This is a genomic window from Microbacterium sp. EST19A (genome assembly GCF_019969685.1).
In the GTDB taxonomy this organism is placed as follows: Bacteria; Actinomycetota; Actinomycetes; order Actinomycetales; family Microbacteriaceae; genus Microbacterium.
Genome location: NZ_JAHXYZ010000001.1, coordinates 445570 through 556553, shown reverse-complemented (window position 1 = coordinate 556553; position 110984 = coordinate 445570). Strand labels below are relative to the sequence as shown.

Below are 110984 nucleotides of genomic sequence, written 5' to 3'. Positions count from 1 at the left end.
AGCGCCCAATACTCGACCGACGCGCCGCCGAGGGGATCGGCGCCGATGCGCACGCCCGCGCGGCGGATCGCGTCGATGTCGATGATCGAGGGGAGGTCGCGCACGTAGGCGTCGCGGAAGTCGTAGCCGGTGATCGCGTCCCAGTCGACGTCGGCGAAGCGCTCGCGCTGGACGCCCTCGAGCCCGTTCGTGATCAGCTCGTTGGCGCGGTCGGCGATCCAGCCCGTGGCATCGGTGTCGGCCGGTCCGCCGTGCGGCGGGTTGTACTTGAAGCCGCCGTCGCGGGGCGGGTTGTGCGACGGGGTGACGACGATGCCGTCGGCGCGGCCGGCGTTGCCCTCACCCGAGACGAGGGTGCGGTTGTAGGTGAGGATCGCGTGGCTCAGAGCCGGCGTCGGCACCCAGGCGTCGCGAGAGTCCACGCGCACGTCGACGCCGTTCGCGAGCAGCACCTCGATCGCGCTGCGCTCGGCGGGCAGCGAGAGGGCATGGGTGTCGCGCCCGAGGAAGAGCGGACCGGTGATGCCCTGCGAGGTGCGGTAGTCGACGATCGCCTGCGTCGTGGCGAGGATGTGCGTCTCGTTGAAGCTGTTCGACAGCGACGAGCCGCGGTGTCCGCTCGTGCCGAAGACGACCCGCTCGGCAGCGACCTCCGGGTTCGGCACGCGGTCGTAGTAGGCGGCGATCAGCTCGTCGACGTCGATCAGGTCAGTGTCCTCCGCGGGGAGGCCGGCACGGCTCGTCATTCCCTCAGTCTGCCCCCTGTTCGCAGGGATCGCATCCGTCTTGACATCCGAATCGCGGGGGAGTCGCCGAGGGCTAAGGTGAAACGCGTGACTGAACGCCGCACCTACAGCTACCTCGGCCCCGCCGGAACCTTCACGGAGGCGGCACTCGATCAGGTCGCCGAGGCGCGAGGGCAGGACTGGCGCCCCGTGCACAACGTGGGCGAGGCTCTCGACGACGTTCTCGAGGGCCGCAGCGACGCCGCCATGATCGCGATCGAGAACTCGATCGAGGGCGGTGTCTCCACCACGCAGGATGCGCTCGCCACGCTGCCGGGTCTGCGCATCATCGGCGAGTACCTCGTGCGGGTGAACTTCGTGCTCGTCGCGCCGCGCGGGACCACGCTCGATCAGGTCGAGGTCATCGCCGCCCACCCGGTCGCGTACGCGCAGTGCCACGGCTGGCTCGGTGCGAACGTGCCCTCGCACTCGCACGTGCCGGCGGCCAGCAACGTGGCCTCCGCGATCGGGGTGCTCGACGGATCGCTTCCGGCGCAGGCCGCCATCGCGGCTCCCGGCATCGTGAAGCACTACGACGTCGAGGTGCTGGCCGAGGGCATCGGCGACAACGCCCAGGCCGTGACCCGGTTCGTGCTGGTCACCCGCACGACGACGCCTCCCGAGCCGACCGGCGCCGACAAGACCTCGCTCATCGTGGAGCTGCCGCACGACCACCCCGGATCGCTCCTCGAGATGCTCGAGCAGTTCTCGACCCGCGGCATCAACCTGTCGCTGATCGAGTCGCGTCCGATCGGCGATGAGCTCGGACGCTACCGGTTCGTCATCGACGCCGACGGCCACATCGAGCATGAGCGGATGGCCGACGCGCTGCTCGGCATCCGCCGGTTCAGCCCGCGCGTCGTGTTCCTCGGCTCGTATCCCCGCGCAGACCGGCAGATCGTGCAGTACCCCGACCGCTACGCCGATGACGTCTTCGTCGAGGCGCGGGACTGGCTGCGCGGCATCCTCTCCGGCGAACCCGAGGACTAGCCCCGGGTCGACGCCGCAGCGAGCGGAGCTCAGTGCTCCTGGAAGCGGGGCCAATCGCTGCCGGGCGACATGTGCGAGTGCAGGGCGCCCTTGGCGGAGGCGAGGCTCGGGTAGGTGCCGGTCGCGGCATCCGATCCCACCATCGTGACGACGTAACCGTCGTCGTCGTGGCGGATGCTGCCGACCACCCCGTTCTGTCCGTAGGCGACCCAGAGGGCGAGGGTCTTCGTGGTGCTCATCGTCGGAACTCCTTCCACTGCCATGACACGGCTGGTGACCGTGAACGTGACGCTACGCCTGACGCCCCCGGAAAACCAGGGGGCTTGACAGGCGAGCGACGCCGCGCGTCAGGGCCGGTCGGCGGGGCGCCAGTCTCCGGCGAGCTCCGTGATCGCGGCCGCGGCGGCCGCCGATGCCGCAGGGGAGCCGCCGGCACGACCTGCGGCGAGGCCGGCCAGGAACGCACTCAGCGGAGCCGCCGGGCGGGCAACACCGTGCGCGACATCGCGTGCGAGGTCGAGGATGAGCGCCACGTCGACGTCGGCGCGATCCAGGTCGAGCCGGTCGCATGCCGCAGCGGTCCAGTCCTCCAAGGCTTCGACGGGGAGATGCCTCGGCTTGTCTGTCATGTGTCCTCCTCGTCGGTGGGGCTCCCCGCGGTGGCAGGGCGCGCTCTCGCACGTTCCAGATCGTCCCACGTGTCGACATCCGCCGCCAGGTCACCGGCATCCACGAGGTCGAGGCGCAGCCCTGCGACGAGCGATCGGATCGACGCATCGTGCCCGGCATCCGGCAGCGCGTCGAGCGCCGTGCGCAGCGCCGCCGTGCGGTAGCGGCCGACGAGCCACTGCGCAGCGCCGGTCGCGTCGGCGAGGCATGACCCGTCGACATCGGCGGACGGCTGCCGGCGCAGCAGGCCGACGGCGTCGACAGCGCGGGGGATGTCGGCGGCGAGGATGCAGACCTCGTCACGATCGACATGCGCGAGTCCCGCGGCGATCGCCGCCACCGGCCCGCCGAAAGGGGGACTCTCGCGAGCCCAGATCACGTCGGTGCGCACGGGCGCGGGCGGCCCGACCACGATGATCGGAGCGCACCACGAGACGGCGTGCACCGCGTGATCGAGCAGGGTCGCACCGTCCACGACGAGTTGCGGTTTGTCGGCGCCGCCCAGGCGGGAGGCGCGTCCTCCGGCGAGCACGATCGCGGCGGGCTCCGGCGATGTCATGAGAGCAGCACGACGTCGACGAGGTCTCCGGCGGTCACCGTCGCGACGTCCTCCGGCACGATCGCATAAGCGTCTGCCCGCGCCAATCCGGCCGCGAGGTGCGAGCCGGAACCTCCGGCGGCGGCCGGCCGCACCGTCCAACGCGCCGGATCGGAACGGTCGATGCAGGCAGGCACGAACTGCCGTCGCCCCTCCTTCGTGCGCCAGCCGGTCGCGGCGGGCAGCCGGATCGTGGGCCGCTGCAGGTCCGTCCGTCCCTGGAGTGCCAGCAGCGCCGGTCGCACGAAGGCCTCGAACGACATCGCGACGCTCACCGGATTGCCGGGCAGGCCGAAGACGAGCGCACCGCCGACCTGCCCGAAGGCCTGCGGCTCACCGGGCTGCATCGCCACCGAGGCGAACGCGATGCGGTCGCTCAGCACGCTGCGGACGACCTCGTATGCTCCGGCGCTGACCCCGCCGGATGTGACGACGAGATCGGCGTCGAGCGCGTCGACCGCGTGGGCGAACGCCGCGCCGAACACGGCGTCGTCATCGGTCACCGTCGTCACGAGCACCGGATCGGCTCCCGCCTGACGGCACGACGCGGCGAGCAGGATCGCATTCGACTCGGGGATCCGCCCGCGGGTGAACTCGCCGCCGGTCGGGGCGAGCTCGCTGCCCGTGGAGATGACGGCGACGCGCGGCCGTCGCACCGCCTCGACCCGGTCAACGCCGGATGCCGCGAACGCGGTCGCCTGCAGCGGACCGATGACGGTGCCCGCCGCGGCTACCTCCTCGCCCGCGCGCACGTCTTCGCCCCGGCGTCGGATGTGGGCGCCCTCGCCGCGCGGCGACACGGTCACGACGGCGGCGATGGTCGACTCCGCGAACCCGCCGTGGATGTGCTCGACCGGGACCACCGTGTCTGCGGCCGTGGGGACGGGTGCGCCCGTCATGATCCGGGCCGTCTCGCCCGGAAGGAGGGTGGGATCGACGGATGACCCGGCAGGGATGTCGGCGACCACGCGCAGCGTCACCGGGTGCGCGGCATCGGCGGCGGCGACGTCGGCGAAACGCACCGCGAAGCCGTCCATCGCGGAGTTGTCGAACAGCGGCACATCGACGCGGGCGTGCACCGGCGCGGCGAGTGTGCGACCGACCGCGTCGACGAGCGCGAGGCTCTCAGCAGGCAACGCGGAGGCCGCCGAGAGGATCACCGCGAGATGCTCCTCGACCGTGCGGCGCGTCGTCCCGGCGCCGATCGTCGGGGAGGCGGCGCGCATGCACTCAGCGTACGCCGCAGCGTCCGCCTTCCCGCGGCGTCACCCCTCCCGCGGCGTCAGAGCGCTGCGGCGATGAGTTCGAGTGTCTGCGCGCGAGCGGTCGGGATGCTCATCGCCTCGGACTCGGAGGATCCCGCGACCGGCGACAGCATGACCTCGTCGACGCCGTACGTCGCCGCGAAGTCGCGCAGCTCGGCGGCGACCGTCTCGCCTGTTCCGACGAACCAGCGCGACCGTGCCGCCTGGATGACCTGGTCGGTGGCGGCATCCGTCGCAGCGGCAGCGGCCTCCTCGACCGTCTCCAGCGCGACGAGGGGCTGGTTCAGACGCAGGCGCGCCATCATGCGCAGTTGCGGCAGTGCGCGCGCCTCCGCCTCCTCGGCCGTGGGCGCGGCGACGACGTTGACCGTGAGGAAGGTGCGCGGCTCCGGGTTCTCCTCGCTCGGCTGGTAGCCGGTGCGGTAGAGGTCGAGCGCCCGCTCCAGTCCCTGTCCGGAGAAGTGGTTGGCGAACACGTACGGAAGACCCTGGGCGGCTGCGAGCTGCGCGGAGTAGTCGCTCGATCCGAGCAGCCAGACCTCGGGTGCGCCGGTCGCCGCGGGTGTGGCGCGGACGGTGTATTCGCCGCCCGAGGTGAAGCGCAGAGTCGCGCCGTCGCCGGAGACCAGCGCCGCGATGTCCTGCACGTGGCGGGGGAACTGCTCGACGTCGCTCGACGTGCCCGCCTGGCGCAGCAGCTGGGTGATGACCGGGTCGCTGCCCGGTGCCCGGCCGAGGCCCAGGTCGATGCGTCCGGGGGCGATGGCCTCGAGGGCGGCGAACTGCTCGGCGACGATCAGCGGGGCGTGGTTCGGGAGCATGACGCCTCCGGAGCCCAGACGCAGCCGAGTCGTGCGGGTCGCCGCCGCGGCGATCAGCACCGGGGGTGTGGTGGAGGCCACGGCCGGCATGTTGTGGTGTTCGGCGAACCAGTAGCGGCGGTAGCCGAGCCGGTCGGCGGTCTCCGCCAGAGCGAGCGAGGAGGCGATGGCCTCGGCGCTGGTCTGGCCGGTGCGGACCGGGACGAGATCGAGGACGGAGAGCGCGATTTCAGACATCTCCTTGTGCAACCGGCGGGGTCGCCGGAGCATTCCCCCGGATCGGCTCGTGGGGTCAGGACGAGGGCGACTCGGCGGAGCGCCCGCGCCCTTCGGTGCGCAGCGTCTCCATCTCTTCGCGGTTGATGGTCGCCGCGCGCTCCAGCAGCTCGTTGGCGAACACGATCTGCTCGTCGGTCAGGGTGTCGAGGTACTCGCCCCAGCGCTCGGCGACCCTTCCGTAGACGTGTCCGACCCGGGCCATCACGGTCTCGGGGACGGCGGAGACGATCACGCGCCGCCGATCGGTCTCGTCGCGGGTGCGGGTGACGAACCCCGCGCGCTCGAGCCGGTCGATCATGGCGGTGACCGCGCCGCCGGCGGTGAGGCCGGAGCGCGCCGCCAGTTCCCCCGGGGTGGCCGGTCCTTCGCTCAGCAGCAGTCCGACTGCCTGGAGGTCGGTGCCGTTGAGTCCGCCCGAGCGTGCGACGGCTTCCTGGAACAGCACGGCTCTGGCCATGAACTCGCGCATCACCTCGCCCTGCCGGGCGATGGCGGCGTCACGTGTTGACGGTTCCTGCGGCATCCGATAATCTCTCTATATTCGAGAGGCTCTGAATTAGAGAGTCTCGCTTCTCCTCTCAGACTATCGAAGGATCGTGACATGCCCAAGGCGCTCATCATCGGCGGCGGCGTCGCCGGCCCCGCGACCGCGCTCTTCCTCCAGCGCGCAGGCTGGGACGTGGAGATGTTCGAGGCGCGCAGCGCGCCGGCCCCCTACGGCGGACTGTTCCTCAACGTGGCCACCAACGGGCTCGCGGTGCTCGACGAGCTCGGACTGCGCGACCGGCTCGTGTCGGACGGCCACCTCAGTCCGCACCTGGTGATGCTCAGCGGTCGCGGAGCACGACTCGGTGTGGTGCCGAACGGTCCGGCCGCCGACCCTGCGCGCGGGAGCGTCGTCGTGCGGCGGGCCTGGCTGCACGAGGTGCTCCGCGACGCGATCGTCGACGCCGGCATCCCGCTCACCTTCGACGCCCGGCTGCAGCGCATCGAGGAGACACCCGACGCGGTCGTCGCGCACTTCGCCGACGGACGGACCGCCCGCGGCGATGTGCTCATCGGCGCGGACGGCGTCGGATCGGTCGTGCGCGCGACCATCGATCCGGATGCCCCGGCGCCCGCGCCGAGCGGACTGATCAGCGTCGGCGGCTTCTCCCGGGTGCCCGGACTCGCGCCGACGCCGGGGGAGCAGTACATGGTGTTCGGAGCGAAGTCGTTCTTCGGCTACCTGGTACGCGACGACGGCACGACCTACTGGTTCGCGAACGTGACCGCACCCGACGAGAGCCGAGACGACATCCGCGCGGTGTCCGACGAGGACTGGCTCGCGCGCCTGCGCGGTCTGCACTCCGACGATCCGTACCCGGTGCCGCAGATCCTCGAGCACGTGGAAGGAGAGATCGGCGCCTATGCGCTGTCCGACCTCACCCACGTGCCGCACTGGCACCGCGGGCGGCTCGTGCTCGTGGGCGATGCCGTGCACGCCACCTCTCCCAGCGCCGGTCAGGGGGCGTCGCTCGCCCTCGAGGACTCGATCGTGCTCGCCCGCCACCTGCGCGACGCGGCCGATCACGAGCAGGCCTTCGCGGCATACGAGCGCGACCGGCGTCCTCGCGCGGAAGAGGTCGTGAAGTATGCGCGGGCCGTCAACCGGAACAAGCGCGTCACGAAATCCCGGCTCGGGATCGCACTCCGCGACGCGATGCTGCCCAGGTTCCTGCGCAACGCGTCGTCCGACACCCGCAACGATCACCTCTACAACCACGTCGTCCGCTGGTGAACCTCTCTCCCGTCCCCGCGCGTTCCCCCGCTAGCGTGGGCACATGGATGCCGAGATCTTCTACGTGCTCGTCGGAGCGGTCGCCGTCGCCGCGGTCGCACGTTGGCGGGGGTGGCCGGCGCCGCTCCTCGTCACGATCGTCGCGCTCGCCGTGTCCTTTCTGCCCTTCGTGCCCGAGGTCGACATCGACGGGCACCTGCTGCTGAACCTCGTGCTGCCTCCGCTGCTCTACTCGGCGGCGCTGGACGTGTCGTTCGTGGGCTTCAAGCGCAGCCTGCCGCAGATCCGCCGACTCGGCGTCACCCTCGTGCTGCTCACCGCGCTCGCCGTCGGATTCGTGGCCTGGTGGATCTTCCCGGCGCTGACGCTCCCCGGCGCCCTGCTGCTCGGGGCGATCGTCGCTCCGCCCGACGCGGTCTCCGCCGCGGCGATCGGCCGCAAGCTCGGGCTCCCACGGCGCATCATGACGGTGCTGTCGGGGGAGAGTCTCATCAACGACGCCACCTCGCTGACGCTGTACCGGGTGTTCGCGGCGATCCTGGCGGGTGCCACGCTCACCGTCTGGGACGGCATCTGGCAGTTCCTGCTCGCGGTCGGCATCGGCGTCGCGATCGGCCTCGTCTTCGGCGTCGTGCTGCACCAGCTGCGCATGCGCATCAACGACCCCGTCGTGATCGGCACGTTCGGCCTGCTCGCGCCGTTCGGGGCCTACGCGATCGCGGAGCACCTTCTCGGATCGGGAGTGCTCGCGGTCGTCGCGATGGGACTGTACGTCGGCTTCAACGCGCCGCGCACCGACTACACGACGCGGCAGCAGGAGAAGCCGCTGTGGCTCTCGGCCGACCTGCTGCTGGAGAGCTTCGTCTTCGCCTACATCGGATTGCAGTTCCCGCGGGTGCTCAGCGACCTCGGCAGCGAATCGGTCGGGCACATCCTGCTGCTCTCGGGCGCGGTGCTGCTGGTGGTGCTGGTGGTGCGTCCGCTCTACATCTACCCGGTCAGCGCGTGGTCCAACTTCCAGGACCGCAGACGGCTCGCCCGCATGGACCGCGGCTTCGAGTCCGGCGAGTTCGAGAAGCGGCAGCAGCAGTCCAGCCGTTGGAAGCAGTTCACTCCGGAGGAGCTGCGGACGCAGGTCGTGCGCGACCGGATGGCGGGTCTCCAGCTCACCTGGCGAGACAACGCGATCATCTCCTGGGCCGGGATGCGCGGCGTCGTGACGCTGGCGACCGCGCTCGCGGCAGCCGACCTCGCGGCCCTCGACTCCGATGCCTCGCACGCGATCGTCGTCGTCGCCTTCATCGTGACGGTGGCGACGCTGCTGCTGCAGGGGCTGACATTGCCGATGCTCATCCGCGGTCTCGGCATCGCGAGCGACGTCGATGAGGCGGAGGACGAGAAGGCCCTGGAAGCCGTGAAGGAGAAGAGCCGCGCCGCCGGCAAGGAGTTCCTCGCCCAGAAGCGCGTCGAGTGGGAGGCCGAGCACGGCCAGGTCGACATGCCCCTCTTCGACGCGTTCACGAAGCGGATGACCCGGGTCGAGAGGGATACCGACGAAGCCCAGCAGGTGGGGGACGCCGCGAGTCGGCCGTCGTACGAAGACCTCGTCGCGCTGTCCCGGGGCTGGCTGCAGGTGCGTCGCGACATCCTCCTGGCGGAGCGCGACGCCGGCAACCTCGACGAAGAGGTGATGCGCGAGCTGCTCACCGCGATGGATGCCGAAGAGCTCGCGCTCGACACCCGTGGTGCCACCCGCCCGCAGGAGCGCGCGTAACCCAGCGGACGCAGAAGCGCCCCGCCCCACGAGGGGACGAGGCGCTTCGGGAAGCACAGGTCAGCGGGCGCCGACCGGCTCCTTGTCGCTGGCGGCATCCGTCTCCGGCGCGTCGTCGGCGTCCTCCGCGTCATCGGCGAAGGGCAGGCCCTCGCGCGGCGCGTTGTAGAGCTCCTCGTTCAGGATGCCCTCGCGCTTGGCGACGATGGTCGGCACGAGCGCCTGGCCCGCGACGTTGACCGCGGTGCGGCCCATGTCGAGGATCGGGTCGATCGCGAGCAGCAGGCCGACGCCCTCGAGCGGCAGGCCCAGGGTCGACAGCGTCAGCGTGAGCATGACGGTCGCGCCGGTGGTGCCCGCGGTGGCCGCGGAGCCGACGACCGAGACGATCACGATCAGCAGGTACTGCACGAAGTTCAGCTCGATGCCGAAGAACTGCGCGACGAAGATCGCGGCGATCGCCGGGTAGATCGCGGCGCAGCCGTCCATCTTCGTGGTCGCGCCGAACGGCACGGCGAACGAGGCGTAGGAGCGGGGCACGCCGAGGTTCCGCTCGGTGACGCGCTCGGTCAGCGGCAGGGTGCCGATCGACGAGCGGCTGACGAAGCCGAGCTGCACGGCGGGCCACACGCCCGAGAAGTACTGCTTGATCGACAGGCCGTGCGTCTTCACCAGGATCGGGTAGACGACGAAGATCACCAGCGCGAGGCCGATGTAGACCGCGCCGGCGAACCAGGCGAGGGAAGCCAGCTTCTCCCAGCCGTACTTGATCACGGCGGCGCCGATCAGGCCGAACGTGCCGAGCGGCGCGATGCGGATGATCCACCACAGCACGCGCTGGATGACCTTGAGCAGCGACTCGGTGAAGGCGAGGAACGGCTCGGCCTTCTTGCCGGCCTTGAGGGCGGCGATGCCCACGGCGGCGGCCACGACGATGACCTGGAGGATGTTGAAGCTGATGCTCGAGGTCGCGCTTCCGGTCTCGAGGTCGACCTGCGTGCTCGCGCCGAGGCCGAGGAAGTTCTGCGGGATCAGGCCGAGCAGGAAGTTCCACCAGGTGCCCACCGTGTACGGCTCACCGGGGGTGAGGCCCTCGCCGGCCTTCGCGCCCGGCTGGATCACGAGACCCAGCACGATGCCGATGGTCACGGCGATGAACGCGGTGATCGCGAACCACAGCAGCGTCTGACCCGCGAGGCGGGCGGCGTTCTGCACGCGGCGCAGGTTCGAGATGCTCGCGACGATGGCCGTGAAGATCAGCGGCACGACGGCGGCGCGCAGCAGCGTCACATACGAGCTGCCGATCGTGTCGAGGGTCGCGGACAGGCCGTTCGGGTTCTCGGCGGTCGCGCCGAGCTGGCGGCCGATGAGCCCGGCGGCGATGCCGAGGACGAGGGCGGCGAGGATCTGGAAGCCGAAAGACGTCAGCAGCTTCCGGACCGGACCGCGGGTGTCAGGCGCCTTCTGGGCGCGTGCGGTGGTGCTCATGGTGTGTGGGGAACTCCAGGAATAGCGACGTGCCGAGTGCACGCCATAACGCTCAACGCTAGGAGCGTGGATTCATTCCGGAGGCCGATATGACGAAGGATGACGGATGCCGCGGCATCCGTCATCCCCTGCGCCTGATGCCGAGATCAGTCGGCGATGCACTCCTGGACGTTGTCGGAGATGATCTGCGTGGTCAGAGCCTTGTCGGCCTCGTTCTTCTGCTTGTCCTCGCCGTTGGCGAGGAACGTGAGGGTCTCGTTGCTCAGCTCGGAGTCGACGAGGTATTCCGCCAGGCACTCGGCGGCGTCGGCGTCGATCTGGTCGCCCATGCCCTGGCTGTCGAAGAACTGGGCGAGTCCCTTCGCGACATCGTCTTCGGACGGGCGGCTGGGCCCTGCGCACGCGGCGAGCGAGAACGCGAGCGCGGCGATGGGCAGGGCGAGGAGGAGGCGGCTGGGGGTGCGCAGGTTCCGGTCGTTGATCTTCATAGTGCTCACGCTAGCGCTACACAGCCGATTCATAGAGGGGTTTGCATGGGGAGTATTGCCCACCCCCTCCCGCCGGGGGTGTCGCTCTGCCACCATGGCCTCATGTTCATCGTGACCACGAACGACGTCCCCGGCTATCGCATCACGCAGGTGCTGGGCGAGGTCATGGGCCTCACCGTCCGCTCGACCGACTTCGGGCAGAGCTTCACCGCCGGTTTCCGTGCGCTCGGCGGCGGCGAGATCCCGGAGTACACGCAGGTCATGTACGAGAGTCGTCAGGTCGTCATGGGCCGGATGTGGGCCGAGGCGCAGCAGCGCGGGGCCAATGCGATCGTCGCCATGCGCTTCGACACCGGGTCGATCGGCACGTTCAGCGAGGTCTGCGGCTACGGCACCGCCGTGGTCGTGGAACCGCTCGCTGCGGCATCCGCCCCGACTCCGCCGCCCGCGGCATCCGCTCCGACTCCGCCGCCCGCGGCCGCCGTCTGAACCATCCACCTCTGCTCCGGTCGCAGTCGAGGTCGCCCGCCTCGGCTCAGGTCGCAGTTCGTGCCGCCTGCCGCCGTCGAAGGCGGCAGAAACTGCGACCGGAACGGCGTCCGCACAACCGTCAGCGCGGCGAGAGCACGAGCAGCTCGCCGACCTCGCAGCCGAGAGCGTCGCAGATCGCTCGCAGCGTCGAGTAGCGGATCGCGCGAGCGCGGTCGTTCTTCAGCACCGACAGGTTGACGATGCTGACGCCGACCAGCCCGCTCAGCTCTGTGAGCGTCATCCCGCGTGCGGCGAGCAGCTCGTCGAGTCGGCAGTGGATGCCGGTGAACTCGTCGTCGTTCTCCGCGGGGCTCACACCAGGCCCTCCGTCTCCTTCTCGAGGCGGGTGCCGCGTCGGAACACGATCACCAGCACTCCTACGGCGATCGCGGCGACGAACAGCGGGATGCCGTCGCGGAAGAGCAGCCAACGGGCGTCTTCGAAGTCACCGCCGAGAGCGGCGAAGACGCCGTTCAGGCCCATGTTCTCGAACCACGGCCCTGCGAGCCCCGCGGCGAGAAGGCCCATCGACATGATGAGGGTGAGCCGCGCGTTGAGCTGGTCGAACACGACACCGCCCAGAAGCCTGCGGCACAGCACCACTCCCAGCGCTGCGACTCCGATGAGGCACAGCCCGCGCAGGACGATCGCGAGCACCAGGCAGATCACGCTGATCAGGTTCACGTCGCCGACGACGAGGGTCGCCATGTCGGTCGTGGCGGGGGCTCCGTCGCCGATCGTTGCCGTGATCGTCTGCGAGGGAATCGGTGCGGTCACCGTCACGGCACCGGCGGTCCCGAAGAGAGCGCCGAGGCGCTGCACGCTGTCGTAGATCAGCACTCCGATCACGAGTGCGCCGACGACGATCGCGGTGAGGAGGTCGTTCTTGTCGGCTTTCGCCTGGGTCGCGGCATCCTTGGCCATGTCAGACCAGTCCTTCCGTCTCGCGCTGCAGCCGGTCGCCGATGACGAACACGGTGCCGATGACCGAGATGATGAACGCGGCCAGGATGAAGGTGAACGGCTCGACGGTGATGACCGCGTTGTCCAGTGCGTTGTCGGTGACGACGCTGACGGCCGCATTCGCGAGCATGTTGTCGAAGAACTGCACGGCGGCGAAGCCGACGAGGCCGGTGATCCCGGCGGTCATCACGAGGGCCGTGTTCCGGCGGTTGAAGACCGTGCCGGTGAGGATGCTGCGCGCCAGCAGCAGCAGGCATCCGATCACGACGATGATCGTGAGGATCTGGATGACCTGCCCGAGGATGCCCGGAACGGTCGCGATCGGCGGCAGGGTGTCGGCCGTGATCGCCGCACGATCCAGTTCGAGGGTGACGTTCGCTCCGTCGGCACCGAGCGGCGCTTCGACGGGCTGGTCCGCGAACTCGATCATCACCGGCACACCCACGCCCGACCCCAGCGCGATGATGCGGATGATCGACGTCACGCTGATGTACGCCGCGATGGCGGCGCCGGCGATGCAGAAGGCGATGAGGCCTGCTCTGTCTCCGCGGGTCAGCGTTCCCTGCTGCCCGGCCTGCTTCTCGGCGTTCATCATCATCTCTCCTTTATCGATAGTCGTTGTTAGCGATAAACGTTAACTTATCGACTGTCGATAGGTCCGTCAACCCCGGACCCGGCATCCGGCCCCTCCGCGGTGTTCCGGAGGCTCCGCGTCACGCCCACGGCGAACACGGGCATACACCGCCCGGGCGGTGGTTACTCTCGATGTACAAGCGCAGATCGCCGTCTCTGACGTAGCGCTTCGCCCCAGTGCGAATAAGGAGTCACAGCATGTTCGAGAGATTCACGGACCGAGCCCGTCGAGTGGTCGTCCTCGCCCAAGAAGAGGCGAAGATGCTCAACCACAACTACATCGGCACCGAGCACATCCTGCTCGGCCTCATCCACGAGGGCGAGGGCGTCGCCGCCAAGGCGCTCGAAAGTCTCGGCATCTCGCTCGACGCCGTGCGCGAGCAGGTGCAGGACATCATCGGCCAGGGCCAGCAGCAGCCGACCGGGCACATCCCGTTCACGCCGCGCGCCAAGAAGGTGCTCGAGCTGAGCCTCCGCGAGGCCCTGCAGCTCGGCCACAACTACATCGGCACCGAGCACATCCTGCTCGGCCTCATCCGCGAAGGTGAGGGCGTCGCCGCCCAGGTGCTCGTCAAGCTCGGCGCCGACCTCAACAAGGTCCGCCAGCAGGTCATCCAGCTGCTCTCGGGTGCTCCCGGCCGCGAGCCGGCATCCGTCGGCGCGCAGACCAACGACACCCCGAGCGCGCAGGGCGGCTCGCAGGTGCTCGACCAGTTCGGTCGCAACCTGACCCAGGCCGCGCGCGACAACAAGCTCGACCCGGTCATCGGGCGCGAGAAGGAGGCGGAGCGGGTCATGCAGATCCTCTCCCGCCGCTCCAAGAACAACCCGGTCCTGATCGGTGAGCCCGGCGTCGGCAAGACCGCCGTCGTCGAGGGCCTCGCCCAGGCGATCGTCAAGGGCGATGTCCCCGAGACGCTGAAGGACAAGCAGCTCTACTCGCTCGACCTCGGCTCGCTCATCGCCGGCTCCCGCTACCGCGGAGACTTCGAGGAGCGCCTGAAGAAGGTCACCAAGGAGATCCGCACGCGCGGCGACATCATCGTCTTCATCGACGAGATCCACACCCTCGTGGGTGCGGGTGCCGCCGAGGGCGCGATCGACGCGGCCAGCATCCTGAAGCCGCTGCTCGCCCGCGGTGAGCTCCAGACGATCGGTGCGACCACGCTCGACGAGTACCGCAAGCACTTCGAGAAGGATGCTGCGCTCGAGCGCCGCTTCCAGCCGGTGCAGGTCAACGAGCCGACGCTGCCGCACACGATCAACATCCTCAAGGGTCTCCGCGACCGCTACGAGGCGCACCACAAGGTGCAGATCACCGACGGCGCCCTCGTGGCCGCGGCGAACCTCGCCGACCGCTACGTCTCCGACCGGTTCCTGCCCGACAAGGCGATCGACCTGATCGATGAGGCCGGCGCTCGACTGCGCCTCAGCATCCTGTCGAGCCCGCCCGAGCTGCGGGAGTTCGACGAGAAGATCGCCAAGGTCCGCGAGCAGAAGGAAGTCGCCTCCGAGGAGCAGGACTTCGAGCGCGCGGCCTCGCTCCGCGACGAGGAGAAGAGCCTTCTCGCCGAGCGACTGCGCCTCGAGAAGCAGTGGCGTGCGGGTGACATCGCGACCTCCGCGGTCGTCGACGAGGGTCTGATCGCCGAGGTCCTCGCGCAGGCCACCGGCATCCCGGTGTTCAAGCTCACCGAGGAGGAGTCCTCGCGGCTCGTCTTCATGGAGAAGGCCCTGCACCAGCGCGTCATCGGTCAGGAAGAGGCGATCGCCGCCCTCTCCAAGACGATCCGTCGCCAGCGCGCCGGACTCAAGGACCCGAAGCGCCCCTCTGGTTCGTTCATCTTCGCCGGCCCCACGGGTGTCGGAAAGACCGAGCTCGCCAAGGCTCTCGCGGAGTTCCTGTTCGACGACGAGGCCGCGCTGATCGCGCTCGACATGAGCGAGTTCGGCGAGAAGCACACCGTCTCGCGTCTGTTCGGTGCCCCTCCTGGATTCGTCGGATTCGAAGAGGGCGGACAGCTCACCGAGAAGGTGCGCCGCAAGCCGTTCAGCGTGGTCCTCTTCGATGAGATCGAGAAGGCCCACCCCGACATCTTCAACTCGCTCCTGCAGATCCTGGAAGAGGGTCGTCTGACCGACGGCCAGGGTCGCGTGATCGACTTCAAGAACACCGTCATCATCATGACCACCAACCTCGGTGCTCGTGACATCGCCGGTGGTCCGGTCGGCTTCCAGATCGAGGGCAGCAACGCCACGACCTACGAGCGGATGAAGGGCAAGGTCAACGAAGAGCTCAAGCGCAACTTCAAGCCCGAGTTCCTCAACCGTGTCGACGACATCATCGTGTTCCCGCAGCTGAACAAGGAGGAGCTGGTGCAGATCGTCGATCTGTTCACCAAGCGCCTCGGCGAGCGTCTGCTGGACCGCGACATGACGATCGAGCTCTCGCTCGCGGCCAAGGAGCGTCTCATCGAGATCGGGTTCGACCCGTCGCTCGGTGCCCGCCCGCTGCGCCGCGCGATGCAGCACGAGGTCGAGGACCGCCTGTCGGAGAAGATCCTGCACGGCGAGCTCAACTCCGGAGACCACGTCAAGGTGGATGCGAAGGACGGCGAGTTCCTCTTCGAGCACGGCCCGCGTGGCGAGAAGGTCGCGGTCGGCATCAACACCGCCGGCGCCGGCATCTCGGGCACTCCCGACCTGGCGGTCGCCAGCGGAGAGTAATTCATCGGAAGGGGCGGATGCTGCGGCATCCGCCCCTTTCCTGTGCCCGGCTCAGACGATGACGGTTCGCGGGTTCTAGGCTGGAGCCGTGAGCGAGTACATCGTCCGACCGGCGCGCAGCGCCGACGTCGTCGGCATCCGGAACCTGCTGCAGCCGCTCGTGGAGCAGCGCATCCTGCTCGGCAAGGACCTGGCGGTGCTCTACGGCTCGGTGCAGGAGTTCATCGTCGCGGAAGCCGACGGCGAGCTGATCGGATGCGGCGCGCTGCACGTGATCTGGGAGGACCTCGGCGAGGTGCGCACCCTGCTCGTCCGTCAGGACTGGCTGCACCACGGCGTCGGCCGCGGAATCGTCGACCGCCTGGAGGAGACCGCCCAGGCGCTCGGGCTGTCGCGCCTGTTCTGCCTGACGTTCGAGGTCGAGTTCTTCGGGCGACGCGGCTACACGCCGATCGGCGAGCAGGTCGTCGACCCCGACGTGTACTCGCAGCTCCTGCGCAGCGGTGACGCGGGTGTCGAGGAGTTCCTCGACCTCGCGCACGTGAAGCCGAACACGCTCGGCAACACCCGCATGCTCAAGGTGCTCTGACGCGACCGGCATCCGCGCGTAGACGATCCATCGAATCGTCCATGTTCTTCCCCGTTCACGCCATAGGGCTCCGCCGGGTGCGGCGATAGCTTCGTCGCAGGACTTCGCGTCCTGTCGTCGGATGCAGCACGCCGACGGCACGCGCCTGCACGAAGGATCAACGGATGAACGACGATGTCATCGACGTCGGATCGACCATGGCCGGTCATGAGGAAAGCCCGCAGAGCGATCACCGCATCGTTCTCCCGGAGGCGTCGGGCTCCCTGCGCGCCGACCTCGATCGCGGCGACGCGGTCGCGTGGAGCGAACCGCTGAGCATCCTCACCTACGACGCCGCCGAGCCGAGCATCCACCCGATGTACCTCGATCACCGCGTCTATCAGGGGTCGAGCGGCAAGGTGTACCCGATCCCGTTCACCGAGCAGATCGCCGATGAGGGCGTGGTCCGCGAGTGGCAGGCGATCCACCTCGAGAACGAGTACGTGCGACTCGTGGTCCTCCCTGAACTGGGCGGACGCATCCACATCGGATACGACAAGACCACCGGCTACGACTTCTTCTACCGGAACAACGTCATCAAGCCGGCCCTCGTCGGCCTCGCGGGGCCGTGGATCAGCGGCGGCGTCGAGTTCAACTGGCCGCAGCATCACCGCCCCGGCACCTACCTGCCGGTGGAGACATCGATCGAGCACGGCGACGACGGGTCGGTCACCGTGTGGTGCCACGACCACGACCCGTTCACGCGGATGTCGGCGCAGCACGGCATCCGTCTCCATGCGGGAAGCTCGGTCGTCGAGCTCGTCGTGCGCCTGCACAACCGCACGAGCGAACGGCAGTCCTTCCTGTGGTGGGCGAACGTCGCTGCCCGCGTGCACGACGACTACCAGTCCTTCTTCCCGCAGGACGTGCGGTACGTCGCCGACCATGCGCGCCGCGCGCTGACCGCGTTCCCCGAGGCCGATCGCCCGTACTACGGCGTCGACTACCCGGCGCTCGCGGCCGAGCACGAGGGCGCGGACCGCATCGACTTCTACCGGAACATCCCCGTGCCGACGTCGTACATGATCGTCGACTCCCAGCAGGACTTCTTCGGGGGCTACGACCACGCCGCAGGCGCGGGCTTCGTGCACTGGGCGGAGCGGCGGCTGGCCCCGGGCAAGAAGCAGTGGACGTGGGGCGACGCGCCCTTCGGCCACGCCTGGGACGCTCAGCTCACCGACGCCGACGGGCCGTACATCGAGCTCATGGCCGGCGTGTACACCGACAACCAGCCGGATTTCGCGTGGCTGCTGCCGGGCGAGACGAAGGTGTTCAGCCAGTACTGGTACCCGATCCCGGCGATCGGTGCCGCGCACCAGGCGACGACGGATGCCGCCGTGCACGTCGAGCAGGGATCGCGGGTGTCGGCGAGCTTCGCGGTGACGAGTCGCCGCCTCGGTGCGACGCTGCGGATCCTCGACGGCGCCGCTGTCGTCGCGAGCACCACGGCCGACCTCGTTCCCGGCGTGCCGCTGACCATCGAGACGGATGCCGCGCCGTCTCATGCGATCACGGCCGAACTCCTCGACGCCGACGGTCGCGTGCTCGTGCGCTGGACGCCGACGGATGCCGACGACGACGAGCCCTGGGTCGCCGACGAGCCGCCGTCGCCGGACGAGATCGACAGCGTCGAGGAGCTCTACCTCACCGGTCTGCACCTGCAGCAGAACCGTCACCCCACGCGGTCGCCGTTGCCGTACTGGCGGGCTGCGCTCGCCCGTGACGCCGGCGATGCCCGGACGAACCTGGCCCTCGCGGACCGGGCCTATCGAGCGGGTCGCTTCGACGTCGCGCTCGAGCATGCGCAGACCGCGATCACCCGGCTGACCCGCCGCAACGCGAATCCGACCGACACCGAGGCCTCCTACCTGGCCGGTCTCATCCTGGCGCGACTGGGGCGGGAGACGGAGGCGCAGCGCGCGTTCGGGAAGGCCGGGTGGGACGGGACCTGGGCGGCGGCATCCGGTGTCGAGCTCGTCCGGTCGCTCCTGCGCACCGGTCAGCAACGAGCCGCGCTGCGCGTCCTCGACACGCTCGACGGCGTCGTCGGGCACGACACCCGCCGCACCGCTCTCCGTGCGCTCATCCTGCGGACGCGGGGCGAGCTGGCCGCCAGCACGGCGATCGCGCGGGAAGCGCTGGCGACCGATCCGCTCGACGCGACACTCCGCGTGCTCGCGGGGGAAGAGCGGGAAGCGGATGCCGGGCTGCTGCTCGACGTCGCCCTCGACCTGAAGCTCGCGGGTGCGACCGATGATGCGCTCCGACTGATCGAGGCGGCCATCGCTGCCCCGATCCGGCATGCGGGCAACGTGCGCCCCGTCGCGGCGTACGTCGCCGCCGAGATCATCGCGAGGCGCGGAGACGAGGACGCGGCGGCGCGGCAGCGATCGCGCGCCAGGTCGGGCGACCTGCGCTGGGCGTTCCCCGCCGGCCTCGACGCGCTGCAGGCGCTGGAAGCCGCTGTCGCCGCCGAACCCGATGACGCGGTCGCCCTGTCGCTGCTCGGCATGCTGCTGTACTCGGTCGGACGGCGCCGGGATGCGGCCGAGGCGTGGAACCGCGCGATCGCGCACGGCCGCCACGACCCGGTGCTGTTCCGCAACGCCGCCCTCGCCGCCTACAACGTCGAGCACGATGAGGCGAAGGCCTGGCGGCTGTACGCGCAGGCGGTCGAGAGCGCTCCCGACGACGCGCGCATCCGCTACGAGCAGGATCAGCTCGCCGCACGCCTCGGGCACAGCACGACGGATCGCCTCGCGGCGCTCCGTCCGGTGGAGGAGCTCGTCCTCACGCGTGACGACTTCGCGATCGAGTACGCACGGCTGCTCATCGCCGAGGGTGACGCGGCCCGGGCGCACCGCATGCTCCTCACGCGTCCGTTCCACCCCTGGGAGGGCGGAGAGGGCCAGGCGATCGCCACGTGGGATCTCACGCTCGAGGCGCTCGGGCTGTCGCTGACCGATCCGCCGGCGACGCTCGGCGAAGCACGCGCGGCCTACGTGCCGCCCGTTGCCGTGCGCGACGACGGGGTGACCGACTACTTCGCGACGAGCCTGCCCGAGCTCCTGCTGTTCACCCCTGCCGGTGACGAGGGCGAGAGCGAGGACGCCTGAGGATGCCGGTGCCGCTCTCGGGGAAGCCGTTCGTGCTGCGATCCGGGGCCTATGAGGCGCGGATCGCGAGCGTCGGGGCCAGCCTGCGATCGCTGCGACACGACGGCGTCGACCTCGTCGTGCCGTTCGCGGAGGAGGAGATCCGTCCGTCGATGCGCGGTGCGCTGCTCGCCCCGTGGCCGAATCGGATCGCCGACGGGGCGTACGCGTTCGGCGGCGAGACCCACCGGCTCGTGCAGAACGAGCCCGAGACCCGCACCGCCGCTCATGGTCTCGTGGCGTGGACCGATTTCGACGTTGTCTCCGCGTCGACGGGCCGTGTCGTCCTCACCGCGACGATCGCGGCCCAGCCGGGGTATCCGTGGCGCCTGCGCATCGATGCCGAGTTCCGCCTCGGCGCAGACGGCCTCACCCAGGAGGTCACCGCCACCAACGAGAGTGCGAGGGATGCGCCCGTCGGACTCGGCGGGCACCCGTACCTCGTGGCGGGGCCGGTGCGCGAGCGCGGCATCGATGATCTGACGCTCGCGATGGACGCCGAGCAGATCCTGCTCGTCTCCGCCGATCGGCTGCTGCCCGAGCGGACCGTGTCCGTGGCCGACGCCGCGGCGGGCGGCCGGGACTTCCGGGAGCCGCGGCGCCTCGCGGGTACCGAGATCAACCATGCGTACACCGGGCTCGGTCGACAGCAGGGTCTGGCGTCGGCTCGCGTGCTCGCCGACGACGGCACAGGTGTCGAGATCGAGTGGGATGCACGCTGTCCGTGGGTGCAGGTCTACACGACCGACCGCGGCATCGGCGAGGAGTTCCGCAACGGTGTCGCCGTCGAGCCGATGACCTGTCCGCCGGACGCGTTCAACTCGGGCCGCGACCTGCACGTGGTGCCGGCGGGCGGATCTGCGAGTGCCGGATGGACGATCCGCCGCGTCGGGCGCTGAACCTCACCCCTTGTGCTGCGCGCGGTACGACGTCGGGTTGAGACCGTGCAGGCGCCGGAAATGCCGGGAGAAGTACAGCGGATCGGCGTAGCCGACGGCGGCCGCGATCTCGCGCACGGAGAGCGAGGTGGTGTCGAGCAGATTCCGTGCGTGTGACATGCGGAGCGACGTGTGGAAGGCGGCGGGGCCGCTTCCGGTGGCCTGGCGGAACAGCGCGCTCAGGTGCGACGGCGACATGTCGACGAGGGCGGCCAGCTCGCTGACCTGGATGTTGCCATCGACCCGCGCCTCCAGATAGCGCATGGCGCGCTCGAGCGCGGATCCCTCGCTCGGCAGGATGCTGTCCGCGGCGATGCGCGTGAGCAGGTTCCACGCGATGCCGGATGCCATGAGCAGCTGCGGCGGGGAGAGCCGGCGCTCCAGCGTGGAGACGAGCTCGTCGAACAGCGCCACGACGCGATCCATCGCGCGCAGCCTCGTCACCGGACTCTGCCGTCCGAGGGTCTGCGCCGTGAGCTCGGCGGCGTCCGTCCCGCGCACGTGCACCCACCAGATGGTCCACGGGTCCTCCTCCGAGGCCTCGTAGACGTGTGGGGCACCCGCGGCGATCGCGATCGAGGTGGACGCGGTGAGCGGATGCACCTCGCCGGCGATGGTCACCGTGCCGCGCCCTGCGACGCAGAGCAGCACGACCGTCTCGGGGCAGCCGCGCGGGCGGACGCGCAGGTGACCGCGCGCTTTCGGGAAGTACCCGGCATCGGTCACCAGAAGGCGGCGGGTGCCGGCGGCGCCGAGAGCCGTCTCGACCTGAGGGCGGGGCAGCACGCACAGGCGCTGATGCTCGAACCCCTCCATCCGGTAGTGGGGTTCCGGTGGGATAGGCGTCTCGTCCATGAGGCCTCGCAGAAGAATGACAGGTGGTCCGGCCATGTCGACAGGCCGGTCCTGCCAGGGTAACCGCAGAATGGCGGCGAAAGGCTTCGCAATCTTCCGTAGTCTGTTTCATCGGGTCAGAGAAAAGTCCATATGTTCCGTGAGATCGTCCTCAAGCGACGCGCGACGATCGATGTACGTTCGATCTGTTCCACACAGCATCCGGCCCCACAGCCGGCCATCGCACGAAGACGAAGGAGTCTCAATGTTCGCCACACGCAGCCGCCTCTGGGCGCGAACTGCCGCCGGCGGGGTCGCCGTCCTGGCTCTCGCCGCCCTCACCGCCTGTTCGTCCGGGATGGAGTCGGCCGAACCCGCCGCGGGTGACAAGGGCCCTTCCGACGGCCCGCTCACCATCGCCCTGATCCAGAAGCAGGGTGACCAGCAGTACTTCATCGACGAGGCCGACGGCGCCAAGGAGGCCGCGAAGGCCGACGGCGACGTCACCATCAACGTCGTCGACGTCAGCACCGACTCGAACAAGGCGATCTCCGAGGTCGAGGCAGCGATCGCGCAGGGCGTCGACGCGATCATCATCGTCGTTCCCGACACGCAGATCGGCCCGCAGGTGATCCAGCTCGCGACCGACGCCGGCATCCCGATCATGGCCGCCGACGACCCGATCGTCGACGCGAAGGGCGACGCGGCCGCGTTCACCGGCTTCGACGGCACGTCTATGGGCGAGAAGGTCGGCGCAGACGCCGCACGTCTCTACCAGGAGGCCGGTTGGGCCGCCGCCGACACCCGCATCCTCTCCGCGTACAAGCAGGACCAGCCGAACTGCGTCGAGCGCGTCGACGGCGCTGTCGCGGCGTTCTCCGAGGCGGTGCCCGACGGCCCCGAGGTCATCGAGGTCGGCACCGACAACTCCGCCACCGACGCGCAGGACAAGGCGGGCGCCATCATCACGGCCAACGCCGGCGTGAAGCACTGGGTGGTCTGGGGCTGCAACGACGAGAACGAGACCGGCGTCGTGACGGCGCTGCAGAACTCGGGCGTCGCCCCGGCCGACATCGTCGGCGTCGGACTCGGCGCCTACCTGACCTGCAAGGACTGGAACGCCGGACAGGAGACGGGCAACAAGTCCGCGCTGTTCATCTCCGGCGTCGAGGTCGGCAAGGCGGCGGTCACCTCGATGATCGACCTGCTGCGCAACGGCACGGAGCTGCCGCCGAAGACGGTGGCCAACACCGAGATCGTCGATGCCTCCAACTGGGAGGAGAAGGGCGTCGTCTGCACCTGACGTTCTTCCCGGGGACGGCCGCAGAGCGGCCGTCCCCGTCCGTCCGCGATCACGCATCGGCACGCCACTCGAAGGCTCGCCACGAGAGGAAAGCATGACTGAGCAGGCCGCAGCGCTGCGGGCCCACGCGATCACCAAGTCGTTCGGTCCCGTCCACGCCCTCCGCGGCGTGGACCTCGAGCTCCGCGCCGGAGAGGTGACCGCCCTCATGGGCGAGAACGGCGCGGGCAAGTCCACGCTCCTCAAGATCCTCGGCGGCGACTACCGCCCCGACGGCGGCGAACTGCTCCTCGCGGGAGCGCCGGCGGACTTCGCCGGTCCCGCGGATGCGCGGGATGCCGGGCTGCGCGTGATCGCCCAGGAGCCGGAGATCGTGCCCTGGGTGTCGGTCGCGGAGAACATCTACATCGGCGCTCTCGGTGCGGTCGGCTTCCGCCGCGGTCAGCTCGAGCGCACCGCGACCGAGGAGCTGCGGCGCTGGGGCTTCGACAGGGTCATCGACGCCCGCACGCTCGGTGCCGACCTGTCGCCGGCGCAGCGCCAGATCGTCGAGATCATGCGCGCGGTGATCGCCCGGCCCAAGGTCATCTGCTTCGATGAGCCCACGTCCTCGCTGGGTGACGAAGAGGTCGCGCTGCTGTTCGCGCTGATCCGCCAGTTGAAGGCCGACGGCGTCGCCATCGGCTACGTGTCGCATCGGATGGGAGAGATCTTCCAGCTCGCCGACCACATCACGGTGCTGCGCGACGGCGCGTATGTGGGCACCAAGGCCGTGGGAGAGACCGATCACGACGAGCTCGTGCGCATGATGGTCGGCCGCGACCTCACCCAGTTCTTCCACCGCGAGCCGGCCGCGCTCGGCGACGTCGTGCTCGAGCTCGCCGGCGTCTCCAACGACGAGGTGCAGGACATCTCGCTCACCGTGCGCGCCGGGGAGGTGGTCGGCGTCGCCGGCCTCGTCGGCGCCGGGCGCAGCGAACTCATGAAGACGATCGCCGGCGACCTCCTGATCAGCGGCGGTGAGATCCGCATGCACGGGGTCGTGCGACGGTTCCGCAGCCCTCAGGACAGCATCCGGGCCGGCATCGGCTTCGCACCGGAGGAGCGCAAGGCCGAGGCCCTGCTGCTCGACCGGAGCGTGCGCGACAACACGGCGCTGGCCGTGCTCCGATCCCTCTCGCGGTGGATCTTCGTCAAGGACTCCGCCGAGTCGGCGCTCGCCAAGAGCTACATCGAGTCCCTGCGCATCCGGACCCCCAGCCCTGAACAGCTGGTGGGGCGTCTGTCGGGCGGCAACCAGCAGAAGGTGGTGCTCGCCCGCTGGCTCGCCACCAAGCCGAAGCTGCTGCTGCTCGACGAGCCCACCCGCGGCATCGACGTCGGGGCGAAGGCCGAGATCTACGCGATCATCGACCGCCTCGCGCACGAAGGGGTCGCGGTCATCGTGGTCTCGAGCGAACTCCCCGAGGTGCTCGGCGTCTCGGACCGCATCTATGTCATGGCCCACGGGCGCATCACGGGAGAGCTCCCGCGTGCCGAGGCAACCGAAGAGAGCATTCTCGCGCTCGCGATGGACGAGGAGGTCGCCGCATGAGCGACGACGCTATGAAGGACGGCGCCGTGAAGACAGCGACCACGACCATGACCGCCCCGGCTCCCACAGCGGCAGCGGCATCACCGCTGCGACGGCTGATCAGCGGGGTCGGCGCGCAGAACATCTCGCTGATCATCGCGATCGTGCTGGTGGTCGCCGTGATCGGGCTGCAGAATCCGCTGTTCTTCAGCGTCGGCAACCTCAAGGTGATCGGCACGGCCATCGCGATCATGGGCCTCCTCGCCGTGGTGCAGACCATCGTCATCATCCTCGGCGCCCTCGACATCTCGGTCGGATCGATCGCCGGACTCACCTCGGTGACCTCGGCGATGCTGTTCACCGCCGCAGGCCCCGCCGTGGGCGTGGTCGGCGCGATCGGCATCGGCATCCTCTGCGGTCTGGTCAACGGCTGCATCATCGTCTTCGGACGCGTGAACCCCGTCATCGCGACCCTCGCCACGCTGGCGGCGTTCAAGGGCGTGGCGCAGCTGATCTCGGATGGGCGAGCGCAGGGCTACACGGGCGCCGATCCGTTCTTCGTCTTCCTCGCCCGCGGCGGCGTCGCCGGCATCCCCACGCTCATCCTCGTGCTGCTCGTGGTCGCGCTGCTCGCGCACATCGTCCTGCGTTATACGTCGTGGGGTCGCAACATCTACGCGGTCGGCGGCAACAACATCGCGTCCCGGCTCGCGGGCATCAACATCAACCGCTACATCATCGGCGTCTACATGGTGACCGGTGCGATCGCCGCGATCGCCGGCATCCTGATCACCGCCCGAACCGGGTCGGGTCAGCCGATCTCCGGCTCGGAGGGGCTGGAACTGCAGGCGATCACGGCGGCGGCCCTGGGTGGTGCGGCGCTGAAGGGCGGCAAGGGCACGATCGCCGGCACGATCCTCGCGGTGATCCTGCTCGGTGTTCTGACGAACGGCATGACCATCCTCGGCGTCAACACGTTCTGGCAGAACGTCGCCCAGGGTGCGCTCCTCGTGATCGCGGTCGTGATCCAGCAGCTCCGGTCCGGCGAGCGTCGTATCGGAATTCCGGGCTGATCGTCCGGTCGGTCGCCGGACGATCGCCAGGTCGATCGCTTAGCCTGGACGCATGCCCCGTCACTCCGCCGCCGTCTATCGTCGACGACGGGTGGTGCTGCTGATCGGTCTGATCCTCGCGGTCGCCGTGATCGGGGTGTCGGTGTGGCTGCTGGTCACGCGGCCGTGGGCGAATGCCGACGCCGGTCCCGCGCCGACCAGCTCCGCGACCGCATCGAGCACTCCGTCGTCGACGCCCGCCGCGGGCACGGAATCGCCGGAGCCGACGCCGTCGGGCGAAGCGACCCCGGCGATCGTCGCGTGCGCGGCGAAGGACATCGAGGTGGCGGCCGTCTCCGATGCCGACACCTATGCGGCCGGCGTCACGCCTCAGCTGTCCATCTCCCTGACGAACAAGGGCGCCACGGACTGCACGATCGACGTGGGCTCGACGACCCAGGTGTTCACGATCTCGAGCGGCGCCGACGTCTGGTGGCGTTCGACCGACTGCCAGGAGAACCCCAGCAGCATGATCGCCACGCTCGCGGCGGGGACCACCGTCACCAGCAAGGATCCGGTGATCTGGGACCGCACGCGCTCGAGCGTCGAGACGTGCGCGGCCGAGAACCGTCAGCGCGCCCCGGGCGGCGGTGCCTCGTACCACGTCGAGGTCTCGATCGGCGGGTTCACGAGCCTGACGACGAAGCAGATCCTGCTGTACTGATCGCGTTCGCACGCCTCGACCCGTAGCACCGTGTCCTCCCGGTGCGGCATCATCCGTCGTAGGGGTGTATCCCGAGACGCGGTACTCACCGGTCGAGGTCCGTCGGCTGCTCCACGGGGTGGACGTTCTTCCGCAGAGTGTCCTCAGCGAGTCATCGCCGACGTCGCCCTGACAGGAGAACGACTCGAGAAGGAGAGAGCACATGCAGTATCTGCTGTTCATCATCAGCGACCCGGCCGCCCCGGAGTACGTGCCCGAAGAGGACAACATCGAGGAGTGGGTGGCCGACGTCGAACGCCGTGACGTCTCGTGGACGGGGAGCCGCCTGCGTCCGCCGTCCGATGCGACCACGGTGACCGTGCGTGACGGCCGGACCATCCTCACGGACGGGCCCTTCACCGAGACCAAGGAGTGGATCGCCGGGTTCGACCTGATCGACGTCGCCGATCTCGACGAAGCCGTCGAGATCGCGTCGAAGCATCCGATGGCCCGATTCGGACGTGTCGAAGTGCGGCCCACGTGGCCGTTCGAGTGATCCGATGAGCGATCCGACCGCGGTCGTGGAGGCGGGCCGCGTGCTCGCCGCCACGGTCGCGGCCGAACGTCTGCGCATCGTGGCGTCGCTCATCCGCCGCACGGGCGACTGGGATCTCGCGGAGGATGCCGTGCAGGATGCCGTGGCCAGTGCGCTCACCGCGTGGCCGCAGCGCGGCATCCCCGACAACCCCGGCGCCTGGCTCACCACGGCCGCGAAGAACGCGGCGGTGGATGCGCTGCGTCGCGCCGAGACCCAGCGCCGCACCGCGTCGCGCGCCGCGATCGAGGCGGCGGTCGACCTCGATGCACAGCAGTCTCCGGCATCCGTGCCCGATCGCACCGACGATGCGTTCGGTGTGATGGACGACGACCGGCTGCGCCTCATCTTCACGTGCTGTCATCCTGCGCTGCCCACGGGGGCGCGAATCGCGTTGACACTGCGCACGATCGCCGGGCTCGAGGTGGCGGAGATCGCGCGCGCGTTCCTCGTGACGGAGGCAGCTATGCAGAAGCGGCTCGTGCGGGCCCGCGCCAAGATCCGTGACGCGGGGATCCCGTACCGAGTGCCGGGTCCGGAGCAGCTGCCTGAGCGCACCCAGGGTGTGCTCGCGGTGCTGTACCTGCTCTTCACGGAGGGCTACTCGGGCGGTGCCGAGCTGGTGCGGGTGCCCCTGGCGGAGGAGGCGATCCGTCTCGGCCGCCTGCTCGCGTCGCTCATGGCCGGCTCGGCGCTGCTGCCCGAGGTCCTCGGTCTGCTGTCGCTGATGCTGTTCCAGCACTCCCGCGCGGCGACGCGTCTCGACGCGGCGGGCGACCTGGTCCTCCTGGAGGATCAGGATCGCGCGAGATGGGATGCGACCATGATCGGTGACGGTGTCGCCGCCCTGGCCGCATCCGAATCGGCTCGTCGCCGGTTCGACGGCGTCGTCGGGCCGTACCGGCTGCAGGCGGAGATCGCGAAGCAGCATGCGACCGCGTCGTCTGCCGACTCGACCGACTTCCGCCGGATCGCCGAACTGTACGCTCAGCTCGCGCGGGTGGCGCCGTCGCCGGTCATCGAGATCAATCGGGCCGTCGCCGTCGGGCTTGCCGAGGGCGCGACCGCAGGTCTCGCGATCCTCGACACGATCGACGACCCGCGCCTCGACGGATACCACCTGCTGCCCGCGGCGCGAGCGGACCTGCTGCGCCGTGCCGGCAGGGATGCCGAGGCGCTGCCGCACTACGCCCGCGCTCTCGAGCTCGCACCATCCGATCCGGAGCGCCGCTTCCTCGCACGTCGAATCGCCGCGCTTCGAGGCGAAGAGCGCCCCTGAACGTCGGAAGGGGCGCGTTCGTCGGGGAATACCGCACGGCATCTCCTCCTTACCTCCCACTGTGAGTCTCAACGAGTCCGCCGTCTTCGGCGCCCTGCACCTGTCCAACCGCGTCGTCATGGCGCCGCTGACCCGCACGCGCGCCGACGCCGACGGTGTGCCGACCGACGTGATGGTCGACTACTACCGTCAGCGCGCCGGGGTGGGGCTCATCATCACCGAGGGGACCTGGCCGGCCCCCGAGGGCAAGTCGTACCCGGGGCAGCCCGGCATCGTCACCCCCGCGCAGATCGAAGGATGGCGACGCATCGCGGATGCCGTGCACGAGGCCGGCGGCTCGATCGTGATGCAGCTCATGCACGGTGGCCGGGTGGGGCACCCGGCGATCTCCGGGGAGCCGAGGGTCGTGGGGCCGAGTGCGCTCGCCGCACCGGGGCAGACGCGCACGCCCGAGGGCAAGTTCGACCTGCCGGTCGCGCACGCCCTGACCGCCGGCGAGATCCCCGTCGTGGTCGAGCAGTTCGCGCAGGCCGCGCGCAACGCGATCGCCGCCGGACTCGACGGCGTCGAGGTGCACGGCGCGAACGGCTACCTCGTGCACGAGTTCCTGTCGCCGGTGTCGAACATCCGCGACGACCAGTACGGCGGATCACCCGAGAACCGCGCCCGCTTCGCGATCGAGGTCGTCACCGCTGTCGCCGCAGCCGTGGGCGCCGACCGCACCGGCATCCGTCTCTCTCCCCAGCACAACATCCAGGGTGTGCTCGAGGAGGACGACGCAGACGTCCGGTCGACGTACGCTGCCGTCGCCGAGGGGCTCGCGCCACTCGGCCTCGCCTTCGTCGATGTGCTCCAGGCTGCGCCGACCGGCGAACTCGTACAGCGCATTCGCCGCACCGCCGGCGCACCCCTCATCGTCAACACCGGCTTCGCGGTCGAGACCACCCGCGCCGAGGCCGAGTCGCTCGTCGCGGAGGGGTGGGCGGATGCCGTCGCCGTCGGGCGTCCGGTCATCGCCAACCCCGATCTGGTCGCTCGTTGGCAGCAGGATGCGGAGTTGAACACGCCTCGCCCCGAGCTGTTCTACGGATCCACCGCCGAGGGCTACACCGATTACCCGGCGCTCGAAACGGTGGGCGCCGAGGCCTGAGCGTCAGAGCCGCACGCTCCGACTCGCCGTACTTCGAAGCGAAGAGGGGCCCGTGAGTGCGGAAAGGACCGCCGGAGAGGCGCCGGGATTCGGAATACCTCGACGTCAGAGGTTTTATGTACCGGGGGCAGACAGCCGGGTTTCTTTGGGATACCATTGAGACGACTCTCCGCACTAGCGGCACATGCCATCCCCAGTGGCGTCGAACTACAGCGTCCCCAGCGCTTCGACATCGCCGTTCGAGAGTCCGAGGGCCCTCTCGAGTATTCCAGTCCCCACTGTGAGACTCGAGAGGGCCCCAATCTTTTCCGGGACGGGCACGCCCGCCGACGGATGCCGCGCACCGCGTCGCCCTGCGCGAATAGGCTGGGCTCATGGCAGCGAAGAAGGCGAAGGCCGCGAAGAACAAGCCCGCACCGGAGGACTTCCGCTCGGAAGCCCTGGCTCAGGCGCTCGAGAAGCAGGACGTGGCCGCTGTCGCCTTCGCCCTGCGCAACGGCACGACCGTCGTTCCCCTGATCACGCCCGGCGCGCGCGACAACCCGCTCGACAGCGGCGAGGTGTGGACCTACCGCGACCCGAAGACCGGCGACCTCGCGCTGCTGCTCTTCAGCGACGCGAAGAACAAGCCGGCGAACCTCCCGCCGGGCGTGGGCATCTACACCGCGGAATGGCTGCGGAAGTTCCTCGCGGAGCACCCCATCACGACCGTGTTCCTCGACATCGCCGGGCCTCATCCGATGCAGGCCGACCCGGTCGAGGTGCTGAAGGCACTCGACGCCTAGTCGTTCGAAGGGGCGGTCACGTCAGAACGGCGGGATGTCGCGCTGATCGCGGGGCGAGCGGTCGCGTGCCTTGATGTCTTTCAGGGCTCCGACGAGCGTCTTCGAGCGGTCATCGACGACCTGCTCGTAGCCGAGGCGAGATGCCTCGGACCGGCGCTGTGCGGCCTGGGTGACCGGACGGATCTCGCCCGCCAGGCTGAGTTCGCCCACCGCGGCGACCGTGCGCGGCACCGAGGTGCGCTGCACGGAACCGGCGACGGCGATCGCGATGGCGAGGTCGGCCGCGGGCTCGGTGAAGCGCACGCCCCCGACGGTCGAGACGTAGACGTCGAGGTCGCTGGTCTTGATGTTCGCGCGACGCTCGAGGATCGCGAGCACCATCGCGACTCGGGAGGAGTCGACGCCGTGCACGATGCGGCGGGGGTTCGGAGCGTTCGAGGGCACGGTCAGCGCCTGCACCTCGACCGGGAGCGCGCGACGCCCTTCGAGCGAGATCGCGACGCAGGTGCCCTCGGCCGTGGACTTCGAGAGGAACAGGCCGGACGGATCGGGTACCTCGGAGATGCCGGCGCCGGTCATCTCGAAGCAGCCGACCTCGTCGGTCGGACCGAAGCGGTTCTTGAGCGCTCGGATGAAACGGAGCGCGGTCTGCCGGTCGCCCTCGAAGTGGCAGACGACGTCGACGAGGTGCTCGAGCACACGGGGACCGGCGACCTGTCCGTCTTTCGTCACGTGACCCACGAGGATGATCGGCAGGTCGCGGTCTTTCGCGATCCGGATCAGCGTGGACGCGACCTCGCGCACCTGGCTCGGCTGCCCGGCCGCGCCATCGGTCAGCGACGACGACACGGTCTGGACCGAGTCGACGATGACGAGCTCGGGCTTCACCTCGTCGATGTGGCCCAGGATCGTCGCGAGATCGGTCTCGCTCGCGAGGTACAGCTCGTCGTGCAGGGCGCCGGTGCGCTCGGCGCGCAGTCGCACCTGGCCCGGCGACTCCTCGGCGCTGGCGTAGAGCACCCGCCGCCCTGATCGGGCGGCTTGAGCGGCGACCTCGAGCAGCAGCGTCGACTTGCCGACGCCGGGCTCGCCGCTGAGCAGGATCGCCGCTCCCGGCACGATGCCGCCGCCGAGGACCCGATCGAACTCGCCGACGCCGCTGGTGCGCCGCGGCGCGTCTTGCGTGGTGATCTGCGTGATCGGCCGCGCCGTGCGCTCGGCGGTCGGTGCGAGGGCCGTCACGCGCCGGAGGATGCCGGTCGGAGCGGCTTGCTCCTGCACCGTTCCCCACTGCTGGCATTCGCCGCAGCGACCGACCCACTTCGCCGTCGTCCACCCGCATTCGGTGCAGACGTACGCCGGGGGAGCGGGTTTTCGGGTGGCCATGCAGCCAGGCTATCGCCGGCATCCGACATCCCTATCGCTCGGCGCATTATTCACGGCCGAACCGCTCGATCCGCCAGCTCGCCTCTGGGACGATGGAGGCATGCGCAACGGCGGGCCCGTCTGCGGGCCGATCTCGACCTACTCCAGGGTGCAGCTCCTGCACCTGCTGTTCGAGGCGGAGCGTGCGCACGGGCGGGCCGAGCTCACGATCGGCGAGCTGTGCGGGGCCACCGGCCTCCACGCCAACACGGTGCGAGAGCACCTGCAGCGCCTCATCGAGGGCGGCTACGTCATCCCCACGATCGAGCACCGCACGGTGCGCGGTCGGCCACGCACGTTCTACCGTGCCGCGACCGGGGCACCGGGCGCATCGAGCCCCGTCGCCCGCGACAAGGCGAAGGCGGCTGCGCGCCGGGGAGACCTCATGCGCCGGATGCTGCCCGCTGCGGCATCCGCTCTGTCCACACCTGCCACCTACCAGCTCGACGCGCTCGTCGAGCATCTGGAGGAGAGCGGTTTCGAGCCCGTCGTCGACGACGTGCGGCTCACGGTCGACCTCAGCCCGTGTCCGCACGCGGCCGGTCGCCCCGAGGATCGCCCGATGCTGTGCCAGGTGCACCTCGGGCTCATGCAGGGCGTGCTGAACGAGGCCGGCGGGCCTCTGGTCGCGGCGTGCGTGCAGCCATCGGCCGACCCGGCGGACTGCCGGGTGCTGTTGACCGACCGAACAGGAGTCGCGCATGGAATGGCTTGACCCGCTCGTCCTCTCCCGATGGCAGTTCGGGCTGACGACCGTCTACCACTACCTGTTCGTGCCGCTGACGATCGGTATGGCGCTGGTCTCCGCGATCTTCCAGACCGCGTGGGTGCGTACCGGCAAGGTGCAGTACCTGCATCTGACCCGGTTCTTCGGCAAGATCTTCCTGATCAACTTCGCGATGGGCGTGGTCACCGGCATCGTGCAGGAGTTCCAGTTCGGCATGAACTGGTCGGACTACTCCCGCTTCGTCGGCGACGTGTTCGGCGCCCCCCTCGCCTTCGAGGGACTGCTCGCCTTCTTCTTCGAGGCCACGTTCATCGGGCTGTGGATCTTCGGCTGGGACAAGCTCCCGCAGAAGCTGCATCTCGCGACGATCTGGTGCGTATCGATCGGCAGCATCCTGTCGGCGTACTTCATCATCGCGGCCAACGCCTTCATGCAGAACCCCGTCGGGTACACGTACAACCCCGTGACGAACCGCGCCGAGCTCACCGACTTCTGGGCGCTGCTGACGAACCCCGTCGCGCTCGCCGCCTTCCCGCACACGATCTTCGGCGCGCTGATGTTCGCCGCCGGTGTCGTGATCTCGGTGTCGGCCTGGCACCTCTCCCGCGGCCAGCACTTCGACACCATGCGCATCTCGCTGAAGTTCGGACTGTGGGCCATGATCTTCTCGACCGCCGGCGTGGTGCTGACCGGCGACCAGCTCGGGCTCGCGATGTACGCGGCGCAGCCGATGAAGATGGCGGCGGCCGAGGCGACCTTCAACACCGTCTGCGGACCCGACGCCTCGTTCAGCCTCTTCACGCTCGGCACACCGGACGGCAGCTCCGAGCTCTTCTCCATCCGCGTGCCGTATCTGCTGTCGCTGCTGTCGACGCACACCCTCGATGCGTGCGTGCACGGCATCAACGACCTGAACGCCGAGTACAGCCAGACGTATGCCGACACCGGCATGACGGACTTCGCCCCGGTCCTCTGGGTCACGTACTGGGCTTTCCGCTGGATGATCGGCCTCGGCATGGCCGCCGGCCTCGTCGCCGTGATCGGCCTGTGGCTCACCCGCAAGAGCGCCAAGAAGCCGCCGGCGCAGTGGATGTGGAAGCTCGCCATCTGGTCGTTCCCGCTCGCGCTCGCCGCGAACATCATGGGTTGGGTCTTCACCGAGATGGGCCGGCAGCCCTGGATCGTGTTCGGGTTGATGAGCACGCAGGACGGCGTCTCGCCCGGTGTCTCCGGGCTCGAGGTGCTCATCTCGCTCATCTCCTTCACCGCGATCTACGCGGCGCTCGCGGTCGTCGAGATCCGCCTCATCGTCCGGGCCGCGCAGAAGGGCCCCGACACCGAAGAGCAACCCCACGATGAGACGGCCCAACTGCCGTCGGTCGTCTACTGAGAGGAAGGAGCATCATGGATCTCGCAACGCTCTGGTTCTGGATCGTCGGCTTCCTCTTCGTCGGCTACTTCGTGCTCGACGGGTTCGACTTCGGCGTCGGGATGTCGCTGCCCTTCCTCGGCCGCAACGACGTGTCGCGCCGTCAGGTCATCAACACGATCGGCCCCATCTGGGACCTCAACGAGACCTGGGTCATCGTCGCCGGCGCCTGCCTGTTCGCGTCTTTCCCGGAGTGGTACGCGACCCTGTTCAGCGGCTTCTACCTGCCGCTGCTGCTGATCCTTCTCGCTCTGATCCTGCGCGGCGTCTCGTTCGAGTACCGCCACCAGCGCGAGAGCGCGGCATGGAAGCGCGGCTTCGACCGGATGATCGTGATCGGCTCGGCCGTGCCGGCGTTCCTCTGGGGCGTCGCGTTCGGCAACATCGTGCAGGGCGTCGCGCTGGATGAGAACCACATCTACGTGGGCGGATTCTTCGCGCTCCTGAACCCCTACTCGCTGCTGGTCGGCCTCACGACGCTGCTGGTGTTCTTCCTGCACGGCGTGCTGTTCGTGGCGCTCAAGACCGACGGTCAGGTGCACGCGGATGCGCGGCGCCTCGCGAAGATCGCCGCCGTGCCGACGATCGTCGTGGCCGCCGGGACCGTGCTGTGGACGATCGGGATCGCCGCAGGCCGGGAGGCGCCGCTCCTCGGGCTGGTCGTCGTCGCCGGAGCGCTCGCCGCGGTCAGCCTCATCGCCGCCGTGCTCTTCTCGCTGCGCGGGCGGGACGGCCGGGCCTTCACCGCGGGAGCCGCGACCGTGCTGTTCGCGGTGGTCATGCTGTTCTTCGCACTGTTCCCGTTCGTCATGCCCTCGACGATCGACCCGGCGTACAGCCTCACGATCGCGAACGCCTCGAGCACGCCGTATACGCTGCAGATCATGAGCTGGACCGCGCTGATCGCCCTTCCGCTGGTCATCGCGTACCAGACCTGGACGTACTGGATCTTCCGCAAGCGCGTCACGCGCTCGTCGATCGAGGCGGCACCGGCACACGCATGAAACCCGTCGATCCGCGGCTGCTGCGATACGCGGGTGCCGCACGAGGGTTCCTCGCGGCATCCGCGCTGATCGGCGTCGTGCAGACGGCCGTGACGATCGCGTTCGCCTGGCTGCTGACGGATGCCGTGACCGGCGCGCTCGCCGGAAGAGATGTCTCCGGCTCGCTGCTGTGGCTGCTCGCCGCGGCTCTCCTGCGCGGCATCCTCATCGCGGCGTCGGATGCGGCCGGAACGCGCGCCGCCGCGAAGACGGGGATGCAGCTGCGGTCGGGCCTGATCGCCGCCGTCGGGCGGCTCGGGCCGGGGTGGCTCGCGCAGCGGAACCAGACCGAGCTCGCCGTGACCGCGGGCCACGGACTCGAGGCGCTCGACGCGTACTTCGCCCGGTACATCCCGCAGCTCGTGCTCACCGTGATCGCGACCCCAGTGATCGTCGCGGTGATGTGGTGGCAGGACTGGCCGAGTGGACTCACCGCGATCATCACCCTCCCGCTGATCCCGCTCTTCCTGATCCTCATCGGCATGGCGACGCGGACGGTTCAGAAGAAGCAGTGGCAGACGCTGCAGCGGCTCGCGGCACGGTTCGCCGACACGGTGCAGGGACTCTCGACGCTGCGGCTGTTCGGCCGTGACCGGCGTGCGGCCGACCGTATCGAGCAGACCGCCGACGAGTACCGCCGCGAGACGATGAAGGTGCTGCGGTTCTCGTTCCTCTCGGGCTTCGCGATGGAGCTGCTCGCCTCGCTCGCCGTCGCGCTGATCGCGGTGGCGGTGGGGTTCCGACTCCTCTCCGGCGACCTGTCCCTCGAGGTCGGGCTCTTCGTGCTGCTGCTCGCCCCGGAAGCGTTCCTGCCGATCCGGCAGGTGGGCGTGCAGTTCCACGCGGCGGCCGAGGGGGTCGCGGCGACCGAAGACGTGTTCGATGTGCTCGATCAGGCCGGGTCGCGCGTGCGGGGTGTTCACAACTCAGGACGAGCACCGGAAGGGGCGCCCCGAACGGGCCGTGCGGACTCCTCGCCGCCCGTTCTTCCTGACTTGCGCACGGGCGACCGGCGGCTCGTGGTCTCGGACCTCCGGGTACGCGACCTCCCACCCGTCTCGTTCACCGCCGACCCCGGCGCCATCACTCTGATCGAGGGTCCCAGCGGCTCCGGCAAGTCGAGTCTCCTCGCGGCCCTTCGGGGTGCGGCAGAGTTCGACGGCAGCGCCGTCTTCGCGGGCCGCGATGTGCGCGACCTGTCGCCCGCCGCGTGGCTGGCGTGGGCGGGACAGAAGCCGGGGCTGCTGCGCGGCACAGTCGGAGAGAACGTGGCCCTCGGGGATCCGGAGCCCGATGCCGACGGCATCCGCTCGGCTCTGGATGACGCGTGCGCCGACTCGATCGACGGGGACCGGATGCTCGGTGTGCAGGGCAGCGGGCTCTCGGGCGGGCAGGCGCAGCGTGTCGCCGTCGCCCGCGCGCTCTACCGGCACGCGACCGGTCCTGACCGGGTGCTCGCGCTCGACGAGCCGTCGAGCGCCCTCGATCCCGAGACCGAGGAGCGCCTGTGGCGGTCCCTGCGGGAGCGGGCGGATGCCGGGGCGACGATCCTGCTCGTCTCGCACCGCCGGTCGGCGCGGGACATCGCGGACCAGGTCGTGGCACTGGGGGTGAGCGCATGAGCTCTCTCACCCGTGCGGAGCGCGTGCGCGGTGTCCTCCGTCTCGCGCAGCCGCCGATCGGGCGGTTCCTGCCGGGGCTCGTCTGGGGTGTGCTCTCGGCCACCGCCGCGGTGAGTCTGCTCGCGGTGAGCGGATGGCTCATCGTGAGCGCCTCGATCGTGGATTCTCTCGTGGCACTGTCGATCGCCGTCGTCGGCGTGCGGTTCTTCGCGGTGTCGCGCGCGGTGACCCGGTACCTCGAGCGGCTGAGCGGACACGACGCGGCGCTGCGGCAGCTCGCGAGAACACGCTCCGACATGGTGCGCCGCCTCATTCCGCTGTCGCCGGCGGGACTCGGCGCGACCGACCGCGGCCGCGTGCTCGCCGCGCTCGCGGACGATGTCGAGAACCTGCAGAACCTTCCCCTGCGGGTGGTGCAGCCGCTCGCGGTCGCCGCCCTGGTCGCCCTCGGCGCCGTCGGGTTCCTCGTGTTCGTCTCGCCGATCGCCGCGCTCACGCTGGCCGTGTGCCTGCTCGTCGCCGCGGCGGCATCCGTCGGTCTCGGGTGGGTCTTCGGCTCGCGGGCCGAGGCGCTCGTCTCCGCCCGCCGGGCAGATCTCTCGTCGGCGCTCGTCGACTACTTCGGCAGCCTCGACGTGCTCCTGGCCTACGGTGCCGAGGAACAGGCGCGGGATCAGGTGCGCGAGGCGGATGCCGCGCTCCGAAGGCTTGTCGCCCGGGCGTCGCTCGCCCAGGCGATCGCGGCGGGTGCGGTGTCGGCGGTCGCGGGCGCCGCGTCGGTCTGGGCGCTCGCCGCGGCGGCTCCGGGACTCGCGACCGGCGCGATCGACGGGCCCTGGCTCGCGGTCGCCGTGCTCGTGCCGATGGTGGTGTTCGAGATCTTCGGCGCGGTGCCGATCGCGGCGGCATCCTGGCGGAGCGTGCGGGCGAGCGCCGAGCGCATCGTCGACGTGCTGCCCGAGCGGATGCCGGAAGAACTGCGGAGCGACGACGGCAAAGGTGCCGAGATCACGGGCACGCCCGCCCTGCGGCTGCGCGATGTCCGGGCGCACTGGCCGGGAGGCGCGGTGGCGTTGAACGGTGTCGACCTCGATCTGCGACCCGGAGAGCGAGTGCTGGTCGCGGGTCCGAGCGGCGCGGGGAAGAGCTCGCTCGCCGCGGTGCTCGTGGGCTTCTTGCGGGCTGAGGGGGAGTACCGCGTCGGGGACGAGGAAGGGGCGACGCTCTCGGGCCCGGCCCTGCGACGCACGATCGGACTGTGCGAGCAGAGCCCACAGCTGTTCGACGAGGACATCCGGCAGAACCTGCTGTTCGCGCGCGACACCGCGACCGATGAAGAGCTCCGCGAGGTGCTCGACCGCGTCGGGCTGGGGGAGTGGATGCAGGAGCGCGGTGGCCTCGACGCGCGGGTCGGAGATCGGGGTGCACTCGTCTCGGGCGGTCAGGCGCAGCGCATCGCCCTCGCCCGCGCGCTGCTGCGCGGCTTCCCGGTGCTGGTGCTCGACGAGCCGACCGCGGGCGTCGATCCGGATGCCTCCGACGCGCTGCTGCGCGACCTGCTCGGGGCGGCCGGTGACCAGTCGGTGCTGCTGATCTCGCACGTTGCGCCGCCGGACGGCACGGTGGACCGGGTGGTCCGGCTGGAGGCCGGGCGGACGGTCTGAGAGCGGTCAGACGGTCCCACCCTCGCGGAGAGCATCGAGCCGCGTGACGATCGCCGCGCGAAGGTCGTCATGCACGGACGAGAGAGCCGTGGCCGGATCGGCCCAGTTCGACGGGTCGTACAGCCAGACCGGCTTGCCGACGAGGTCCGCGGGCTCCCAGTCGTACCTCGGCCAGAGGTGCGCATGGATGTACGCGTCGGTGTTGCCGAGGATCTCGATGTTCATGCGTCGGAACCCGCGATCGAGCGATCGGCACGCGTCCTCGACGGCCGTGCCGAGCAGGTCGACATCCGCGAGGAACGCGAGCCGCTCGTCGCGGGGCAGTTCCGACAGTGCGGTTGCCGATGGGTCGCGGCTGAGGAGCACGCTGTATCCCGGCAGGAACTGCACGTCGCCGATGACGGCATATCCCGAGTCGAGACTCGCGAGCACCGTGGGGTTCTCTCCGCGCGCCGCCGCGCCGATCCTGTCTTCGCGCCAATCCATGTCCTCGAACGTAGCCGACGGACGAGGACGGTCAACCGTAGAGCGGCGTCGGCGGTTCCATGACGATGCCCTGCGCCTCGAAGGCCTTGCGGCGCTCCTCGATGCGGCGGTGCAGCTCGACTTGCGCGTCGTCGACGACCTGCGGATCGAGCGTAACCGTGTACGGATGCGGGTCGCCGTGGTGCGCCGCGATGTACGCGTCGAGCTCCGGGCCGCTCGTCCACGACGCGATCAGCGCGTAACGCGGTGCCGTGCCGCGGTGCCAGACCGCGTGCCAGAACCGCTGCGTGTCGACGACGATCCGCGACCCCGCGCGCAGCGGCAGGCGCACCTCGGTCGCCGGGTCGAAGCGGTCCGAACGCAGGATCAGCATCGACTCGGTGTCGTCGGTGAGGTTGAAGAAGCCGCGCACGACCCAGCCGGTGCCGTCGTCGTTGAGGCGGTTGTTGTCGTCCTGGTGCAGGTTGTAGACGGCGTCGGCGTACTCGTTCGGCTGCAGCTCGATCACTCGGCAGCGCCCGACGCCGGCGCCCGGCTCGAGTGCCCACTGCTGCAGGGTCGGCGCGATTGCGATCTGGGAGGCGACCCAGACGCCGTCCTTGTCGGTGCGGGGAGGCGTGTGGTTCCAGAATCCGTTGCAGTCGACGTCGCCGGCATAGCTGGTGAGCGGGGCGAACCGCGTGATGCCGGAGGAGCGCCAGCGCACGTACTCGAGTCCGAGCCATTCCGCGGGGTCGACATCGGCGGAGTGGTCGTCGAGGATGACGTAGCCGGTCTCCGCCAATGCGTCGGACGTGATGAAGCCCATCGGTCGCATCCTTCCCTCGGGGTGCTTAGGCCATCCTAACTCGGGAGGCGCAGCGAACCGGGGAGGTGTTCAGGCGATCTCGACGGTCCGTGCTGCCCCGGTGAGCGCGGTGAGGTCGCCCGTCGACAGCTCCGAGGTGACGACGGCGTCGGGGGCGTCGATCGCGCACAGCGAGACGAAGCACGTGGTGCCGAACTTGCTCGCATCGATCGCCGCTATCGTGCGCTGCGACGACGCGCGCGCCGTGCGCTTCACGGCCGCATCCTCGACGTTCCACTCCGAGAAGCCGTGATCGAGCGAGAATCCGCTGGCCGTCATGACGTACACGTCGAAGCGGTGAGCGAGGAGGTACTCGACGGTCTCGGCACCGCTGATGCTGAGCTCGCCGGTGCGGACGAGGCCCGGGGGCATCAGCAGGCGCACCGACGTGGATCCGGCGAACTCCCACGCGACGCGAAGCGAGAGCGGGCACACCGTGATCTGCCGGTCGGTCAGCGCCTGCGCGATCGCGATGCCGGTCGTGCCGCCGTCGAGCACGACAGTGCTGCCGTCGTCGATCAGCTGTGCGACCCGTGCGGCGATCGCCTTCTTGTCGGCGGAATGCGTCTGCTCCCGCACGGCGATGGGGGGTTCGTAACTGCTGCCGATGGCGAGCTGTGCACCGCCGTGATACCGCTTGACGGCTCCCGCGTTCTCGAGCGCCTCCAGGTCGCGGCGGATCGTGATCTCCGTGACGCCGATGCGCGTGCCCAGGTCGGCGACCGACAGCGACCCCGCGTCTTTGAGCATCGCGATGATCTCCTGATGCCGGAGGTCCTTTGCGTTCACCATGCCTCCATTCTCTTTCACCGTCGCCGGAATCGCTTCGAACGAAAGTCAGCGTACCCTCTTGACGGATCAAATGATCATTACTTATGATCATTCAAACATCACGACTGTTTGAATCGATCGGGATTCAGGCGGGCTTTCAACGAAAAGAGTTGCCATGGCGGATCGCACGCCCTTCGAAGAGGACATCCTGGAACAGCCCGAGGCGCTGCGCCGTCTCGCCGCATCCGCCGCGTTCCCCGCCGCGGGGCTGGGCGCCGTCGAACGGGCGGAGCAGCGCATCATCCTCACGGGGATGGGCTCGTCTCACTTCGCCGGCATCCCCACCTGGCGCCGTCTCGTCACCGCCGGCCGTCCGGCATGGAACGTCGATGCCGGCCAGCTGCTCGATGCTCCGGGTCTTCTGCGCACCGGCAGCACCCTCGTCGCGACGTCGCAGTCGGGTGCCAGCGGAGAGGTCGCGGAACTCCTCGAGCGCCGGGCCGCCGGAACGCTGAGCTTCGACCAGGCGATCGGCATCGCAGATGCTCCGGACAGCCTCCTCGCCCAGGGCTCCGACACGTTCCTCCCGCTGCTGAGCGGCACCGAGGCGACGGTCAGCACCAAGAGCTATCTGAACACTCTCGGCGTGCACCGCCTGTTCTCGGCATCCGTGCTCGGCGAGGACTCGCTCTCCGTCCGCGCCGAGCTGCTCGCCGCGGCTGACCTGGTCGAGCAGGCGATCATCGGCGTCGACACCGCCGAACTCGCCGCCTCTGTCGCCGGGCACCCTCGGCGCCGCCTCGCCTTCGTCGGTCGCGGCGATCACGCGGCGACGGCGCTCTACTCGGCACTGATCACGAAGGAGTCGTCGAAGGTGGCGGCCGAGGGGTACATCGGCGGCCAGTTCCGTCACGGCCCGTTCGAGCTCGCCGGCGACGGCCTGACCGTCGTGCTGTTCGGCTCGCGCGCCGACGAGCCTGATCCGAGCCAGCGTCGCCTGGCCGAGGACCTCGTGGCCAGCGGGTCACGCGTCGTCTTCGTCGGCGACGACTCCGTGCCGGGTGCGCTGACCATCGAGGTGGACCGGGGGAGCGACCTCACCGCCCTCCTCGTCGACTCCGTCGTCGCACAGCTCCTCGCGGTCGAGCTGGCGAAGGCCAACGGCGTCGTGCCCGGCGAGTTCCTGTTCGGCAGCAAGATCACGACGGTGGTGTGACGATGGCATCCGCAGCGCTCCCGACGAGCGTCGACACGCTGGTGATCGGCGGCGGCACCGGCGGCACCGCCTTCACCGGGGTTCTCGCCGCGCACTCCGACGAGTCGATCCTGCTCGTCGAGGCCGGACCCGACTACGGCTCCTTCGCCGATCAGCAGTGGCCGGCCGACATGCTCGACGCGCTGAACATCCCGCTGTCCCACGATTACGACCTCGCGACGTCAGAGAACGACTTCACGCCCGGCGTCGACCTTCCCCGGGCGCGCATCATCGGCGGCTGCTCGGCGCACAACGGATGCACCGCATCGATCGGCGCTGCCCACGAATACGACGAGTGGGCCCGGGTCGCGGGCGACGCGCGCTGGACCGCCGACGAGGTCGTGCCGCTGCTCGAATGGGCACGCGAGCGCTTCCGCGTGAGTCATACGACCATGGAGGAGCTCACCCCGCCGCAGCGTGCTTTCGTCGACGCCGGCATCGCGGCCGGGATGCCGCTCGACTTCGATCTCGACGACATCGCGGCGGGCGAGGGCATCGGCCCGATGCCTGTCAACATCGTCGACGGGGTGCGCTGGAACGGCGCCTTCGCCTTCCTCGATGCGGTCCGGTCGCGACCGAACCTGCGGATCGCGGGTGGCGTGCAGGCCGAGCAGATCGTCGTCGACGGCGGTGCGGTCACGGGCGCGTGGCTTCTCGTCGACGGCGAGCGGATGCTGATCACCGCGAAGCGCGTCGTCATCGCGGCGGGCGCCTATCACTCTCCGGCGCTACTCCTGCGGTCCGGCATCGGACCGCGGGGTGAGCTCGCCGCTCTCGGCATCGAGACCGTCGTCGACCTTCCCGGAGTCGGGAAACACCTCTTGGATCACTCATGCGTGCAGCTGAACTTCGCGGGACGCGCGGGTCTGGTCGACGAGCTCCGTGCGCTGCCGTTTCACCCCGACGAGCAGACCGTCGGGCGCTTCCGCTCGACCGTGTGCGACGACGGTCCCTACGACATCCACGTCTTCATGGTCGCCGGTGAGAACAGCGGCCACCCCGGCCTGCCGCCGATCTCGCTGTACGGCGGGGCGATGCGTGCCCGATCCGAGGGCGAGGTCACGCTCGGCGCGGACCTCGACGTCGTCAGCCCCGTCATCGATCACCGCTACGGCACGGACGCTGCGGGACACGACCGCCAGGTTCTCGCCGAGGCACTGCAGCTGCTGCGCACGATGGCGGAGCACCAGGGCCTCGCCGACGTGCTGGGCGACGAGGTCACCGACGGCACCGATCCACTCGATCGGATCGTGAACTACTGCCACCCGGCGGGCAGCTGCAAGATGGGCGCGGCATCCGATCCCCGGGCCGTCGTCGACGGCGCCGCTCAGGTGCACGGGGTGCAGGGACTGCTCGTCGCCGACGCGTCGATCATGCCGAGCATCACCCGCGGCAACATCAACCTGCCGACCGCGATGATCGGCGCCCGTGTCGCCGCGACGGCGCTGGGCATCTCTGCCGCCGTCGTCGCACGCACCGACTGAACTGACCCCTCGCATCGACTCGAAAACCCCCGCACCGACCCGAACTAGGAGCCACTCATGTACCCACGCAACAGACGACGGGCAGTGCAGGCCGTCGCAGCGCTCACCGGACTCGCCCTCGCCGCCACCGGCTGCAGCGCGGGGATGGGCGGCGGCTCCGGCTCCGACGACGCCGAAGACGCCTCCGGCGCGTTCGACTGGAAACGCTACGACGGTCAGGAGATCTCGGTGATGCTCAACGAGCACCCCTGGACGACCGGCATCAAGGAGCACCTGCCCGAGTTCGAGAAGCTCACCGGCATCAAGGTGTCGCTCAACACCTACTCCGAGGATCTGTACACCGCGAAGGTCGAGCAGGCCGTCCGCTCGGGCTCGGCGCCCGGCGTCTACATGCTGCCGATGGACGACTTCGCCGCCACGCAGTTCGACGCCGACCTGATCGAGCCGCTGTCGCCTTACCTCGAGAACGCGTCCCTGACCAGCGACGACTACGACTTCGACGACTTCCCGGCGGGCCTCGTCGACCCGGGGCGGTTCCCCGCCGGAGAAGCGGATGCCGCCGTCTACGAGATCCCGATCGCCACGGAGTCGTACATCCTCTTCTACAACAAGCAGATCGTCGACGAGTACCTCGGAGGCGTGGTGCCCGAGACCATGGACGACCTCATCGCCGCAGCGCAGAAGGTCACGGCCGAGGGGAACGGCGATGTCTTCGGCTCGGTCGTCCGCGGCGTGCGCTCCGACGGGCCCCGCGACACGATCACCGGCATGGTGCTGAACCAATGGCCGCTGGACCGTGAGATCGAGTCGCCGTACAACGTGTGGTTCGACGGTGCATGGGATCAGCCGCGGCTCACCGATCCGTCGATCGTGAAGGGCCTCTCCGACTATGCGGCGCTGATCGCGGCCGGTCCGAGCAACCGCTTCAACATCGACTGGCCCGACGCGACCAGCCTCTTCGCGCAGGGCAAGGCTGCGTTCTTCATCGACGCGAGCGTGTTCGGGCCCGGCTTCGAAGATTCCGAGACCTCGACGATCAGCGGAGACGTCGGCTACGCCGCCATCCCCGCGGGAGACGTCGAAGGCAGCGCGGGCGTGTGGTCGTGGGGACTCGCCATGGCGAAGAACGCGCAGAACAAGGGCGCGAGCTGGCTGTTCCTGCAGTGGGCGACGAGCAAGGAGATGACCGCGAAGCTCGGCACCTACACCGGAGGAGCGCCGCGTCAGTCCTCGGCATCCGACGCCGCGTATCTCGAGTCGCTGAACCCCGAGTTCGTCGAGGTGACGACGGATGCCGCGGCCACCGCCCGTACGACGGCGGTGCTGCGGGCCAACTGGAAGCCGGGCGTGCTCGTGATCGTCGACGGCATCCTGGCGGTCGCGAACGGCGATGATCCCGAGCAGGTCTTCTCCCGGGCGAACGAGCAGATGAAGTCGGCGCTCGAATGACCGCCACCGAGCTCCTCGTCACGACGGACGGCACTCGGGGCGCGCGTCGCCCCGGGGTCGTCCCCGGGAAGGGGCCGGCTCCCCGCCGAGCGGCATCCGGCGGGGGAGCGGCGCTCTACCTCGTGCCGATGATCGTGCTCCTCGGTCTGACCTCGGTCGTGCCGATCGTCTACTCGCTCTCGCTCAGCCTGTTCAACTGGAACTGGGGATCGCGGTTCGACTTCGTGGGGCTCGAGAACTACGCGGCCCTCCTCGGCGATGGGGAGTTCTGGGCCTCGCTGCTCCGCACCGCGCTGTTCACCGTGCTGGCCGTCGTGTTCGAGATCGTCCTCGGTCTCGCGATCGCCATGGCCGTGCAGTCGATGACCCGGGGTCTCGGGTGGCTGCGCACGATCTTCATCCTGCCGCTCATGGTGTCGGGGATGGTCGTCGCGCTGGTGTGGAAGGTGATGCTCGACCCGACGCTGGGCGTCATCCCCTTCCTGCTGGGGAAGATCGGACTCTCGGGCGTCGACGTGCTGGGATCTGCGACCACCGCCCTGCCGGCGCTCGCCGGCATCGACACCTGGTGGCAGACCGGCTTCGTCTTCATCATCCTCAGCGCCGGTCTCGCCGGTCTCCCGAAGGAGCCGTTCGAGGCGTCGCACGTCGACGGCGCGAACGCGCTGCAGCGCTTCCGGTACCTCACGCTGCCGATGATGGTGCCGATCCTGCTGACGGTCGCGGCGATCCGCACGGTCGACTGCCTCAAGGTGTTCGCCCTGGCCTTCGGAACGACCAACGGGGGCCCTGCCCAGTCCACCGACTTCACCCAGATGCTCGCGTATCGCACCGCGTTCCGCGAGTTCAAGATGAGCGAGAGCATGACGATGATGATCACCTACACGCTCCTGATCGTCGTGGTGCTCGCCGTCGTCGGCCTCATCCGGAAAGCAGGACGACGTGCGCTCTAGCCTCTCCAGTCGGATCGGCCGTGGCGTGTTCGTCGCGCTCGCCGTGCTCGCCACGATCTTCCCGTTCGTGTGGACGCTGAACCTCGCCACGCAGAACACCGCTGCCGGCAACGGCCCGACCTTCTTCTCGGCGCCGTCGTTCGAGGCGTTCGCCGCGGTCTGGGAGAACAGCGACTTCGTCGGGTCGATGATCATGAGCGTCGTCGTGGTCGCGCTCACGGTCGTCCTCTCGCTCCTCGTCACCGTGCCGGCCGCGTACGCCCTCGTGCGCTTCCGGGTGCGGGGGAAGTCCGGTGTCGTCGTCTGGCTGCTGCTCGCCTACCTGCTGCCCGACTTCCTCATCGCGATCCCGATGTTCGCCCTGCTGCAGAACGTCGGTCTCTACGACACTCCGCTCGGGTTGGCGTTCGCCTATCAGGTGTTCATGGTGCCGCTCGCGATGTGGCTGCTGCTGCGCTTCTTCGAGGAGGTGCCGGCGGAGCTCGCCGAGGCGGCCAGTATCGACGGCGCCTCGCGGTTCGCGACCCTCGTGCGGGTGTACCTGCCGATCGTGCGTCCGGGGATCGCGACGACGGCCGTGCTCATCGCCGTGACGGTCTGGAACGAGGTCACGCTCGCGCTCTCGCTGACCCTCAACAACCCCACGGTGCCGATCGCGATCGCCGCATACAAGGGCTACGCTTCGATCCAATGGGATCAGCTGGCTGCTGCATCGCTGCTGGCCATGGCGCCGGTGATCATCTTCGCGATCTTCGCGCAGCGGCACATCGTCAGCGGACTGACGGCGGGGACGGGCAAGTGAAGGTCATCGGCGTCGACATGGGCGGGACGAACATCCGCGCCGCGCTCTTCGACGGTGGTGCGGAGATTCGCACGGTGGTGCGTTCTGCGACTCTGGGGGCGGGTGAGCGGCCGGCCGAGACGATGCTGGCACTCGTCCGTGAGGTGGCCGGTGAGGAGCCGGTCGCCGCTGTCGGGATGGCGATCACGGGCCCGGTCGACGTGCGGACGCGGATCGTGCACAACCCGCACACCCTCCCCGACTGGTCGGGATCCGCGTGGGTCGACGAGGTGGAGGCCGCCCTCGGCCGGCCGGTCGTCGTCGAGAACGACGCGATGGGCGCGGCGTTCGGAGAGTTCGCGCGCGGTGGCGGACGCGAGGCCGAGGTCATGGCCATGGTCACGCTCGGCACCGGGATCGGCGTCGCCGTCGTGTCGCGGGCGACCGGCGCGCTCCGGGGGGCCGCAGCCTTCCACCCCGAGGGCGGGCACCTGCTGATCGGAACCGGCGCGCTCGAACGCGTCGACCGCTGCTACTGCGGTCAGGTCGGATGCTGGGAGGAGCTGTGCAGCGGCACCAGCATCCCGAAGTACTGGACCACCGACGGCCGCATTCGCTGGGACGACTACGGGCAGATGCTCGCTCGCGGCATCCGCAACGTCACGCGGGCCTACGCACCCGACACGGTCGTGTTCGGCGGCGGTGTGAGTGCCAACTTCGACGACTTCGCGCCGGCGCTGCGGGAGGCGTTCGCGGACCCCGATCCGATGGGCGCACCGGTGGTCTTCGTGCAGGCGGAGCTGGACGAGCCCGGATGCGTCGGCGCTGCTCACCTGGCGGCCGCGCTCGCCGACTGACCCCCGCCCGCCGCCTGACCGTCGATATTCTGGAGCGATGACTCAGCCGCAGGGCGCCCTCCTCGTAGGCAGCGTGAACTTTGACGATGCCGAGACCACGATGCGCACCGCCGTGGAGCTGCTCGGCTCGCACCTGCGGCGACTCCCGGACGGCGAGGTCGGCAAGCGGTTCCACTGGATCATGTTCCAGCCCGACGTGATCGGCCAGGCCGACGGCATCGAGCGCATCGGCGACGAGCCGATCCCGTTTCCGGCCGGCATCGACGCCCGCGGCCTGCGCATCGCAGAAGGGACGGATGCCGCCGCGATCGCGCTCCCGCCCCTCGGCTACGCCTCGGCGGCCATCGAGTCGTATGCCGTGTTCACGCGCCTCCGTGAAGAAGGGGCCGTGCCCGCCGGCATCCGCTTCCAGGTCTCGCTGCCGACGCCGCTCGCCGTGATCTCGTCGTTCTTCCACGGCGACGACCGCGCCGCGATCGAGCCCGTCTACACGGCGGCGATCCTGCGCGAGCTCGACGAGATCCTCGCCGCCATCCCGCACGACGACCTCGCCGTGCAGTGGGACGTCGCGAGCGAGATGGGCATCATCGAGCGGGCCTCGGGATACGGAGCCCTCATGGAGGCCTGGTGGCCGGGCGACCCGTTCGACGGCCTCGTCTCGAGCCTCGCCGCGTTGGTCGATGCCGTGCCGACCGACGTCGAGGTGGGCGTGCACCTCTGTTACGGCGACGCGGGGGAGAAGCACTTCTTCGAGCCGACGGATGCCGCGAACCTCGTCCGCTACGCGAACGCCGTGGTCGCGGCATCCGCTCGATCGATCACGTGGCTGCACCTGCCGGTGCCGATCACGCGCGACGACGAGGCGTATTTCGCGCCGCTCGCGGGGTTGGTTCCGGTGGAGGAGCTGTACCTCGGAGTCGTGCACCGCGAGGACGGGGTCGAGGGTGCGGCACGACGGGTCGCCGCCGCTGCAACTTTCGCGCCCGAGTTCGGCGTCGCGACCGAGTGCGGCATCGGGCGAGCGCCGGCCGGGTCGACCGAGGGCATCCTCCGGACGCACGCCGAAGTCGCCTCCGCCTGGTGAGATTCCCGCTGGTTCACGGATTCGCGCGGCGGGCCGGTCTCGCGTAAGCTGTTCCGCGGTGACGTGTCCGAGCGGCCGAAGGTGCAACTCTCGAAAAGTTGTGTAGGGTAACCCCCTACCGTGGGTTCAAATCCCACCGTCACCGCCACCACGAAGGCCCCGACTCCCTTGGAAACACTGGGATGCGGGGCCTTCGTCATGCCTCAGCCGCGACCCAGACCTCAGAGGTTTATCTGATGTAGTCTGTAGTCATGAGCACCGCAACTTTCACCGACCTCCTCCGTAAGCCGAAGGACGTCCTCGCGCATGTCGACGAGGGCATGGTGCGCATCACCCGTCGGGATGGCGAAGACCTGGTGATTCTGCGCGACCATGACCTCGAGACGCTCGAGCACGGCGTGAAGCTCTCCAGCGAGCTGCTTCGTGCGATCGGACGAAAAAAGGGCGATGTCACCGCTGCGCTCCAAGAGCTGTTCGCATGGACGAGCGAGTTCAGTGAGGGCGAGCTTGTTTCCTACGCCAAGGAGATCGAGCGGTTGGTGTACTCGGCGAGCGAGCTGGGCACGTTCGAACGCCTGCTGCGCGCCCAGCAGGAGTGGCGCGAGACGGCTGCGGCCTACGCGATGGGTATGCGGCCGGCGACGCCGATTGAGCTGCTGGAAGAACCTGTGCGGGTCGAGCGCCCGTAATGGCGGGCAAGCGGGGATCAGCGGTTCCGCGGCCGACGAAGGGGAGCGAGTGCGAGATCGTCTTCGGGGACAATGCGGCCGAACGCGGGTGGCGTGATCTCGGGGCCACGGCGAGGAACGCGCTCGTTGACGCCTGGGACTACCTGACAGTCCATCCGACACGGTTCGACAGCTCGCGCTGTTATCAGTTGAAGGGGAACCTGGCGACGGCGGTCGTCGACGGCAAGACCCTGCCCGTATGGCAGTACAAGGTCACCGATGGCGCCAGGCTCCGCTATGCCGTGGATGAGCCTGACCCGAAGGCGAAGAAGCGGGGCCGCGTCATCTTGCTTGAGGCATCCCCGTCGCACCCGAACGATACAGACTCGTCGAAGAACTTCCGATGACGCCCGTTCCCTCGCGGCGCGGCGGGGCGGCAGGTGTCGCGCAATTCATCGCTTCTGGCAGCTGGCCAGCGCGACTCTAACTATCGCCCAGATTTCGCGGGATATCCCTTTGGCGGTTCTCCGGCGAACGAGAAGGAACGAGGCTCCCGATCCAACGAGAATAGGTCCGCTGATCCTCTGGACAACCGACGCGTCAGTCGCGCGTAGAGTACCCAGAACTAAGCGACCCGCGCAGAACGTCGTGCGTTGCGGTCAGAGCTTCCCCGCGCTCGAACGGCCGACAGAGATACAGATGAGTGCCGAGGCCATCGGTACAAGCGCGGTACCCACCAGGAACATCACAACGGAGGCGCTGGCGAACTCGAGTGCTTCCGTGCGCACGTCACCGAAGGCGGCGATGACAACAGCGGCGAGTATCCCGGCTGCGCCAGGGATGTAGACCGTAATCGTGGACTCGACCAGGCTCATCACCAGCGAACCGCGGTGCGAGAGACCCAGTTGTTGGTAGACGGCGAAGTCATGCCGCCGGCTCCAGACTGAGGACCCCACAGCGAACACGATGGTGCCGACGGCGCAGAGAATGACCCAGAGCTGAGGGCTGGAGGAGAGGAGCTCTTGGCTCGTCGCTCCAGCTGGCTTCCCCGGTACCAAAGGAATGGTGCGGGCACCCTCCGTAGCGGGGAACCATGCTGCGGCGACCGCGACGATCCCTGCTTCGGCACCCGGAGTCGCCTCGATGTAGCATTCGGACGCCACGTTCTGGATCGATGACGGGATCATTACCATCGAGTGAAGACTGGAGATGCGACCCGCCGAGATGGCGGCACCACCGGCCGTGAGGTGGTGCTCGGTTCCGTCGATGATCACGGCGGTGGGAACCCCGATTGTAAGAGCGTTCTCTGTCGAAGGCGCCACGATGCTCCCCGGGGTGAGATCCGGGAGCTCTGGCCACTGCAGAACTGGAAGCCCGGGAGTGACCAGCACTGCGGAGATCGGGCGGCCGCCAGCGGATCTCAACTCGATCGTGCGCAGGACGGCGCCGGCGGTGGTGACTCCCGCAACCGAGCGGAACAGATCGCAGCGCTCGGTGGAGATTCGTCCCCCGCTGCTGCCGACCACCATGGTCGATCGCCCCTCGGCGATGTCCTGCTCGAGCATGGCGTGCGCCTGGGAGACGGTCGCCCACGGGAGGATGAATGCTGCGAAGGCCAGGGTCACCGAGAGGACGGCGATCACGGCTGTCTGAAGCGGGCGGGCGAAGGTGTTGCTGATCGATTCGGAGACGCAATCGACGATCTTCATCGGGTAGTTCTCTGGCCGATGTCAAACACTCTGTCGGCGAAGGCCGCCACGTCCTTATCGTGCGTCGCCATGATGACAAGGGCACCGTTGTCGGCCGCGGCACGCAGTGCCTTCGCCACCCGTATCTTCGCCTCCGCGTCGAGAGAGGACGTGGGTTCATCGGCGAGAATCAGTCGAGCCTGGGATGCGAGAGCGCGAGCGACAGTGACCCGCTGACGCTCGCCACCGGAGAGCTTCTTGGCGCGGACTCTCGATAAATGTTCGATGCCCAGGCGGGCCATCTCTCGCTCTGCCCGGGCCAGCGCTTCGGGCTGTGGAACGCGCTGAAAGAGAGGACCGAGCGCCACGTTCTCCAGCGCTGTTCGGCTGACAAGAAGGGGGCTGTTCTGCACGATCCATCCAGCGGAGGACGGAGCCCCGCTCTCATCGGTGTCTGCGATGCATTCACCGGCTGTCGATGGGATGGAGCCGGAGATGACGCCAAGAAGTGTCGTTTTGCCAGAACCAGAGGGACCGGTGACGCTCACGAAAGAGGGAGGCTCCCACGCAAAGTCCAGGCCCTGGAATAGCCATCGGGAGCCGAATCTCATGCCGAGGTCTCTTGCGATTATGCGCATCTTGCGCCTGTTGCTGTGGGATTGACCAGCACGCTCTCGCCGGACTTCACCTTCGCGGAGATGAGAGAGGTGCCGTCGACTGACTCGATCGTCTCGGCGGCCACTACTCGGCGCTTCTGTCCATCGCGGACGACGACACAGGTTCCGTCAGTGCCGGTGAGAATTGCGGCTGCGGGCACGACGATCGCCGCAGCCTGAGGGGTGACGACGCGCGCGGATGAGGTGAGAGACCCCTGTACGACGCCGGCGGCTAATTGAGGGAGCGCTGCGGGATCGATTGCGGTCCGGGCTTCGTCGACTGCGAGCTCATTCTTGCCGACCAGAACGACGGCGTCTTCGGGAACAGTGAAGGTGGAGGAAGCAATGGCTTCTGGGGTGATGGGGTTGTCCTCGGTGACTTCAGCGATTGCCTCGGGAGTGACGATGTGCGCCGACATGAGTTGGTCCATGGCTGTTACGACGGGTTCGCCGCTGGCGGGAGCTGGTCGACCGGCCTTCACGTGCACTTCGCTGACGGTGAGTTCGGCCGCCGGGATGAAGACCAGCCATCCTGGATCGAACGCCTGCAACCCTTGGGAGGTGTCGACGCCGATGGACTTCGCGAATGAGGAGACCTGCAGCCATGTGTCCCAGCTGAGTCGGTCGCTATCCGGGACGTCGATGCCCTGGCCGCGGAGGAACTCGAGCAGCGACTTGACGTCCTCCCCGGTGGATCCGGGGAGGAGGGCACGGTACAGCGGCACGTTCATGTAAGCCGCGATACGCTTCACGCCATCGACATCGACGACCGCCTCCCCACTCTTGAGAATGCCGCCAGGCTGGACAAAGACGCGAACGACTATGCCTGACCACGCCGGCGCGGGTAGTTCGGCACCGTCGCTCCACTCGAGTGCGAGACCGACCGTCTGGGCGCGCGTTTCTTCGGCGCTGAGCGCCGGGGCCCAGACTTCTTGAGTCGCGACGATGGTCTTCGTGGAGAGGTGTTGATAGAGCAACCCAACGCCGATGACTGGCGCCAGAAGCCAGCATGCAGCGACGACCCAGAAGGCTACATCGCGGCGTCGGCGCGGGGATTGCCCAGCGGATATGTTCAATACGCCACTCCGACATACGGCAGGTCCGGGAAGAGTCGCAACGCCTCGTCATTGATGCATGTCGCGGCGGCTTCACGCTGCACACCTTCGTCAGCAGCAGGGTCACCGCTGAAGGCGCGAATGTCGCGCGCATCGTCCGGGATCTCGTAATCCAGCTTGGACATGCATTCTTGCGCAGCAATGCGAAGCGACTCATCCATTCGCTGTTTGCCAGTGTTCAGATAGGCCGCCTCAATGACATTCAAGTCAGGATCTTTGCACGAGAGGTCGTCCTCCCCGAAGGCATCCGGATCGCGTGTGCCCATGTCGATGTCGTAGATGTGCGTCATCGAATTCGTGGGGTTCACCATGGGCGCAGGGACTTCGTATCCGAGATCGCGCATGCACGACGCGTAGCGCTCCGATGCGGCTGCATAGTCGGAGGCATCCACTTCACCGTCCTCCAGTAACCCAGCCAGCCACTCGTTGCCGTCTTCGCGGAACATATCCGCGGTGCTCGTGATCTGCTCGGCCGTCAAGGACCCGCCACTCTGACCCGGCGCCTGTGCGGAGCATGCGGTCAGAAACAGCATGCTCGCGGCACTCGTGATGACGAGGGTCCTGAGCAGCGGGCCCCTAGAGAATCGGCTCAACTCGCGACCTTTGCGCCCCAGACGTGCCATCCACCGACGTAGCCGTTCGCTGCGAGTGCTGACGCCTGAGCGAAGCTCACACCGGCGGTACCGTTCCACAGGGTGCTGCCGCCGGACAGGCGCAGGCCGGCGTGAACAGGGACGATCGCGACGCAGAGGTTTCCTGACTCAGCGGTGCTGGCGTAGGCGGTCGAACCGCTTTTCCAGCTCTTGCCCGTCGCATGACCCGTACAGCCCGCGGGCGCTCCTACCGAGACGGTGCCCCACGCCATGGCGGGTGCGGCGATGCCGCCGACGAGTCCCATCACTCCGATCGCTGCGGCTGCAGCGATGCCGAGGGGACGTTTGCTGCGGCGGCGTGGCGCCGCTGAATGCGTACGACTCATGGATTCCTCACTTCTCTCAGAGGTCGAAGTTGACCTGCTTCGAGGGTGGAACACGCGCGCGTAGGGCGATATGTATCGATGGATACATATCGTGCAATTCCCGAGGTTCTTCAGCATCGATGCAACACTTCGGCGATGATCGGACATGAGCAGTAGTGAACGGATCATCGGAGGAAACCCATGGACGACACACAGCTCAACCGGCTGCTCACTCCATATGACAAGTGGGCGGAGTCGCCGGAACTCCTGGACGCGATGCTTGAACGTGTCGCCACGAACGCGGCCGAACAGCACGCACGACCCCCGCGTCGTCGGCGGGGCGCCCGCATCGCAGCCACTGTAGGTGCAGTTCTGGGCGTCGGGGTTCTCGCGACCGCGGCAGCGGTCTACGTCGCACCGAACTTCACACCTGACGCGGTCATCCCGATCTCCTACGTCACCGATGAGGGAAACGCAGTCGAGTGCACCTACTCCCTCGCGGTCACCTCCTGGGACGGCACGAACGTCACTGAGGCCAAAGAGTGGATCTCCTCCCACGACTGGACCGGAATCGGTCAGCGTGGCTACGACCTCGGCGAAAAGAATCCCACCAACCTGGGCGACGCTGACGTCGATTCCGAGCTCACCCAGGAGGACTTGGACCAGGTGACCGTGTCCACCGGCATTGTCACGGCCGTCGTGGAGGAGATCCCGAGCGAACTACTGGACGGAGTCGGGATCGGCACGTCCGGTACCTCGACCTGCACATGGGTGCGTCACTGATGTCCGGCCGTCCAGACGAGTCCGTCGATGCCCTGGTGTCGATGTGGAGCGGCGAGAGGCTCGAACTTCCTCGCCTGATCGACGAGAGCAAGCGCGCACTATTCGCCTACTTCGCTCGACGGGTTGTCTCCACCGACGATGCGGCGGACCTCACCGGCGAGGTGCTGCTCACGATGTGGCGCAAGGTCGACGCCATGCCGTCTGAGCCCGTCGATGCTCGAATGTGGACGTTCGGGATCGCACGGAACGTCCTCGCCAACCATCGTCGTGCAGTCTCCCGCAGGCGAAAGCTCAGCGAGACGCTCAAGGGGGAAGCGCTCGTCAGCGGCGACTCTCGCCCTGTGCGTGACGACGTGTGGGAAGCGCTCGAAGCACTTCCTACGGGCGATCGCGAGATCATCCAGCTCGTCCACTGGGATGGGTTCTCCCTGGCGGAGACCGCGAAGATCCTCAGCAAGAAGCCGGCGACCGTGCGCAGCAGGTACTCCCGTGCACGCGCCAAGCTCCGGGCCGACCTCACCCTCGAGACTGACTCCTAAGAGCTTTCCGCCAATCGGCGGAACGACACCTTGCGGAGTCTTGGACCCCAGGTAAGCGTGTGTCTGGCATCGGAGCTCCTGGCCGACGCTGTGGAACACGTTCTCCTCTCAGAGGGCCACCGGGTGCAGCGGATGGCTGATCCGGAGGCGAATTTGTTGCGCCCGGACGATGTGCTGGTCAGCGATCCAACCGTCCTCTCGCCGCGGCAGGCCCGACGCACTGGGTGCGTCCGCACTATCTTGTTGCACGAGTCCGGGTTGCAGTCGACGCACGACTCCCGCTTTCGTCCGTCACATTTCGGCAGGCGGTGGCATCCGAGCGCTGCTCACGGAAGTGAGAATCGGAATGACGCGCGGAGCAACGCATAACCAACTCACCCCAAGACAGCTGCAGGTGCTCTCCCATGCAGCTCATGGCGCGACCAATAGGGACATCGCACAAGCTCTCGTCATATCCGTGGGAACCGTCAAACGGCATCTTCACGACGCCTACGCAGCGTTGCAGGTCAGCACACGACTCGAAGCTCTTCGCGTCTGCGGCCTACTATCCCCGCCACATGAGCACTCCCGCTTGGTGCGCGCTCGGGTATCTGCCGGACGGGAGGTGCGAGCGACCGAAGAAATGCGTGGGGCTGTCGCCACATAGCCGGAGTTGGAGCAACCATCTACGGTGTCACTGACCGTCCATCATGTCCGCCATTTTGGAGGGCATGTCCATTGCCTCGCCGACGCGGCTCTTGGGTGTGCAGCGTTCTGAGGCGAAACATACTGAAGGTGGAGAAGATGACAAACCAATCATGTCATAAGTAATTTCGTCGGCGAATGAGCCTGACGGCTGTCGCCGTCGCAACGTTGTGTCTCGTCGTACCAGTCGCGACAACCGCGACAGCCGCCGATGCAGTGCCGGCGCCTGACTACCTGATCCCCTATGACGGGAACATCCCTGCCGAACTAGCAGAGGCAGGTCCCGTTCCGGAGCAGTTCCAGACCCCGGGCAACGCGGACCAGCGCGTGCTGCAGCTGCTCACCCAGGCGCAGGTCGAGCACCCCGAGCTCGGCGTGGCAGGTACGGAATGGGATGCCGAGAACCAGCGCACCCTGCTCTATGCGACGGCCAGTTCGAACGACGTCGCGAAAGTGCTGACTCAGTACTGATTGGCGGGCGACGTCGAGCACCGTGAGGCTGCGTATAGCCGAGAGGAGATGACGGCTCAGATCCAGACCCTGATCGGAGACACGGGAGTCCTGCTGCCGGGGCGGTGAGCACCAACCTCGCGGAGAGCAGGCTCGCGGCGGCTGCGCGCCTGACCGACACGATGACCCCCGAGCAGCGTCGACGCTACGCCGAGCTGGGCAAGGCGTTCATCACGCAGGCCGAGGGCTCGCCCGAGACGGCGTCTCATCTGACACGCGGCCGGGGTCGTCTCCAAGGCGGTGAACGCGCGGCGACCGAAGACCCGCTACACGATAGGCCGCGACGGCGCGATGTTGACCCTCATGCCGCGCATTGCGTCCGACCGGCTGCTCGACGCGATGCTGTGCTTCCAGAACTGGAGGCGCGCGATAGGCGCAACGCCGAGGGCGGTCCCGACAGGTCTGGGGAACCCTCGGGACCACCTGCCGGTGTTGCTGGGGACTTCACCGGCCCGTGATCGCTGTCACGTGCGATCAACCACACGGTATTGCTGACCCTCGGGGGACTGTCAACCCCCTTCGATCCAGCCGCGAGGTAGGTATCGTGGCCCGTTGCAGCGCGCGCCGGCTTTCTGGGGAAAGCCGGGGGTAACCCTGCAGGCTGGCGGCCTGCCGTGGTGTGAAGAGGATGCGACGGTAGGCCGCTGGGTCCCCAGGCCTGCTCAGCCGAGCAACGTCACGCCGAAACCGGCGACGACCGCTCTCAGTTCTGACAGATAGCGCTGCGCTTGCTCGGTGAGCGGGATCGCGGAGTGGGCGATCCAGCCGATCTCGATGCGTTCGTCGACGTCGAGCGGGATCGCGACGATCTCGGGGTCGAGATCATCGCTGATGATGCCTGTCGAGATGGTGTAGCCGTCGAGCCCGATCATGAGGTTGAAGATGGTCGCGCGGTCGGAGACCCGGATCTCCTGCGGGCTGGAGAGGGTGGAGAGGATCTCCTCGGCGAAGTAGAAGGAGTTGTTCGCACCCTGGTCGAAGGTGAGCCGCGGCACATCGGCGAGATCGGCGAGGGTCACGCGGTCTCGGGATGCGAGGGGATTCTTGCGGGAGATGAAGATGTGCGGCTCGGCGACGAAGAGCGGGCGGAACGCGAGCCCGGAGTCCCGGAGCAGCTTGTCGATGACGTTCCGGTTGAAGTCGTTGCGGTAGAGGATGCCCAGCTCACTGCGGAGAGTGCGGACGTCTTCGATGATGTCCCACGTGCGCGTCTCGCGCAGGGAGAACTCGTATTCGGTCGCCGAGCTCGCCTTGACCATCCGGACCAGGGCGTCGACAGCGAACGAGTAGTGCTGCGTCGACACCCCGAGCAGGCGTCGTGACGGCGGCCGGCCGAGATAGCGCTGTTCGAGGAGCGCGACCTGCTCGACGACCTGCCGGGCATAGCCGAGGAACTCCGCACCGTCGGTGGTGAGTGTCACTCCTCGGGCGGAACGGAGGAGGAGGACTCGCCCCACCCGGCTCTCGAGGTCTTTCATCGCTGCGGACATGGTGGGCTGGGCGACGTAGAGCAGGTCGGCGGCGGCACTGATCGAACCCTCCGCCGCGACCTCGATGTAATAGGTGAGTTGCTGGAGGGTGATGCCGCTGGACCGCTTTGCCATAGCTGAAGACTATGGCATGCCATAGTCAGAGAACATTTCTCGATAACAGGTCGAGGAGCGCACCATGGAGACATGGCGCACGACTTCACGTTCCGCATCACGACGACCCGCTTCGACGAGGACTACTCACCCTCCGAGAGTTCCCGGATCACCACGAACTTCGCCAACCTGGCGCGAGGTGAGCATCGTCAGGAGAACCTCCGCAACGCGCTGACGATGATCGACCGGCGGTTCAACGATCTGGCGGAGTGGGACAACCCGAACCGAGACCGCTACACCCTCGAACTCGAGATCATCTCCGTCGCGGTGCAGTTCGCCGCCGAGGGTGAGGACCAGGAGTTCCCTCTGCTCGAGATTCTCGACATCCGCATCCTCGACCGTCTCACCGGAAAGCGCAGTCAGGGGATCGTCGGGAACAACTTCTCGTCCTATGTCCGCGACTTCGACTTCAGCGTGCGGCTGCCGGCAGCCACTGAGGCCGCAGGCAGGTTCACCGTTCCTGCGGACTTCGGCGACCTGCACGGCAAGCTCTTCCAGCACTTCCTCGAGTCGGAGACGTACCAGCAGCGCTTCACGGTGTCGCCGGTGATCTGCATCAGCGTCTCGACGAGCAAGACCTACCGTCGCACCGAGAATCATCACCCGATCCTCGGTGTCGAGTACGAGCAGAAGGATCCCTCGTTGACCGACGCGTACTTCGGGAAGATGGGGCTCTCCGTCCGCTACTTCATGCCGCGTGGCAGCGTCGCGCCGCTGGCTTTCTACTTCCGCGGGGATCTGCTCGGCGACTACACGAATCTCCAGCTCATCGGCACGATCAGCACGATGGAGACGTTCCAGAAGATCTACCGCCCGGAGATCTACAACGCGAACTCGGCCGCCGCGAGCGTCTACCAGCCGACTCTCGACCAGCAGGACTACTCGGTGACGAAGATCGCGTACGACCGCGACGAGCGCAGTCGTCTCGCGGCCGAGCAGGGGAAGTATGCGGACGAGCATCTCATGAAGCCGCACCGAGACCTCCTCGAGCGGTGGGCCGCCGACTCCCTCGTTCTCGTCGGATGACCCACGGAGAATCGCCGATCATGAACACGCTTCTTCCCACGTCGATCGTCGGCAGCCTGCCGAAACCGTCCTGGCTGGCTTCGCCCGAGACCCTCTGGGCTCCGTGGAAACTGCAGGGTGATGCCCTGGTCGAGGGCACCCAGGATGCGCTGCGCATCACCGTCGAGGAGCAGCGTCACGCGGGCCTCGACATCATCAGCGACGGCGAGCAGTCGCGCCAGCACTTTGTCACCACCTTCATCGAGCATCTCTCCGGAGTCGATTTCGAGCAGCGCGAGACGGTCCGGATCCGCGACCGGTACGACGCCAGCGTGCCGACGGTCGTCGGGGCTGTGAGCCGCGAGAAGCCGGTGTTCGTAGAAGACGCGAAGTTCCTCCGCCAGCAGACCGATCAGCCGATCAAATGGGCACTGCCCGGCCCGATGACGATGATCGACACTCTCTACGATCGCCACTACAAGAGCCGGGAGAAACTCGCCTGGGAGTTCGCGACGATCCTCAACGAGGAGGCGAGGGAGCTCGAGGCGGCGGGGGTGGACATCATCCAGTTCGACGAGCCGGCCTTCAACGTCTTCTTCGATGACGTGCAGGACTGGGGGGTGGCGGTGCTGGAGCGGGCGGCCGAGGGGCTGCGCGCGGAGACCGTGGTGCACATCTGCTACGGCTACGGCATCAAGGCGAACACCGACTGGAAGGCGACCCTCGGGGCGGAGTGGCGCCAGTACGAGAAGTCGTTCCCGCTGCTGCAGAGTTCGAGCATCGACACCGTCTCGCTGGAGAGCCACCACTCGCACGTCCCTCTGGATCTCATCGAGCTCATCCGGGGCAAGAAGGTGATGCTGGGCGCCATCGACGTCGCGAGCGACGTCATCGAGACTCCGGAGGAGGTCGCGGACACTCTTCGGAACGCGCTTCGTTTCGTCGACGCCGACAAGCTCATCCCCAGCACGAACTGCGGCCTCGCGCCGCTGTCTCGGGGCGTCGCGCGCGGGAAGCTGCGCGCGCTCAGTGCCGGCGCCGGCCTCCTTCGCGACGAGCTCGCCGCCGGGAGCCGCTGACCGTCGGCCGGCGTGCGATCAGTCGAAGACCACGCTGCAGGAACTATCTTCCAAGGAATATAGTTGCCGGATGCCGGTTACAACTCATATGGACTTCTTCGACGCACTCGTCCGGTACGAGACCGACCTCTGGAACACCGCGGAGCGCGAGCTCCAGCGTGAGACCGGCCTGGGGCTCGGAACGCTGCAGGCGCTCCGCGTGATCGTGCGTCACTCGCCCGCGGCACGGGTGAATGAGCTGAGCCGTGACCTCGGCATCACGATCGGGGCCGCGAGCAAGTTCGTCGACAGGCTCGAGCGTGATGGACTGGCGGCACGGGAGCCGCATCCGGATGACCGGCGTTCGTCGCTCATCACGCTCACACAGACCGGGGAGCGGGCGAGGAGCGAGGGGGAGGGTGCTCTCGCCCGCTCTCTGGAGCGACTGGTCGGCGACGTCGACCTCGCCGCAGCGACGGCGGTCCTGGGTGCGCTTCAGGCGCGGCTCGCCTCTTCCGGAGAGGGGGCCGCGGCATGAGCGGCACCATGCGGGCAGTGGTCGTCGAGCATCCGGGCGGTCCGGAGGCGCTCGAGATCCGCGAGGTCACCGTACCGACGCCCGCGAGCGGCGAGGTGCTGATCAGAGTGAAGGCGTTCGGGTTGAACCGCTCCGAGCTGCACTTCCGCCGAGGGGCTGCGTACAGCGGCAGCTTCCCGCGCATCCCCGGCATCGAAGCCACCGGCGTCGTGATGGAGGCGCCGGGAGGCGAGTTCGCTCACGGAACGCAGGTGATGACGATGATGGGCGGCATGGGGAGGGAGTTCGACGGCGGCTACGCCGAGTACGTCGTGGTGCCGGCCGCGCAGGTCATCCCGTTCCGCAGCGAGCTGCCGTGGGAGCAGCTCGGAGCGGTTCCCGAGATGTTGCAGACGGCCAACGGATCGCTCCAGGTCGGTCTGCAGGCGCAGGCCGGGCAGTCCGTACTCATCCGCGGCGGCACCTCATCCGTCGGCCTCGCAGCCGCGGTGCTGGCGAAGCTGCGCGGGCTCACCGTCGTCTCGACCACGCGCCGCGAGGAGGCGCGCCCGCTGCTGGAGTCGATCGGGGTCGACCACGTGATCATCGATGACGGTGACGTCGCCGCGCGCGCCCGTGAACTCGTGCCCGGCGGGGTCGACGGTGCCATCGAGCTCGTCGGCGTGAACGTGATGCGAGACACCCTCCGGTCGGTGCGCACCGGTGGCACGGTGTGCTTCACCGGGATGCTCTCGGATGACTGGACGATCCCGGAGTTCTACCCGATGGACTGGCTCCCCAACGGGGTGCGCCTCACGGCGTACTCGGGTGAGGCCTCCGACCTCGAAGCCCAGGTGCTCCAGGACTACCTGGATGCGGTAGCCGCCGGAGCCGCGCGGATACCGGTGGGGCGCGTCTACGCCATGGACGAGATCGTGCAGGCGCATCGCGACATGGAGGCGGGCGTCGTCGGAGGCAAGGGCGTGGTCCTCCCATGATCGGCTCGCTCGAGATCGCTCAGGCCCGGGTGCTCGCGGCCCGCGCCGCCGAGCGATCCGGGCAGAAGGCGCGGGACGCCGATTCGCCGCACGACGAGACGGCCCCCGCGTCACCGGGCATCCATCTCGATCGGCCGCTTCCCCGCGACGGCGCTGATTAGTCGGGCGCCGGACGGTACCGCATCGCCCTTCCGGCCAGGTGCCGGATCAGCGCGCGATCGAGAGCGCGAACGGCGCGAACCCCAGCGCGCCGAGCAGGCTGGGCACCAGGAGCGCGAACGCCTCGGTGCCGCGCGCGGTCTCGATGCCGCCGAGGTCGACGATCCACGTCTCGTCCCAGCCGAGAGCGGCGAGGAGCTCGCGCACACGTGCCTTGGCGTCGATGTCGTCTGCGGAGAGGAACACTGTCGGGGCGGACCCCAGGCTGGCGGGCGAGCCCATCGCCGAGAAGAGCATCGTGTTCAAGGTCTTGACGACGGCCACGTCGGGGAGCGCCCGCTGGAGGAGCTCGCCGAGGCTCGATCCCTGGTAGACGAGTCCGCCCGGCATTCCGTCGTCGCCTCGCGTCGTCGCGTTGGAGACGTCGACGAGAATCTTGCCGGCCAGCTGGTCTGCGAGCGCGGTGAAGCGCTCGAGGCTGGTGTCGCCGGGGGTGGCGTTGATGATCACGTCGGAGCGATCGATCGCGTCATGGATGTCGGTCGCCTCGACGTCGGTCCCTGCCCACTCGGTGCGGACGCGCTCCGGGTCGCGGGTTCCGATGACGACGGCGGCGCCGTTCTGCGCGAGGGCGGTGGCCAGTGCGGTTCCGACGCGTCCGGAGCCGAGGATGCTGATGGTGTTCATGTGTGTCTTCTTTCGTGTTCGGTCGGGGGTCAGGGGATCAGTGAGAGTGCCGCGGTCATCGCGGTGGCGAGGGCAGGTGTCGTCGCGACGAATGCGTCGCTGGCGAGCGTCCAGTCCGCACCCCGTGCGTCGAGCACGACGCCTCCCGCTTCGCGGACGAGCAGCGCTCCGGCGACGAGGCCCGATCGGATCTGGCCGTACTGCCAGAACGCATCGGTGTGCCCGGAGGCGACGGGGAGGATCTGCAGGGTCGCCGGGACGGCGGCGGCCACGAGGAGTGCGTGGTCGAGCAGCGCGTCGATCGAGGCGCTGAGACGGCGGCGGACCTGAGGGTCCTCGCCGGGCTTCGCCTGCCCCGTCGAGACGAGGGCGGCCGCGAGGTCCGTCTTCTGCGAGACGCTGAGCGGCGCCCCGTCGAGGAACGCGCCGCCGCCCTGTGCGGCTGTGTAGGTCTCGCCGGCGAGGGGGATGTGCACCGCGGTGAGGACAGGAACGTCGTCGCGCACGAGCGTCGCGGTCACGGCCCAGCCCGAGGAGCCGTGGATGTGGTTGACGTTGCCCTCCGCGGCATCCGTGACCCACCATTCGCCGGCGCCGAGCGGGCCGGTGCCCTCTTCATCGTCATCCCAGCGGGCGCTCGGCCGTGCGTGCTCGAGAGCGGGGCGGAGGACTGTTGTCGATGCCTCGTCGTTCGCGTCGATGGCCGCCAGCAGAGACTCTCCGTCGCTGATGCGGGCGGCAGGAGAATAGCGCCGGAGCAGCACGCTGCCGGCGGACTCCACCGCCTCGACCATCCGCGCGAGGATCTCGCGATCCTCTCCTCCGGGAACGTCGTCGATCATCTTTCTGCCCTTCTTCTCTGTGCGACGTGATGCGCCGCCACGTCCGAAGCTACGACCGTGCGGGAATAACGTCAAAGACAATCCATGCATAGGTAGAATTACCCACATGCAACTGGATCTGAACCTGCTCACCACGCTCGACGCACTGCTCGACGAGCAGAGTGTGACGGGGGCGGCCGAGCGACTGCATCTCTCCGAGCCCGCGGTCAGTCGCACGCTGGGGCGGATCCGCAAGGCCACGGGCGATCCGATCCTCGTGCGGTCGGGGCGGACGATGCGGCCAACGCCCCGTGCGCTGGAGATGCACGAGGAGGTGCGCTCCCTCGTCCTCCGAGCGCGCGCGGTCCTCGCGCCCGAAACCCGTCTCGACATCGCCGACCTCGAGCGCACCTTCACCATCCGTTCCCACGACGCCCTCACCTCGGCGCTGGCACCTGCTCTCGTCGAGCACGTCAGCAGCGTCGCGCCCGGCATCCGTTTCCGCTTCCTCGGCGAGGTACCGCTCGATACGACCGATCTGGCCCGCGGGCTCATCGACCTTGAGATCGGGTCCGCCGCATCCGGACCCGGCGACATCGCCTTCGATCACGTCGCCGACGATCGGCTGGTGGGTCTCGCCCGCCGGGGCAACCCGATGCTGGATGCCGATATCGACCTCGACGCATACGTGTCGGTGCCGCACGTCATCGTGTCGCGACGGGGTCGATTCGAGGACTCCGTCGACACCGCGCTCGCCGCGGCGCATCGTCGACGTCGTGTCGTCGCATCCCTGGTGTCGACCGCCGGGGCCCTCGAGATCGTCCGCGACACGGATGCCGTCGTCACCGTGCCGTCCGCGATCGCCGGCCGCCTCATCGCTGACGGGGCGCTGCGCGGCTTCGCTCTTCCGGTCGATCTGCCGACCGTTCCCATCGTTCTCGCGTGGCCGAAGCGCTTCTCGTCCGATCTGGCGCACGGGTGGCTGCGTCAACTGGTCCGTGACGCCGTCCTCGCGGTGGTCGACGGTCGATCTGACGGTGTCAGATAGAATCCTGGGATGATCTCACGGGCTGAATCCGCGGCCGCGACAGGGCGCGCCCTGCTGGATGCCGCGTCCGGACTTCTGGACGAAGGTGGGCCCGATGCAGTGACGCTCCGGGCGGTCGGCGCCAAGGCCGGCGTCTCCAGAGGGGCTCCCTACGGTCACTTCGCCGACAAGGAGGAGCTGCTCGCTGCCCTCGCGATCCGCGGGTGGACGCAGATGACCGCCGAGCTCGAGCGGGTGACGGCGGATGCGGATGCGACGCCCGATGAGCGCCTGTACCGCGCGGTGCTCGTCTTCCTCACGGTCGCCCGCACGCGCCCGCATCTCTACGGTCTCATGTTCATCACGCCGTCGCGCGACCCGGAGTCCATCGTCGCCGCGGCCTCGAAGTCTCAGGATGTCTTCCTCTCCGTGGTGGCCGAGGTCGTCGGCCACGAGGAGGCGCGCAGCACGGGAGCGCTCCTGATGTCCAGCGCTCACGGTATCGCCGGGATGGAGAGAAGCAGGCAGCTGGGGGAGGCGAAGTGGGGAACGACGGGTGATCAACTGGTGCGCCGACTGATCGCGCTGCTCGGCTGACGGGGAGGACGACAGGGGACCCGACCATTGAGTTGACAGTGTCAGATGAATGGCCGTATGGTCACGCATATGACAACGTCAACTCAAATTCAACGGCTCGCCATCGTCACCGGCGCATCCACCGGGATCGGCAGGGCGACCGCGGTGCGCCTCGCCGCCGACGGCTTCCACGTGCTCGCGGGAGTGCGCAAGCGGTCTGATGGCGACAGGATCGCCTCGTCGCGGATCGAACCGATCATTCTCGACGTCACGAACGACGAGCACATCGCCGCACTCGTCGAGCGTGTGGCTCAGGACCCCGCCGGCCGCCCTCTGAGTGTCCTCGTCAACAACGCGGGCGTCGCGGTCAACGCGCCGGTCGAGGTGCTGTCGCTCGACGACTGGCGCTTCCAGTTCGACGTCTCCGTCTTCGGCCAGATCGCACTCATCCGCGCTCTGCTCCCCACTCTCCTCTCCACCCGCGGTCGCGTACTGAACGTCACCTCTGTCGGCGGCCGGGTCGCCATGGCGAACTTCGGGGCGTACTCCGCCGCCAAGTTCGCGATGGAGGCGGTGTCGGACTCGCTGCGTCGCGAGGTCGAACCGTTCGGCGTCGCCGTCGTGAAGATCACTCCCGGAGCGGTGAGCACCAACCTCACCGAGAGCGGGCTCGCGGCGGCCGCGCGCGTGACCGACACCATGACCCCCGAGCAGCGGCGACGCTACGCCGAGCTCAGCCGGGCGTTCATCGCGCAGGCCGAGGGGTTCGCGCGAGACGGTGTCTCTCCTGAGCATGCCGCCGCAGTCATCTCGAAGGCGGTGAACGCGCGGCGGCCGAAGACCCGGTACACGATCGGCCGCGACGGCGCGATGTTCACCTTCATGCCTCGGATCGTGTCCGACCGGCTGCTCGACGCGATGCTGCGCAGCCAGAACAAGAGTCTCGCCCAGGAGAAGCGCTGAGCCTTCCGGGGCACGCAGCAGCATCCTGCCTCGACGTCGGGGCAGGTCCATCACAGAACAAGAGAGCAAGGAAGTCGGACGATGAGCACATCAGACGTCACCTCCTTGTGCACATCTCAGTCGAAGACCGGACTGAGGAAACGGCGCTCGTAGCGGCGGATGCACTGGGTTCTGCGAGCGAAATCGAACGCCTCGATGCACTCGGGGTCGGTCTTCGAGGCGGTCCGGTACACCTCGTACTCCGCGAGCGAGGGGAACGTGAACAGCGCGAATGCTTCGTCGCTGTCGCCTTCGCTGGGCAGGAAGTAGCCGTGGTGGGTACCGCCGTGCTTCGCGACCAGCCGGATCCACGTGCGTCCGTACTCGGTGAAGTCGTCGAGCTTGTCGGGGTCGATCTCATAGCGCAGGTGAACGGTGATCATCCGATCATCCTCTCAGAGCACGGCCTGTAGCACTCGCGCCCGAGGGCGTCCAGGGGGCGCGCGTGGCCGCGATCCTCCATAGGCTCGGAACCATGGACTACACGCAGCTGGGTCGCACGGGTACCTCGGTCTCACGGATCGTGCTGGGCACGATGAACTTCGGTGAACGCACGACTGAGGAAGACGCGTTCGCGATCATGGACCGCGCGCTCGAACTGGGCGTGAACTTCTTCGACACGGCGAACGCCTATGGCGGGTCGGCGGGTCGAGGTGCGACCGAGGAGATCATCGGCCGGTGGTTCGCGGCTCGTCCCGGCGCGCGCGACGGCATCGTGCTGGCGACCAAGGTGCATTCCCCGATGGTCGCCCCGACCTCGGACGGCGACGTGGTCAACTCTCGCGGTGCGTCCGCCTGGCAGGTGCGTCGGGAGGCCATCGCGTCGCTGCGCCGATTGCAGACCGACCGGATCGACCTGTACCAGTTCCATCACATCGACCGCCACATCTCCTGGCCGGAGCTGTGGCAGGCGATGGAGGTGCTCGTGAACCGCGGCGAGGTCATCTACACCGGCAGCTCGAATTTCGCGGCGTGGAACATCGCGCAGGCGAACGAGATCGCGCAGCAGCGCAACTTCCTCGGCCTCGTGAGCGAGCAGTCGCTCTACAACCTCGCCCAGCGCTCGATCGAACTCGAGGTCATTCCCGCAGCGCAGAACTACGGTCTCGGCATCCTGCCCTGGTCGCCGCTGTCGGGCGGGCTGTTGAGCGGCGGATCGTCGGATGCCAAGGCGCGGTCGAACACCGAGCGGGTGGCAGCCCAGCGCGCCGAGCGCCAGGACCAGGTCGACGCGTACGAGCTCTTCGCGAAGGAGCGCGGGTGGAGCCCGTCTTCGCTGGGTCTCGCCTGGCTTCTCCACCAGCGCGGCGTGACCGGACCGATCATCGGTCCGCGCACGGTCGAGCAACTCGAATCGGCCGTGTCGGCCCTGGATATCACGCTCAGCGAAGACGATCTCCGCAGACTCGACGAGATCTTCCCCGGTCCTGGCGGACAGGCCCCCGAGGCTTACGCCTGGTAGAGCGCGGGGCGTCCCCGGCGATGACGGCTATCGTCTTCTCATGGGAACGATCATGTACGGCGGTGCGACCGCGCCGATTCACATCGAGGACCGCGCGCTCGCGCACCTGAAAGTGGTCATCGCCACGAAGCTGCGACGGAATGAGGCCTTCACCCTCTCCTGGCGCCATCCGGAGGACGAGCCCGATGGGCGGTCGACGATCTGGCTGCATCCGTCGATCCCGCTGCGCTTCACGTTCGAAGAGCCCGAGACGCCGCCGCTGAACGTGAAGTGGATCGAGGAGCTCATGCACTCCGCGAACTCGACCGGCGGCATCTCGCTCGTCGACGAAGTCCTGGACACCCCCGAACCGGAGTAAGCAGGTCTGCACGTGAGGAGCGGGTAGCACGTCTGCCGCCGTCCGCAAGGCCCTGGTCCCGCCCTCGTCGGATTTCCTAGCGTGGGGGCATGAACGTTCGCCATCGTGCCCGTCTCATCGTTCCCGCTGCCATCGCACTCGCCTGCTTCGTCACCGGATGCACCGCCACGAACGCGCCCGAACCCACCGAGGCCGACGCGCCTTCTCCGTCGGCATCCGCCGCACCGTCACCGACACCGACCGCGGCAGACTTCGTCATCCCCGACACGACCGATCCTGTGCAGGTCGCGATCACGCTCAAGTACGACGGAGACGACCCGTCGGGAGAGATCATCGCCGGGCCCGCCGTGCTCGTCGCCGACCGGCCGTTCTCGATCGAGGGGCAGTGCCAGGGCGACGGCGTCGGGTTCGAGGTGATGACGGCCGACGGTGAGAAGCGCGTGATCGCCGACGGCGACTTCGACTGCGACGACCCTCCCGCCGGAGAGTTCACCTACCAGCTGCCGTACGCCGGACCGGTGCAGGTGAACCTCACCGACGCGGACGACGTCGACCAGGCGTGGGTGCGCGTCGTGCAGCCGTAGCCGTAGCCGTAGCCGCAGCCGCGCAGAGTGGAGGACCCGCCGGCGGGAGCATGCTCGACCGTCGGCGGGTCCTCGATCTCCAGGAGTCAGGGACGCTGGCCGCCGCCCGGCCCTTCTCCTGTCCCACCGCCGGGGCCTCCGCCGGTTCCGCCTCCGGGGGCGCCCATCCCGCCCTCGGTCGCCGTGCCCTCGGTGGCTGTCGCGGCGGTCTCGCCGTCGACCGTCACGGTGTACGCGGCGCCGTCGAGGATCTCCGCGGAGGAGAACACCACCGACTGGAACGTCTTCTCGGCGGTGAACGAGGCCACCGTCGTGCCCGAGGAGTCGACCAGCTCGACCTCGTCTCCGGCGCTGCCGCTCGCCAGGGCGGCGACCCAGGCCTGGGCGGAATCCGCATCGGGCGACTCGGCCATACCTGAGCTGCCCACCGCGAGCAGTGTGCCGCCGGTGATGGTGAAGGCGCCGTTGGTGTCGAGTGCGCCGTTGCCGCTGTCGGTCGGACCGAACACGGTGATGGTGCCGCCGCTGATGGTCATCGACCCGTTGGAGTCGAGGCCGTCACCGCCGGCGTCGACCACGAGGGTGCCGCCGCTGATCGTGAGCGTCTCGCCGCTGTCGGCCATTCCGCCGCCTGTGGCCGCCGCAGCCCCGCCGGCGGCGTTGATGCCGTCGTCGGATGCCGTCAGGTCGATGTCGCCGCCCTCGATGAAGATGTCGACGCCCTCCACGGCCTCATTCGACTCGGTCACGACCACGGTGCCGCCGGCGAGGGCGAGGGACGCGTCGGCGTGGAGGCCGTCGCCCGTGGCAGCGACCGAGAGAGTGCCGCCGGTGACCACGACGTCGGTCGTGGCATCCAACCCGTCGTCGTCCGCCGTGGCGTCCACGGTGCCGCCTTCGATCAGGATGTACCCGCGACCCTCCTCCTCGGCGTTGTCGCTCTTGAGCGCGTCGCCGCCGGCATCGAGCGCGAGCGTGCCGCCCTCGATCGACAGCGAGTCCTTGCCCCGCAACGCGTCGTCCGCCGCACGGACGGAGATCGTGCCGGAGAGGATCGCGAGGTCATCGGTGCTCGTGATGCCGTCGTTGCCGTTGCCCTCGACGGTCAGCGTGCCGGTGCCGCTGATGGTGAGGTCGGCCGAGCTGTACAGGGCGGCGTTGGCATCGGCATCCTCCGCATAGGCCGAGGCATCCGACAGCGTGTTGTCGCTGCCCTCCGCGAGGAAGACGGCCGCATCGTCGGCGGTGACCACGTTCACCGCCGGGCCGTCGGCGTTCGAGATGTCGACGCCGTCGAGGATCAGCACGACCTGCGCGTCGTCGGCGGCCGACACGACGACCGACCCCTCCAGTGAACCGGAGAGCCGAAACACCCCGGCCTCGCTGATCGTCACGGTCGATCCGGCGACCGAGACTCCGGATGCCGTCGTGGTCGCTCCGTCTCCGGTCAGCTCGATGTCGACCGCATCGGCATCCGACCACTCGTCGTCGCGGACGACGGTGGCGTTCTCGTTCGCGGCCAGGATGGCCTCCGCGCTGACGGCGGTGGATGCCGAGGCGGCGCTTCCTGTCGCGGTGGTGTCGCTCGTCGTGTCGGCGGGCGTCGCGGTCACGGCGCAGCCGGCGAGGACGATCGCGGCGACCCCGACCGGGATGGCGGGCAGGATCAGGCGGCGTGTGCGCATGGTGTCTCCTCTGTGGGGGTGTGGTCGGTGGTGCGAGTGTCGGTGTCGGTGTCGTTCAGGCTGAGCGTCGCTCCGGCGAAGGGCCCGCGCAGGAGCCGCGACCAGCGGTTGCGGGGCAGCTCGGGGTGGAGCGCGGCCAGGCCGGTCGCGTATTTGCTGATGCTCACCGGGCGGTGCCCGGCGCGCCACAGGGCACGATCGAAATCGGATGCCGCGGAGCCCGACTTCGTCTCGATGATCGCGAGGCGCGGGGTCGAGAGCGTCCCGCCGGACACGTCCCGCCATTCGAGCTCGGTGTCGATGGTCGAGCGTGCCGAGCCGTCGGGAGCGATGAAGGTGGCCCGGCGGTACCGCGTCGTGAGCCGCATCCGCAGATCGTCGGCACGTTCGCCGTCGATGCCGATGGCGTCGAGGCCCTCCGCGGCGTACCCGCGCGCCTCATCGGTGAGGATGCCTCGGTCGGTCACGCGGTAGCCGACGCGGTCCTTGACCGTCGCGCTCCGCGCTCCCCGGGTCTTCAGCTCGAGGAACGCGGTTCGCGATTCCACGTAGGTGCGGGTGCGGATCTTGAACCGGCGCCGGCGCGGCTGGGCGGCCAGTCGGAAGCTCAGGAGGTCGGGCGTGTCGAAGTAGACCGATTCGTAGCGGAAGGCGCGGGTCCCGTCCGTATCGAGGATGCGGATGCCGGAATCGAGCGCATCGACGACGCCGGCAGCGGCGCTCTGCGGAAGCACGTACTTGCGATCGACGCGCGTCTGCAGGGCGGCCTCCTCGATGAGCTGCTCGAGGCTGATCGACGCGAACCGGTCGTAGTCGAGGGGAGTCGTCATCGCACGCCCCCGACCGACAGCGGTGCGCGTGCCGGGCGCGTCGGGGAGGCGACGCGGGGAAGGCGGTAGCGCACGTCGACGAGCGTCGTGTCGTCCACGAGATCGAGGTGCTGGACGGTCAGCGACGTGACGGTCGCACCGAGTCGGCTCTCCAGCTCGGCGCGGAGCTCCTCCTCGTCGGCGATCGCCCGATCGACGTGGACGGTCTGGTGGCGGGACCGGCCCAGGAGCGCCGGGTGGTCCGCCGCCCACAGCACGGCGAGGATCAGCGCCATCAGGGCGATCGGGATCCACGGATCGGCGGAGGGGAGGCCGGCGACGAGGCCGATCGCGAGGGCGGCGAAGTAGTACGCGACCTCGCGCTGCGAGATCTCTGACGACCGCAGCCGGATGATCGAGAGCACGCCGAAGAGGCCGAGTCCGAGGCCCGCGGCGACCTCTGCCGAGCCCAGCACCGTCGTGACCGCGAGGACGCCGATGTTCACACCCAGGAAGGCGACCACCAGGTCGCGGCGGCGGTGCCGGCGGTAGTAGATGGCGAGACTCAGAATGATCGCGGCGATCAGGTCGGCGCTCATCAGGAGCAGTGTGGCGTTCATCGGGGATTCCTCTCGAGGTGCGGTGCGTCTGCATCCATAGGAGTCGAGATTCCTAAACGCTTCCTAAGACGTTCCTTGGGCGCAGAGAAGTCTCCGAAGACGAACTGCCTCTGCAGCTGGTAGCTCAGGAGGAAGAGCACCGCTTCGGTCAGGATCTTGGCCGGGACGAGCGCGACACCGAACCCCGTCAGCGCCTCCATCCACATGATGTTCGAGGCGAGCAGCAGCACGGCGAGGAACCCGTAGCGCAGCGCCTGCCGCCGGGCATCGGGGGCGCTCTCGCCCCGGAACACGAACCGTCGGTTGACGAGGAAGTTGAGCGAGGCGCTCACGATCCGCGCGATGATGACGGCCAGCACCAGCGAGGCGCTTCCCGCGGGAAGGACGACGGGGAGCACCGCGGTGAGCAGCAGCAGTGCGACGGTGTCGGCGAAGAAGGCGAGCAGGGAGGATCCGGCGAACGCGATCAGCGGGAGCATCACCCGGAGGGAGTCGGCGACCGGCCGGAAGTGACTCGAGGCGTTCTCTTCGAGGTACACGGTCTCGATCGGGATCTCGCGTGCCTCGAGGCCCGATCTGCGCACGCGCAGCAGCATCTCGATCTCGTACTCGAACCGCTCGCCCGGCACCTCCCTCGCCCATTCCCGCATCGTCGACGGAATGCCCCGCAGGCCTGTCTGGGTATCGGTCGAGCGCCACCCGGCCGCCACACGGAACAGCCCGCGCGCCACGGCGTTGCCGAAGCGGCTGCGCAGCGGCACGTCGCCGCGCAGGTCTCGCACGCCGAGCAGCAGCGCCTCCGCGCCGGACTCCGCATCCGCGCGCAGGCCGTCTGCGATGCGCAGGATGTCGACCGGGGTGTGCTGGCCGTCGGCATCCGCCGTGACGATGTCGTCGTCGGGATGGCGGTCGGCGATGAACGCGAATCCGGTCTTCAGGGCCGCGCCCTTGCCCCGGTTCTCGTCGTGGCGGATCACTGTCGCGCCGGCCCGCTCTGCGCCGGTGAAAGCCTCCGCATACGCCGCACCGCTGCCGTCGTCGACGACGATCACCCGGGTGTCGGGGCAGAGGCTCCGCACGCTGCGGACGAGCGGCACCAGATGCGCGCCGGGTTCGTACGAGGGGATGAGGACGATCATGATCTCATCCGGCCACGTAGAGGATGTCGCTCGTGCCGCGCTCGCCGCCGTTGGACGGCTGGTTGATCACGGCACCGTTGAAGTACATCGTGGAGGAGCCCCCGCCGTCGAGGTTGTACGCCGTCGTGGCCCCCAGCCCGGTCATGATGTCGGCGAGCTCGGTCAGCGTCACCCCGCGGCTGTAACCCTCATCGCGTCCGTCGACCACGACGAAGACGTAGTGGTTCTCGTCGATGATCCCGACGGCCGTGCGCGGCTGCTCGCCCTGGATGGAGTGGTTGCCGACGTTCGTGTCGACCTCGACGTCTTCGATGCCGTCGACGACTGTGCCGTCTTCGACGATCGCGGGGCCGAAGGAGAGGGTGTTCCACACGCCGGCGGCGACGAGCTCGTCGGCGGTCGTCGAGGTCTCGTCATAGACCTCGACGTGGCCGTCGGTGTAGAACGCGAGCCCTTCGCGCGCACCCTCGTCGCGGTAGACCACGCCGTTGCGGATCTCGATCCCGGTCGTGCGGAACCCGTAGTAGTCGCCGTTGATGGCGAAGACCGCGTCGTTGTCGGCGGCGATCTCGCTGGTGAGCTCGGTGATGTTCTCACCGAACTGGTCCTTGGCGAAGGCCGAGCGCAGCTGGGTGGCATCCGCGACGACGACGTCGGCGACGTAGTACGTGACGGTGTCGGCTCCGGATCCGGTGGTGACCTGGGAGACGGTGACCGTGGTGTCGCCGTCGGTGTACGACGTGTCGGTCGTGACGGCGGAGGAGTCGTCGTCCGCCGCGCTCGAGGCGTCGGAGGTGGACGTGTTCTGCGCCTCGTACGCGGAGACATCCGAGATCTCGACATGCTCGACGAGGAATCGGTCGACCGCCCAGGCGGCCGTGCCTCCCGCGCTGAGGAGCACGGCGAGCCCGCCGGCGATCATCCCGTTGCGGAGTCGGCGCCGCTTCTGCTTTCGCTCGGAAGACGGGGCGGGGGCGGGGTCGGGGGTGCGGGGTGTGTCCATGACTCATGGATACCGACGCCGTCTTGGTCGATCTTTGCGCTGACCTAAGAGCCCGCTAAGAGAGCGGAAGCGCACCTGCGCCGTGCGACCTCAGCGCGGGAGGCGCACCGTGAACACCGTCTCGCCCGGCCGGCTCTGCACGGCGATGTCACCTCGAAGCGCGGCCACGATGGCGTGCGCGATCGAGAGGCCCAGTCCCGTGCTGCCCGCCTCGCGACTGCGTGCCTGGTCGCCTCGGGCGAACCTCTCGAACAGACGGTCCCGCACCTCCGGATCGATCCCGGGACCGTCGTCGGTCACCTCGAGCACGGCGTCATCACCGTCGACGCGGAGGGATGTCGTGACGACGGTGCCGGGCGGCGTGTGGACACGGGCGTTGCGCAGCAGATTGCCCACGACCTGACGCAGGCGGTTCTCGTCTCCGGCGACCGTGATCACCTCTTCGGGCACATCGATGCGCCATTCGCGGCTCGCGTCGGCGGCGTGGGCGTCGCTGACGGCGTCGATCGCGAGAAGAGTGAGATCGACGGTCTCCCGCCGCATCGGCTGGCCGGCGTCGAGGCGGGCCAGCAGCAGCAGGTCGTCGACGAGTGCCGACATCCGCGCGGATTCTGCGGCGATCCGATCGAACGAGCGCTGCTGCGTCGGGGTCATCGGCGCGTCCTCGCCGAGGGAGAGCTGGGCGTACCCGCGGATGGAGGCGAGCGGTGTGCGCAGCTCGTGACTGGCGTCCGCGATGAAGCGCTGCAGCTGCTCCTCGCTGTGCTGCCGTGACGCGAGAGCCGACTCGATGTGCCCGAGGAGGGTGTTCAGCGAGCTGCCGACCCGCCCCACCTCGGTGTGCTCGTCCGTGTCGCCGTCATCCACCCGCTCCGGGATCTCGACCGCCCCGTCGGCGAGGCGGCGTCCGGCGACGGTCTGCGCGACGGTCGCCACCCGATCGAGAGGACGGAGGTTCCGTCGCACGATCAGCGAGAGCGCGACGACCACGAGAAGCAGGGTCAGGCCCGCCACGATCACGAGGATCGTCGTCAGCGCACCGGTCGTGGCGGTGACGTCGGCCAGGGAGTTTCCGGCCACCACCGTCGTGTCGCCGTCTTCCTGCGCGGCCACGCGGAAGCTGCCGAGCTCTCCGCCGAGTTCGACCGTCACGGGAACGCGCGACGGGAACGAGGTCGTCTCGAACACCTCGGCCTGTGCATCCGTGAGGGCGATCTCCGTCCCGTCGGCCGCGACGAACAGTGAACTCGAGACCTGCCCGTCCGCATCGAGGACCACCTGGAGGGTGCCGACGCGAGGGGAAGGGCCCGAGCCGGAATCGCTCCCGCCCTGGTCCTCGGGGTCTCCCTGGGGTCCGCCGCCGCCTCCTCCTCCGGGGCCGGTGGCGAAGTCGAGCCCCTCCAGCACCTGGCGATCGAGTCGCTCATAGACGAACGACCGCAGCGACAGGATCGTGGCGAGGCTCGTCACCACGAGTCCGGCGGCGACGAGCGCGGCGACCGCGACGACGAGCTTGCGGCGCAGCGTCCAGCGGCGGACGCTCATCGAGCGGGCTTGATCGTGTAGCCCACTCCCCGCACGGTGTGGATGAGCGGTTCGCCGACGGTGTCGATCTTCTTGCGCAGGTACGAGATGTAGATCTCGACGACGCTCGACGTGCCGCCGAAGTCGTAGCTCCACACGTGATCGAGGATCTGCGCCCTGCTGAGCACTCGTCGGGGGTTCTGCATCAGGTAGCGAAGCAGCTCGAACTCCTTCGCCGTCAGCTTGATCGGTTCGCCGGCGCGCTCCACCTCGTAGGTCTCCTCGTCGAGGGTGAGATCTCCGACCTGCAGGCGCGGATCGCTCTCGGCGGCCACGGCCACATGACGCCGCGCCATCCCTCGCAGTCGCACGATGACCTCTTCGAGATTGAAGGGCTTGGTGAGGTAGTCGTCGCCACCGGCCGTGATGCCGGCGATCCTGTCCTCCACGGCATCCTTCGCGGTGAGGAAGAGCACCGGCACGTCGTTGCCGCCGGCGCGCACCCGCTTCAGCACCTCCATGCCGTCGAGCCCGGGCATCATGATGTCGAGCACCAGCAGATCGGGTGCGAACTCGCGGACGAGGTTCAGCGCTTCCTGCCCGTTGGAGGCGGTGCGCGCGTCCCATCCCTCATTGGTCAGCGCCATGCGCAGGAGATCGCTGAGGTTCGCCTCGTCGTCGACGACGAGGGCGCGGATCGGCGAGCCGTCGGGCCGGGTCAGCGCGCGAGTCTCGGGTGATGCTGGTGTCATCGTCCTAGCTTCTCCCGTTCTGCGGCGCAGGGCCAGCGGCGCGCGACGTGATCAGCTTTCGACGTGATCAGCTTTCGACACCGTGCACTCGACCGTCGCCGATCCGGCGGCCGCTCAGTCGAGTGCCGCGATGGCCTCGATCTCGACGAGCAGATCCGGACGCCACAGGGTCTGCACGCCGATGACGGTGACCGGGGGCAGGGGAGAGGGGAAGCCGTCGGATGCCTGCGCGCGAGCGGTCCCCTCCCAGAGAGCGTCCGCCAGGTCGGTCTGCCAGCCGGCGACGTAGAAGGTCAGTCGCGCGATGTCCTCGACCTTCCCTCCGGCTCCGGTCACGGCCGTCGCGACGTTGCGGAGCGCGGCGTGCACCTGCCCTGCGAGGTCGGCGTCGGTCGTCTCGCCCGCGGGCGTCACGGCGAGCTGGCCCGCGAGCAGCAGCAGACGAGAGCCGCTCGTCGTGGCGACGGGCGCGTAGTCGGTCTGCTGGAGCAGGCCGTCGGGGCGGCTGAGAGAGGTGATCATCGGGATTCTCCTTCGGAGGTGGAACGGATGGTGGAGGAGGAGGTCAGAGCGTGCACGACAGCTCTCCCTCGGGCAGCTCGAGGTCGATGAGATAGGCCGCGGCGATCTCGTCGACGCACGGGCTCGCCCCCGACGAGACGACGGTGTGCCCCTCGCCCTCGACGGTCAGCAGGGTGCTGCCGAGCGACTCGGCGAGGCGGATACCGCCGGCATGCGGTGTGGTCGGATCGCCCGTGATCGACACCACGAGCGTCGCCGGGAGCCCCTCGACGTCGGTCGCGTACGGCACGCCCAGCTCGCCGGTGCGCGGCCAGTCGGCGCACTTGTCGCGAGCCGCCTCGGTCACGTCGGTGCCGGGATCCATGAACGGGGCGCGGGCGTAGGTGTCGGCCCGCAGCTGCGCGAGGTCGTCGGGGGAGAGCACGCTCTCGTCGACGCAGTTGATGGCCATGAGAGCCTCGGCGGTGCCGTCGGACGCATCGCCGTCGACCTCCAGTCCGCCGATGCCGTACGCGAGTTCGAGCAGCTCGTCGCCGCGGCCCGCCTGCACCTCGTGCAGTCCGGCGATGATGCGCGGCCAGGCGTCGGGCGAGTACAGGCCGCCCATGACGCCGCTGAGCGCGACCTCGAAGGTCAGCTCCTCGCCCAACGCCGGCACCGGGGCGTCGGCGAGCGGACGGATGATGTCGTGGAACGTCGAGGTCCAGGCGGCGGGGTCGGTGCCCAGCGGGCAGTCGGGCTGTGTCGCGCACGACGCCGCCATCGTGTCGAACGTCGCCTGGAACCCGGCGTAGGAGGCGACGAGCCGGTCCTGCTGCTCGAGCGTGGGATCGAACGCGCCGTCCAGGATCATCGCCCGCACGTTCTCGGGGAACTGCTCGGCGTAGACGGACCCGAGCCGTGAGCCGTAGCTCTGGCCGAGGAAGTTGAGCTGCTCCTCGCCGAGCACCGCGCGGAGCACGTCCATGTCGTTCGCCGTCGTGCGGGTGCCCACGTTCGCCAGCGCGTTCATGCCGCCCGAGCCGTCGGCGCAGCGGTCGACGAGCGCCTGCGTGTCGGCCGCGGTGAGTGCGGGGGCGATCGTGCCGAGGCGTTCGAACACGGCGTCACCCGCGGTCGTTCCGTCGTCGGAGTAGCAGTCGATAGCGGGCTCCGACGCGCCGACTCCGCGGGGGTCGAACCCGATCAGGTCGAATCGCTCGGTGATCGCGCTGTCGGCCAAAGTCACGGATGCCGCCATGGTGGTGAGCAGTCCCGGGCCGCCCGGGCCACCAGGGTTGTACAGCAGCGATCCCATCGATTCGCCGCGGGCGGCGATCCGCACGACCGCGACGGATGCCGTGTCACCCTCGGGTTCGGAGTAGTCCAGCGGCACCTCGAGCCGCGCGCATTCGGCCTCGGGCGCGAGAGGGAAGTACTGCTCGTCCAGCGAGGTCACGGCATAGTCGGCGCAGTCCTCCCAGGTGAGCTCCTGCGCGTGGAACCGGTCGAGCGATTCCGCCGCCGAGGGCTCCTCCGTCGAGGGAGTCGGCGGGGTGCACGCTGCCAGCACCGCCACGAGTGCGGCCGATGTCGCGAGGGCCGCGGCTCGGCGCAGATGCGAGCGACGCGAGAGGGGCGGTGCTGCCGGTCCGGATACGGGGAGACGTCTCATGCAGACGACTGCACACCGTGTTCCCGGCACAGGGTCAAGTCAGGAGATCGAGATCGCTCCCCGCGGCGCCGCTCAGGTCGGAACGTCGATGCGACCGCCGGGATTCTGCTCAGTCGGCTCCGGCACCAGGTAGAGACCGCTCGGCGAGTTGGCGGTGAAGGCGAGGGCTTCGACCCACTCGCGGTTGATCGAGGGCTGGCGGCTGCCGCTGTACTTGAACACCAGCGAGCTCCGCGCCTGCACCCAGACGGTGGTGCGCCCGCCGCCGACGCTGAGGTCTTCGCGCCAGGTGAAGGGGAACGGCTCTCCGCGGCGGAGCTTCGCCGTCATGACGAGCTGAAGGTGGGTCAGGGCTCGGTCTTCGACATCGGTCTTGACATTGCCCTCATAGATGAATCGCCCCATCGTGCCTGTTGACTCCCGATTCCAGACTTACACCGTAAACAACTTACAGTGTAAGGCTAACGGGAGAGTTCGGCGCCCAGCCGGTCGAGCAGGCTCTCGAGCGAGGCCTCGAACTCCTCGTCGCTGCGATCCTCGCTCAGCAGGGGACGGAGCCGGACGATCTGCGCGTCGTCATCGATCTCGGTCTCGCCGTCGCCTTCGGGCACGTCGGAGCCGCCCTCGTCGAGAGGCTCGTCGAGCGGGCTGATCTCCGCTCCTCGCACGGCGGCCTCCAACAGCAGCTGACCGAGCAGGAAGCTGCTGAACGACCGATACGTGTCGACGGCCTGCTGGTCGGAGAAGCCGCGAGCGATGAGGGTGTCGAGGAACAGCTCGACGACCTCCACGCTGCGCAGCGGCGGGCGCAGCCAGGGCGCGGCGGGGTGCCGTGTCGCAACCAGCGGGAAGGCGCGAGGGTGATCGATCGCGATCTGCCGCACACGGTGCGCGACCGTCTGGAGGAATCCCTGCCAATGCTCGGTCAGCTCGACATCGAAGCTGGCCGTCAGATCGCTCATCAGCTGATCGACGACACCCTCCAGGAGATCTTCCCTGCCGTGGACGTAGCGGTACAGCGACATCGCCTCCACGCCGAGCTCCTGCGCCAGGGAGCGCATCGACAGACTCTGCGCGCCGAGGGTGTCGATCTGCCCGAGGGCGGTCTCGACGATCAGCTCGCGGCTGAGACTCCCGGCCGCCGAGCCCCGCTGCTTGTCCCGCGAACGATCCGGCATGCGCCAACGCTACTCGCATGACGGCGAATGAGACGGCTAGCAGGAGAGCGAAGTCCGGGCAAGGGGCGCGGGGATCCGCCGGCGATGCCGTAGAACAGCATCATGCAGTTGATCATGTACGGCGGCGAAGAGTTCCTGACGGGCGACGAGATCGCGGATGCCCTGCTGGCATACGGTCGTGCATTGGGCCAGGAGGAGCGCGCGGAGATCATCGAGATCCCCGTCCGCGAAGAGGACGGATCGATCCTGACGGCGAAGTTCCTGATCGGCCCGGCGAGCCAGATCGTCGCGAAGGATGTGAGGGATCGGGGTCCGGAGCTCGAGGATCATGAGTTGGTCGTCCGGCTGAAGGATCTCACCCGCGCCGTCGAGTCGCCGACCGCGGGACCTCTGGAGATGTCGCCCGACGACGTTCCCGAGATCGACTGATCCTCCCCGTCGGAGTGTCTCCGCCGGTCTCCGCCTCGCGGTACATCCTGCGCTCGCGGCTTCTCCGCGGGGCCTTCATCAGTCTGGTGATCTCGGGCATCGGGATCTCGATCACCATTCCCCAGATCACCCTGTTCCTCGTCGGAGAGCTGCACCTCACCGACGCGCAGGCGGGGCTCTACTTCCTCACCAACCTGACGGCGCCGATCGTCGGATACGTGGTCGGATCGTTGTCGGACCGTGCGGGTTCCCGGCTGCTCGTCTTCCGGCTCTCCGCGCTCGCCGGCTTCGCCGGCTGGGTGCTGATGGCTGTCGCGATGCAGGCCTGGATGCCGTTCGCCATCAACGCGATCCTCCTCAGCGCGGCCGGCGCCGGCGCCGCGCAGCTGCAGGCGGCGGTGCGCGACGAGCTGAACCGGTCGCCCACCCCGGCCGACAACGAGGTCGTCGCCGTGATCCGGATGGCCATGGCGTTCGGGTGGATCGTCGGTCCCGTCCTGGGTGCGGTGCTCGGCGCCGTGATCGGGTTGCGGCCCCTCCTCCTCGTGACGGGGATCAGCGTGCTGCTCTCGCTCGTGCCGCTGATCGGGGTGCGAACGGATGCCGTCGTGCGCGATGTGACGCCGACGCGCTCGTCGCAGATGAACAGCGCAGCGCGGGCGGCGCATCCGCGTTCGATGCTGCCGCTGGTCGTCTTCACCGGGATCTACGTGCTCATCATGTGCGGCGAGACCGTGAAGCTCGCGTATCTGCCCCTCTACATGGACGGGGATCTCCGCGTCGACGCCGGAGTCCGCGGCGCCGTCATCGGCCTGCAGCCGCTCGTGGAGCTGCTGTTGATGCCGATCGCCGCGAAGCTGGCGAGCCGGTTCGGCTTCGCCCGCGTGCTGATCGTCGGCGCGATGATGGCCGTCGCGGCCCATGTCTCCTACGCCTCGGCGGGTTTCGTCGTGCCGCACCTCGTGCCGCTCGTCATCGGCCAGCTGCTGATGGCCGGCGTGATCGCGACCTTCGGTGTGCTCGGCATCACGGTGGCCCAGCGCCTGGTTCCGACGCGGGTCGGGATGGCGTCGAGCGTCTTCCTCAGCGCCTACGCGATCAACGCGGCGGTCGGAGGATTCGCCGGCAGCGTGGGGTCGAGCTGGCTCGGCATCCCTCAGCTGTTCTGGATCCCCGCCGTGATCGCCACCCTGGGGGTCATCGCACTCGTCGTGCTGAACGCGCGAGTGCCGCTCGATGCGGGGACCGCATCCGCCTCAATCCCCGAGCAGCCGTGAACTCAGCCAATCCGCCATCGCGTCATTCTGCGCGCGGCGGACCACCGGCGCCTCGTTGACCGAGCCGGCGTGCGACGCGCCGGGGAGCATGAGCAGTTCGGCCTCGCATCCGGTCGAGACCAGGCGCTGATAGAACTGCAGTGCCTGCTCGGGCGGGCAGCGGTGGTCCTCGTCCGAGACGATGAGGAGTGTCGGCGTCGTGACGGCCTCCGCTGCCGTGATCGGCGAGCTCCGCACGAACTGGTCGAACGCCGTGTCGATGGGGCCGCCGAGCTGGCGAGGCGCGAACGTCAGGCCGATGTCGCTGGTGCCGTAGAAGCTCACGAGGTTGGTGACCGGGTTCTCGGCGACGGCTGCTGCGAAGCGGTCGGAGTGGCCGATGAGCCACGTCGTCATGTAGCCGCCGTAGGAGAGCCCGGCGACACCGAGTCGTTCGGGGTCCGCCAGTCCGCGGGCGATCGCGAGATCGAGCGCGGCGTGGAAGTCGTCGGCGTCGATGCCGCCCCAGTCCCCGCGGATCGCGGCGATGTGCGCGTTGCCGTAGCCGCGTGAGCCGCGCGGGTTGACCAGCAGCACGCCGAGCCCCGCTTCGCAGAGGAGTTGCGCGTCGAGGAACAGGGCTTCCCCGAATCCCGCTTCGGGCCCGCCGTGGATGAGCAGTACGGTCGGCAGCGGACCCGTGCTGTCGGCCGGGGCGAGGAAGGTCGTCTGCACGTCCGGTCCGTCGGCGGTGTGCGCCCACAGGTGCTCGACGCGCAGGGGCGTCAGGATGCGGCGATTGTGCGATGCCGTGTCGGTGATCGCGGTGTCTTCGCCGCTGACCAGATCGCGCACGCGCAGGTCGGGCGCCGTGAGTCGATCGCCGACCGCGTACAGCAGCACGTCGCCGCGGAGCGCGAGGGCGTAGACCGAGCCTTCGGCGGCCAGCTCGAGGCTCTGGTGGGGTGCGCCGGTCAGAGCGACGCGGTGCAGCTCATGCCGGTCGCCGGTGTGCGTGCGCACGAGGGCGTCGTCACCATGCAGCAGGATCACGGGCGAGGGGTCGGTGAACGGGACCGGCAGGTCGGGGATGACGTCGCCGTGCACGTCCAGATCGCCGGAGCGCGCGGTCGTCCGCCCCGCGGAGTCGAGCGTGAGCAGCCGGCCGTTGATGATGTCGTCCTTGACGGCGCTGCCGCGAGACGTCACGACCAGCCCGTCACCATGGACGGCCAGCGCGAAGACATCCGGGAGCTCCGCATCGGTGCGGATGCCGCCGGCGAGGTCCACGGTGCTGATCCTGCCCTCGTGGTGCCATTCGTCGTGACCGGCGCTGCTCGTGAAGCTGAGGCTCGCGGAGTCCGCGTGCCACTCGGGTGAGCCCGAGATCCGATCCTCGTGCGTCAGCCGTGTGACGGTCTCGTCGGCCAGTTCGAGCACGTGCACGTCGGTGACGGCGTCGTCGACGAGACCGATGCCGTCCAGCCATCCGATCGCCCGCGTCACGCGGAAAGGCAGGCGTCGATCCACCGGCTCCGGCCCGACGGTGAAGGCGATCCTCGTGCCGTCGGGGCTCCATCGCGGACGAGATGCGACGCCCTGCGGGATGGCCGTCACCTCTCGGACGGAGCCGCCGGCCGCGTCGACGAGGGCGATCTGCGTCGGGCGCCCGGGCATCGAGCGCAGGAAGGCGACGGTGCGTCCGTCGGGCGAGAACTCGGGTTGCGTGTTCCGGCCTCCGGTGGCGAGCACGGAATGATCGCTCTCGCCGACGATCGTGAGCCGCAGTTCGATGGGTTCCTCGTCGCCGTCGATGCGGCTGTGCGCCCAGGCCACGCGCGTGCCGTCGGGGGAGAGGTCGGCGGTGTGCACGAACTCGAGCGCCGCGATGACGTCGGCGGCAGGGTGATGCGCGAGAGCGGGGCTGGCCACGGTTCGCCTTTCGTAAGTTACTTATGAAGTACTACTGGGGACGATACACACGGTCGGCATGCTCGTCCAGACCGGACGCGATCAGGGCGCCCAGGTGATCGGGAGATCGAGGAGGTGACCGGAGAGGGTCTTGCCGTGGGGGTCCACGCGCAGCGACCGGGTGACTCCGCCCTCCAGGGCGTGCCGCACCACGATCGACACGGCGCCGAGCAGCGGAGCGGAGGTCACCGTCACATTCTCGGGAGTCGTCCCGAAATGCGCGGCGATCGTGGTCGACGTCAGGATCTCGGCGAGTGCGACGGCGTGATCGGGCTCGTATGCCGCGACCAGCAGGATCGAGGAGTCGCCCTTGTCTCCCGCCCTCGCGTGGGCGATCGCGCCGAGGTGCCCCCCGGCGTCCTTCCGCTGTTCGAGAGTCATGACAGCACCTCGACGGACGGCGAGGCGAGGTCGCGCGGGATGAGGGTCGAGACGATCCCGATCGTTTCTCGGATCTGCGTCGTGACGCCCCCGCCCCCGTACGGGCCGTTGGTGTAGAGCGCCTCGACCTCCTCGCACAGGGCCTCGGCGACCGGCCGCTCCCAGGTGCGCACCGAGAAGCGCACGCGCACCTCCGGCGGTTCCGAGAGGTCCGGTGCGAACCACGGCCGAGAGGAGTTGACGCCGATGACGGCGATCGACAGCTCTTCGGATGTGCGCCCCCGCACCTCTGCCCATCTCTCGCGGATGATGTCGGCCGCGAGCTCACCGCGGATGCCGGAGCCGAACCCCGCGTAGCCGATCTCGGCGGTCGCGACGAGGCCGTCTCGAACGCCGACGCTCACCTTGAGCTGCTCGGGCACGCCGTTCGCACGCCCGCCGCGGACGAGCACACGGTCGTCCGCGAGCTCGGAGATCTCGACGGCGGAGAGGTCGAGGGTGACGTCCGGCGTCGGGTAGCGGAAGGGGTCGTCGATCTCGTAGAGGAGCTGCTCGAGCACCGTCCGGCGGTCGAGCACGCCGCCCGTGCCGGGCACCTTGCCGTAGGTGGCGGAGCCGTCTGCGCGCACATCCGCGAAGGGGAAGCCGAGGCGGGCCAGTCCGTCGACGCGCTTGCGCACGCCGTCGGCGAAATAGCCGCCGGTGAGCTGTCCCGCGCACTCGAGCAGGTGCCCGACGAGCGTGCCCTCGGCGACGATGTCGAGTCGCGCCTCGCCGACGGATGCCGGATGCAGATCCCACCCGTGATGATGGGCGAGGGGCGCGAGGAACAGCGCGGCATCCGAACTCCGACCGGTCACGATGATGCGGGCTCCCTGCGACAGGCCGTCGACGAGCGGACCCGCGCCGAGATAGGCGTTGGCCGACACGATGCGCTCGCGGATGTCCCACAGGGTGTCGTCCGAGCCGAGAATGCGGGACTCCCGAAGATCGAGCGCGTCGAGCACGTCGTCACCGGTCACGGCGGCGACGGGCACGGCGGGCAGGTCCTCCCGCGCGAGGAGGTCGACGATCGCACGCGCCGCGCCTGCCGGGTCGGCGGCGCCGGCGTTCGTCGTGACGACGGGTGAGGGTCGCGCGTCGGAGCGGCCCTGGGGGGACAAGAGATGCGGCAAGGTTCCCGAGAGGCGGCGAAGGATGCGGGTGTCCCACCCGGGCTCCGACCCGACCGATCGCCGATGCTGGGCGATGCCGATCGTACGCTCGGCGAGGCACTCGAAGGCGAGGGCGTCGAGGTCGCCGAACCGGGCGAGCACCTCGGCCCCGTCGTGTCGATCTCCGGCGAATCCGGCTCCGGATCCGATCCGGAAGACGTCGTCGTCGGGCGGCGTCGTCGCCTGCAGCCTCGGCCGGTTCGTGAGCGACTGCGGGATCATCGCGCTGCTCCTCTCTGAGGGTTCACGAGTCGGCTTCACACGAGCCAGATCCGCGCGGCCACGACGAGCGCACGGGTGCCCGCGCTGATCGTCGGCTGCGGCAGCGGAGCGAAGCGCGGAGAGTGATTGGAGGGGATCCGTTCCGCGAAGGTCCCGGTGGCGCGTGCCTCCGCGATCGCGTCGGGGTCTCCACCGCCGAGGATCCAGTAGACCAGCGGCACGCCGGCGGCGATCGCCAGGGCCCCGACGTCTTCGCTGCCGATGTGCTGCGTGGGGTCGGAGACCCGCTCGTCGCCGAACTCGGCCTCGAAGGCCTGCATGACCCGCGCGGTGGATTCGGGGTCGTTGTAGGTGAGCGGGTACTGCTCTCCGTAGACGATGTCGGGGAGAGCGGGCGACCCGGAGGCGACCGCTTCCGCCCGGATGATGCGCTCGACGGCGTCGAGCACGCGCGTCCGCACAGCGGCGTCGAAGCTGCGCACGCTGACGCCCAGTCGTGCGTCGTCGGGGATGATGTTGTTCTTGGTCCCGGCATTGAGGTGTCCCACCGTCACGACGGCCGCGTTCTGCGCAGCCACCTCGCGGGAGACCACTCCCTGGAGGCGCACCACGGTCGACGCCGCCATGAGGACGGGGTCGATGGTCGTCTCCGGCCGGGAGCCGTGTCCGCCCCGGCCGTGCATCGTGACCTCCATCGTGTCGATGGCGGAGAAGGCGGCGCCGCTGTGCGCGCCCACCACGCCCGCGGGGCGCTGGAAGACATGCTGTCCGAGCACGATGTCGGGATGCGGGATGCGGGTGAACAGACCGTCGGCCACCATGGCCGCCGCGCCGCCGCCACGCTCTTCGGCCGGTTGGAAGAGGGCGATCACCGTGCCGCTCCACTCGTTGCGCGTGTCGGCCAGCTCTTCGGCTGCGGCGATCAGGCAGGTCATGTGGATGTCGTGGCCGCAGGCGTGCATGACCGGCACGCGGTCGCCGTTGTGGTCGACGGCCGTGTCGACGCTCGCCCAGGGGAGTCCGGTCTCCTCGCGGACCGGGAGGCCGTCCATGTCCGCGCGCAGCAGCACGGTCCCTCCGTCGCCGTTGCGGAGTATTCCGACGAGGCCGGTGCCGGCGATCCCCGTGATCACCTCGTACCCGAGCTCGCCGAGGAGTCCCGCGAGCAGGGCGGCGGTCTCGTGCTCGGCGAAGGACAGTTCCGGGTGGGCATGCAGCTGCTTGTACAGCGCATCCGCGTCGATGGCCACGATGTTCTCCTGTTTCGGGGGTGGACGGCAGCGGGCAGATGGCACCGCGTGACGCCGACGATACTCACAATCGGGACGATCTTCCTCCTTTTTCGTAAATTGATTACGAATGACGATCTTCGAGTACCATGACGACATGGTCGAGTCCACCGACGTCACTCCGTCCCGCGCCAGCGCACAGCCGAAGTCTGCCGAGCGTCCGCGCCGCCGGCACCGACCGCGGGATGAGACCCGCGCACTCCTGCTCCAGGCCGCTGCACGCGTGGCCATCGAGCGAGTGTCGGAGGACGCGCCGCAGGCGCACAATGCGCTGGCCGACATCCGCATCAAGGACGTCCTCGACGAAGTCAACCGCGCCGAGGCCTCGGCGGGCGGCGGCCCGCTCACCACGGGCGCCTTCTACCAGATCTGGGCAGACCAGGCCGAGTTCCAGCGCGAGCTGCTCGCACATCTGATGGATCAGATCGCCAACCCGGGGGCCTCCGAGATCGAAGCCCTCGCCTTCCAGATGGTCTCTGATGGCGAACCGGCCGACGAGATCCTCCGCCGCGTCGGCGACCTCGACTTCACGCTCAGCCGCAAGTCGCCGGAGATGTTCCTCGCTCTGGGGCTGGGGGCGATGGTGCCCGCCGAGCTCGTGCGCGGCGCCCAGCGCGAGGCGAACAGCCGGTACATCGCGGCGCTCTCGGATCTGCTCGGCAACGTGCTCCGCTACGGGGGGCGGCGTCTGCGCGACGGCCACACGATGGAGGACCTCATCTGGGCGACGGAGGCGCTGGAGGTCGGCTACCTGCTGCGCTCGCGCACCGATCCGGACATCCCGGCGAAGACCGACGCCCGCGGCTGGTCGTCGCATGCGATCGCCTTCGTCGGCATCGTGCACGCCTTCACCGAGACGGGCGACGCGAATGGCTGAGGCCGCCGACGCCGATCGGGCCGACACGATCGTCATCGGCGGCGGCACGGCCGGTGCCGTGATCGCCGCGCGCCTGGTGGAGTCCGGCCGTTCGGTGCTCCTGCTGGAGGCCGGCCCCGACTACGGACCGCTCGATGATGGTGGCTGGCCCGACGATCTCCTCGACGCGGCCAGCCTGCCGACCAGTCACGACTGGGGCTACACCGGCGCCGGGGCCGGAGGACAGCCGCTGCTCTTCGATCGTGCACGCGTCATCGGCGGATGCTCGAGCCACAACGGCTGCACGCAGACGGCCGGCTGGTCGGGAGACTGGGATGCGCTCGCCGAGGATGCCGGCGACGGCTGGAGCGCCCGCTCGATGCGCCCGTTCTTCGCGAGCGCCGCCGAACGCATGCGCCTGCGTGAGTACACGGCGGCCGAGATCCAGCCGTTCCATGCGGCCTTCCTCGGCGCCTGCACCTCGGCGGGCCTTCCGCGCCGGGACGACCTCGTCGACCTCGACGGAGGTGTCGGCGCGGGCGTGGCGCCGGTCAACACGCGCGGCACCGTGCGGATCAACACCGCCGGCGCCTATCTGGACGCCGTCCGCGACGACCCGCTCCTCACGATTCGCGCGAACGCCCTGGTCGATCGGATCACCTTCTCCGGTGCGCGCGCGGACGGCGTGGAGTACTTCGTCGGCGCGGAGCGCCGGACCGCTCGCGCCGACCTGATCGTGCTGAGCGCCGGTGCCTACGGCTCTCCCGAGGTGCTGCTGCGATCGGGCGTCGGCCCTGCAGAGGAGCTGCGCGCGCTCGGCATCCCCGTCGTCCGCGATCTGCCTGCCGTCGGCAGGAACCTGCACGACCACCCCACCGTGCAGCTGGAGTTCGCGGGAACCGCCGCGCTCGCCGAGGCGCCGCGCGAGTTCGGCCGAACGCAATGGGTGCCCGAGGAGCAGGCGATGGCGAAACTGCGGTCACCGTTCGCGGACGGCCCGTTCGATCTGCACGTGTACCCCTGGGTGGAGCCTGACGAGGCGCAGGCGTCGGGCTGGCGGGTCATCCTGCCGGTCAGTCAGCTGCGCCCGCGGTCGCGGGGGAGCGTGCGGCTGCGTTCGACGGATCCCTCGATCACCGCTGCTGTGGATCCGCGCTTCTTCAGCGACAGGGAGGGCGCGGATCTGGGCAGTGTCGAGTTCGGCATCCGCTGGGTCGCCGACGAGCTGTGCGCCGGTCCGCTGGCCGAGTACCTCGGCGATCCGATCGGCACCGATCCGCGCGAGCTCGCCGGGGAGGGGCTGCGCGACTGGATGCGCCGGTCCCACACGCATTACTGGCATCCGGCGGGGACGCTGCGGATGGGACGCACGGACGACCCGTCCTCGGTCGTCGACGGCGCAGCGGCGGTGCTCGGGATCGACGGGCTGCACGTCGCCGACGCATCGATCTTCCCCGACATCCCTCGTGCGACCCCGGCGCTGCCGACCGTGGCTGCGGCAGAGCGGATCGCCGCCCTCCTCGTCGCCGTTCACGCCCCGTGAGCCCCTCTCCGAGGCATTCGTAACATGATCGATACCCACGACGCGGTGGACAGGCGTAGCGTCAGTTAGTAATTTAATTACGAACTTGAAAATCATGGAGTGAAGTCAACGTCGTCTTCCCTCTTCGAGTTCCCCCGATGCAGAACCGAGGTCAGAAATGAAGATCGCCAGAATCGCCGCCCTCACGTCGATCGTGACCGGGGCAGCCCTCCTCGCCGGATGCGCGTCACCGTCCGGTACGGCCGCGCCGGACGACACGCTGGACATCGCCCTCAGCGATGCCATCGACTCGTGGAACCCGCAGGAGGCACTCGCCTCGGCGAGCTTCTCCGTGTTCCCGCAGGTCTTCGGGGCACTGCTGGACACCTCGCCCGACGGGTCCGAACTCGAGCCGGGCGTCGCCACCGAGTACGAGTTCGACGACGCGGCGCTCACGATCACGTTCCACCTCGACCCCGAGGCGAAGTTCAGCGACGGCGCCGACGTCACTCCGGAAGACGTCATCTACTCCGAAGGGCTGTGGGCCGCCGGAGCCCTCTACGGGAGCTACTTCGCATCGATCGACGCGGTCACCTCGCCGGACGAGGACACGGTCGTGTTCGCTCTGAACCGTCCTGACCATTCGCTGCTCGGCATCCTCGCGACCACCAACGCGGCGATCGTGCCCGCCGACCTCGGCGGCACGGATCCTGAGGAGTTCTGGAAGAAGCCGATCTCGACGGGCGCCTACGCCATCGAGAGCGAAGAGGTCGGCGAGTCCATCGTGCTCACCAGCAACCCGCACTACACGACGCACGAGGACCGTCCCGCGACCGTGAAGTACTCCGTCGTCGAGGACGGTGCGCAGCAGCTCCTCCAATTCCAGAGCGGTGAGATCGACGTGGTCAACCAGGTCGAGCTCAGCTCCGCGAGCCAGTTCGATCAGGCGCTCCTGCAGTCCACGGAGTCCTCCGGGGTCTCCACGCTGATGTTCCAGACGGCCGTCGCCCCGTTCGACGACCCGAATTTCCGCAAGGCGGTCGCGCTCGCGATCAACTACGACGACCTGCTGGTCGGCGGCTACGCGGACCTCGCCACACAGGCCGACACCGTGCTCCCGCAGACCATTCCCGGGGTCGCCCCCTGCGCGACCTGCGCCTGGGCGTCGAGGGACATCGACGAGGCCAAGCGCCTCGTCGAGGAGTCGTCCTACGACGGCAGCGACATCACCCTCTACGTGAAGAGCGGTGCCGGCGCGGACCAGCTCGCCGCGCAGGCGCTCGTGCCGATGCTCGCCGAAGCGGGGATCACGGTGACGGTCGAGCCCATGGCCCTGTCGTCCTACGTCGAGAAGCTCGGCGCCGGGGACTTCCAGATGGGCGTCCTGACCTACAACGCGCTCGCCCCGAGCGCGGTCGATCCGCTCGGCTTCCTCGCCGTCACCGGCGTGCTCTTCACCCAGAGCGACCCGGCCGCCGCGAACACCGCCCTCGACGCCCTGACCTCGTCGAAGGACGACACCGAGACCGAGGCGGCGACCGCGATCTTCGAGGACTGGGCGTTCGCGAACACCCCGGTGGTGCCGCTCGCGGTGCCCGACGCGATCTACGCCGTGTCCTCGCACGTGAAGGGCTTCACGCCGAACCACTACCGCTCGTGGTCGGTGAAGAACGTCACGCTCGAGTGAGTCCGAGGGTCCGCCGGTCGTCCGAACCGGCGGACCCCCCACCGGCGGTCCCGACCGCGGGTTCCGGCAGTCGCCGCCGACATGAAAGGGAGATCATGCGATACCTCCGCCTCGCGGGTGCGCGCCTCGGTCAGCTGCTGCTCGTGCTGCTGGCCGTGACGCTCGCGGTCTTCATCCTCACGCAGGTCGCGCCCGGCGACGCCGCGCGACTGCGGCTCGGGCCGCGTGCGTCGGAGGAGGCGGTCGCGGCTCTCCGTCACGAGCTCGGTCTCGACCGCCCCGCGATCATCCAGTACTTCGACTACCTCGGGCGCGTCCTGCGCGGCGATCTCGGCACCTCCGTCGACGGCCGCCCGGTCACCGACATCATCGGGCAGGGGATCTCCTCGACGCTCCTGCTGGTGGTCAGCGTGCTCGTGCTCTCGCTGGTCGCCGCCGTCGTCATCGCGGTGGCGGCCGCCCTCAAGCGCGACACCGGGTTCGACCACGCGCTGCGGCTGATCCTCCTGCTCAGCCTCTTCCTTCCGACGTTCTGGGTCGGATTCCTCCTGCTGCGGTTCGTCGCCATCCCCACGGGGTGGTTCCCCGTCGCAGGGCTGGGCACGACGCCGCAGGCGCTGCTGCTCTCGCTGGTCCTCCCGGCGGTCGCCGGCGCGACCGCGCTCACCCCGGTGCTCGCCCGCAGCCTGCGGTCCAGCCTCGTCGACGTCCTCGACTCGGAGTACATCTCGGTCGCGCGGTCGCTCGGCATCCGGGGTGCGTCCTTCTACGGCCGCCATGTCCTCCGGAACGCGGCGGGCCCCGTGGTCACCCTTCTCGCCCTCAACGTCGGGTACCTCTTCTTCGGGGTGGTGATCCTCGAGGCGACCTTCAACATCTCCGGGCTCGGAAGCTCGCTGGTCCGGGCCAGCGCCACACAGGACGTGTTCGTGGTCCAGGGGATCACCCTGGTCTTCGCGGTCGGCGTCGTGGTCGCCAACTTCGCCGGCGAGATCCTCTCCGGCCTCCTCGACCCCAGAGGGGCACGCTCGTGATCGATCTCGCTCTCACCTCCTCCGTCCCCGTCGCCGGATCGGAGAAGGCACGCCGCCGGTGGCGCCGAGGCAGCGGCAAGCTCGTCGTCGGCGGCGTCATCGTCGGCGCGTTCGTGCTCGCCGCGATCTTCGCCCCGTGGATCACCCACGGGGATCCGCAGGTGCAGGACCTCACGAACCGTCTGGCGTTCCCCTCGGCGGAGCACTGGCTCGGCACCGACAGCCTCGGCCGCGACGTCTGGACCCGCCTCGTCTTCGCGACGCGCGTCGACCTGCGCGTCGGCATCCTCGGAACGATCATCCCCGCCGTGATCGGCTCGATCATCGGGATCATCGCGGGCTTCAGCAACCGCCACGTCGACAACGGCATCATGCGCCTGTCGGACATCATCGTCTCGTTCCCGCTGTTCATCTTCTTCCTGGCGCTGGTCGGCCTGGTCGGCCCCGGCACCGGATTCCTCTTCCTCGGTCCGGGTGAGCTGCCGATCGTGATCGGCTTCGCGGTGATCTCGTGGGTCGTCTACGCGCGGCTGCTGCGCTCGGAGATCCGCCGCGTGCGGTTGCTCGACTACGTGCGTGCGGCCGAGACGGGCGGGCTGCCGAAGCTTCGCGTGATCACGGGACATGTGTTGCCGAACGCCATCAATCAGAGCTTCGTCTACATGTTCGTCGACATCGGCCTCGCGATCGTCGCCGTGTCGACGCTCGCCTTCCTCGGCGTCGGCATCCCGCTCGACACCGCCGAATGGGGAGCGATGATCAGCTCGGGCCGCAGCTTCATCAGCACCAACTGGTGGCTGATCGCCGCACCCGGAGCCGCGATCGCCACCCTCGCCGTCGGTCTCGCCCTCCTCGGCGACGGCCTGGACGATCGGATCAAATCGAAATGACCACCGACTCCCTGCTCCTCCAGGTCGACGGACTCCGCGTGGCCGCCGGCCGCGACGGTGAGACCACGCTCGTCGACGGCGTCTCCCTGTCGGTCGCTCCCGGCGAATGCCTGGGTCTGGTGGGCGAATCGGGCTCCGGCAAGAGCCTGACCCTGCGGTCTGTCCTCAGCCTGCTCCCGCCATCGATCCGGCAGACCGCCGGGGCGATCCGTCTCGCCGACGACGCGGGGGTGCTCGCCGAACGGCATCCGAAGGATCTGCGGGGCAACGGGGTCTCGATGATCTTCCAGGAGCCGATGAGCTCTCTCAACCCGACGATGCGCATCGGCGACCTCGTGGCCGCCGGCGCCAGGGCGCACGGGCAGTCCCGCGCCGAGGCGCGCCGCACGGCCCTGCGACTGCTCGAGGAGGTCGGCATCCCCGATCCGCAGCAGCGCCTTCGCGCCTGGCCGCACGAGCTCTCCGGCGGTCTCCGCCAACGCGTCATGATTGCGATGGCGCTGTCGGTCGAGCCTCGCCTGCTGCTCTGCGACGAGCCGACGACCGCGCTCGACGCGACCATCCAGGATCAGATCCTCACGCTGCTCGAGCGCCTGCGCCGCGAGCGCGGACTCGCCGTCGTCTTCGTGAGCCACGACCTCGGGGTGATCTCCCGCATCGCGGATCGGACGGCCGTCATGTACGCCGGCACGATCGTGGAAGAGGGCCCGACGGCGGCACTCATCTCCGCTCCTCGGCACCCGTACACGCGGGCCCTGGTGGCGTCGATGCCGAGCGCCGACCGCAAGTCCGGGCGGCTCGCGACCATCCCCGGCTCCCCTCCGACGGCGGGGCAGTGGCCGAGCGGATGCCGCTTCGCGCCGCGTTGCGCGTACGCCATCGATGAGTGCCGCATCGCGCAGCCCGCTCTCGTGCCTGTCGCCCCGGAACGCACGAGCGCCTGTCTGCGCGATCACGAACTGCAGGAGATGCACATGACCGAACCGCTGGCCTCATGAGCGCCGTCACCCTGCGCGATGTCGTCGTGGAGTATCCGGTGCACGGCGCCCCGGGCACGAAGCCGCAGCTGCGCCGAGCGCTCGACGGCATCTCGCTGCAGGTGCGGTCGGGGGAGTCGTTCGGCCTGGTGGGGGAATCGGGATGCGGGAAGTCGACGACCGCCAACGTGATGCTCGGCCTCGCCCCTCTCGCTGCGGGGGAGATGCTCTTCGACGATGTGCCCGCGCCCGCGCGGCGCCCACCGGCCCTGCGACGGCATATCCAGATGGTGTTCCAGGACCCGGCGTCGTCGCTGAACCCCCGTCGCCGTGTGCGGTCGATGCTGAGCGAGCTCATCACTCATCACCGTCTGGCGACCTCGTCGAGCATGGACGCCCGACTGCGCGAGCTCATGGAGATGGTGGGACTGCCCGACAGCGTGCTGAGCGCCCTGCCCGGCAACCTGTCCGGCGGCCAGCGGCAGCGCGTCGCGATCGCACGGGCGCTCGCCGTGGAGCCGAAGATCCTCGTCGCGGACGAGGCCGTGTCGGCGCTGGACGTGTCGGCGCAGGCGAAGGTGATCAACCTGCTCGCCGATCTGCGCGACGACCTCGGCCTGACTCTCGTGTTCATCTCGCATGACCTCGCGGTCGTGCGCGCGCTCTGCGACCGTGCCGCCGTGATGAACGCCGGACAGGTTGTGGAGGTGGCCGACACCGAGGCGCTCTTCACCGATCCGCAGGAGCCCTACACCCGCCAGCTGCTGGCTGCGATCCCCGGGTTCGACCCCGCGGGCTGACGGCGATCCCGTCGCGCCGCGGGGTCGGACGACCTCAGCCCGCGGCGGTGATCCAGATCGTCTTGAGCTCGGTGTACTGGTCGAAGGCCTCGATGCCGTTGTCCCGACCCCCGAAGCCGGACGACTTCCAGCCGCCGAACGGGGTCGTCACGTCGCCCTCGGCGTAGCCGTTGACGGCCACCGTGCCGGCGCGGACGCCGCGGGCGAGCCGCAGGGCCTGGTCGATGTCGCGTGACCAGACGGTGGCGGCGAGCCCGTAGTCGGTGTCATTCGCCAGGGCCAGCGCCTCGTCCTCGTCGTCGAAGCCGATCACGACGACGACCGGGCCGAACAGCTCGGTGCGGGAGATCGGATCGCGGTTCGTGACGCCGCTCACGATGGTCGGCGCGACGAAGCTGCCGCCGGAGCTCTCGAGAGTGCGGGTCCCGCCTGCGACGATCTCTGCGCCGCCTTCCCGTGCGCGGTCGACGGCACCGAGGATGCTCTCGAGTGCGTGTTCGTGGATCACCGGCCCCACTGCGGTGTCATGATCGAGAGGGTCGCCGACGACGATGCCCTCGGTGACGGCGACGAGCTCCCTCAGGAGGTCGGCCTTGATGCTGTTGTCCACGAGGATCCGCGACCCGGCGGTGCAGTTCTGGCCGGCGTTCCAGAAGGCGGCGTCCGCGAGGTCCTTCGCGACCTCGGGCAGCTCGTCGCGGACGCTGCGGGTGACGATCTGCGGACTCTTGCCGCCGAGCTCCAGCACGATCTGCTTGAGGTTGCTCTCGGCGGCATACCGCAGGAACTCGCGCCCCACGCGCGTCGAGCCGGTGAACGAGATGATGTCGACCTCGGGGTGGAGGCCGAGGGCGCGGCCCGCGACGGCACCGGTACCCGGGACCACGTTGAGCACGCCGTCGGGCAGCCCCGCCTCCGCGGCGAGCTCGGCCAGCCGCAGCGCGCTGAGGCTGGCGAGCTCGGACGGCTTCACGACGACGGAGTTGCCGGCGGCCAGCGCCGGTGCGAGCTTCATCGCGAGGGTGGCGAGCGGGAAGTTCCATGGCACCACCGTGCCGACCACGCCGATCGGCTCGCGCACGATGAGCGCGAGGTGGTCGGCGCCGCCCGGTGCGACCTTGCCGAAGACCTTGTCTGCGGCCTCCGCGAACCACCGGAACGTCGCGATGGTGTCGGGCAGGTCGCCGTCCTCGCAGTCCGCGATGGGCTTGCCGGCTTCGACGGCGTCGAGGAGGGCGAGTTCCTCGGAGTGCGCCTCGAGGGCGTCGGCGACCGCGAGCAGCACGTCCTTGCGCTCCGACGGCGCTGCCCGGCTCCACTCGCCGCGGTCGAAGGCGCTGCGCGCGGCGGCGACGGCGCGGTCGATGTCGGCCGCGCCCCCCGAGGCGACCTCGGCGAGCAGTTCCCCGGTCGAGGGGGCGAAGGTCTCGAACGTCGTGCCGTCGTGCGCATCGGCGAAGGCGCCGTCGATGAAGAGCCGCGTCGGCGTGGACGACGGGATGGTGCGGAGCATGCGGTGCCTCTCGGGCGAGTTTCGTAATTTGTTTACGAAGAGTATATGCGGGATCAGGGGCGGGGTGCGGGGGTCGACGTGCGGGACTCGTCGAAGCCCGCGCCCGCGGCATCCGTCCCCGCGTGATGCGGCCCGTCGATCGCGGTCGGGGCGAACGTCGCGAACGCGAGGTAGACGGCCGCCGCGATCAGTCCCGATCCGAGCGCACTCGGGTCGATGCCGCCGAGGACGTTCGCGAGGGGGCCTTCGTAGAGGTCCGTGTACACGCTCAGCAGTCCGAACACCGATCCGGCGAACCAGGCGACGAGCGCGGGAAGGTTCCACCCGCCGGTGAACCAGTAGCGTCCGCCTCTCCGGCGCTGGGCGAACGCCTGCAGATCGTGCGGGTCGTAGAGCCGCGTGCGGACGGCGCCGATCACGAGCACGACCACCCACGGCATGGTGACAGCGTTCAGGATGACGGTCGCCGAGGTGATCGCGTCGACCGCGTCGAAGACGAAGACGCCGAGGTACAGGAGCGCGACGGCGACCGCCGCCGCGAGTGCGGTCGTATGCACCCGCCGAAGGCGCGGGAAGAAGGTCTCGAGGTCGAGGCCCGTGGCGTAGATGCACAGCACGCCCTGACCGAAGCCGCCGATGACGGAGACGATCAGGATCGGCGCGAGGTACCACAGCGGCGACGAGCCGACGAGGTCGGTCATGAAGTCGCCGGTGTCGACCGTCATCGATGCGCCGGCGAAGGCGCCCAGGATCGCGGGGAGCAGGGTGCCGATGGTCATGCCGCCGAAGAGCGCCCACCGGATCGCGGAGTCGGAATGGCGCCGGATCGAGATGCGGCGCGTGTAGTCGCCGATCACCGGTGCATACGAGATCGGGCCGGCGGTCGCGAGCACCGTGGACAGGATGAACGTCTGCCAGAATCCGCCGACGCTGTACTCGCCGGTGGAGAAGGTCGGATCGAACGTGCCGCTGAAGGCGAGGAAGCCGAGGATCAGCACGATCCCGGCGATCGGGACGATCCACTTCTGCATCGCGACGATGGTCGCGTGGCCGTACAGCGCCACCACGACGATCAGCGCCGAGACGAAGCCGTACGCGATGCCGCGGGCGAGGTCGGTCTGCGGCAGGCCGAACATCCGATGCGCCGTGGCGACCAGGGCGTCGCCGCTGGTCCACACGGTGATGGCCGCGAACACGATCGCGATGAGCAGGGAGAGCCCGGAACCCAGGAGCCGCCCGCGGATGCCGAAGAACGCGCCGCTCGACACCGTCATGTTGGTGCCGGTGCGCGGGGAGATGCGGGTCAGCGGCAGTACGAGGAGCGTTCCGAGCAGCGTGCCGATCACGGTCGATGCGACGGCGCTCCAGAAATCGAGGCCTAACTGGATGGCGACCCAGCCGTACACGGCGCTGATCCATCCGAAGTTGGCGCCGGTGAACACGGCGAACAGGTTGCGCGGGCTCGAATCCCGAGCGGACTCGGGGAGGAACTCGACGCCGGCCTCTTCGACGTGACCGACGCGGTCGCCGGATTCCGTTGAGCTCATCGGGGTGCTCCTCTGCAGCCGGACAGCGCGGGCGCCCGACGAGTTCTCGGGACCTGCGCCGGAATCATTTCGTAATAACTTTACGAAGCGTGCTCCGACGGTACACCGGGGCGGCGGTCGCGTCTACTCCCGGATGTCGCAGCCGCTCTTGCCTCGCCGATCGGCGGATGGCAGAGTGAGCGAGGTTCGTACAAAATTTACGAAGGAGTCGAAGTGGTGGAGACAGTCGGGACCGGAGAGCGGCTGCTGCCGCTCTTCCCCGAGAACGCCGCGGTCGACGACGCGGGGATGCTGAGCGTCGGCGGCTGCGCTGTGGACGAGCTCGCCGAGCGCTTCGGCACGCCGCTCTACGTCGTGGACGAGGCGGGAATGCGCGCGCAGGGCCGTCGATTCGTGGAGGGACTCCGCGAGCGGTGGCCGCGATCCCGCGTGCTCTTCGCCTCGAAGTCGCTGCCGGTCGTGGCCGTCTACCGCCTGTTCGCGGACGAGGGGCTCGGCGTCGATGTCGCCGGGGCCGGGGAGCTGCGGATGGCGCTCGCTGCCGGAGTCGATCCGGCATCGATCTACCTGCACGGCAGTGCGAAGACGGACGCCGAGCTGCGGCTCGCCCTGGAGAACGGCGTCGGCACCATCGTCGTGGACAACGTCGACGACATCGACCGGATCGAGCGGTTCGGGGCGGTGCGGCAGCGCGTGCTGCTGCGACTCATCCCCGGGGTGGCCCCAGAGACGCACGCCTCGCAATCCACCGGCGGCGACTCGTCGAAATTCGGGTTGCCGTTCGCGCAGGCGCTCGCCGCGATCGAGCGGATGGGCGCCTCGGAGGCGTTCGACGTCGCCGGCGTGCACCTGCACATCGGCTCGCAGGTGCTCGCGACCGCGCCGTTCGCTCAGGCGGTGGAGGCGGTGTCGGCCGTCGGCCGCTTCGATCAGTACGACGTCGGCGGCGGGCTGGGCGTGCGCTACACGCTCGATGACGCGGTGCCGTCGGTCGAGAGCTACCTCACCGCCGTCGTCGAGGCCGCTCGGGGCCATCTGCCGGCGGATGCGGAGCTCGTGATCGAGCCGGGCCGTTCGCTGGTGGGCCGCGCGGTCACGCTCGTGTATCGGGTGTCGACCGTGAAGCGCACGGCGCGCACCTTCGTCGCGGTGGACGGGGGGATGAGCGATCTCCTGGATGCCGCGCTCACGCAGCAGCCGTACGAGATCGCGAGCGCCACGCGCATGCACGATCCGTGCACGGCCGTGGTGGACGTGGTCGGACGGCAGTGCGAATCCGGTGATCTGCTCGTCGGCGGCGCCGCACTCCCCGAGACGCAGCCGGGTGATCTGCTGGCCGTTCCCGCAGCCGGGGCCTATTCGTTCACGTTCGCCAACAACTACAACGGCGCGCTCCGGCCGGCCGTCGTGTTCTGCGATGGGGGAGAGGCGCGCGTCGTCGTGCGCCGGCAGACGTACGACGAGCTTCTCGCTCCGCACCTGGTGTGAGCGCATCCGTGATCGACGAGGAGGACGACGTGACGCCAGCGTGGACGAACTGGGTGGGCAACCAGAGCTGCAGGCCCGCGGAGATCGTGAGTCCCGAGACGGAGGCCGAGGTGCAGAGCGCGGTGCGCTCGGCGGCGTCGGCGGGGCGCTCCCTGCGGGCGGCCGCCTCCGGACACAGTTTCAGTCCGATCTGCACCACCGACGGGACGCTGCTCGACATGTCCCGTCTCGCGGGCATCGTCGGGATCGATGCCCAGGCCGAGACCGTGACCGTGTACCCGGGGACGACGATCGCCGCGCTCGGCGACCCCCTCTGGGAGCACGGCCTCGCCCTGCGCAATCAGGGCGACATCGATTCCCAGCAGATCGCGGGCGCCGTGTCGACAGCGACGCACGGGTCGGGCATCGCCTTGCAGAACATGTCCGCGTCCCTGCGCGCGGCGCGGCTCGTGACAGCATCCGGCGAGGTCGTGGAGATCGACGAGCGGATGCCGGAGCTCCTCGCCGCCGCGCAGGTCTCGGTCGGGATGCTCGGCGTGTTCACCGAGCTCACCCTCGCGCTGCGGCCGGCGTATCAGCTGCGGGAGACCCTCCGGTACTGGGATCTGGACGAGCTGTCGCGAGGGTGGGCCGACGGTTTCCGATCGTCGCATCACTTCACCTTCCATTACTTCCCCACGGCCGCCGCGAACGACCTGTTCGACTTCGAGGCGCCGCCCGGGCTCGATCTCACGCGGATGTCGAGGGTGACGACCTGCGAGATCGTCGGGCTCGACGAGACGGAGGATCTGCAGAGCGAGCCGCGTGTCGGCCGACCGTACCGGGTGTATCCGCAGTACTGCGCGCCGAACTTCCACGAGCTGGAGTACATGGTCGATCTCGCGGACGGGCAGGATGCCTTCGGTGAGGTGCTCGAGGTGTTCGATCGGTTCCCCGAATTCGCCACCTACCCCATCGAAGTCCGGTCGACGGCCGCGGACGGCGCCCACCTGTCGCCGAATCACGAGCGCGCGAGCCTGGTGATCTCGGTCTCCGGTGAGCCGGGCCGCGCATATCAGCCCTTCCTGCAGGCCGTGCACGATGTGCTTCTGGGGTATCGGGCCCGTCCGCACTGGGGAAAGCTCAGCCGCTTCACGAGGGAGGAGCTCGAATCCGTGCTCCCGCGACACGGCGACTTCGTCGCACTGCGTCGGCAGCTCGACCCGGAGGGCATATTCCTGAACGAGTGGCTGCGACCCCTCTTCGCCTGAGAATCGTCCTCTCGCGATACTCTCGGCGCATGCCAGAGTTCAGGGACCACTACGACGTCGCCGTGATCGGAGCAGGGCCGGCCGGCACGGCCGCCGCACTCCGCGCATCCGAGTTGGGGGCGAAGGTCGTCGTGCTCGAGGCCGGGCGCACGGGCGGGACGTGCGTCAACACCGGCTGCGTGCCGACCCGCGTGCTGGCCAAGACCGCCCGACTCCTGCGGGAGTCCCGTCACGCCGACGACTACGGCGTGCGCGTCGGAGCGCCGACGATCGACTGGGCGACCACGGTCGAGCGGGTGCACGAACGCGTCGAGCGGGTGCGTTCGATCAAGCGGGAGGCCGAGCGGTTCGCCGTGGCGGGTGTCGACCTGATCCACGAGGGGCGTGCGCGCTTCGCGGACGATCGCACCCTGGTGCTGGACAGCGGGCGGCGCCTCACGGCCGACACGATCCTGATCTGCGTCGGCGGGCACTCGAAACGCCTGCCGGTCCCTGGCGCAGAGCTCGCCACGGTTCCGGAGGATGTGCTCTCGCTGCCGACCCTCCCGCGCCGGGTGGCCGTGATCGGCGCCGGGAACACCGGCGCGCAGCTGGTCACCGTCTTCTCGTCCTTCGGGTCGGAGGTCACGCTCCTCGACGTCGCTCCGCGGGTGCTGATGGCTTCGGACTCCTCGATCGCGGCGACCGTCGAGTCGGCGTTCTCCGCGCAGGGCATCGACGTGCGCACCGGCATCGAGACCGTCACGAGCCTCGAGCAGGCGGACGGCGACGGCATCCGCCTCACCTGGCGCGAGGCCGGCGAGTCTCAGGAGGCGACGTTCGACGCGGTCGTCATGGCGACGGGCTGGCCCGCCGACGTCGAAGACCTCGGCCTCGAGAACGCCGGCATCGAGATCGAGCGCTCGGCGATCCCCGCCGACCGGTACTTCCGGACCGTCGTGCCGCACATCTTCGCGGTCGGAGATGCGAACGGCCGCGACATGCTGGTGCAGGCCGCGCAGTTCGAAGGCGAAGCAGCGGCCGAGAACGCCGTGCTGGGTGCGAACCGCCGCACGCCGCATCACCTGCTCCCCGCGGGCGGCTTCACCGATCCCGACTACGCGGGAGTGGGGCTCACCGAGGATCAGGCCCGCGAGCGCGACGCCCGGTGCGTCGTCGTCTCGGTTCCCTACGCGAGTCTCGAGCGCGCGGTGATCGATGACCGCGAGATCGGCTTCCTGAAGCTCATCGCGGATCGTCGGCGCGAGCTCATCCTCGGTGCGCACGCGGTCGGGGAGAACGCGATCGAGGTGATCCAGTCGGTCACGACCGCGATGGCCGCAGGCGTGGACGTCTCGACGCTCGCCGGAGTCCGCTTCGCCTACCCGACCTACAGCGCGATCATCGGCCTCGCCGCCCGCGCTGTCCTCGCGGAGCCGGATCGCACGTCGGACGAGTAACCGACACCATTCTGGGAGCGATCATGCCGAACACCGTCGTCCACTTCGAGATCATCGGGCGTGACCCCGCCGCGTTGCGGCGCTTCTACGCCGACCTGTTCGGCTGGCACGCCGACACCGATTCTCCCGTGGCGCCCGAGATCTCGGATGCCGGTGACTACGGCTTCCTCACTCCGGCCGCCGACGCGCACCCGGTCGCGGGTGGGATCGGCGGCGGCCCGGCCTTCCGACCGCACGCCCTCTTCTACGTCGGCGTCGACGACGTGGCCGCCGCGCTGGACGAGGCCGAGCGCCTCGGCGGGTCACGGGTGCTCGGGCCGGCGGAGAACCCGAGCGGCGCGCTCGTCGTCGGGCAGTTCACCGACCCGGAGGGCAACCTGATCGGAGTGGCTGGGCCGCGCTGACCTGCGGCCGTCATTCGTGCTCCGGGAGCAGCGGCGTCGACCAGCCCGGATCGCGGCCGAGCTGCGTGGCGCGCGCGACCGACGTCGCCCCGTAGCGATCGCGCACGGCGTCGAGCACCGAGTCGAGGCGCTCTCCGTCGTCGTTGAATCCGAGATCGTCGAGCGGAAGCTCGGGCTGCACGCGGTCGGCGCGGTCGAGCTGCGACAGAGATATGCCGATGAGCGTGATGCCGCGTTCGGCGATCTCCGGCTGCGCGGCGGTGAGCAGCATCCGCGCCACCGTGAGCAGCCGGGTCGTGCGATCGGTCGGAGCGCCGAGAGAGCGCGACCGGGTGGCCTTCGTGAAGTCGCCGAAGCGCAGCCGCAGCACCACCGTGCGGCACACCCGGTCGCCGTCGCGCAGGCGGCGGCCGAGCCGGTCGACGATCTGCGTGAGAATGAGGTCGAGCTCCTCGGGCGACCGCGGTCGGCTGCCCAGCGCCCGTTGCGAGCCGATGGATCCACGGCGCCGCGTCGTATCGACCGGGCGCGGATCGCGCAGCCGGGCCAGCGCGTGCACGTGGGCGCCCGTCGCCTTGCCGAGGAGTCTCTCGGCGGTCGCGGCCTCGAGCTCGGCCAGCTGCCCGACGGTGCGGATGCCGAGCCGGTGCAGCTTCTCGGCGGTCACGGCGCCGACGCCCCACAGCCGCTCGACGGGCAGAGGCAGCAGGAACTCCTCCTCGCGATCGGGCTCGACCACGAGCAGGCCGTCGGGTTTGCTCACGGCGCTGGCGACCTTGGCGAGGAACTTGGTGCGCGCGACGCCGACCGAGATCGCGAGCCCGACCTCGGTGCGCACCCGTTGGCGCAGTCGCACGGCGATCTCCTCCGGGGTGCCAGCGATGCGCCGCAGGCCGCCGACCTCGAGGAAGGCCTCGTCGATCGAGAGACCCTCCACGAGGGGAGTCGTGTCGCGGAACACGGTGAACACGTCTTTGCTCGCCGCAGAGTATGCCTCCATCCGCGGCGGGACGATCACGGCATCCGGACACAGCTCCCGCGCCTGCCGCCCGCCCATGGCGGTGCGCACGCCACGGGCCTTCGCCTCGTAGCTCGCGGCGAGCACGACGCCGCCGCCCACGATCACGGGCCGGCCGCGGAGCGCGGGCGCATCACGCTGTTCGACCGAGGCGTAGAACGCATCGAGGTCGGCGTGCAGCACGGTCGCCTCGCCTCGCATCCCGTCTCCCGTCGACGGGGAGATCGTCGCACGCACCCCGGACATCGGGGCGCGGTGCGGACCCGATGGTTGCCTCCGGTCGATAGTTGCGTTATAGCAACTACAGGCGTATAGTTGACACTTATCAACTTTCTACACAGGAGCATCCTCCCCGTGACAAACGCCTCACCTTCTTCCGCACCCGAGACCGTGCGCTCACCGCGCGAGGTCTTCACCGCGATCTCCGGCCTCGTCGTCGGCATGTTCGTCGCCGTGCTCTCGGGCACCGTCGTGTCGACCTCGATGCCGGTGATCATCGCCGACCTCGGCGGCACCCAGTCCCAGTACACCTGGGTGATCACCGCGAGCCTGCTGGCGACCGCGGTGTCCACCCCGATCTGGGGCAAGCTCGCCGACCTCGTCGATCGCAAGATCCTCGTCCAGGCCTCGCTCGTCCTCTTCACCGTCGGCACCGTGATCGCCGGATTCTCGACCGACACCAACATGCTGATCGCCGTCCGCGTCGTGCAGGGCATCGGCGTCGGCGGCCTGATGTCGCTGGTCATGATCGCCGTGGCCCTCATCATCTCCCCGCGTGAGCGCGGCAAGTACATGGGCGTCGTCGGCGGCATCATGGCCCTCGGCACCATCGGCGGCCCGCTGCTCGGCGGCCTCCTCACCGACGTGTGGGGCTGGCGCTCCAACTTCTTCGTCGGCGTGCCGTTCGCGATCCTCGCCCTCGTGCTGCTGCAGTTCACGCTGCACCTGCCGAAGCCCCAGCGTGACACCAAGGTGTCGATCGACTACTTCGGCATCGTGCTGCTCGCGGTCGGCGTCTCGACCCTGCTCATCTGGGTCTCCATGGGCGGCAACCAGTTCGACTGGGACTCCTCGACGAGCATCATGCTCGCCGTGATCGCCGGTGTCGCGATCGCCGGATTCATCACCGTCGAGTTCTTCGTCAAGGAACCGATCGTGCCGATGTCGCTGTTCCGCAACCGCACCTTCACGCTCTCGGTCATCGCCTCGATCGCCATCGGCGTCTCGATGTTCGCGACCTCCGTGTTCCTCGCGCAGTACTTCCAGCTGGCGCGTGGCGCCACGCCGACCGAGTCGGGCCTCATGACCATCCCGATGATCATCGGTCAGATGGGCGCGTCGATCATCATCGGCCAGCTCGTGAGCCGCTTCGGCAAGTGGAAGGGCTGGATGCTCACGGGCTCCGTCCTGACCACGGCCGGCGTCACCCTGATGTCGACGCTGCGCTACGACACCCCGTTCCCGCAGGTCGCCGTCTACATGTTCGTGCTCGGCGCAGGCCTCGGCATGGTCATGCAGAACCTCACACTCATCGTGCAGAACGACACCTCCCCGCGGCAGCTCGGTGCTGCCTCGTCGAACGTCAACTTCTTCCGCACGATCGCCGGCACCATCGGCGTCACCGTCATGGGATCCCTGCTGTCGACCAGCGTCGCCACGTACATGACCGACGCGCTCAAGGGCTTCACGCCGACGACCCCCGACGAGGTCGACGCGCTGCAGCACCTCGCATCGGGCGACGTCCCGAAGGTGACGCAGCTCCCTGACACGATCCGCTCGATCGTCGAGGGCGCCTACGGCCACGGCATCGCGGACGCGTTCATCATCGCCATCCCGCTCGCCGTGATCGCCATCATCGCGATCGCGTTCATCAAGAACAAGCCGCTGTCGACGAAGAACGCCGCCGAGCAGCTGCGCGAGCAGGCCGAGGAATCGGTCATCGAGGTCGCTGAGGCCGAGGTGGGTGCATCGCTCTCCACCGGCACCATCCGGATCGCGGGCACCGAGCCCACGAAGCCGGCGACCGGATCGGTGACCGTGCTCGAGCGCGAAGATCGGGAGCCGAAGGGCTGAGATGGTCACCTCGGAAGCGGTGACGTCACCGGACGCGGACAGCGCCCTCGGTGATCTCCAGACGCATCTGAACCTCATCTTCGCGAGGACCAGGACGCTCTGGAAGGAATCCGCGGCGCGGATCGATCCGGAGCTGCAGGTCGGCGGGTACAAGCTGCTCACCTTCATCGACCGGGCCGGCACGACCAATGCGCACGAGCTCGCCGAGCGCTTCGAGATGGACAAGTCCGTCATCAGCCGCCAGGTGCGGATGCTGGAGGACCTGCGCCTGATCGAGTCGCGTCCGGACGACCGCGACGGACGGCTGCGCGTGCTGACGGCGACACCGTCGGCACGCGCCGCCCTCGCCGGGTTGCGCCGCGACCACGGCGAGCGGCTGCGCACGGTCATGGCCGAGCTCACTCCCGACGAGATCCACGCCGCATCCAAGGCCTTCCGACTCCTCTCGGAGATCTGACGCCGGCTGGCCCTCGACGGCAGTCGCGCACACGCGGAATCAGGCGAACACGTGAGATCATGCAGATGCACGGCGAAACCGCCTGATTCCGCGTGTTCGCCTGATCTCGCGCGACGGGGCTTCGCCGTAAGCTGGCGATCATGAGCGCCTCGCCCGACGAACCCGCCCGCACGGGCGCGCCCGCCGCCGCGCCCGACGGCCCCGGAAGCCCCGACCTCGACCAGGCGATCTCGCGGGTCGAGCACGAGCTGGGGCGTCTCTTCGCCCGGATCCGGGTGAGCTGGCGCGAGGCCGCGGCGACCGTGCATCCCGATCTCCAGCCACTCGGGTATCAGGTGCTCACATCGATCGCGACGGGCAAGGCGACCTCGGCCGGCGCGATCATCGAGCGTCTGCAGACCGACAAGTCGGCGGTCAGCCGGCACGTGCGGCAGCTCGAGGAGCTCGGACTCGTGGAGAGCGTCCGTGACCCCGACGACCGCCGGGCGCGGGTGCTCGTGGCGACCGAGCTGGCGCAGGAGCGGGTCGCGCTCGCCCGGTCGCGCTACGAAGCGCGTCTGGGGGAGCGGCTGCGCCGCTGGACGGCCGAGGATCTCGATCATTTCGCCGAGCTGCTCGCCCAGTTCGGCGACTGACCGTCAGCGCACGGACTTGATGGGCAGGATCGCGAACCCGCCGATGACGGCCATCGCGCCGGCGAACACCCACAGCCCCGGGTAGCCCCACAGGGCGATGACGACGCTGGCGAGCGCCGGAGCGAGCGCCTGCCCTCCCGCCTGCGCGATGTTCAGGACGCCGAGGTCCTTGCCGGCCTGCCCGGAGTCGGGGAGCACGAGCGTCATCAGGGCCTGATCCACCGAGATGTAAGCCCCGAGGGCGAGGCCGGCGAGTGCGAGGGAGACCATGAGTCCGCCCACGGTCGGGCTCACGAGCGGCGGGATGACGGAGATCCCGAGCATGATCGAAGCGCCGAGCACGATCGGCTTGCGGCGGCCGGTTCGGTCGGAGATCGCCCCGGCGGGAAGGATCGCCACCAGGATCCCGACCAGGAGCACGAGCGAGAGCATCGGGAACGTCGCCGCGGCATCCTCGCGGCTGAGGCCGACGTAGTCCTGCAGCTGGTAGAGCAGGAACGACACGATGCCCCAGTATCCGGCCATCAGGACCAAGCGCGAGGTGAAGGCCCAGGCGAAGTCGGGATGCGTGCGCGGTGACACCCAGAACGAGGCGATCGATGCGCGCAGCCCCTGCCGCGGCGCGACCGGCAGAGCCCGGGAGTCGCGCCGGATCAGCAGTGTCAGGGGTGTGCCGACGATCAGGATCAGCGCCGCGAAAACGATGTACCCGGTGGGCACGTCGGCGGCGAACGGCGAGGCGGCGAACAGGCCGGCGATGCTGCCGATGTAGATGCCGAGGCCGCCCAGGGCCGAGAAGGTTCCGCGTCGGTGGACGGGCGTGCGGTCGGGGAGCAGAGCGAACAGCGGTGCCGACACCATCGAGTAGAAGGCTGCGGTCGCGGCGGCGAAGATGAAGATCGCGAGGAAGTTGCTCGAGAGTGCCAGGGCGATCATGCAGCCGGCGAGGCCTGCCACGCCGCCGAGCACCCACGGCACGCGTCGGCCGAATCGGGTGCGCGAGCGGTCGGAGAGTGCTCCCCAGAGCGGCTGGGCGATGATGGCGATGATGGCGCCCACGGTGCCGATGAGGCCCAGGTTGGCCACCTTCGCCGCGGGATCGAGCACGTCGAGCTGAAGCGGCACGAGGAAGCTCGCCACCCCCGAGTTGGCCGTGTTGATGATGAGCTGCACGCCGAAGTAGCTGGCCATGAGCATGCCCAGGCTGCGCGGAGCGGCGGGGTAGGGGGTGGGGACTTCGGTTGCTTCGGGATCGGCGACGGTGCTCATCCTCGAACCTCTTCCGTAGGGGGCGGTCCGCCGAGCATAGCCAAGTGAACATCGGTTAGGCTAGAGTTTCACCGAAATAAGTGAATCTGCGTTAGTCGACGTGCTACCGTGAACGCCACCCCGCCGAGGAGGACCGGATGCCCGAAGTCATGTCTGTCACCACGGAACACGGCGCCGTCTCGGGCGTCGAGAGCGAAGGGCTGCACTGCTTCCGCAACATCCCGTACGCCGCACCTCCCTTCGGGAAGCGCCGGTTTCTGCCGCCGCAGCCACCCGAGCCGTGGGACGGCGTGCGCAACGGAACGACATCCGGCCCCGCCGCTCCGCAGCCCTCCGGCGGCGATGCTCTCGCCGCGCTCTACTCGCCCGCGACGACCGGCGAGGACTGCCTGACCCTCGAGGTCTGGACCCCTGATCCCAGTCCCGAGGCGAAGCTCCCCGTCGTGGTGCACATCCACGGCGGCGGCTACACCTTCGGCGCCGGGTCGCCTCCGGGATACTCGGGTCGCACCTTCGCCCGCGACGGCGTCGTGCACGTCGGCATCAACTACCGCCTCGGCATCGACGGCTTCCTGTTCCTGGGGGAGGGTCACGACAACCTCGGCCTGCGTGATCAGGCGGCCGCTCTCGAATGGGTACAGCGCAACATCGCCGCCTTCGGTGGGGATCCATCGCGTGTGACGATCTTCGGTCAATCGGGCGGCGGCGTGTCGGTCATGCTGCAGCTGGCTCTGCCGGCCAGCCGCGGTCTCTTCCAGGGCGCGATCGCGCAGAGCGGATGCTCGATGGCGACCGTGGATGCCGACGAGGCGATGCGAATCACTCGGCAGGTGGCGAAGGGCCTCGGCGTGGCTCCGACCGTCGAGGGTCTGCGCGACGTGCCCCTGGACCGCACCGTGAAGGCGACATTCACCGCGCTGACGCGCTTCGCCGCGCTCGGACTCGCCCTCGGCGACCCGAGATCCCTCCTGCTCAGTCCCTTCCGCGGCGTGCATGACACGGCCGTGCTTCCGCGCAATCCCGTGGAGTCCGCCGGCACATCGCCCGGTGTGCCCCTCATGACGGGCACCACGACGAACGAGATGGCCTCCCTCATCGAGGGCATCACGATCGCTGCGCCGCTGGCAGCGCCCTTCGTGCGTCACGGCCTGAAGCGCGCGCTGCGGATGGACCGGACGATCGTCGACGCGTACGCGAACGGCCGACGCCGTGTTCACGGGCTCGGCGCGCTCGTCGAGGCAGGCTGGACGGACTGGGGCTTCCGCATCCCCACGATCCGTCTCGTGGAGGCCCGACCGGAGCCGAGCTGGCTCTACGAGTTCCGTTGGCAGCGCGACGATGTGCCGCCCTTCACGGCCTCGCATCACGCGATCGATCTGCCCTTCGCCCGCGACGACCTCGCCACCGTGGCGGAACTCGGCGGCGACATCGGCAAGCGGATCTTCGGGACGAACCCGCCGCAGCGGCTGGCCGAGGAGTTCCACGCGGCGTTCGTCGACTTCGCGACGAACGGCGATCCGGGCTGGGCGCCGTACGACAAGACGGGCGGCCGGGTCACGAAGATCTTCGACACCGAGAGTTCGATCGTGAACGATGCGGCCGGCGCGGAGCGCGAGGCGTGGAGCGGGCGCCGCTGATCCGCGCGTCGCTAGACGGTGCGCGCGGTCTCCACGACGGCGAACCAGGCGAGAGCATCCTGCAGCACCTGCGTGAGCGCGACCGGCTGGTCGAGCATCATCGCATGCCCGGCATCCGGGATCTCGATCACCCGCACCTCGGTCGACGCATCGAGCGCCGCTCGCCCCTGCGGGCTCAGGATGCCGTGCTCGCCCGCCACGTACACGGCAGGGCATGCCAGGCCGTCGAGGGTGTGCGGCAGATCGCCGGTCATCGCGACGAAGGCGGGATCGAACTTCCAGCTCCAGCCGCCCGCGACCTCGCGCAGCGACGCGGCGGCGATGTGCGCCGCTGTGTAGGGCAGGGAGTGCTGCGGCGGGACGGGGCGGAAGCGCGCGACGCCGTCGGCGAGCGACCGATAGACCCGGGGCGTGCTGAACGTGGCGTCGGCCTCGGTGCGCGGCCATGGTCCGCTCGGCTCGATGGGCGAGTCGACGACGATGAGACCGCCGAGCTCGGGCGTCGTGCGCCCGGCGAGGGCGGAGGCGATCATGCCGCCGAGGCTGTGACCGGCGACGACGGGACGGGGTCGCAGCTGCGCCGCGTCGATGACGGCATCCAGCTCGTCGATCCACTGCTCGACGGAGTACGCGGGGCGACGCCCGCTGTCGCCGTGCCCGGAGAGGTCGACGGCGACCACGCGGCGGCCGGCGGCGAGCTGCGGGGCGATGAAGTCCCACCACCGGGAATGCGCGGCCCCGCCGTGCACGAGAAGGACGTCATGGGGATCGTCGCCGATCGTGCCCCACGTCCGATACGCGATGCGCGCGCCGGCCACCTCGACGGTGCCGACGGCGGTGGTGACGGCGAGGGCTTCGGTGAACCAGGCGGGTGCGTCAGTCATCGGTCCCTGCGTCTTCTCGAAGAGTGTTCGGCGCGGAGCGCACCGAACCGCTGTTCACTTACGCTATCACGGGCCCTCAGGCGTCGGTTATGGTCAGGAGCAGCTTCGACATGCGCTTCATGGTCCGCTCAAACCGGTCCCTCTCGCGCAGATGCGGGGTCTGCACGGCGTCGTTGACGACGAGCAGCACCGCCTGCACACGGATGCGCGCCGACGTGGCGTCGGTGTCGGTGAAGGCGCGCAGCAGCTCGACCCAGGCGTCGATGTAGTCCCGCTGCAACTGACGCGCCGTGCGGCGATCCTCCTCGGGGAGGTTCATCAGCTCGGAGAGCAGGATGCGGATGACCGCGCGGTCGCTGTTCGCGACGGTCACGTAGGAATCGACGAGGCGGGAGAGCTTCTGCTCGGGCGGGAGTTCCGTCGCGAGGATCTCATCGCGATCGATACGCAGGATGGCGTGGGCGCGATCGATCGCGGCGACGAGGATCGCGGCCTTGTTCTCGAAGTGGCTGTAGACGCTGGGTCCTGCGATCCCGACGGCTTCGCCGATCTCGTCGATGCCCGTGGCGGCGAAGCCGCGCTCGGCGAAGAGCTCGGTCGCGACCGTGATGATCATGTCGCGGCGTGACTCGTGCGGCGGTGCGGCGGTGACCGCGGCATCCGCCTGCTCGCCCGACGGGATCGGCATCGACACGATCGTCGAGACCATGTCGACCATCACGGCGACGAAGTCGGGTGTCGGCAGGGTGGCGGAGTGGAAGCTGGGGCTGACGAGGACGCCCATCGCGCACCATGCGAGCAGGTCGGCCGCTCCCGCATCCAGTTCGGGGCGGTCGGCGAGGATGATCTCGGCCACCCGGTGGGTGTGCCGGGCCAGCTCATCCCGCAACAGGCGCTGCTCGGGCTCGTCGAGGCTGCGGGCCTCGCGCTGCCACAGTGCGCCGAGAGCGCGGTGATCGAGCGAGGTCTCGGCGAGGCGCCGCAGCAGGAAGGGGAGTCGCCCCTCCTGCTCGTGCTCTCCGGCATCGACCTCGTCGAGCACGGCCCCGTAGCCCGCGAGTCCGGTCTGGACGGCCGCGACCAGCACCTCGGCTTTACCGGGGAAGTGGCGGTAGAGGGCGGATGCTCCGACGTTGGTGGCCTCGGCGATGTCGCTCATGCTGACACCGGCGTAACCGCGCTTCCAGAAGAGCTCCGTCGCCGCCTCGATCGTGATCGCCCGACGATTGCGCGGCCGAGTGCCCCTGGGGGGCGTCTCTGCGGCGACCGACGTCATGCTCCCATGATCGCAGAGGCGCCGGGACCGCGGCTCGTTCGTCCGGTGTTTTGCTAACTCGGATTCACATCGCCCTCGCCCTTGCCGGGAATCCGTGTTACATTCCTCGCAAGTGAATCGCGGTTAGTCAGATCGAGGAGGATCGGATGCCAGTACCGAAGGATGCGGTGGGACGGGCGCTGCCCGAGCACGTCGCCGTCATCGAGCGCGGGAGACTCCGGTTCTTCGCCGAAGCCATCGGCGAGACCGACCCCCGCTATCTCGATGTGGACGCCGCCGTCGACGCGGGGTACCCCGACCTTCCGGTGCCGCCGACGTTCCTCTTCGGACTCAAGCTCGACAAGCCCGACCCGATGTCCTGGCTCGCGGACCTCGGCGTCGATCCCCGCTTCGTCCTGCACGGATCCCAGCGCTACGACTACGCGCGCATGGCCTTCGCCGGCGACGAGCTGCGTCTCGCTCCGCGCATCGCCGAGGTATACGAGAAGCGCGGCGGCGCGCTCGAGTTCATCGTCGTCGACACCGAGGTCACCCGCGACGGCGAGCCGATCGCCACACTGACCGACACCGTCGTCGTGCGGCATCCCGAGCAGGAGGCGGCGCGATGATCGGGCTTCAGGAACTCGCCGTCGGCACACGGCTGCCCGCCCTCGAGCTCGCGCCGATCAGCCGCACCACGCTCGCGCTCTTCGCCGGCGCCTCCGGCGACCACAATCCGATCCACCTCGACAGCGACCTCGCGAGGTCCGCCGGACTCGACGACGTGTTCGCGCAGGGGATGCTGTCGATGGCGTATCTCGGACGGATGCTGACCGGGTGGGTGCCGCAGGAGCGGATCCGCTCGTTCGAGGTGCGGTTCGCCGCCATCACCCCCATCCATGCCCAGCCCACCTGCACCGGCGTCGTGGCCGCGGTCGACGACGGTCTCGCGACCGTCGACGTCGCCGTCACGCTCGCCGACGGCACCGTGACCCTGACCGGCCGCGCTGTCGTCACCGTCGATTGAGAAGAGGAACGCACATGGGAACGTTGGAAGGCAGAGTCGCCCTCGTCTCGGGCTCCGGTCGAGGGATCGGCCGGGAGATCGCCCTCAAGCTCGCGAGCGAGGGAGCGTCGGTCGTCGTCAACGACCTCGACGCCGAGCCCGCGAACGACACCATCGACACGATCCTCGCCGCCGGCGGCCAAGCCGTCGGCTGCATCGGCAGCGTGACCGACGCCGACTTCGGCGAGCGGTTCGTGCAGACCGCGGTCGAGGCCTTCGGCGGCATCGACATCATCATCAACAACGCCGGGTACACCTGGGACTCGGTCATCCAGAAGATGACCGACGAGCAGTGGGATGCGATCCTCGACGTGCATCTCAAGGCGCCGTTCCGCATCCTCCGCGCCGCGCAGCCGATCATCTCGGCAGCCGCGAAGCGGGAAGCCGCCGAGCACGGCGTCGCCCGAGCCCGGAAGGTCGTCAACATCTCGTCGCTCGCCGGCCTCGGAGGCAACGCCGGGCAGTCGAACTACT

At 69.0% G+C, this 110984-nt stretch carries 112 protein-coding genes and 1 tRNA gene (2 of these 113 only partly in view); 66 read left to right on the top strand and 47 right to left on the bottom strand.

Translation table 11 applies throughout. The features are described 5' to 3' along the window. Positions 1-746: the 5' portion of a phosphoglucomutase (alpha-D-glucose-1,6-bisphosphate-dependent) gene (gene pgm / locus LC452_RS02855; RefSeq protein WP_223622511.1), read on the bottom strand. It extends 904 nt beyond the left edge of the window; only the first 746 of its 1650 coding nucleotides appear in the window; the start codon lies at positions 744-746; its stop codon lies beyond the left edge, outside the window. A 78-nt stretch (positions 747-824) separates the two neighbouring features. Between pgm and pheA the strand changes: the two genes are divergently transcribed. Beyond that, positions 825-1775, top strand: a complete 951-nt coding sequence (gene pheA / locus LC452_RS02850; protein WP_223622510.1) for a prephenate dehydratase — start codon at positions 825-827, stop codon at positions 1773-1775. Positions 1776-1804: 29 nt separating this feature from the next. On the opposite strand, the gene LC452_RS02845 is transcribed toward pheA, so the two are convergent. The 6 genes from LC452_RS02845 to LC452_RS02820 form a co-directional block, all read right to left on the bottom strand. After that, the gene (locus LC452_RS02845) at positions 1805-2014 is read right to left on the bottom strand and encodes a methyltransferase (RefSeq protein WP_223622509.1); all 210 of its coding nucleotides are present in this window, start codon (positions 2012-2014) and stop codon (positions 1805-1807) included. A gap of 108 nt (positions 2015-2122) precedes the next feature. Next, positions 2123-2404 carry a DUF6457 domain-containing protein gene (locus LC452_RS02840; RefSeq protein ID WP_223622508.1) on the bottom strand — a complete coding sequence of 94 codons (282 nt, stop codon included), beginning with the start codon at positions 2402-2404 and terminating at the stop codon, positions 2123-2125. Then, on the bottom strand, positions 2401-3003 hold the full coding sequence (locus LC452_RS02835) for a molybdenum cofactor guanylyltransferase (protein ID WP_223622507.1): 603 nt from the start codon (positions 3001-3003) through the stop codon (positions 2401-2403). Before LC452_RS02835 ends, LC452_RS02840 begins: the two co-directional genes overlap by 4 nt. After that, complete coding sequence (gene glp / locus LC452_RS02830) at positions 3000-4268, bottom strand: gephyrin-like molybdotransferase Glp (protein WP_223622506.1); 1269 nt, start codon at positions 4266-4268, stop codon at positions 3000-3002. The genes LC452_RS02835 and glp overlap by 4 nt, the downstream gene beginning before the upstream one ends. A 56-nt stretch (positions 4269-4324) precedes the next feature. Continuing rightward, positions 4325-5365 (bottom strand): LLM class flavin-dependent oxidoreductase, encoded by a 1041-nt coding sequence (locus tag LC452_RS02825; RefSeq protein WP_223622505.1) that lies wholly within the window; start codon positions 5363-5365, stop codon positions 4325-4327. A 55-nt stretch (positions 5366-5420) separates the two neighbouring features. Next, positions 5421-5930 carry a MarR family winged helix-turn-helix transcriptional regulator gene (locus LC452_RS02820; RefSeq protein WP_223622504.1) on the bottom strand — a complete coding sequence of 170 codons (510 nt, stop codon included), beginning with the start codon at positions 5928-5930 and terminating at the stop codon, positions 5421-5423. Between the two features lie 78 nt (positions 5931-6008). On the opposite strand from LC452_RS02820, the gene LC452_RS02815 reads away from it, so the two are divergent. Continuing rightward, a complete protein-coding gene (locus LC452_RS02815) occupies positions 6009-7187 on the top strand; it encodes an NAD(P)/FAD-dependent oxidoreductase (protein WP_223622503.1) in 1179 nt (392 codons plus the stop codon). Positions 7188-7230: 43 nt separating this feature from the next. Then, on the top strand, positions 7231-8961 hold the full coding sequence (locus tag LC452_RS02810; RefSeq protein ID WP_223622502.1) for a sodium:proton antiporter: 1731 nt from the start codon (positions 7231-7233) through the stop codon (positions 8959-8961). A gap of 60 nt (positions 8962-9021) precedes the next feature. Here LC452_RS02810 and LC452_RS02805 read toward each other — a convergent pair whose 3' ends face one another. After that, the gene (locus LC452_RS02805) at positions 9022-10449 is read right to left on the bottom strand and encodes a dicarboxylate/amino acid:cation symporter (RefSeq protein WP_223622501.1); all 1428 of its coding nucleotides are present in this window, start codon (positions 10447-10449) and stop codon (positions 9022-9024) included. A 146-nt stretch (positions 10450-10595) separates the two neighbouring features. Further along, a complete protein-coding gene (locus tag LC452_RS02800) occupies positions 10596-10937 on the bottom strand; it encodes a hypothetical protein (RefSeq protein ID WP_223622500.1) in 342 nt (113 codons plus the stop codon). Positions 10938-11039: 102 nt separating this feature from the next. On the opposite strand from LC452_RS02800, the gene LC452_RS02795 reads away from it, so the two are divergent. Continuing rightward, positions 11040-11426: a YbjQ family protein gene (locus tag LC452_RS02795; protein ID WP_223622499.1), complete on the top strand. Its 387-nt coding sequence runs from the start codon at positions 11040-11042 to the stop codon at positions 11424-11426. Between the two features lie 121 nt (positions 11427-11547). Here the strand turns inward: LC452_RS02795 and LC452_RS02790 are convergent, their stop codons facing one another. The 3 genes from LC452_RS02790 to LC452_RS02780 are packed head-to-tail and all read right to left on the bottom strand — an operon-like array spanning position 11548 to position 13029. Beyond that, complete coding sequence (locus tag LC452_RS02790; RefSeq protein WP_223622498.1) at positions 11548-11784, bottom strand: helix-turn-helix transcriptional regulator; 237 nt, start codon at positions 11782-11784, stop codon at positions 11548-11550. Further along, a complete protein-coding gene (locus LC452_RS02785; RefSeq protein ID WP_223622497.1) occupies positions 11781-12392 on the bottom strand; it encodes a hypothetical protein in 612 nt (203 codons plus the stop codon). Before LC452_RS02785 ends, LC452_RS02790 begins: the two co-directional genes overlap by 4 nt. Before the next feature lies 1 nt (position 12393). Then, positions 12394-13029 (bottom strand): DUF2975 domain-containing protein, encoded by a 636-nt coding sequence (locus LC452_RS02780; protein ID WP_223622496.1) that lies wholly within the window; start codon positions 13027-13029, stop codon positions 12394-12396. 233 nt (positions 13030-13262) lie between these two features. On the opposite strand from LC452_RS02780, the gene LC452_RS02775 reads away from it, so the two are divergent. From LC452_RS02775 to LC452_RS02760, 4 genes are all read left to right on the top strand, one after another. Beyond that, positions 13263-15791 (top strand): ATP-dependent Clp protease ATP-binding subunit, encoded by a 2529-nt coding sequence (locus LC452_RS02775; RefSeq protein WP_223622495.1) that lies wholly within the window; start codon positions 13263-13265, stop codon positions 15789-15791. Between the two features lie 88 nt (positions 15792-15879). After that, positions 15880-16380, top strand: a complete 501-nt coding sequence (locus tag LC452_RS02770; protein ID WP_136053742.1) for an amino-acid N-acetyltransferase — start codon at positions 15880-15882, stop codon at positions 16378-16380. A gap of 164 nt (positions 16381-16544) precedes the next feature. After that, a complete protein-coding gene (locus LC452_RS02765) occupies positions 16545-19535 on the top strand; it encodes a DUF5107 domain-containing protein (RefSeq protein WP_223622494.1) in 2991 nt (996 codons plus the stop codon). 2 nt (positions 19536-19537) lie between these two features. Further along, positions 19538-20473, top strand: coding sequence for an aldose 1-epimerase family protein (locus LC452_RS02760; RefSeq protein WP_223622493.1), 936 nt, complete (start codon positions 19538-19540; stop codon positions 20471-20473). A gap of 3 nt (positions 20474-20476) precedes the next feature. On the opposite strand, the gene LC452_RS02755 is transcribed toward LC452_RS02760, so the two are convergent. Then, a complete protein-coding gene (locus tag LC452_RS02755; RefSeq protein ID WP_223622492.1) occupies positions 20477-21367 on the bottom strand; it encodes an AraC family transcriptional regulator in 891 nt (296 codons plus the stop codon). Between the two features lie 244 nt (positions 21368-21611). Here LC452_RS02755 and LC452_RS02750 point away from each other — a divergent pair, with 244 nt between their 5' ends. From LC452_RS02750 to LC452_RS02715, 8 genes are all read left to right on the top strand, one after another. Further along, positions 21612-22649, top strand: a complete 1038-nt coding sequence (locus LC452_RS02750) for a substrate-binding domain-containing protein (RefSeq protein WP_223622491.1) — start codon at positions 21612-21614, stop codon at positions 22647-22649. Between the two features lie 94 nt (positions 22650-22743). Continuing rightward, positions 22744-24243 carry a sugar ABC transporter ATP-binding protein gene (locus LC452_RS02745; protein ID WP_223622490.1) on the top strand — a complete coding sequence of 500 codons (1500 nt, stop codon included), beginning with the start codon at positions 22744-22746 and terminating at the stop codon, positions 24241-24243. After that, the gene (locus tag LC452_RS02740; RefSeq protein WP_223622489.1) at positions 24240-25295 is read left to right on the top strand and encodes an ABC transporter permease; all 1056 of its coding nucleotides are present in this window, start codon (positions 24240-24242) and stop codon (positions 25293-25295) included. The genes LC452_RS02745 and LC452_RS02740 overlap by 4 nt, the downstream gene beginning before the upstream one ends. Positions 25296-25347: 52 nt before the next feature. Then, entirely contained in the window at positions 25348-25998 is a 651-nt protein-coding gene (locus LC452_RS02735; RefSeq protein WP_223622488.1) for a hypothetical protein, read from the top strand. Positions 25999-26200: 202 nt separating this feature from the next. After that, positions 26201-26533, top strand: coding sequence for a YciI family protein (locus tag LC452_RS02730; RefSeq protein ID WP_223622487.1), 333 nt, complete (start codon positions 26201-26203; stop codon positions 26531-26533). A 4-nt stretch (positions 26534-26537) separates the two neighbouring features. Further along, the gene (locus LC452_RS02725) at positions 26538-27851 is read left to right on the top strand and encodes an RNA polymerase sigma factor (RefSeq protein ID WP_223622486.1); all 1314 of its coding nucleotides are present in this window, start codon (positions 26538-26540) and stop codon (positions 27849-27851) included. 61 nt (positions 27852-27912) lie between these two features. Beyond that, positions 27913-29001 carry an alkene reductase gene (locus tag LC452_RS02720; RefSeq protein ID WP_223622485.1) on the top strand — a complete coding sequence of 363 codons (1089 nt, stop codon included), beginning with the start codon at positions 27913-27915 and terminating at the stop codon, positions 28999-29001. 374 nt (positions 29002-29375) lie between these two features. Next, the gene (locus LC452_RS02715) at positions 29376-29786 is read left to right on the top strand and encodes a dehydrogenase (protein WP_223622484.1); all 411 of its coding nucleotides are present in this window, start codon (positions 29376-29378) and stop codon (positions 29784-29786) included. 21 nt (positions 29787-29807) lie between these two features. On the opposite strand, the gene radA is transcribed toward LC452_RS02715, so the two are convergent. Next, entirely contained in the window at positions 29808-31172 is a 1365-nt protein-coding gene (radA, locus tag LC452_RS02710) for a DNA repair protein RadA (RefSeq protein ID WP_223622483.1), read from the bottom strand. A 100-nt stretch (positions 31173-31272) separates the two neighbouring features. Here radA and LC452_RS02705 point away from each other — a divergent pair, with 100 nt between their 5' ends. The 5 genes from LC452_RS02705 to cydC are packed head-to-tail and all read left to right on the top strand — an operon-like array spanning position 31273 to position 37696. After that, a complete protein-coding gene (locus tag LC452_RS02705) occupies positions 31273-31926 on the top strand; it encodes a helix-turn-helix domain-containing protein (RefSeq protein ID WP_223622482.1) in 654 nt (217 codons plus the stop codon). Next, complete coding sequence (locus LC452_RS02700) at positions 31913-33328, top strand: cytochrome ubiquinol oxidase subunit I (RefSeq protein WP_223622481.1); 1416 nt, start codon at positions 31913-31915, stop codon at positions 33326-33328. The genes LC452_RS02705 and LC452_RS02700 overlap by 14 nt, the downstream gene beginning before the upstream one ends. 14 nt (positions 33329-33342) lie before the next feature. Then, positions 33343-34371 carry a cytochrome d ubiquinol oxidase subunit II gene (gene cydB, locus LC452_RS02695; RefSeq protein ID WP_223622480.1) on the top strand — a complete coding sequence of 343 codons (1029 nt, stop codon included), beginning with the start codon at positions 33343-33345 and terminating at the stop codon, positions 34369-34371. Then, positions 34368-36032: a thiol reductant ABC exporter subunit CydD gene (gene cydD, locus LC452_RS02690; RefSeq protein ID WP_223622479.1), complete on the top strand. Its 1665-nt coding sequence runs from the start codon at positions 34368-34370 to the stop codon at positions 36030-36032. The genes cydB and cydD overlap by 4 nt, the downstream gene beginning before the upstream one ends. Beyond that, on the top strand, positions 36029-37696 hold the full coding sequence (gene cydC / locus LC452_RS02685) for a thiol reductant ABC exporter subunit CydC (RefSeq protein ID WP_223622478.1): 1668 nt from the start codon (positions 36029-36031) through the stop codon (positions 37694-37696). The genes cydD and cydC overlap by 4 nt, the downstream gene beginning before the upstream one ends. A gap of 6 nt (positions 37697-37702) precedes the next feature. Here cydC and LC452_RS02680 read toward each other — a convergent pair whose 3' ends face one another. From LC452_RS02680 to LC452_RS02670, 3 genes are all read right to left on the bottom strand, one after another. After that, on the bottom strand, positions 37703-38182 hold the full coding sequence (locus LC452_RS02680; protein ID WP_223622477.1) for an HIT family protein: 480 nt from the start codon (positions 38180-38182) through the stop codon (positions 37703-37705). A 31-nt stretch (positions 38183-38213) separates the two neighbouring features. After that, positions 38214-38990, bottom strand: coding sequence for a hypothetical protein (locus LC452_RS02675; RefSeq protein ID WP_223622476.1), 777 nt, complete (start codon positions 38988-38990; stop codon positions 38214-38216). A 69-nt stretch (positions 38991-39059) separates the two neighbouring features. Further along, complete coding sequence (locus LC452_RS02670) at positions 39060-39821, bottom strand: DeoR/GlpR family DNA-binding transcription regulator (protein WP_223622475.1); 762 nt, start codon at positions 39819-39821, stop codon at positions 39060-39062. Between the two features lie 154 nt (positions 39822-39975). On the opposite strand from LC452_RS02670, the gene LC452_RS02665 reads away from it, so the two are divergent. The 10 genes from LC452_RS02665 (at position 39976) to LC452_RS02620 (ending at position 48738) form a co-directional block, all read left to right on the top strand. Beyond that, the gene (locus tag LC452_RS02665) at positions 39976-41016 is read left to right on the top strand and encodes an SIS domain-containing protein (RefSeq protein WP_223622474.1); all 1041 of its coding nucleotides are present in this window, start codon (positions 39976-39978) and stop codon (positions 41014-41016) included. A 2-nt stretch (positions 41017-41018) separates the two neighbouring features. After that, complete coding sequence (locus tag LC452_RS02660; RefSeq protein ID WP_223622473.1) at positions 41019-42539, top strand: GMC family oxidoreductase; 1521 nt, start codon at positions 41019-41021, stop codon at positions 42537-42539. A 57-nt stretch (positions 42540-42596) separates the two neighbouring features. Then, a complete protein-coding gene (locus LC452_RS02655; RefSeq protein ID WP_223622472.1) occupies positions 42597-43988 on the top strand; it encodes an extracellular solute-binding protein in 1392 nt (463 codons plus the stop codon). Next, positions 43985-44941, top strand: coding sequence for a carbohydrate ABC transporter permease (locus LC452_RS02650; RefSeq protein ID WP_223622471.1), 957 nt, complete (start codon positions 43985-43987; stop codon positions 44939-44941). The genes LC452_RS02655 and LC452_RS02650 overlap by 4 nt, the downstream gene beginning before the upstream one ends. Then, a complete protein-coding gene (locus LC452_RS02645) occupies positions 44931-45743 on the top strand; it encodes a carbohydrate ABC transporter permease (protein ID WP_223622470.1) in 813 nt (270 codons plus the stop codon). Before LC452_RS02650 ends, LC452_RS02645 begins: the two co-directional genes overlap by 11 nt. Next, on the top strand, positions 45740-46579 hold the full coding sequence (locus LC452_RS02640) for an ROK family protein (RefSeq protein ID WP_223622469.1): 840 nt from the start codon (positions 45740-45742) through the stop codon (positions 46577-46579). Before LC452_RS02645 ends, LC452_RS02640 begins: the two co-directional genes overlap by 4 nt. A gap of 37 nt (positions 46580-46616) precedes the next feature. Continuing rightward, positions 46617-47663: a hypothetical protein gene (locus tag LC452_RS02635; protein WP_223622468.1), complete on the top strand. Its 1047-nt coding sequence runs from the start codon at positions 46617-46619 to the stop codon at positions 47661-47663. A 57-nt stretch (positions 47664-47720) separates the two neighbouring features. Then, positions 47721-47811: transfer RNA gene (locus LC452_RS02630), tRNA-Ser, on the top strand. A 103-nt stretch (positions 47812-47914) separates the two neighbouring features. Then, the gene (locus tag LC452_RS02625; RefSeq protein WP_223622467.1) at positions 47915-48352 is read left to right on the top strand and encodes a hypothetical protein; all 438 of its coding nucleotides are present in this window, start codon (positions 47915-47917) and stop codon (positions 48350-48352) included. Further along, positions 48352-48738 carry a hypothetical protein gene (locus tag LC452_RS02620; RefSeq protein ID WP_223622466.1) on the top strand — a complete coding sequence of 129 codons (387 nt, stop codon included), beginning with the start codon at positions 48352-48354 and terminating at the stop codon, positions 48736-48738. Before LC452_RS02625 ends, LC452_RS02620 begins: the two co-directional genes overlap by 1 nt. Before the next feature lie 252 nt (positions 48739-48990). Here the strand turns inward: LC452_RS02620 and LC452_RS02615 are convergent, their stop codons facing one another. The 5 genes from LC452_RS02615 to LC452_RS02595 form a co-directional block, all read right to left on the bottom strand. Continuing rightward, positions 48991-49896, bottom strand: coding sequence for a hypothetical protein (locus tag LC452_RS02615; protein WP_223622465.1), 906 nt, complete (start codon positions 49894-49896; stop codon positions 48991-48993). A gap of 140 nt (positions 49897-50036) precedes the next feature. Further along, positions 50037-50630, bottom strand: coding sequence for an ATP-binding cassette domain-containing protein (locus tag LC452_RS02610; RefSeq protein WP_223622464.1), 594 nt, complete (start codon positions 50628-50630; stop codon positions 50037-50039). Between the two features lie 17 nt (positions 50631-50647). Next, positions 50648-51652, bottom strand: a complete 1005-nt coding sequence (locus LC452_RS02605; protein WP_223622463.1) for a hypothetical protein — start codon at positions 51650-51652, stop codon at positions 50648-50650. 95 nt (positions 51653-51747) lie between these two features. Then, positions 51748-52323 carry a hypothetical protein gene (locus tag LC452_RS02600; protein WP_223622462.1) on the bottom strand — a complete coding sequence of 192 codons (576 nt, stop codon included), beginning with the start codon at positions 52321-52323 and terminating at the stop codon, positions 51748-51750. A gap of 56 nt (positions 52324-52379) precedes the next feature. After that, on the bottom strand, positions 52380-52769 hold the full coding sequence (locus LC452_RS02595) for a hypothetical protein (RefSeq protein ID WP_223622461.1): 390 nt from the start codon (positions 52767-52769) through the stop codon (positions 52380-52382). A gap of 180 nt (positions 52770-52949) precedes the next feature. Here LC452_RS02595 and LC452_RS02590 point away from each other — a divergent pair, with 180 nt between their 5' ends. The 4 genes from LC452_RS02590 to LC452_RS02575 all read left to right on the top strand — a co-directional run bounded on the left by LC452_RS02590 (position 52950) and on the right by LC452_RS02575 (position 55225). After that, positions 52950-53531 carry a hypothetical protein gene (locus tag LC452_RS02590; protein ID WP_223622460.1) on the top strand — a complete coding sequence of 194 codons (582 nt, stop codon included), beginning with the start codon at positions 52950-52952 and terminating at the stop codon, positions 53529-53531. After that, positions 53531-54070, top strand: a complete 540-nt coding sequence (locus LC452_RS02585; protein WP_223622459.1) for an RNA polymerase sigma factor — start codon at positions 53531-53533, stop codon at positions 54068-54070. The genes LC452_RS02590 and LC452_RS02585 overlap by 1 nt, the downstream gene beginning before the upstream one ends. A gap of 169 nt (positions 54071-54239) precedes the next feature. After that, positions 54240-54716 carry a response regulator transcription factor gene (locus LC452_RS22160; RefSeq protein WP_374197754.1) on the top strand — a complete coding sequence of 159 codons (477 nt, stop codon included), beginning with the start codon at positions 54240-54242 and terminating at the stop codon, positions 54714-54716. A 254-nt stretch (positions 54717-54970) separates the two neighbouring features. Further along, positions 54971-55225 (top strand): hypothetical protein, encoded by a 255-nt coding sequence (locus LC452_RS02575; RefSeq protein WP_223622457.1) that lies wholly within the window; start codon positions 54971-54973, stop codon positions 55223-55225. Positions 55226-55926: 701 nt separating this feature from the next. Here the strand turns inward: LC452_RS02575 and LC452_RS02570 are convergent. Next, the gene (locus LC452_RS02570) at positions 55927-56868 is read right to left on the bottom strand and encodes a LysR family transcriptional regulator (protein ID WP_223622456.1); all 942 of its coding nucleotides are present in this window, start codon (positions 56866-56868) and stop codon (positions 55927-55929) included. 72 nt (positions 56869-56940) lie between these two features. Between LC452_RS02570 and LC452_RS02565 the strand changes: the two genes are divergently transcribed. The 5 genes from LC452_RS02565 to LC452_RS02545 all read left to right on the top strand — a co-directional run bounded on the left by LC452_RS02565 (position 56941) and on the right by LC452_RS02545 (position 60646). Continuing rightward, complete coding sequence (locus tag LC452_RS02565; RefSeq protein ID WP_223622455.1) at positions 56941-57933, top strand: DUF1852 domain-containing protein; 993 nt, start codon at positions 56941-56943, stop codon at positions 57931-57933. Positions 57934-57953: 20 nt separating this feature from the next. Further along, the gene (locus LC452_RS02560; protein ID WP_223622454.1) at positions 57954-58991 is read left to right on the top strand and encodes a methionine synthase; all 1038 of its coding nucleotides are present in this window, start codon (positions 57954-57956) and stop codon (positions 58989-58991) included. Positions 58992-59061: 70 nt separating this feature from the next. Beyond that, a complete protein-coding gene (locus tag LC452_RS02555) occupies positions 59062-59508 on the top strand; it encodes a MarR family winged helix-turn-helix transcriptional regulator (protein ID WP_223622453.1) in 447 nt (148 codons plus the stop codon). Further along, positions 59505-60485 (top strand): zinc-binding alcohol dehydrogenase family protein, encoded by a 981-nt coding sequence (locus LC452_RS02550; RefSeq protein WP_223622452.1) that lies wholly within the window; start codon positions 59505-59507, stop codon positions 60483-60485. Before LC452_RS02555 ends, LC452_RS02550 begins: the two co-directional genes overlap by 4 nt. Then, the gene (locus tag LC452_RS02545) at positions 60482-60646 is read left to right on the top strand and encodes a hypothetical protein (protein ID WP_223622451.1); all 165 of its coding nucleotides are present in this window, start codon (positions 60482-60484) and stop codon (positions 60644-60646) included. The genes LC452_RS02550 and LC452_RS02545 overlap by 4 nt, the downstream gene beginning before the upstream one ends. Before the next feature lie 46 nt (positions 60647-60692). Here LC452_RS02545 and LC452_RS02540 read toward each other — a convergent pair whose 3' ends face one another. Together LC452_RS02540 and LC452_RS02535 are read right to left on the bottom strand one after the other, a co-directional pair. Next, the gene (locus LC452_RS02540) at positions 60693-61364 is read right to left on the bottom strand and encodes an NADPH-dependent F420 reductase (protein ID WP_223624681.1); all 672 of its coding nucleotides are present in this window, start codon (positions 61362-61364) and stop codon (positions 60693-60695) included. Beyond that, entirely contained in the window at positions 61361-62173 is an 813-nt protein-coding gene (locus LC452_RS02535; RefSeq protein WP_223622450.1) for an inositol monophosphatase family protein, read from the bottom strand. Before LC452_RS02535 ends, LC452_RS02540 begins: the two co-directional genes overlap by 4 nt. A 106-nt stretch (positions 62174-62279) precedes the next feature. Between LC452_RS02535 and LC452_RS02530 the strand changes: the two genes are divergently transcribed. The 3 genes from LC452_RS02530 (at position 62280) to LC452_RS02520 (ending at position 64718) form a co-directional block, all read left to right on the top strand. After that, positions 62280-63200 (top strand): LysR family transcriptional regulator, encoded by a 921-nt coding sequence (locus tag LC452_RS02530; protein ID WP_223622449.1) that lies wholly within the window; start codon positions 62280-62282, stop codon positions 63198-63200. Positions 63201-63209: 9 nt separating this feature from the next. After that, positions 63210-63776: a TetR/AcrR family transcriptional regulator gene (locus LC452_RS02525; RefSeq protein WP_223622448.1), complete on the top strand. Its 567-nt coding sequence runs from the start codon at positions 63210-63212 to the stop codon at positions 63774-63776. 69 nt (positions 63777-63845) lie between these two features. Then, positions 63846-64718, top strand: a complete 873-nt coding sequence (locus tag LC452_RS02520; RefSeq protein WP_223622447.1) for an SDR family NAD(P)-dependent oxidoreductase — start codon at positions 63846-63848, stop codon at positions 64716-64718. Positions 64719-64834: 116 nt separating this feature from the next. On the opposite strand, the gene LC452_RS02515 is transcribed toward LC452_RS02520, so the two are convergent. Then, the gene (locus tag LC452_RS02515; RefSeq protein ID WP_223622446.1) at positions 64835-65140 is read right to left on the bottom strand and encodes an NIPSNAP family protein; all 306 of its coding nucleotides are present in this window, start codon (positions 65138-65140) and stop codon (positions 64835-64837) included. Between the two features lie 92 nt (positions 65141-65232). Between LC452_RS02515 and LC452_RS02510 the strand changes: the two genes are divergently transcribed. From LC452_RS02510 to LC452_RS02500, 3 genes are all read left to right on the top strand, one after another. Then, entirely contained in the window at positions 65233-66219 is a 987-nt protein-coding gene (locus tag LC452_RS02510; protein WP_223622445.1) for an aldo/keto reductase, read from the top strand. Between the two features lie 40 nt (positions 66220-66259). After that, entirely contained in the window at positions 66260-66577 is a 318-nt protein-coding gene (locus LC452_RS02505; protein ID WP_223622444.1) for a hypothetical protein, read from the top strand. A gap of 89 nt (positions 66578-66666) precedes the next feature. Next, entirely contained in the window at positions 66667-67161 is a 495-nt protein-coding gene (locus tag LC452_RS02500; RefSeq protein ID WP_223622443.1) for a hypothetical protein, read from the top strand. Positions 67162-67247: 86 nt separating this feature from the next. Here the strand turns inward: LC452_RS02500 and LC452_RS02495 are convergent, their stop codons facing one another. The 11 genes from LC452_RS02495 to LC452_RS02445 form a co-directional block, all read right to left on the bottom strand. Beyond that, positions 67248-68846, bottom strand: coding sequence for a carbohydrate-binding domain-containing protein (locus LC452_RS02495; protein ID WP_223622442.1), 1599 nt, complete (start codon positions 68844-68846; stop codon positions 67248-67250). Continuing rightward, entirely contained in the window at positions 68828-69676 is an 849-nt protein-coding gene (locus LC452_RS02490) for a polyphosphate polymerase domain-containing protein (RefSeq protein WP_223622441.1), read from the bottom strand. Before LC452_RS02490 ends, LC452_RS02495 begins: the two co-directional genes overlap by 19 nt. Then, positions 69673-70275 carry a DUF4956 domain-containing protein gene (locus LC452_RS02485; protein ID WP_223622440.1) on the bottom strand — a complete coding sequence of 201 codons (603 nt, stop codon included), beginning with the start codon at positions 70273-70275 and terminating at the stop codon, positions 69673-69675. The genes LC452_RS02490 and LC452_RS02485 overlap by 4 nt, the downstream gene beginning before the upstream one ends. Continuing rightward, positions 70272-71414, bottom strand: a complete 1143-nt coding sequence (locus tag LC452_RS02480; protein WP_223622439.1) for a bifunctional glycosyltransferase family 2/GtrA family protein — start codon at positions 71412-71414, stop codon at positions 70272-70274. Before LC452_RS02480 ends, LC452_RS02485 begins: the two co-directional genes overlap by 4 nt. Before the next feature lie 4 nt (positions 71415-71418). Next, a complete protein-coding gene (locus tag LC452_RS02475; protein ID WP_223622438.1) occupies positions 71419-72417 on the bottom strand; it encodes a phosphodiester glycosidase family protein in 999 nt (332 codons plus the stop codon). A gap of 90 nt (positions 72418-72507) precedes the next feature. Beyond that, positions 72508-73962: a cell wall metabolism sensor histidine kinase WalK gene (locus tag LC452_RS02470; RefSeq protein ID WP_223622437.1), complete on the bottom strand. Its 1455-nt coding sequence runs from the start codon at positions 73960-73962 to the stop codon at positions 72508-72510. Beyond that, positions 73959-74693 (bottom strand): response regulator transcription factor, encoded by a 735-nt coding sequence (locus LC452_RS02465; protein ID WP_308116461.1) that lies wholly within the window; start codon positions 74691-74693, stop codon positions 73959-73961. Before LC452_RS02465 ends, LC452_RS02470 begins: the two co-directional genes overlap by 4 nt. Positions 74694-74807: 114 nt before the next feature. Further along, entirely contained in the window at positions 74808-75215 is a 408-nt protein-coding gene (locus LC452_RS02460; protein ID WP_223622436.1) for a RidA family protein, read from the bottom strand. 43 nt (positions 75216-75258) lie between these two features. Further along, on the bottom strand, positions 75259-76869 hold the full coding sequence (locus tag LC452_RS02455; protein ID WP_223622435.1) for an alpha/beta hydrolase: 1611 nt from the start codon (positions 76867-76869) through the stop codon (positions 75259-75261). 72 nt (positions 76870-76941) lie between these two features. Further along, the gene (locus LC452_RS02450; protein WP_223622434.1) at positions 76942-77274 is read right to left on the bottom strand and encodes an ATP-dependent DNA ligase; all 333 of its coding nucleotides are present in this window, start codon (positions 77272-77274) and stop codon (positions 76942-76944) included. A gap of 56 nt (positions 77275-77330) precedes the next feature. Continuing rightward, positions 77331-78047, bottom strand: a complete 717-nt coding sequence (locus LC452_RS02445; protein WP_223622433.1) for a TetR/AcrR family transcriptional regulator — start codon at positions 78045-78047, stop codon at positions 77331-77333. Positions 78048-78149: 102 nt separating this feature from the next. Here LC452_RS02445 and LC452_RS02440 point away from each other — a divergent pair, with 102 nt between their 5' ends. Both LC452_RS02440 and LC452_RS02435 read left to right on the top strand, forming a co-directional pair. Beyond that, on the top strand, positions 78150-78476 hold the full coding sequence (locus LC452_RS02440) for a hypothetical protein (protein ID WP_223622432.1): 327 nt from the start codon (positions 78150-78152) through the stop codon (positions 78474-78476). A gap of 14 nt (positions 78477-78490) precedes the next feature. Beyond that, the gene (locus LC452_RS02435; protein WP_223622431.1) at positions 78491-79753 is read left to right on the top strand and encodes an MFS transporter; all 1263 of its coding nucleotides are present in this window, start codon (positions 78491-78493) and stop codon (positions 79751-79753) included. On the opposite strand, the gene LC452_RS02430 is transcribed toward LC452_RS02435, so the two are convergent. The 4 genes from LC452_RS02430 to LC452_RS02415 form a co-directional block, all read right to left on the bottom strand. Beyond that, complete coding sequence (locus LC452_RS02430) at positions 79733-81664, bottom strand: S9 family peptidase (RefSeq protein WP_223622430.1); 1932 nt, start codon at positions 81662-81664, stop codon at positions 79733-79735. The two genes, LC452_RS02435 and LC452_RS02430, sit on opposite strands and share 21 nt — an antisense overlap. Before the next feature lie 81 nt (positions 81665-81745). Beyond that, a complete protein-coding gene (locus tag LC452_RS02425) occupies positions 81746-82084 on the bottom strand; it encodes a hypothetical protein (RefSeq protein WP_223622429.1) in 339 nt (112 codons plus the stop codon). Further along, positions 82081-83520: an acyclic terpene utilization AtuA family protein gene (locus LC452_RS02420; RefSeq protein WP_223622428.1), complete on the bottom strand. Its 1440-nt coding sequence runs from the start codon at positions 83518-83520 to the stop codon at positions 82081-82083. The genes LC452_RS02425 and LC452_RS02420 overlap by 4 nt, the downstream gene beginning before the upstream one ends. 35 nt (positions 83521-83555) lie before the next feature. Next, positions 83556-84764, bottom strand: coding sequence for an amidohydrolase (locus LC452_RS02415; protein ID WP_374197764.1), 1209 nt, complete (start codon positions 84762-84764; stop codon positions 83556-83558). A gap of 115 nt (positions 84765-84879) precedes the next feature. Between LC452_RS02415 and LC452_RS02410 the strand changes: the two genes are divergently transcribed. The 7 genes from LC452_RS02410 to LC452_RS02380 all read left to right on the top strand — a co-directional run bounded on the left by LC452_RS02410 (position 84880) and on the right by LC452_RS02380 (position 92575). Then, the gene (locus LC452_RS02410) at positions 84880-85686 is read left to right on the top strand and encodes a hypothetical protein (protein WP_223622426.1); all 807 of its coding nucleotides are present in this window, start codon (positions 84880-84882) and stop codon (positions 85684-85686) included. Next, positions 85679-87208, top strand: a complete 1530-nt coding sequence (locus LC452_RS02405) for a GMC family oxidoreductase (protein ID WP_223622425.1) — start codon at positions 85679-85681, stop codon at positions 87206-87208. The genes LC452_RS02410 and LC452_RS02405 overlap by 8 nt, the downstream gene beginning before the upstream one ends. Before the next feature lie 157 nt (positions 87209-87365). After that, positions 87366-88874 (top strand): ABC transporter substrate-binding protein, encoded by a 1509-nt coding sequence (locus LC452_RS02400; protein WP_223622424.1) that lies wholly within the window; start codon positions 87366-87368, stop codon positions 88872-88874. A gap of 95 nt (positions 88875-88969) precedes the next feature. Further along, entirely contained in the window at positions 88970-89908 is a 939-nt protein-coding gene (locus tag LC452_RS02395) for an ABC transporter permease (protein WP_223622423.1), read from the top strand. Next, complete coding sequence (locus LC452_RS02390) at positions 89905-90798, top strand: ABC transporter permease (protein WP_223622422.1); 894 nt, start codon at positions 89905-89907, stop codon at positions 90796-90798. Before LC452_RS02395 ends, LC452_RS02390 begins: the two co-directional genes overlap by 4 nt. Then, a complete protein-coding gene (locus tag LC452_RS02385; protein WP_223622421.1) occupies positions 90795-91796 on the top strand; it encodes an ABC transporter ATP-binding protein in 1002 nt (333 codons plus the stop codon). The genes LC452_RS02390 and LC452_RS02385 overlap by 4 nt, the downstream gene beginning before the upstream one ends. Next, entirely contained in the window at positions 91793-92575 is a 783-nt protein-coding gene (locus tag LC452_RS02380; RefSeq protein ID WP_223622420.1) for an ATP-binding cassette domain-containing protein, read from the top strand. The genes LC452_RS02385 and LC452_RS02380 overlap by 4 nt, the downstream gene beginning before the upstream one ends. 34 nt (positions 92576-92609) lie before the next feature. On the opposite strand, the gene LC452_RS02375 is transcribed toward LC452_RS02380, so the two are convergent. Together LC452_RS02375 and LC452_RS02370 are read right to left on the bottom strand one after the other, a co-directional pair. After that, a complete protein-coding gene (locus LC452_RS02375; RefSeq protein WP_223622419.1) occupies positions 92610-94088 on the bottom strand; it encodes an aldehyde dehydrogenase family protein in 1479 nt (492 codons plus the stop codon). 53 nt (positions 94089-94141) lie between these two features. Further along, on the bottom strand, positions 94142-95635 hold the full coding sequence (locus tag LC452_RS02370) for a cytosine permease (protein ID WP_223622418.1): 1494 nt from the start codon (positions 95633-95635) through the stop codon (positions 94142-94144). Between the two features lie 213 nt (positions 95636-95848). Between LC452_RS02370 and lysA the strand changes: the two genes are divergently transcribed. Genes lysA through LC452_RS02350 form a run of 4 tightly spaced genes read left to right on the top strand, consistent with a single transcriptional unit; the run spans position 95849 to position 100216 of the window. Further along, positions 95849-97123 carry a diaminopimelate decarboxylase gene (lysA, locus tag LC452_RS02365; protein ID WP_223622417.1) on the top strand — a complete coding sequence of 425 codons (1275 nt, stop codon included), beginning with the start codon at positions 95849-95851 and terminating at the stop codon, positions 97121-97123. Beyond that, a complete protein-coding gene (locus tag LC452_RS02360; RefSeq protein ID WP_223622416.1) occupies positions 97120-98373 on the top strand; it encodes a D-arabinono-1,4-lactone oxidase in 1254 nt (417 codons plus the stop codon). The genes lysA and LC452_RS02360 overlap by 4 nt, the downstream gene beginning before the upstream one ends. A gap of 29 nt (positions 98374-98402) precedes the next feature. Then, positions 98403-99812 carry an NAD(P)/FAD-dependent oxidoreductase gene (locus LC452_RS02355; protein ID WP_223622415.1) on the top strand — a complete coding sequence of 470 codons (1410 nt, stop codon included), beginning with the start codon at positions 98403-98405 and terminating at the stop codon, positions 99810-99812. A gap of 23 nt (positions 99813-99835) precedes the next feature. After that, a complete protein-coding gene (locus LC452_RS02350; protein ID WP_223622414.1) occupies positions 99836-100216 on the top strand; it encodes a VOC family protein in 381 nt (126 codons plus the stop codon). Positions 100217-100226: 10 nt separating this feature from the next. Here the strand turns inward: LC452_RS02350 and dinB are convergent, their stop codons facing one another. Beyond that, on the bottom strand, positions 100227-101435 hold the full coding sequence (gene dinB, locus LC452_RS02345; protein ID WP_223624678.1) for a DNA polymerase IV: 1209 nt from the start codon (positions 101433-101435) through the stop codon (positions 100227-100229). A 153-nt stretch (positions 101436-101588) separates the two neighbouring features. Between dinB and LC452_RS02340 the strand changes: the two genes are divergently transcribed. The 3 genes from LC452_RS02340 to LC452_RS02330 all read left to right on the top strand — a co-directional run bounded on the left by LC452_RS02340 (position 101589) and on the right by LC452_RS02330 (position 104399). Continuing rightward, entirely contained in the window at positions 101589-103307 is a 1719-nt protein-coding gene (locus LC452_RS02340; RefSeq protein WP_223622413.1) for an MDR family MFS transporter, read from the top strand. Position 103308: 1 nt separating this feature from the next. Continuing rightward, on the top strand, positions 103309-103764 hold the full coding sequence (locus tag LC452_RS02335) for a MarR family winged helix-turn-helix transcriptional regulator (RefSeq protein ID WP_223622412.1): 456 nt from the start codon (positions 103309-103311) through the stop codon (positions 103762-103764). Between the two features lie 140 nt (positions 103765-103904). Further along, entirely contained in the window at positions 103905-104399 is a 495-nt protein-coding gene (locus tag LC452_RS02330; RefSeq protein ID WP_223622411.1) for a MarR family winged helix-turn-helix transcriptional regulator, read from the top strand. Positions 104400-104402: 3 nt separating this feature from the next. Here LC452_RS02330 and LC452_RS02325 read toward each other — a convergent pair whose 3' ends face one another. Then, positions 104403-105668: an MFS transporter gene (locus LC452_RS02325; protein ID WP_223622410.1), complete on the bottom strand. Its 1266-nt coding sequence runs from the start codon at positions 105666-105668 to the stop codon at positions 104403-104405. 137 nt (positions 105669-105805) lie between these two features. Between LC452_RS02325 and LC452_RS02320 the strand changes: the two genes are divergently transcribed. Then, positions 105806-107305 carry a carboxylesterase/lipase family protein gene (locus LC452_RS02320; RefSeq protein WP_223622409.1) on the top strand — a complete coding sequence of 500 codons (1500 nt, stop codon included), beginning with the start codon at positions 105806-105808 and terminating at the stop codon, positions 107303-107305. Positions 107306-107316: 11 nt separating this feature from the next. Here LC452_RS02320 and LC452_RS02315 read toward each other — a convergent pair whose 3' ends face one another. Continuing rightward, the gene (locus tag LC452_RS02315) at positions 107317-108189 is read right to left on the bottom strand and encodes an alpha/beta fold hydrolase (RefSeq protein WP_223622408.1); all 873 of its coding nucleotides are present in this window, start codon (positions 108187-108189) and stop codon (positions 107317-107319) included. A 76-nt stretch (positions 108190-108265) separates the two neighbouring features. Beyond that, positions 108266-109465, bottom strand: a complete 1200-nt coding sequence (locus tag LC452_RS02310) for a TetR/AcrR family transcriptional regulator (protein ID WP_223622407.1) — start codon at positions 109463-109465, stop codon at positions 108266-108268. Between the two features lie 146 nt (positions 109466-109611). Between LC452_RS02310 and LC452_RS02305 the strand changes: the two genes are divergently transcribed. The 3 genes in view from LC452_RS02305 to LC452_RS02295 are tightly spaced (at most 14 nt apart) and all read left to right on the top strand, a layout consistent with a single transcriptional unit that may run on beyond the window. Further along, positions 109612-110073 carry a MaoC family dehydratase N-terminal domain-containing protein gene (locus LC452_RS02305; protein ID WP_223622406.1) on the top strand — a complete coding sequence of 154 codons (462 nt, stop codon included), beginning with the start codon at positions 109612-109614 and terminating at the stop codon, positions 110071-110073. Then, positions 110070-110471, top strand: a complete 402-nt coding sequence (locus tag LC452_RS02300; RefSeq protein WP_223622405.1) for a MaoC/PaaZ C-terminal domain-containing protein — start codon at positions 110070-110072, stop codon at positions 110469-110471. The genes LC452_RS02305 and LC452_RS02300 overlap by 4 nt, the downstream gene beginning before the upstream one ends. A gap of 14 nt (positions 110472-110485) precedes the next feature. After that, positions 110486-110984: the 5' portion of an SDR family NAD(P)-dependent oxidoreductase gene (locus LC452_RS02295; RefSeq protein WP_223622404.1), read on the top strand. It continues 326 nt past the right edge of the window; only the first 499 of its 825 coding nucleotides appear in the window; its start codon is at positions 110486-110488; its stop codon lies beyond the right edge, outside the window.

What these genes read in the sequence shown, in the direction of transcription:
- LC452_RS02555 (WP_223622453.1), top strand. Translation starts at nt 59,062, where the DNA reads ATGCCGGTTACAACTCATATGGACTTCTTCGACGCACTCGTCCGGTAC.
- LC452_RS02610 (WP_223622464.1), bottom strand. Translation starts at nt 50,630, where the DNA reads ATGAGATTCGGCTCCCGATGGCTATTCCAGGGCCTGGACTTTGCGTGG.
- LC452_RS02750 (WP_223622491.1), top strand. Translation starts at nt 21,612, where the DNA reads ATGTTCGCCACACGCAGCCGCCTCTGGGCGCGAACTGCCGCCGGCGGG.
- LC452_RS02380 (WP_223622420.1), top strand. Translation starts at nt 91,793, where the DNA reads ATGAGCGCCGTCACCCTGCGCGATGTCGTCGTGGAGTATCCGGTGCAC.
- LC452_RS02475 (WP_223622438.1), bottom strand. Translation starts at nt 72,417, where the DNA reads ATGGACACACCCCGCACCCCCGACCCCGCCCCCGCCCCGTCTTCCGAG.
- LC452_RS02350 (WP_223622414.1), top strand. Translation starts at nt 99,836, where the DNA reads ATGCCGAACACCGTCGTCCACTTCGAGATCATCGGGCGTGACCCCGCC.
- LC452_RS02490 (WP_223622441.1), bottom strand. Translation starts at nt 69,676, where the DNA reads ATGACGACTCCCCTCGACTACGACCGGTTCGCGTCGATCAGCCTCGAG.
- LC452_RS02485 (WP_223622440.1), bottom strand. Translation starts at nt 70,275, where the DNA reads ATGAACGCCACACTGCTCCTGATGAGCGCCGACCTGATCGCCGCGATC.
- LC452_RS02460 (WP_223622436.1), bottom strand. Translation starts at nt 75,215, where the DNA reads ATGATCACCTCTCTCAGCCGCCCCGACGGCCTGCTCCAGCAGACCGAC.
- LC452_RS02680 (WP_223622477.1), bottom strand. Translation starts at nt 38,182, where the DNA reads ATGGATTGGCGCGAAGACAGGATCGGCGCGGCGGCGCGCGGAGAGAAC.
- LC452_RS02665 (WP_223622474.1), top strand. Translation starts at nt 39,976, where the DNA reads ATGGCGGATCGCACGCCCTTCGAAGAGGACATCCTGGAACAGCCCGAG.
- LC452_RS02795 (WP_223622499.1), top strand. Translation starts at nt 11,040, where the DNA reads ATGTTCATCGTGACCACGAACGACGTCCCCGGCTATCGCATCACGCAG.
- LC452_RS02570 (WP_223622456.1), bottom strand. Translation starts at nt 56,868, where the DNA reads ATGGCAAAGCGGTCCAGCGGCATCACCCTCCAGCAACTCACCTATTAC.
- LC452_RS02330 (WP_223622411.1), top strand. Translation starts at nt 103,905, where the DNA reads ATGAGCGCCTCGCCCGACGAACCCGCCCGCACGGGCGCGCCCGCCGCC.
- LC452_RS02840 (WP_223622508.1), bottom strand. Translation starts at nt 2,404, where the DNA reads ATGACAGACAAGCCGAGGCATCTCCCCGTCGAAGCCTTGGAGGACTGG.
- LC452_RS02455 (WP_223622435.1), bottom strand. Translation starts at nt 76,869, where the DNA reads ATGAGACGTCTCCCCGTATCCGGACCGGCAGCACCGCCCCTCTCGCGT.
- LC452_RS02725 (WP_223622486.1), top strand. Translation starts at nt 26,538, where the DNA reads ATGAGCGATCCGACCGCGGTCGTGGAGGCGGGCCGCGTGCTCGCCGCC.
- glp (WP_223622506.1), bottom strand. Translation starts at nt 4,268, where the DNA reads ATGCGCGCCGCCTCCCCGACGATCGGCGCCGGGACGACGCGCCGCACG.
- LC452_RS02810 (WP_223622502.1), top strand. Translation starts at nt 7,231, where the DNA reads ATGGATGCCGAGATCTTCTACGTGCTCGTCGGAGCGGTCGCCGTCGCC.
- LC452_RS02510 (WP_223622445.1), top strand. Translation starts at nt 65,233, where the DNA reads ATGGACTACACGCAGCTGGGTCGCACGGGTACCTCGGTCTCACGGATC.
- LC452_RS02445 (WP_223622433.1), bottom strand. Translation starts at nt 78,047, where the DNA reads ATGCCGGATCGTTCGCGGGACAAGCAGCGGGGCTCGGCGGCCGGGAGT.
- LC452_RS02705 (WP_223622482.1), top strand. Translation starts at nt 31,273, where the DNA reads ATGCGCAACGGCGGGCCCGTCTGCGGGCCGATCTCGACCTACTCCAGG.
- LC452_RS02675 (WP_223622476.1), bottom strand. Translation starts at nt 38,990, where the DNA reads ATGGGCTTCATCACGTCCGACGCATTGGCGGAGACCGGCTACGTCATC.
- LC452_RS02300 (WP_223622405.1), top strand. Translation starts at nt 110,070, where the DNA reads ATGATCGGGCTTCAGGAACTCGCCGTCGGCACACGGCTGCCCGCCCTC.
- LC452_RS02815 (WP_223622503.1), top strand. Translation starts at nt 6,009, where the DNA reads ATGCCCAAGGCGCTCATCATCGGCGGCGGCGTCGCCGGCCCCGCGACC.
- LC452_RS02585 (WP_223622459.1), top strand. Translation starts at nt 53,531, where the DNA reads ATGTCCGGCCGTCCAGACGAGTCCGTCGATGCCCTGGTGTCGATGTGG.
- LC452_RS02800 (WP_223622500.1), bottom strand. Translation starts at nt 10,937, where the DNA reads ATGAAGATCAACGACCGGAACCTGCGCACCCCCAGCCGCCTCCTCCTC.
- LC452_RS02655 (WP_223622472.1), top strand. Translation starts at nt 42,597, where the DNA reads ATGTACCCACGCAACAGACGACGGGCAGTGCAGGCCGTCGCAGCGCTC.
- dinB (WP_223624678.1), bottom strand. Translation starts at nt 101,435, where the DNA reads ATGCGAGGCGAGGCGACCGTGCTGCACGCCGACCTCGATGCGTTCTAC.
- LC452_RS02650 (WP_223622471.1), top strand. Translation starts at nt 43,985, where the DNA reads ATGACCGCCACCGAGCTCCTCGTCACGACGGACGGCACTCGGGGCGCG.
- LC452_RS02620 (WP_223622466.1), top strand. Translation starts at nt 48,352, where the DNA reads ATGGCGGGCAAGCGGGGATCAGCGGTTCCGCGGCCGACGAAGGGGAGC.
- LC452_RS02320 (WP_223622409.1), top strand. Translation starts at nt 105,806, where the DNA reads ATGCCCGAAGTCATGTCTGTCACCACGGAACACGGCGCCGTCTCGGGC.
- LC452_RS02420 (WP_223622428.1), bottom strand. Translation starts at nt 83,520, where the DNA reads ATGATCCCGCAGTCGCTCACGAACCGGCCGAGGCTGCAGGCGACGACG.
- LC452_RS22160 (WP_374197754.1), top strand. Translation starts at nt 54,240, where the DNA reads ATGTGCTGGTCAGCGATCCAACCGTCCTCTCGCCGCGGCAGGCCCGAC.
- LC452_RS02500 (WP_223622443.1), top strand. Translation starts at nt 66,667, where the DNA reads ATGAACGTTCGCCATCGTGCCCGTCTCATCGTTCCCGCTGCCATCGCA.
- LC452_RS02660 (WP_223622473.1), top strand. Translation starts at nt 41,019, where the DNA reads ATGGCATCCGCAGCGCTCCCGACGAGCGTCGACACGCTGGTGATCGGC.
- LC452_RS02425 (WP_223622429.1), bottom strand. Translation starts at nt 82,084, where the DNA reads ATGACTCTCGAACAGCGGAAGGACGCCGGGGGGCACCTCGGCGCGATC.
- LC452_RS02765 (WP_223622494.1), top strand. Translation starts at nt 16,545, where the DNA reads ATGAACGACGATGTCATCGACGTCGGATCGACCATGGCCGGTCATGAG.
- LC452_RS02385 (WP_223622421.1), top strand. Translation starts at nt 90,795, where the DNA reads ATGACCACCGACTCCCTGCTCCTCCAGGTCGACGGACTCCGCGTGGCC.
- LC452_RS02310 (WP_223622407.1), bottom strand. Translation starts at nt 109,465, where the DNA reads ATGACGTCGGTCGCCGCAGAGACGCCCCCCAGGGGCACTCGGCCGCGC.
- LC452_RS02615 (WP_223622465.1), bottom strand. Translation starts at nt 49,896, where the DNA reads ATGCTCGAGCAGGACATCGCCGAGGGGCGATCGACCATGGTGGTCGGC.
- LC452_RS02335 (WP_223622412.1), top strand. Translation starts at nt 103,309, where the DNA reads ATGGTCACCTCGGAAGCGGTGACGTCACCGGACGCGGACAGCGCCCTC.
- LC452_RS02780 (WP_223622496.1), bottom strand. Translation starts at nt 13,029, where the DNA reads ATGATGATGAACGCCGAGAAGCAGGCCGGGCAGCAGGGAACGCTGACC.
- LC452_RS02550 (WP_223622452.1), top strand. Translation starts at nt 59,505, where the DNA reads ATGAGCGGCACCATGCGGGCAGTGGTCGTCGAGCATCCGGGCGGTCCG.
- LC452_RS02315 (WP_223622408.1), bottom strand. Translation starts at nt 108,189, where the DNA reads ATGACTGACGCACCCGCCTGGTTCACCGAAGCCCTCGCCGTCACCACC.
- LC452_RS02525 (WP_223622448.1), top strand. Translation starts at nt 63,210, where the DNA reads ATGATCTCACGGGCTGAATCCGCGGCCGCGACAGGGCGCGCCCTGCTG.
- LC452_RS02515 (WP_223622446.1), bottom strand. Translation starts at nt 65,140, where the DNA reads ATGATCACCGTTCACCTGCGCTATGAGATCGACCCCGACAAGCTCGAC.
- LC452_RS02740 (WP_223622489.1), top strand. Translation starts at nt 24,240, where the DNA reads ATGAGCGACGACGCTATGAAGGACGGCGCCGTGAAGACAGCGACCACG.
- LC452_RS02440 (WP_223622432.1), top strand. Translation starts at nt 78,150, where the DNA reads ATGCAGTTGATCATGTACGGCGGCGAAGAGTTCCTGACGGGCGACGAG.
- LC452_RS02495 (WP_223622442.1), bottom strand. Translation starts at nt 68,846, where the DNA reads ATGCGCACACGCCGCCTGATCCTGCCCGCCATCCCGGTCGGGGTCGCC.
- LC452_RS02480 (WP_223622439.1), bottom strand. Translation starts at nt 71,414, where the DNA reads ATGATCGTCCTCATCCCCTCGTACGAACCCGGCGCGCATCTGGTGCCG.
- LC452_RS02730 (WP_223622487.1), top strand. Translation starts at nt 26,201, where the DNA reads ATGCAGTATCTGCTGTTCATCATCAGCGACCCGGCCGCCCCGGAGTAC.
- LC452_RS02625 (WP_223622467.1), top strand. Translation starts at nt 47,915, where the DNA reads ATGAGCACCGCAACTTTCACCGACCTCCTCCGTAAGCCGAAGGACGTC.
- LC452_RS02805 (WP_223622501.1), bottom strand. Translation starts at nt 10,449, where the DNA reads ATGAGCACCACCGCACGCGCCCAGAAGGCGCCTGACACCCGCGGTCCG.
- LC452_RS02755 (WP_223622492.1), bottom strand. Translation starts at nt 21,367, where the DNA reads ATGGACGAGACGCCTATCCCACCGGAACCCCACTACCGGATGGAGGGG.
- LC452_RS02700 (WP_223622481.1), top strand. Translation starts at nt 31,913, where the DNA reads ATGGAATGGCTTGACCCGCTCGTCCTCTCCCGATGGCAGTTCGGGCTG.
- LC452_RS02520 (WP_223622447.1), top strand. Translation starts at nt 63,846, where the DNA reads ATGACAACGTCAACTCAAATTCAACGGCTCGCCATCGTCACCGGCGCA.
- LC452_RS02735 (WP_223622488.1), top strand. Translation starts at nt 25,348, where the DNA reads ATGCCCCGTCACTCCGCCGCCGTCTATCGTCGACGACGGGTGGTGCTG.
- LC452_RS02450 (WP_223622434.1), bottom strand. Translation starts at nt 77,274, where the DNA reads ATGGGGCGATTCATCTATGAGGGCAATGTCAAGACCGATGTCGAAGAC.
- LC452_RS02590 (WP_223622460.1), top strand. Translation starts at nt 52,950, where the DNA reads ATGGACGACACACAGCTCAACCGGCTGCTCACTCCATATGACAAGTGG.
- cydD (WP_223622479.1), top strand. Translation starts at nt 34,368, where the DNA reads ATGAAACCCGTCGATCCGCGGCTGCTGCGATACGCGGGTGCCGCACGA.
- LC452_RS02760 (WP_223622493.1), top strand. Translation starts at nt 19,538, where the DNA reads ATGCCGGTGCCGCTCTCGGGGAAGCCGTTCGTGCTGCGATCCGGGGCC.
- LC452_RS02825 (WP_223622505.1), bottom strand. Translation starts at nt 5,365, where the DNA reads ATGTCTGAAATCGCGCTCTCCGTCCTCGATCTCGTCCCGGTCCGCACC.
- LC452_RS02355 (WP_223622415.1), top strand. Translation starts at nt 98,403, where the DNA reads ATGCCAGAGTTCAGGGACCACTACGACGTCGCCGTGATCGGAGCAGGG.
- cydC (WP_223622478.1), top strand. Translation starts at nt 36,029, where the DNA reads ATGAGCTCTCTCACCCGTGCGGAGCGCGTGCGCGGTGTCCTCCGTCTC.
- LC452_RS02505 (WP_223622444.1), top strand. Translation starts at nt 66,260, where the DNA reads ATGGGAACGATCATGTACGGCGGTGCGACCGCGCCGATTCACATCGAG.
- LC452_RS02775 (WP_223622495.1), top strand. Translation starts at nt 13,263, where the DNA reads ATGTTCGAGAGATTCACGGACCGAGCCCGTCGAGTGGTCGTCCTCGCC.
- LC452_RS02545 (WP_223622451.1), top strand. Translation starts at nt 60,482, where the DNA reads ATGATCGGCTCGCTCGAGATCGCTCAGGCCCGGGTGCTCGCGGCCCGC.
- LC452_RS02400 (WP_223622424.1), top strand. Translation starts at nt 87,366, where the DNA reads ATGAAGATCGCCAGAATCGCCGCCCTCACGTCGATCGTGACCGGGGCA.
- LC452_RS02370 (WP_223622418.1), bottom strand. Translation starts at nt 95,635, where the DNA reads ATGAGCTCAACGGAATCCGGCGACCGCGTCGGTCACGTCGAAGAGGCC.
- cydB (WP_223622480.1), top strand. Translation starts at nt 33,343, where the DNA reads ATGGATCTCGCAACGCTCTGGTTCTGGATCGTCGGCTTCCTCTTCGTC.
- LC452_RS02395 (WP_223622423.1), top strand. Translation starts at nt 88,970, where the DNA reads ATGCGATACCTCCGCCTCGCGGGTGCGCGCCTCGGTCAGCTGCTGCTC.
- LC452_RS02745 (WP_223622490.1), top strand. Translation starts at nt 22,744, where the DNA reads ATGACTGAGCAGGCCGCAGCGCTGCGGGCCCACGCGATCACCAAGTCG.
- LC452_RS02535 (WP_223622450.1), bottom strand. Translation starts at nt 62,173, where the DNA reads ATGATCGACGACGTTCCCGGAGGAGAGGATCGCGAGATCCTCGCGCGG.
- LC452_RS02530 (WP_223622449.1), top strand. Translation starts at nt 62,280, where the DNA reads ATGCAACTGGATCTGAACCTGCTCACCACGCTCGACGCACTGCTCGAC.
- LC452_RS02785 (WP_223622497.1), bottom strand. Translation starts at nt 12,392, where the DNA reads ATGGCCAAGGATGCCGCGACCCAGGCGAAAGCCGACAAGAACGACCTC.
- LC452_RS02845 (WP_223622509.1), bottom strand. Translation starts at nt 2,014, where the DNA reads ATGAGCACCACGAAGACCCTCGCCCTCTGGGTCGCCTACGGACAGAAC.
- LC452_RS02600 (WP_223622462.1), bottom strand. Translation starts at nt 52,323, where the DNA reads ATGCTGTTTCTGACCGCATGCTCCGCACAGGCGCCGGGTCAGAGTGGC.
- LC452_RS02305 (WP_223622406.1), top strand. Translation starts at nt 109,612, where the DNA reads ATGCCAGTACCGAAGGATGCGGTGGGACGGGCGCTGCCCGAGCACGTC.
- LC452_RS02375 (WP_223622419.1), bottom strand. Translation starts at nt 94,088, where the DNA reads ATGCTCCGCACCATCCCGTCGTCCACGCCGACGCGGCTCTTCATCGAC.
- LC452_RS02325 (WP_223622410.1), bottom strand. Translation starts at nt 105,668, where the DNA reads ATGAGCACCGTCGCCGATCCCGAAGCAACCGAAGTCCCCACCCCCTAC.
- LC452_RS02410 (WP_223622426.1), top strand. Translation starts at nt 84,880, where the DNA reads ATGACGATCTTCGAGTACCATGACGACATGGTCGAGTCCACCGACGTC.
- LC452_RS02715 (WP_223622484.1), top strand. Translation starts at nt 29,376, where the DNA reads ATGGCAGCGAAGAAGGCGAAGGCCGCGAAGAACAAGCCCGCACCGGAG.
- LC452_RS02405 (WP_223622425.1), top strand. Translation starts at nt 85,679, where the DNA reads ATGGCTGAGGCCGCCGACGCCGATCGGGCCGACACGATCGTCATCGGC.
- LC452_RS02595 (WP_223622461.1), bottom strand. Translation starts at nt 52,769, where the DNA reads ATGAGTCGTACGCATTCAGCGGCGCCACGCCGCCGCAGCAAACGTCCC.
- LC452_RS02635 (WP_223622468.1), top strand. Translation starts at nt 46,617, where the DNA reads ATGACTCAGCCGCAGGGCGCCCTCCTCGTAGGCAGCGTGAACTTTGAC.
- LC452_RS02465 (WP_308116461.1), bottom strand. Translation starts at nt 74,693, where the DNA reads ATGACACCAGCATCACCCGAGACTCGCGCGCTGACCCGGCCCGACGGC.
- LC452_RS02565 (WP_223622455.1), top strand. Translation starts at nt 56,941, where the DNA reads ATGGCGCACGACTTCACGTTCCGCATCACGACGACCCGCTTCGACGAG.
- radA (WP_223622483.1), bottom strand. Translation starts at nt 31,172, where the DNA reads ATGGCCACCCGAAAACCCGCTCCCCCGGCGTACGTCTGCACCGAATGC.
- LC452_RS02820 (WP_223622504.1), bottom strand. Translation starts at nt 5,930, where the DNA reads ATGCCGCAGGAACCGTCAACACGTGACGCCGCCATCGCCCGGCAGGGC.
- LC452_RS02835 (WP_223622507.1), bottom strand. Translation starts at nt 3,003, where the DNA reads ATGACATCGCCGGAGCCCGCCGCGATCGTGCTCGCCGGAGGACGCGCC.
- LC452_RS02470 (WP_223622437.1), bottom strand. Translation starts at nt 73,962, where the DNA reads ATGAGCGTCCGCCGCTGGACGCTGCGCCGCAAGCTCGTCGTCGCGGTC.
- LC452_RS02560 (WP_223622454.1), top strand. Translation starts at nt 57,954, where the DNA reads ATGAACACGCTTCTTCCCACGTCGATCGTCGGCAGCCTGCCGAAACCG.
- LC452_RS02670 (WP_223622475.1), bottom strand. Translation starts at nt 39,821, where the DNA reads ATGGTGAACGCAAAGGACCTCCGGCATCAGGAGATCATCGCGATGCTC.